Annotated in this window: 94 protein-coding genes, 4 tRNA genes, 1 other RNA gene and 8 pseudogenes (2 of these 107 cut by a window edge); 64 read left to right on the top strand and 43 right to left on the bottom strand. The window is 67.4% G+C overall.

Features of this window, described 5'->3' with window-relative positions; translation table 11 throughout:
- Positions 1 to 2044, top strand: the 3' portion of a protein-coding gene (locus IT882_RS08500) for an Rne/Rng family ribonuclease (protein ID WP_229382004.1). It extends 488 nt beyond the left edge of the window; only the last 2044 of its 2532 coding nucleotides appear in the window; its start codon lies off the left edge, out of view; the stop codon is at positions 2042 to 2044.
- Between the two features lie 9 nt (positions 2045 to 2053).
- On the opposite strand, the gene IT882_RS08495 is transcribed toward IT882_RS08500, so the two are convergent.
- The gene (locus IT882_RS08495) at positions 2054 to 2326 is read right to left on the bottom strand and encodes a DUF4031 domain-containing protein (RefSeq protein WP_195691535.1); all 273 of its coding nucleotides are present in this window, start codon (positions 2324 to 2326) and stop codon (positions 2054 to 2056) included.
- Positions 2327 to 2543: 217 nt separating this feature from the next.
- On the opposite strand from IT882_RS08495, the gene rplU reads away from it, so the two are divergent.
- The 10 genes and pseudogenes from rplU (at position 2544) to IT882_RS08445 (ending at position 9347) form a co-directional block, all read left to right on the top strand.
- A complete protein-coding gene (gene rplU / locus IT882_RS08490; RefSeq protein ID WP_195691534.1) occupies positions 2544 to 2852 on the top strand; it encodes a 50S ribosomal protein L21 in 309 nt (102 codons plus the stop codon).
- 21 nt (positions 2853 to 2873) lie between these two features.
- Entirely contained in the window at positions 2874 to 3131 is a 258-nt protein-coding gene (rpmA, locus tag IT882_RS08485) for a 50S ribosomal protein L27 (RefSeq protein WP_195691533.1), read from the top strand.
- Between the two features lie 95 nt (positions 3132 to 3226).
- Positions 3227 to 4734: pseudogene (obgE, locus tag IT882_RS08480) on the top strand (GTPase ObgE).
- Positions 4731 to 5558 carry a glutamate 5-kinase gene (gene proB / locus IT882_RS08475; protein WP_195691532.1) on the top strand — a complete coding sequence of 276 codons (828 nt, stop codon included), beginning with the start codon at positions 4731 to 4733 and terminating at the stop codon, positions 5556 to 5558. Before obgE ends, proB begins: the two are co-directional and overlap by 4 nt.
- Before the next feature lie 10 nt (positions 5559 to 5568).
- A complete protein-coding gene (locus tag IT882_RS08470; protein ID WP_195691531.1) occupies positions 5569 to 6849 on the top strand; it encodes a glutamate-5-semialdehyde dehydrogenase in 1281 nt (426 codons plus the stop codon).
- A 51-nt stretch (positions 6850 to 6900) separates the two neighbouring features.
- Positions 6901 to 7125, top strand: coding sequence for a hypothetical protein (locus tag IT882_RS08465; protein ID WP_195691530.1), 225 nt, complete (start codon positions 6901 to 6903; stop codon positions 7123 to 7125).
- A gap of 7 nt (positions 7126 to 7132) precedes the next feature.
- On the top strand, positions 7133 to 7729 hold the full coding sequence (gene nadD / locus IT882_RS08460; RefSeq protein WP_195691529.1) for a nicotinate-nucleotide adenylyltransferase: 597 nt from the start codon (positions 7133 to 7135) through the stop codon (positions 7727 to 7729).
- 334 nt (positions 7730 to 8063) lie between these two features.
- The gene (locus tag IT882_RS08455) at positions 8064 to 8771 is read left to right on the top strand and encodes a hypothetical protein (protein WP_229382003.1); all 708 of its coding nucleotides are present in this window, start codon (positions 8064 to 8066) and stop codon (positions 8769 to 8771) included.
- A gap of 73 nt (positions 8772 to 8844) precedes the next feature.
- A complete protein-coding gene (gene rsfS, locus IT882_RS08450; RefSeq protein WP_418887788.1) occupies positions 8845 to 9195 on the top strand; it encodes a ribosome silencing factor in 351 nt (116 codons plus the stop codon).
- A gap of 76 nt (positions 9196 to 9271) precedes the next feature.
- Positions 9272 to 9347, top strand: a tRNA-Ala gene (locus IT882_RS08445).
- A 72-nt stretch (positions 9348 to 9419) separates the two neighbouring features.
- On the opposite strand, the gene IT882_RS08440 is transcribed toward IT882_RS08445, so the two are convergent.
- Both IT882_RS08440 and IT882_RS08435 read right to left on the bottom strand, forming a co-directional pair.
- The gene (locus IT882_RS08440; protein ID WP_195691527.1) at positions 9420 to 10082 is read right to left on the bottom strand and encodes a dimethylsulfonioproprionate lyase family protein; all 663 of its coding nucleotides are present in this window, start codon (positions 10080 to 10082) and stop codon (positions 9420 to 9422) included.
- 135 nt (positions 10083 to 10217) lie between these two features.
- Positions 10218 to 10826, bottom strand: coding sequence for a TetR/AcrR family transcriptional regulator (locus IT882_RS08435; RefSeq protein WP_195691526.1), 609 nt, complete (start codon positions 10824 to 10826; stop codon positions 10218 to 10220).
- Positions 10827 to 10929: 103 nt separating this feature from the next.
- Here IT882_RS08435 and IT882_RS08430 point away from each other — a divergent pair, with 103 nt between their 5' ends.
- A complete protein-coding gene (locus tag IT882_RS08430) occupies positions 10930 to 11376 on the top strand; it encodes a DUF6069 family protein (protein ID WP_195691525.1) in 447 nt (148 codons plus the stop codon).
- Positions 11377 to 11433: 57 nt separating this feature from the next.
- Here the strand turns inward: IT882_RS08430 and IT882_RS08425 are convergent, their stop codons facing one another.
- Positions 11434 to 12726, bottom strand: coding sequence for a M15 family metallopeptidase (locus tag IT882_RS08425; protein WP_229382002.1), 1293 nt, complete (start codon positions 12724 to 12726; stop codon positions 11434 to 11436).
- Positions 12727 to 12768: 42 nt separating this feature from the next.
- Here IT882_RS08425 and IT882_RS08420 point away from each other — a divergent pair, with 42 nt between their 5' ends.
- Positions 12769 to 14049 carry a glycoside hydrolase family 3 N-terminal domain-containing protein gene (locus IT882_RS08420; RefSeq protein WP_195694478.1) on the top strand — a complete coding sequence of 427 codons (1281 nt, stop codon included), beginning with the start codon at positions 12769 to 12771 and terminating at the stop codon, positions 14047 to 14049.
- A 7-nt stretch (positions 14050 to 14056) separates the two neighbouring features.
- Here the strand turns inward: IT882_RS08420 and IT882_RS08415 are convergent, their stop codons facing one another.
- From IT882_RS08415 to IT882_RS08405, 3 genes are read right to left on the bottom strand one after another with little or no spacing between them, the layout of a single operon-like run.
- On the bottom strand, positions 14057 to 14782 hold the full coding sequence (locus IT882_RS08415) for an SOS response-associated peptidase (protein ID WP_195691523.1): 726 nt from the start codon (positions 14780 to 14782) through the stop codon (positions 14057 to 14059).
- 9 nt (positions 14783 to 14791) lie between these two features.
- On the bottom strand, positions 14792 to 15793 hold the full coding sequence (locus tag IT882_RS08410; RefSeq protein WP_195694220.1) for an App1 family protein: 1002 nt from the start codon (positions 15791 to 15793) through the stop codon (positions 14792 to 14794).
- Positions 15794 to 15832: 39 nt separating this feature from the next.
- Complete coding sequence (locus IT882_RS08405) at positions 15833 to 16534, bottom strand: DedA family protein (protein WP_195691522.1); 702 nt, start codon at positions 16532 to 16534, stop codon at positions 15833 to 15835.
- A 42-nt stretch (positions 16535 to 16576) separates the two neighbouring features.
- Between IT882_RS08405 and IT882_RS08400 the strand changes: the two genes are divergently transcribed.
- The 5 genes from IT882_RS08400 (at position 16577) to holA (ending at position 24704) form a co-directional block, all read left to right on the top strand.
- On the top strand, positions 16577 to 17929 hold the full coding sequence (locus tag IT882_RS08400) for an anthranilate synthase component I family protein (protein ID WP_195691521.1): 1353 nt from the start codon (positions 16577 to 16579) through the stop codon (positions 17927 to 17929).
- 80 nt (positions 17930 to 18009) lie between these two features.
- Entirely contained in the window at positions 18010 to 20580 is a 2571-nt protein-coding gene (gene leuS, locus IT882_RS08395; RefSeq protein WP_195694218.1) for a leucine--tRNA ligase, read from the top strand.
- A 92-nt stretch (positions 20581 to 20672) separates the two neighbouring features.
- Positions 20673 to 21251, top strand: a complete 579-nt coding sequence (locus tag IT882_RS08390; protein ID WP_195691520.1) for a ComEA family DNA-binding protein — start codon at positions 20673 to 20675, stop codon at positions 21249 to 21251.
- 13 nt (positions 21252 to 21264) lie between these two features.
- Positions 21265 to 23850, top strand: a complete 2586-nt coding sequence (locus tag IT882_RS08385) for a ComEC/Rec2 family competence protein (protein ID WP_229382001.1) — start codon at positions 21265 to 21267, stop codon at positions 23848 to 23850.
- Positions 23763 to 24704: a DNA polymerase III subunit delta gene (holA, locus tag IT882_RS08380; protein WP_229382000.1), complete on the top strand. Its 942-nt coding sequence runs from the start codon at positions 23763 to 23765 to the stop codon at positions 24702 to 24704. The genes IT882_RS08385 and holA overlap by 88 nt, the downstream gene beginning before the upstream one ends.
- Positions 24705 to 24761: 57 nt before the next feature.
- On the opposite strand, the gene rpsT is transcribed toward holA, so the two are convergent.
- Positions 24762 to 25022, bottom strand: coding sequence for a 30S ribosomal protein S20 (gene rpsT / locus IT882_RS08375; RefSeq protein WP_195691518.1), 261 nt, complete (start codon positions 25020 to 25022; stop codon positions 24762 to 24764).
- A gap of 106 nt (positions 25023 to 25128) precedes the next feature.
- Positions 25129 to 25854 (bottom strand): alpha/beta fold hydrolase, encoded by a 726-nt coding sequence (locus IT882_RS08370; protein WP_195691517.1) that lies wholly within the window; start codon positions 25852 to 25854, stop codon positions 25129 to 25131.
- A gap of 74 nt (positions 25855 to 25928) precedes the next feature.
- Here IT882_RS08370 and lepA point away from each other — a divergent pair, with 74 nt between their 5' ends.
- The 11 genes from lepA to era all read left to right on the top strand — a co-directional run bounded on the left by lepA (position 25929) and on the right by era (position 36884).
- Positions 25929 to 27812: a translation elongation factor 4 gene (gene lepA / locus IT882_RS08365; protein ID WP_418887741.1), complete on the top strand. Its 1884-nt coding sequence runs from the start codon at positions 25929 to 25931 to the stop codon at positions 27810 to 27812.
- A gap of 10 nt (positions 27813 to 27822) precedes the next feature.
- Positions 27823 to 28467 carry a DUF1990 family protein gene (locus IT882_RS08360; protein ID WP_195691516.1) on the top strand — a complete coding sequence of 215 codons (645 nt, stop codon included), beginning with the start codon at positions 27823 to 27825 and terminating at the stop codon, positions 28465 to 28467.
- On the top strand, positions 28467 to 29675 hold the full coding sequence (gene hemW / locus IT882_RS08355) for a radical SAM family heme chaperone HemW (protein WP_195691515.1): 1209 nt from the start codon (positions 28467 to 28469) through the stop codon (positions 29673 to 29675). Before IT882_RS08360 ends, hemW begins: the two co-directional genes overlap by 1 nt.
- A 101-nt stretch (positions 29676 to 29776) precedes the next feature.
- The gene (gene hrcA / locus IT882_RS08350; RefSeq protein ID WP_195691514.1) at positions 29777 to 30811 is read left to right on the top strand and encodes a heat-inducible transcriptional repressor HrcA; all 1035 of its coding nucleotides are present in this window, start codon (positions 29777 to 29779) and stop codon (positions 30809 to 30811) included.
- Between the two features lie 48 nt (positions 30812 to 30859).
- The gene (gene dnaJ, locus IT882_RS08345; RefSeq protein ID WP_195691513.1) at positions 30860 to 31975 is read left to right on the top strand and encodes a molecular chaperone DnaJ; all 1116 of its coding nucleotides are present in this window, start codon (positions 30860 to 30862) and stop codon (positions 31973 to 31975) included.
- Positions 31976 to 31977: 2 nt separating this feature from the next.
- Positions 31978 to 32715 (top strand): 16S rRNA (uracil(1498)-N(3))-methyltransferase, encoded by a 738-nt coding sequence (locus IT882_RS08340; protein ID WP_195691512.1) that lies wholly within the window; start codon positions 31978 to 31980, stop codon positions 32713 to 32715.
- 22 nt (positions 32716 to 32737) lie between these two features.
- A complete protein-coding gene (locus IT882_RS08335; protein WP_195691511.1) occupies positions 32738 to 33085 on the top strand; it encodes a histidine triad nucleotide-binding protein in 348 nt (115 codons plus the stop codon).
- 64 nt (positions 33086 to 33149) lie between these two features.
- Entirely contained in the window at positions 33150 to 34178 is a 1029-nt protein-coding gene (locus tag IT882_RS08330; protein WP_229382385.1) for a PhoH family protein, read from the top strand.
- Positions 34175 to 34645, top strand: a complete 471-nt coding sequence (gene ybeY / locus IT882_RS08325) for an rRNA maturation RNase YbeY (RefSeq protein WP_195691510.1) — start codon at positions 34175 to 34177, stop codon at positions 34643 to 34645. The genes IT882_RS08330 and ybeY overlap by 4 nt, the downstream gene beginning before the upstream one ends.
- Entirely contained in the window at positions 34642 to 35988 is a 1347-nt protein-coding gene (locus IT882_RS08320; protein WP_195691509.1) for a hemolysin family protein, read from the top strand. Before ybeY ends, IT882_RS08320 begins: the two co-directional genes overlap by 4 nt.
- The gene (gene era / locus IT882_RS08315; RefSeq protein WP_195691508.1) at positions 35985 to 36884 is read left to right on the top strand and encodes a GTPase Era; all 900 of its coding nucleotides are present in this window, start codon (positions 35985 to 35987) and stop codon (positions 36882 to 36884) included. The genes IT882_RS08320 and era overlap by 4 nt, the downstream gene beginning before the upstream one ends.
- A 21-nt stretch (positions 36885 to 36905) precedes the next feature.
- Here era and IT882_RS08310 read toward each other — a convergent pair whose 3' ends face one another.
- The gene (locus IT882_RS08310) at positions 36906 to 37520 is read right to left on the bottom strand and encodes a hypothetical protein (protein ID WP_195691507.1); all 615 of its coding nucleotides are present in this window, start codon (positions 37518 to 37520) and stop codon (positions 36906 to 36908) included.
- Positions 37521 to 37713: 193 nt separating this feature from the next.
- Here IT882_RS08310 and leuA point away from each other — a divergent pair, with 193 nt between their 5' ends.
- Positions 37714 to 39474, top strand: a complete 1761-nt coding sequence (leuA, locus tag IT882_RS08305; RefSeq protein ID WP_195691506.1) for a 2-isopropylmalate synthase — start codon at positions 37714 to 37716, stop codon at positions 39472 to 39474.
- Positions 39475 to 39501: 27 nt separating this feature from the next.
- Here leuA and IT882_RS08300 read toward each other — a convergent pair whose 3' ends face one another.
- Positions 39502 to 40227 carry a trimeric intracellular cation channel family protein gene (locus tag IT882_RS08300; RefSeq protein WP_195691505.1) on the bottom strand — a complete coding sequence of 242 codons (726 nt, stop codon included), beginning with the start codon at positions 40225 to 40227 and terminating at the stop codon, positions 39502 to 39504.
- Positions 40228 to 40263: 36 nt separating this feature from the next.
- Between IT882_RS08300 and recO the strand changes: the two are divergent.
- The 3 genes and pseudogenes from recO to IT882_RS08285 all read left to right on the top strand — a co-directional run bounded on the left by recO (position 40264) and on the right by IT882_RS08285 (position 43338).
- Positions 40264 to 41039 (top strand): annotated as a pseudogene (recO, locus tag IT882_RS08295) (DNA repair protein RecO).
- The gene (locus IT882_RS08290) at positions 41036 to 41848 is read left to right on the top strand and encodes an isoprenyl transferase (protein ID WP_195691504.1); all 813 of its coding nucleotides are present in this window, start codon (positions 41036 to 41038) and stop codon (positions 41846 to 41848) included. Before recO ends, IT882_RS08290 begins: the two are co-directional and overlap by 4 nt.
- A gap of 95 nt (positions 41849 to 41943) precedes the next feature.
- Entirely contained in the window at positions 41944 to 43338 is a 1395-nt protein-coding gene (locus IT882_RS08285) for a glutamate decarboxylase (RefSeq protein WP_195691503.1), read from the top strand.
- A 24-nt stretch (positions 43339 to 43362) separates the two neighbouring features.
- Here the strand turns inward: IT882_RS08285 and IT882_RS08280 are convergent, their stop codons facing one another.
- The gene (locus IT882_RS08280; RefSeq protein WP_195691502.1) at positions 43363 to 43866 is read right to left on the bottom strand and encodes a glutathione peroxidase; all 504 of its coding nucleotides are present in this window, start codon (positions 43864 to 43866) and stop codon (positions 43363 to 43365) included.
- A gap of 70 nt (positions 43867 to 43936) precedes the next feature.
- Here IT882_RS08280 and dusB point away from each other — a divergent pair, with 70 nt between their 5' ends.
- The 5 genes from dusB (at position 43937) to IT882_RS08255 (ending at position 49328) form a co-directional block, all read left to right on the top strand.
- Positions 43937 to 45100: a tRNA dihydrouridine synthase DusB gene (gene dusB, locus IT882_RS08275; protein ID WP_229381999.1), complete on the top strand. Its 1164-nt coding sequence runs from the start codon at positions 43937 to 43939 to the stop codon at positions 45098 to 45100.
- A complete protein-coding gene (locus IT882_RS08270) occupies positions 45048 to 46409 on the top strand; it encodes a deoxyguanosinetriphosphate triphosphohydrolase (protein ID WP_229381998.1) in 1362 nt (453 codons plus the stop codon). Before dusB ends, IT882_RS08270 begins: the two co-directional genes overlap by 53 nt.
- A 9-nt stretch (positions 46410 to 46418) precedes the next feature.
- Positions 46419 to 48317 carry a DNA primase gene (gene dnaG / locus IT882_RS08265; protein WP_195691500.1) on the top strand — a complete coding sequence of 633 codons (1899 nt, stop codon included), beginning with the start codon at positions 46419 to 46421 and terminating at the stop codon, positions 48315 to 48317.
- A 51-nt stretch (positions 48318 to 48368) separates the two neighbouring features.
- A complete protein-coding gene (locus IT882_RS08260) occupies positions 48369 to 49157 on the top strand; it encodes an ATP-binding cassette domain-containing protein (RefSeq protein ID WP_195691499.1) in 789 nt (262 codons plus the stop codon).
- Positions 49158 to 49252: 95 nt separating this feature from the next.
- Positions 49253 to 49328 (top strand) — tRNA-Asn (locus IT882_RS08255).
- A gap of 25 nt (positions 49329 to 49353) precedes the next feature.
- Here the strand turns inward: IT882_RS08255 and def are convergent.
- Positions 49354 to 49920, bottom strand: a complete 567-nt coding sequence (gene def, locus IT882_RS08250) for a peptide deformylase (protein ID WP_195691498.1) — start codon at positions 49918 to 49920, stop codon at positions 49354 to 49356.
- A 56-nt stretch (positions 49921 to 49976) separates the two neighbouring features.
- Between def and IT882_RS08245 the strand changes: the two genes are divergently transcribed.
- A complete protein-coding gene (locus IT882_RS08245; protein WP_195691497.1) occupies positions 49977 to 50984 on the top strand; it encodes a DMT family transporter in 1008 nt (335 codons plus the stop codon).
- 28 nt (positions 50985 to 51012) lie between these two features.
- A tRNA-Ile gene (locus IT882_RS08240) sits at positions 51013 to 51086 on the top strand.
- Positions 51087 to 51349: 263 nt separating this feature from the next.
- On the opposite strand, the gene IT882_RS08235 is transcribed toward IT882_RS08240, so the two are convergent.
- Positions 51350 to 52939, bottom strand: coding sequence for an SPFH domain-containing protein (locus IT882_RS08235; RefSeq protein ID WP_195691496.1), 1590 nt, complete (start codon positions 52937 to 52939; stop codon positions 51350 to 51352).
- A 244-nt stretch (positions 52940 to 53183) separates the two neighbouring features.
- Here IT882_RS08235 and IT882_RS08230 point away from each other — a divergent pair, with 244 nt between their 5' ends.
- The gene (locus tag IT882_RS08230) at positions 53184 to 53687 is read left to right on the top strand and encodes a DUF3145 domain-containing protein (protein WP_195691495.1); all 504 of its coding nucleotides are present in this window, start codon (positions 53184 to 53186) and stop codon (positions 53685 to 53687) included.
- A gap of 139 nt (positions 53688 to 53826) precedes the next feature.
- On the opposite strand, the gene IT882_RS08225 is transcribed toward IT882_RS08230, so the two are convergent.
- From IT882_RS08225 to aceE, 7 genes and pseudogenes are all read right to left on the bottom strand, one after another.
- Positions 53827 to 55191: a hypothetical protein gene (locus IT882_RS08225; RefSeq protein ID WP_195691494.1), complete on the bottom strand. Its 1365-nt coding sequence runs from the start codon at positions 55189 to 55191 to the stop codon at positions 53827 to 53829.
- Between the two features lie 367 nt (positions 55192 to 55558).
- Positions 55559 to 56793: pseudogene (locus tag IT882_RS08220) on the bottom strand (beta-ketoacyl-[acyl-carrier-protein] synthase family protein).
- A 52-nt stretch (positions 56794 to 56845) separates the two neighbouring features.
- Entirely contained in the window at positions 56846 to 57094 is a 249-nt protein-coding gene (locus tag IT882_RS08215; protein ID WP_195691493.1) for an acyl carrier protein, read from the bottom strand.
- 93 nt (positions 57095 to 57187) lie between these two features.
- A complete protein-coding gene (locus tag IT882_RS08210) occupies positions 57188 to 58189 on the bottom strand; it encodes a beta-ketoacyl-ACP synthase III (protein ID WP_195691492.1) in 1002 nt (333 codons plus the stop codon).
- Positions 58186 to 59121, bottom strand: coding sequence for an ACP S-malonyltransferase (locus tag IT882_RS08205; RefSeq protein ID WP_195694212.1), 936 nt, complete (start codon positions 59119 to 59121; stop codon positions 58186 to 58188). The genes IT882_RS08210 and IT882_RS08205 overlap by 4 nt, the downstream gene beginning before the upstream one ends.
- Before the next feature lie 85 nt (positions 59122 to 59206).
- A pseudogene (locus IT882_RS08200) lies at positions 59207 to 60423 on the bottom strand (PucR family transcriptional regulator).
- Between the two features lie 10 nt (positions 60424 to 60433).
- Positions 60434 to 63163 (bottom strand): pyruvate dehydrogenase (acetyl-transferring), homodimeric type, encoded by a 2730-nt coding sequence (gene aceE / locus IT882_RS08195; protein ID WP_195691491.1) that lies wholly within the window; start codon positions 63161 to 63163, stop codon positions 60434 to 60436.
- Between the two features lie 209 nt (positions 63164 to 63372).
- On the opposite strand from aceE, the gene IT882_RS08190 reads away from it, so the two are divergent.
- From IT882_RS08190 to rnpB, 3 genes are all read left to right on the top strand, one after another.
- Positions 63373 to 63445 (top strand) — tRNA-Val (locus IT882_RS08190).
- Positions 63416 to 64177, top strand: coding sequence for a zinc ribbon domain-containing protein (locus tag IT882_RS17360; RefSeq protein ID WP_418887740.1), 762 nt, complete (start codon positions 63416 to 63418; stop codon positions 64175 to 64177). Before IT882_RS08190 ends, IT882_RS17360 begins: the two co-directional genes overlap by 30 nt.
- A 55-nt stretch (positions 64178 to 64232) precedes the next feature.
- An RNA gene (gene rnpB, locus IT882_RS08180) (RNase P RNA component class A) lies at positions 64233 to 64591 on the top strand.
- A gap of 30 nt (positions 64592 to 64621) precedes the next feature.
- Here rnpB and ppgK read toward each other — a convergent pair.
- Positions 64622 to 65419, bottom strand: a complete 798-nt coding sequence (gene ppgK, locus IT882_RS08175; RefSeq protein WP_195691490.1) for a polyphosphate--glucose phosphotransferase — start codon at positions 65417 to 65419, stop codon at positions 64622 to 64624.
- Positions 65420 to 65491: 72 nt separating this feature from the next.
- Between ppgK and IT882_RS08170 the strand changes: the two genes are divergently transcribed.
- The 7 genes from IT882_RS08170 (at position 65492) to IT882_RS08140 (ending at position 72992) form a co-directional block, all read left to right on the top strand.
- Complete coding sequence (locus IT882_RS08170) at positions 65492 to 65704, top strand: SPOR domain-containing protein (protein WP_195691489.1); 213 nt, start codon at positions 65492 to 65494, stop codon at positions 65702 to 65704.
- 22 nt (positions 65705 to 65726) lie between these two features.
- Positions 65727 to 67064: a glutamine synthetase family protein gene (locus tag IT882_RS08165; protein WP_195691488.1), complete on the top strand. Its 1338-nt coding sequence runs from the start codon at positions 65727 to 65729 to the stop codon at positions 67062 to 67064.
- Between the two features lie 17 nt (positions 67065 to 67081).
- Positions 67082 to 70075: a bifunctional [glutamine synthetase] adenylyltransferase/[glutamine synthetase]-adenylyl-L-tyrosine phosphorylase gene (locus tag IT882_RS08160; RefSeq protein ID WP_195691487.1), complete on the top strand. Its 2994-nt coding sequence runs from the start codon at positions 67082 to 67084 to the stop codon at positions 70073 to 70075.
- Positions 70076 to 70365: 290 nt separating this feature from the next.
- Positions 70366 to 70590 carry a helix-turn-helix transcriptional regulator gene (locus IT882_RS08155; RefSeq protein ID WP_102209750.1) on the top strand — a complete coding sequence of 75 codons (225 nt, stop codon included), beginning with the start codon at positions 70366 to 70368 and terminating at the stop codon, positions 70588 to 70590.
- Positions 70590 to 71912, top strand: coding sequence for a tyrosine-type recombinase/integrase (locus IT882_RS08150; RefSeq protein WP_102209677.1), 1323 nt, complete (start codon positions 70590 to 70592; stop codon positions 71910 to 71912). Before IT882_RS08155 ends, IT882_RS08150 begins: the two co-directional genes overlap by 1 nt.
- A gap of 77 nt (positions 71913 to 71989) precedes the next feature.
- A complete protein-coding gene (locus IT882_RS08145; protein ID WP_138172280.1) occupies positions 71990 to 72346 on the top strand; it encodes a helix-turn-helix domain-containing protein in 357 nt (118 codons plus the stop codon).
- Between the two features lie 184 nt (positions 72347 to 72530).
- Positions 72531 to 72992 carry a hypothetical protein gene (locus tag IT882_RS08140; protein WP_229381996.1) on the top strand — a complete coding sequence of 154 codons (462 nt, stop codon included), beginning with the start codon at positions 72531 to 72533 and terminating at the stop codon, positions 72990 to 72992.
- 1 nt (position 72993) lies between these two features.
- Here the strand turns inward: IT882_RS08140 and IT882_RS08135 are convergent, their stop codons facing one another.
- The 4 genes from IT882_RS08135 to IT882_RS08120 form a co-directional block, all read right to left on the bottom strand.
- Positions 72994 to 77928, bottom strand: coding sequence for a helicase-related protein (locus IT882_RS08135; RefSeq protein WP_195691486.1), 4935 nt, complete (start codon positions 77926 to 77928; stop codon positions 72994 to 72996).
- Positions 77929 to 77999: 71 nt separating this feature from the next.
- Positions 78000 to 78524 carry a hypothetical protein gene (locus IT882_RS08130; RefSeq protein WP_045246583.1) on the bottom strand — a complete coding sequence of 175 codons (525 nt, stop codon included), beginning with the start codon at positions 78522 to 78524 and terminating at the stop codon, positions 78000 to 78002.
- Between the two features lie 138 nt (positions 78525 to 78662).
- Positions 78663 to 79277 carry a hypothetical protein gene (locus IT882_RS08125; protein ID WP_102209673.1) on the bottom strand — a complete coding sequence of 205 codons (615 nt, stop codon included), beginning with the start codon at positions 79275 to 79277 and terminating at the stop codon, positions 78663 to 78665.
- A 9-nt stretch (positions 79278 to 79286) separates the two neighbouring features.
- Positions 79287 to 79727: a single-stranded DNA-binding protein gene (locus IT882_RS08120; protein ID WP_048809344.1), complete on the bottom strand. Its 441-nt coding sequence runs from the start codon at positions 79725 to 79727 to the stop codon at positions 79287 to 79289.
- Between the two features lie 271 nt (positions 79728 to 79998).
- Here IT882_RS08120 and cmtR point away from each other — a divergent pair, with 271 nt between their 5' ends.
- The 4 genes and pseudogenes from cmtR to IT882_RS08100 all read left to right on the top strand — a co-directional run bounded on the left by cmtR (position 79999) and on the right by IT882_RS08100 (position 83324).
- Positions 79999 to 80358 (top strand): Cd(II)/Pb(II)-sensing metalloregulatory transcriptional regulator CmtR, encoded by a 360-nt coding sequence (gene cmtR, locus IT882_RS08115; protein ID WP_045246602.1) that lies wholly within the window; start codon positions 79999 to 80001, stop codon positions 80356 to 80358.
- Positions 80301 to 82255: pseudogene (locus tag IT882_RS08110) on the top strand (heavy metal translocating P-type ATPase). Before cmtR ends, IT882_RS08110 begins: the two are co-directional and overlap by 58 nt.
- Positions 82252 to 82851: a signal peptidase II gene (locus IT882_RS08105; RefSeq protein ID WP_229381995.1), complete on the top strand. Its 600-nt coding sequence runs from the start codon at positions 82252 to 82254 to the stop codon at positions 82849 to 82851. Before IT882_RS08110 ends, IT882_RS08105 begins: the two are co-directional and overlap by 4 nt.
- 122 nt (positions 82852 to 82973) lie before the next feature.
- Positions 82974 to 83324 (top strand): hypothetical protein, encoded by a 351-nt coding sequence (locus IT882_RS08100; protein ID WP_195691485.1) that lies wholly within the window; start codon positions 82974 to 82976, stop codon positions 83322 to 83324.
- Between the two features lie 11 nt (positions 83325 to 83335).
- On the opposite strand, the gene IT882_RS08095 is transcribed toward IT882_RS08100, so the two are convergent.
- The 7 genes and pseudogenes from IT882_RS08095 to IT882_RS08065 form a co-directional block, all read right to left on the bottom strand.
- Positions 83336 to 85147, bottom strand: a complete 1812-nt coding sequence (locus tag IT882_RS08095; RefSeq protein ID WP_102209669.1) for a type IV secretory system conjugative DNA transfer family protein — start codon at positions 85145 to 85147, stop codon at positions 83336 to 83338.
- Positions 85144 to 85734 carry a hypothetical protein gene (locus IT882_RS08090; RefSeq protein WP_229381994.1) on the bottom strand — a complete coding sequence of 197 codons (591 nt, stop codon included), beginning with the start codon at positions 85732 to 85734 and terminating at the stop codon, positions 85144 to 85146. Before IT882_RS08090 ends, IT882_RS08095 begins: the two co-directional genes overlap by 4 nt.
- 1 nt (position 85735) lies before the next feature.
- Positions 85736 to 87220 (bottom strand): ATP-binding protein, encoded by a 1485-nt coding sequence (locus tag IT882_RS08085; protein WP_195691484.1) that lies wholly within the window; start codon positions 87218 to 87220, stop codon positions 85736 to 85738.
- Positions 87217 to 87654 (bottom strand): hypothetical protein, encoded by a 438-nt coding sequence (locus IT882_RS08080; RefSeq protein WP_195691483.1) that lies wholly within the window; start codon positions 87652 to 87654, stop codon positions 87217 to 87219. Before IT882_RS08080 ends, IT882_RS08085 begins: the two co-directional genes overlap by 4 nt.
- 33 nt (positions 87655 to 87687) lie before the next feature.
- Positions 87688 to 89159, bottom strand: a pseudogene (locus tag IT882_RS08075) (SCO6880 family protein).
- Positions 89156 to 90508 carry a conjugal transfer protein TrbL gene (locus IT882_RS08070; RefSeq protein WP_195691482.1) on the bottom strand — a complete coding sequence of 451 codons (1353 nt, stop codon included), beginning with the start codon at positions 90506 to 90508 and terminating at the stop codon, positions 89156 to 89158. The pseudogene IT882_RS08075 and the gene IT882_RS08070 overlap by 4 nt, the downstream one beginning before the upstream one ends.
- Before the next feature lie 30 nt (positions 90509 to 90538).
- Positions 90539 to 90807: pseudogene (locus IT882_RS08065) on the bottom strand (DUF6112 family protein).
- 96 nt (positions 90808 to 90903) lie between these two features.
- On the opposite strand from IT882_RS08065, the gene IT882_RS08060 reads away from it, so the two are divergent.
- Complete coding sequence (locus IT882_RS08060; RefSeq protein ID WP_195691481.1) at positions 90904 to 91086, top strand: hypothetical protein; 183 nt, start codon at positions 90904 to 90906, stop codon at positions 91084 to 91086.
- A gap of 43 nt (positions 91087 to 91129) precedes the next feature.
- Positions 91130 to 91534: a hypothetical protein gene (locus IT882_RS08055; protein WP_195691480.1), complete on the top strand. Its 405-nt coding sequence runs from the start codon at positions 91130 to 91132 to the stop codon at positions 91532 to 91534.
- A gap of 38 nt (positions 91535 to 91572) precedes the next feature.
- Here IT882_RS08055 and IT882_RS08050 read toward each other — a convergent pair whose 3' ends face one another.
- From IT882_RS08050 to IT882_RS08010, 10 genes are all read right to left on the bottom strand, one after another.
- A complete protein-coding gene (locus IT882_RS08050; RefSeq protein WP_195691479.1) occupies positions 91573 to 91839 on the bottom strand; it encodes a DUF6112 family protein in 267 nt (88 codons plus the stop codon).
- A gap of 1 nt (position 91840) precedes the next feature.
- Complete coding sequence (locus IT882_RS08045) at positions 91841 to 92767, bottom strand: M23 family metallopeptidase (RefSeq protein WP_418887739.1); 927 nt, start codon at positions 92765 to 92767, stop codon at positions 91841 to 91843.
- Positions 92737 to 93009 carry a hypothetical protein gene (locus IT882_RS17355; protein WP_418887738.1) on the bottom strand — a complete coding sequence of 91 codons (273 nt, stop codon included), beginning with the start codon at positions 93007 to 93009 and terminating at the stop codon, positions 92737 to 92739. The genes IT882_RS08045 and IT882_RS17355 overlap by 31 nt, the downstream gene beginning before the upstream one ends.
- Before the next feature lie 12 nt (positions 93010 to 93021).
- The gene (locus IT882_RS08040; protein ID WP_195691478.1) at positions 93022 to 93696 is read right to left on the bottom strand and encodes a hypothetical protein; all 675 of its coding nucleotides are present in this window, start codon (positions 93694 to 93696) and stop codon (positions 93022 to 93024) included.
- Entirely contained in the window at positions 93696 to 94676 is a 981-nt protein-coding gene (locus IT882_RS08035; protein ID WP_195691477.1) for a ParB N-terminal domain-containing protein, read from the bottom strand. Before IT882_RS08035 ends, IT882_RS08040 begins: the two co-directional genes overlap by 1 nt.
- Positions 94677 to 94680: 4 nt before the next feature.
- A complete protein-coding gene (locus tag IT882_RS08030) occupies positions 94681 to 95517 on the bottom strand; it encodes a hypothetical protein (protein ID WP_195691476.1) in 837 nt (278 codons plus the stop codon).
- Positions 95518 to 95958: a hypothetical protein gene (locus IT882_RS08025; protein ID WP_195691475.1), complete on the bottom strand. Its 441-nt coding sequence runs from the start codon at positions 95956 to 95958 to the stop codon at positions 95518 to 95520. It abuts the gene before it with no gap.
- Entirely contained in the window at positions 95955 to 96593 is a 639-nt protein-coding gene (locus IT882_RS08020) for a DUF2637 domain-containing protein (RefSeq protein ID WP_418887787.1), read from the bottom strand. Before IT882_RS08020 ends, IT882_RS08025 begins: the two co-directional genes overlap by 4 nt.
- Positions 96593 to 97528, bottom strand: a complete 936-nt coding sequence (locus IT882_RS08015; RefSeq protein ID WP_229381992.1) for a bifunctional DNA primase/polymerase — start codon at positions 97526 to 97528, stop codon at positions 96593 to 96595. The genes IT882_RS08020 and IT882_RS08015 overlap by 1 nt, the downstream gene beginning before the upstream one ends.
- Before the next feature lie 161 nt (positions 97529 to 97689).
- On the bottom strand, positions 97690 to 98670 hold the full coding sequence (locus IT882_RS08010) for a helix-turn-helix transcriptional regulator (protein WP_195691474.1): 981 nt from the start codon (positions 98668 to 98670) through the stop codon (positions 97690 to 97692).
- 144 nt (positions 98671 to 98814) lie between these two features.
- Between IT882_RS08010 and IT882_RS08005 the strand changes: the two genes are divergently transcribed.
- The 7 genes and pseudogenes from IT882_RS08005 to brxD all read left to right on the top strand — a co-directional run.
- Positions 98815 to 99084, top strand: coding sequence for a nuclease-related domain-containing protein (locus IT882_RS08005; RefSeq protein WP_195691473.1), 270 nt, complete (start codon positions 98815 to 98817; stop codon positions 99082 to 99084).
- Positions 99085 to 99143: 59 nt separating this feature from the next.
- The gene (locus tag IT882_RS08000) at positions 99144 to 100550 is read left to right on the top strand and encodes an IS1380 family transposase (RefSeq protein WP_135950160.1); all 1407 of its coding nucleotides are present in this window, start codon (positions 99144 to 99146) and stop codon (positions 100548 to 100550) included.
- Positions 100551 to 100596: 46 nt separating this feature from the next.
- A complete protein-coding gene (locus IT882_RS07995; protein WP_195691472.1) occupies positions 100597 to 104532 on the top strand; it encodes a protein kinase domain-containing protein in 3936 nt (1311 codons plus the stop codon).
- Positions 104529 to 104861 (top strand): hypothetical protein, encoded by a 333-nt coding sequence (locus IT882_RS07990; RefSeq protein ID WP_195691471.1) that lies wholly within the window; start codon positions 104529 to 104531, stop codon positions 104859 to 104861. Before IT882_RS07995 ends, IT882_RS07990 begins: the two co-directional genes overlap by 4 nt.
- A pseudogene (pglX, locus tag IT882_RS17350) lies at positions 104822 to 108090 on the top strand (BREX-2 system adenine-specific DNA-methyltransferase PglX). Before IT882_RS07990 ends, pglX begins: the two are co-directional and overlap by 40 nt.
- Positions 108091 to 111669: 3579 nt before the next feature.
- Complete coding sequence (gene pglZ / locus IT882_RS07975) at positions 111670 to 114333, top strand: BREX-2 system phosphatase PglZ (protein WP_195691469.1); 2664 nt, start codon at positions 111670 to 111672, stop codon at positions 114331 to 114333.
- Positions 114330 to 115343: the 5' portion of a BREX system ATP-binding protein BrxD gene (gene brxD / locus IT882_RS07970; RefSeq protein ID WP_195691468.1), read on the top strand. The gene runs 297 nt beyond the window's last position; 1014 of the gene's 1311 nt are visible here — the first part of the coding sequence; it begins with the start codon at positions 114330 to 114332; its stop codon lies beyond the right edge, outside the window. The genes pglZ and brxD overlap by 4 nt, the downstream gene beginning before the upstream one ends.

The raw sequence follows: 115343 nt of genomic DNA, 5'->3' as shown, positions 1-115343 counted from the left end.
TCCGCCGACCGCGGTGAGCCTGGGGCTGCTGCCGGAGAACTTTGTCTCAGCGGTCTCGACGGCCCTGATGTTCTACGCTCCCGAGGTCGCGCCTCTGCCGGCGCTCCCCGATGAGGAGCCGGAAGAGGCTGAGCCCGCTGGCTCTTCACGACGCCGCAACCGTCGGCGCGGTGGGGGAGAAGCGCGCGAAGACAATCGGTCGAGCGGTCCGAGGCAGCGTCAGGCCGAAGTCATCACCGAGCCCCAGCGGATCAAGGGGTCCACGCGGCTCGAGGCGAAGAAACAGCGACGCCGGGACGGCCGCGAAGCGGGCCGCCGGCGCACCGTGGTGACCGAAGCCGAGTTCCTGGCGCGTCGCGAAGCCGTCGATCGCGTCATGGTGGTGCGGTCGAAGAACGGTCGCGTCCAGATCGGCGTCCTCGAGGACAACGTGCTCGTCGAGCACTACGTGGCACGCAGTCAGGATGCCTCGCTCATCGGCAACGTCTATCTCGGGCGCGTTCAGAACGTGCTCCCGAGCATGGAAGCAGCGTTCGTCGACATCGGTCGTGGGCGTAACGCGGTGCTGTATTCGGGCGAGGTGGATTGGGACTCGGTCGAGACCGGCAACCAGCCGCGGCGCATCGAGCTCGCGTTGAAGTCCGGCGACAAGGTGCTCGTCCAGGTGACGAAGGACCCCGTCGGGCACAAGGGCGCTCGCCTGACGAGCCAGATCTCGCTTCCCGGCCGCTACCTGGTCTATGTTCCCGGTGGCGCGATGAACGGCATCTCACGCAAGCTGCCCGACACCGAGCGCGCACGACTGAAGAAGATCCTCAAGGAAGTCCTGCCCGAGTCATCCGGTGTCATCGTTCGCACCGCGGCCGAGGGGGCGACCGAAGACCAGCTCACGCGCGACGTTCAGCGACTGACCGCACAGTGGGAGCACATCAATCGACAGGTAGAGACCACCGGCGCTCCCGCGCTGCTTCACTCCGAGCCTGATCTGCTGGTGAAGATCGTCCGCGATGTCTTCAACGAGGACTTCTCCCGCATGCTCATCCAGGGTGAGGACGCGCTCCACACCATCTCTCGGTACCTGGAGGGGGTCGCGCCCGATCTGCTTGACCGTGTCACGGCCTACGAGGGCGACGGCGATCCGTTCGATGACTTCCGGATCACGGAGCAGATCGAGAAGGCGCTCGACCGGAAGGTGTGGCTTCCCTCGGGTGGATCGCTTGTCATCGACCGCACCGAGGCGATGACGGTCATCGACGTCAACACGGGGAAGTTCGTCGGCTCCGGCGGCAACCTCGAGGAGACCGTCACCAAGAACAACCTCGAAGCCGCGGAAGAGATTGTTCGCCAGCTTCGGCTCCGCGACATCGGCGGCATCATCGTCGTCGACTTCATCGACATGGTGCTCGAGTCCAACCGAGACCTGGTCCTGCGCCGATTGGTCGAGTGCCTCAGTCGTGATCGGACGAAGCACCAGGTCGCCGAGGTGACCTCGCTCGGTCTGGTGCAGATGACCCGCAAGAAGCTCGGACTGGGGCTGCTGGAGACTTTCAGTGAGCCCTGCGAGGTCTGTGCAGGCCGCGGGGTCATCGTGCACCACGATCCGGTCGTCAAGCACCGGACGTCAACGTCGGGCAACGGCTCACAGCGCCGTACCCGGGGGGCGGCCGCTGGCAGTGCGCCGTCGTCGTCCTCCCAGAGTGGCAACGGAACGCACGTCATCACCGAGGGTGTGAAGTCCGCACTGGCGCAGATCGCGGCATCCACCATTCACGCTCCCGTGGATGCGGCGGCCGTCGAAGAGGTTGTTGTGGCGGCGGTGCAAGAGGCCAGCGAGCCGGCACCCGAGAAGCCCAAGCGGCGGAAGAAGAAGGCTGAACCCGACAAGCCCAAGTCCGAGAAGGAACTGCTCTTGGATTCGGTACTCAACGCCCTGCCTGAGCCGAAGGCTCCCGGCCAGGGGCGAGGGCGACGCCGAGTGACGACCGCTGCGCTGACCGGTACCCCGGTGTCTGCGAATCCGACCAGCTCGGACGACGAGTCCTGATCGAGACAGCTACAGGTTGCGACGCTCGCGTGCTGTCACCCGGAGGCCGGAGGCGATAAGGGCGCGAACGAGCGTGTGCCCGTCCACGGCTCTGGCCCCGGCGGCCACGAGTCTCTCGTGGGCCTCGGCGGGTACGTCGTAGTGGTCGCGGTCGAATCCGCGGCGGGGGATGTCGTTGCGTGCGGCGAACTCATGGAGCTCGGCGAGAGTGCTGTCGCTGATCAGGTGCGACCACAACCTGCCATGAGCTGGCCAGCGCGGGTCGTCGATCAGGATCGCCACGCGCCGATCATAGGTGCTGCAGCGTGAAAGCCGACGGTGATGCGCGCCGCTTTGGCAGTACGGTGCCGCATCGGGTAATGTATTCCTTTGGTGCGTCGTGTGCCGCGTTCCGGACGGCGGCACGTCAGGGCCTCGGTTCCGCACCGCAGCGGTCATCCCCACGGATGACCCCTCAGACAGACCGGAGCGCTGTGCTCCCAGAAGAAACAGGTGTGAAGTGGTTTACGCAGTAGTGCGCGCCGGTGGCCGTCAGGAGAAGGTTTCGGTCGGCACGATCGTCGTCCTCGACCGTCTCGCCGCCAAGGTCGGCGACAAGGTCGAGCTTCCGGCCGTGCTGCTCGTGGACGGCGACACCGTCACGACCGACGCTGCGAAGCTCTCCAAGGTCAGCGTGACCGCCGAAGTCCTCGGCGAAGAGCGTGGCCCGAAGATCGTCATCCAGAAGTTCAAGAACAAGACCGGCTACAAGAAGCGCCAGGGGCACCGCCAGGACCTCACGCGCGTCAAGGTCACCGGAATCAAGTAAGTCCCAGGAAGAGGCGCAGCAATGGCACACAAGAAGGGCGCAAGCTCTACCCGTAACGGTCGTGACTCCAACGCCCAGCGACTGGGCGTGAAGCGTTTCGGCGGCCAGGTCGTCAACGCCGGCGAGATTCTCGTCCGTCAGCGCGGCACGCACTTCCACCCCGGCGCCAACGTCGGTCGCGGCGGAGACGACACGCTCTTCGCGCTGTCGGCTGGCGCTGTCGAGTTCGGCAACAAGGGCGGCCGCAAGGTCGTCAATGTGGTGGCCGCCGCGGAGTGATCTGCAGCTGACATCAGTTTTCGGAAGGGGCGGGCTTCGGCTCGCCCCTTCCCGTCATCCGGCCCGCATCATCAACCGAAGACAGGAGAAAGCGCATGGTCACTTTCGTAGACCGCGTCACCCTGCACCTTCGTGCGGGCAAGGGTGGCAACGGATGCGTCTCAGTCCGCCGTGAGAAATTCAAGCCGCTCGCCGGCCCCGACGGAGGCAACGGCGGGCATGGTGGCGATATCGTGCTGGTCGCTGACCCGCAGGCGACGACGCTGCTGTCGTACCACCATTCGCCGCATCGATCGAGCGGCAACGGTGGATTCGGAATGGGCGATAACCGCTCAGGCGCGGCTGGTGAGTCCATCGAGCTTCCGGTTCCGCTCGGCACCGTCGTGAAGGACACCGAGGGCGAGGTCCTGGTTGACCTCATCGAGCCCGGCATGCGCTACGTCGTGGCGCCCGGCGGCCTGGGTGGTCTCGGAAACGCGTCACTGGCGTCTCCCAAGCGTAAGGCTCCCGGTTTCGCCCTGCTCGGTACTCCGGGCTGGGAGGGCGATGTCGTCCTCGAGCTCAAGACGGTCGCCGATGTTGCGCTGGTCGGTTTCCCTTCTGCCGGGAAGTCGAGTTTGATCGCTGCGATCTCTGCAGCGCGCCCGAAGATCGCTGACTACCCGTTCACCACGCTCCACCCGAATCTCGGTGTCGTCGAAGCCGGAGACGTGCGCTTCACCGTCGCCGACGTTCCGGGTCTGATCGAGGGAGCCAGCAGCGGTCGCGGACTTGGCCTGGAGTTCCTGAGGCATGTCGAGCGCTGCACCGCGCTCGTGCACGTCCTGGACTGCGCGACGCTCGACCCCGGCCGCGACCCGCTCAGCGACCTCGACGTGATCCTCGCCGAGTTGGCCGCGTATCCCGTTCCTGAGGGACAGACGCCGTTGCTCGAGCGCCCGCAGGTCGTCGCGCTGAACAAGGTCGATGTGCCCGAAGCGAGGGACCTCGCCGACCTCGTCCGCCCGGACCTCGAGGCACGCGGCTACCGCGTCTTCGAGATCTCGACCGTCAGCCGCTCCGGCCTTCGCGAACTGAGTTTCGCGCTGGCATCCATCGTCGCCGAGCACCGTATCGCCCAGGCCGAGACGCCCCGCCCGGAGCGTGTGGTCATCCGTCCGCGCGGTGCCGAACAGGACTTCTCGGTCCGCGTCGAGGGCGGTACCTACGGTCCGCTCTACCGGATCCTCGGAGGCAAGCCCGTGCGGTGGGTCCAGCAGACCGACTTCCAAAACGACGAAGCCGTGGGATACCTCGCCGACCGGCTCGAGAAGCTCGGCGTCGAAGACGAGCTGTACCGCCTCGGAGCAACGCCCGGCGCAACGGTGGTCATCGGGGGGATGACGGTGTCATCTTCGACTGGCAGCCCTCGCTCAGCTCGGTCGCGGAGCTGATGACCGCGCCACGAGGAACGGATCCCCGGCTCGACCAGAACCCACGGCGCACGACCGCGGAGCGGCGCGAGCGCTACCACGAGCGGATGGATGCGAAGGCAGAGGCTCGACAGGAGCTCGAAGCCGAGCGGCTGGCAACCAGGAGTGAGGCGGAGGACGACGAGCAGTGACTGTGACCGAGCGCGAAGGCCTTCTCGGCTGCCGACGGGTTGTCGTCAAGGTCGGTTCATCCTCGATCAGCGGTGAGCACGCGTGGCGCATCGACGCGATCGTCGCCGCGATTGCCGCCGCGCACGGTCGAGACACCGAGGTCGTCCTCGTGTCTTCGGGCGCGATCGCGACGGCGCTCCCGCTCCTGAAGCTCGAAGGTCGCCCGGATGACCTTGCGACGCAGCAGGCATCGGCAGCTGTCGGTCAGAACGTGCTCATGTGGCGGTATCAGACCAGCCTCGACCGGTTCGGCATCCTCGCCGGCCAGGTGCTGCTGACCGCCGGCGACCTCGAGAATGCGACGCCCCGGTCCAACGCGCGCCGAGCCATGGAGCGCCTTCTGGGATTGCGGATCCTCCCGATCGTCAACGAGAACGACACCGTCGCAACGCACGAGATCCGATTCGGAGACAACGACAGGCTCGCTGCTCTGGTGGCACAGCTCGTGGGTGCCGATGCCCTCGTCCTGCTCAGCGACATCGAGGCCCTCTACACCCGTCCGCCCGATGAGCCCGGCGCAACTCCCATCGACCGGGTGGAGCCCGGAGATGACCTGCACGGTTTCCAGTTCGGCTCGGTGGTCGTCAACAGCGTGGGCACGGGCGGCGCCGCGACGAAGGTCTCAGCGGCACGGCTCGCAGCCGCCGCCGGTGTGGGCGTGCTGGTGACCAGCGCCGACCGCGTCGACGAAGCCTTGCGGGGCGAGAAGATCGGAACGTGGTTCGCTCCGAACCCGCATCCGGTTGCGTCTGCTCTCACCGGCCCCATCGCCGTCGATCGGTAGGCTGGCGGTCATGTCAACCGCCCTCATCTCACCGACGGATGCCGTCACCGGCGCTCGCGAGCGTATGGAGCGCGCAAAGCGCGCCGCGCGTACGGTGGGTCTGCTCTCCGCAGAGCGCAAGGGCGACATGCTGCGTGCCGTCGCCGCGCGACTCGAAGCTGACACCGACCTGATCGTCCAGGCCAACGCGACAGACCTGCAGCGCGGGCGGGAGACGGGCCTTTCGGAAGCGCTCCAAGACCGGCTGCGTTTGGACCCCGCCCGGGTCAGTGCACTCGCCGTGGCCGTGCGCGAGGTCGCTGAGCTGCCCGATCCCGTCGGTCGCGTTCTGGACGAACGGCGACTCGAGAACGGTCTCGAGCTCACGAAGGTCGCGGTGCCGTTCGGGGTGGTCGGCTCGATCTACGAAGCCCGACCGAACGTGACCGTCGACATCGCGGCGCTTGCGCTTCGCTCCGGCAACGCTGTCGTGCTGCGCGGAGGCTCGGCGGCCGAGCACAGCAACCGGGCGCTCATCGCAAGCATGCAGGCAGCTCTCGAGAGTGTCGGAGTCGATCCTGAAGCCATCCAGACCGTAGACGACTTCGGTCGCGACGGCGCCCGTGCCATGATGCAGGCGCGAGGCCTTATCGACGTTCTTGTGCCGCGGGGAAGCGCGCAGCTCATCGAGACCGTCGTGACCGAGTCGACGGTTCCGGTCATCGAGACCGGAGCCGGCCTTGTCCACATCGTGTTGGATGAGAGCGCTCGAGCGGAGTGGGCTCTCGATATCGTCGTCAACGCCAAGGCACAGCGCCCGAGCGTCTGCAATGCCGTCGAAACCGTCCTGGTGCATCGGGGTGCCGCTGATCGCCTCATTCCCGACCTGGTCACGGCGCTCCACGACGCCGGCGTCACCGTCCACGGCGACCCCGATGTCGCCGCGCGGGCGGAGGGCGTCGTTCCGGCCACGCCCGAAGACTGGGCTACCGAGTATCTGAGCCTCGATATCGCCATCCGTGTCGTCGACGATCTGGATGCCGCGATCGAGCACATCCGCAGCTACTCGTCGCAGCACACCGAGTCGATCATCACCGATGACCCGGCCGCTGCTGAGAGGTTCCTCGCCGAAGTCGATTCCGCGGTGGTCATGGTCAACTCCTCGACGCGGTTCACCGACGGCGGCGAGTTCGGCTTTGGCGCGGAGGTCGGCATCTCGACGCAGAAGCTTCACGCTCGCGGGCCGATGGGGCTCCCGGAGCTCACCAGCACGAAGTGGCTGGTGCGCGGTGCCGGTCAGGTGCGCGGCTGAGAGCTAAGCTGGGTAGGCGCACTTGTCGCCGCAGCCACGAACGGAGTTTCAATGACCCTCGTCTCGCTTCTCGCCTTCGCCGCAGAAGAGTCGGAGCACCACGGCAACGTGGCATTGGAGACCGTCATCTTCGGCTTCATCGCGCTGGCAGTCTTCGGACTCCTGGCGCTCGTGACCGCGTCGTACCGCAACGTCGCCAACCGCCACGCGCACAAGGCTGAGGCGTACGCGAAGACCCACGCGGCCGAACTTCAGCGATCGGGGCACGGCCACTAGGCATCCGATGTCGGCAGCACGAGCACGCCGAATCGGGGTGATGGGCGGGACGTTCGATCCCATCCACCACGGTCACCTGGTCGCGGCAAGCGAAGTTGCCGACTCCTTCGGACTCGACGAGGTCGTGTTCGTTCCCACCGGGAAGCCGTGGCAGAAGCACGATGTCACGGAGTCCGAGCATCGGTATCTGATGACGGTGATCGCGACGGCATCCAACCCGCGCTTCTCGGTGAGCCGTGTGGATATCGACCGGCAGGGCCCCACCTACACGATCGACACCCTGCGGGACCTGCAGCGACTCAATCCGGACGCTGATCTGTACTTCATCACCGGCGCGGATGCCATCACGCAGATCCTCAGCTGGAGAAATCATGATGAACTGTGGGAGTTGGCGCATTTTGTCGCCGTCTCTCGACCCGGCCACGTTCTGAACACCGACGGGCTTCCCGTCGAGGACGTGAGTCAATTGGAGATCCCCGCGCTGGCGATCTCGTCGACGGACTGTCGTGAACGAGTTCGTGCGGGACACCCCGTGTGGTACCTGGTTCCCGACGGAGTCGTCCAATACATTGCGAAGCACCATCTGTATCGGAGCAACGAATGACGAATGAGCAGCAACCGAACCAGCCGTTGACGCGTCGGCAGCTTCGGGAGCTCCGCAGCACGGGCGCAACGCCGATCCTGACGCCCGAAGGCACCCCGGTGATGCCCCCGCGCAGGAGGGAGCGCCCGAGCCTGCGACCGATGTCGCGGCGACGGGAGAGGTCGCAGAGTCCGCGGATGCTGCGCAGTCGCCTGCCACCGAGGAACCCGCCGACGATACCGACAGCGGTGAGCCGACCAGCGACGCCGACGGTGCCACGCCGAGCGCCGCCGTCACCGATACGGATCAGGATCCGGCTGCCGACACGACCGCGGCCGCAGACGATTCTGCGCGGGTGACCGAGCCCGAGCCGTCGCCCGCAGCAGAGGGGGCACCGCTCACCCGTCGGCGTGCCCGCGAGCGCACCGGCAACACCGATGCCGTGGCTGTCACCGGGCCCGACGGCGACCACCGCGCACCATTCGTTTCCGTTCCGCCGGCATCACCGGAGGAGCATCCGATCTCCCAGGCTGCCGCGGGGTTGGCATCGGACGAACCTGTTGAGCGCGGAATCGTCAGCCCGCAGCTGGGTTCAGCGCTGCTCGCCGGCATGGCACCCGAGCCCGACCCGCGTCCGAGTTTCGACCAGCTCATCTCCCGTCCGTCCGCGGGCTCGACGGGCACCGGCAGCGCGCTGATCGTGACGGACTCGCCCCCCCAGGGCATCACCGCACCGGTCAACGCGACGGGCGAAGTCCTCGTGACCGGGAGCTTGGCATTGCCCGACCTGTTCGCGACAACCGGCCAGATGCCTGGCACGTCTGAAGGCCTCGACATCGACGCCACATTCGCTGACGGTGAGCTACCGCAGCACTCCTCTCCGACGCCGATCGCGGCCAGCGCTGCGATCAGCACGGTCAAGACCACCGCGGAGATCATCAAGCCGCCGGCACCCGAAAAGGGGTCGAGGCTCATGCTGACGCTGGCGATCACTGCCGGTGTTCTCGCGCTGGCGCTGGTCGGCGTGCTCATCCTCGCGTTTGCGACGGGGGTGTTCTCGTGACATATCACGCGGATCGGATTGCTCACGTAAGCGGGGGAGTGGGCGCGTGACGGCTTCAGACGTATCGAAGCAGATGCTCGCGATCGCCGCTGCTGCCGCCGAGGCGACGGGTGCCGAGGATCTCGTGGCGCTGGATGTCTCGGAGCCGCTTCCGCTCGTTGACATTTTCCTGCTGGCGACGGGACGTAGCGAGCGCAACGTCGCTGCGATCGCAGACGAGATCGAAGAGAAACTGCTCGAAGCAGGCCACAAGCGCCTTCGCCGCGAAGGACGCCAGGAGTCGCGGTGGATTCTGATCGACTTCGGTGACCTCGTTGTGCATGTCTTCCATGAGCAGGAGCGTGCCTTCTACGGCCTCGAGCGACTCTGGAAGGACTGCCCGGTCGTTCCCATTGATCGGCCCGCTGAGGCTATCGCCGACTGATCGCAGATGCTGGCTCGGTTCGGCTGCCGCCCGCCGATGTAGTAATCTGTTCTAGTTGCCTCTCGGGGCAGCATCCGGGCCTGTGGCGCAGCTGGTAGCGCACCTGCATGGCATGCAGGGGGTCAGGGGTTCGAGTCCCCTCAGGTCCACCAAAAGTTCGTTGTTCGCATCAGCAGCGTCAGCGCGGTCTTGCCTCGGTCACCGGCCGCGCCTCAGCCTGGTGCTCAGCTGGCGCGTCGCCGTGACGAGAAGCGCATTGCCGGGGTCGTCAGCCGTTCGGCTGGACCGATCCAGGCGTAGGCCAGGAGGCAGGGGGACTGCCGTCCTGTCGTGATGCGGTGTTCGTGGCCTGCTTCGTTGAGGATCAGCGACCCCGGAGCGTGCACTGCGCCGTCGTTCTCCGACCATTCGCCGGCGATCGCCACGTAGGATTCCTGGATCCCCTGGTGGTGGTGCTGGGGGTAGACGGTGTCCGGCGCGAAGAGCACCAGCCCAAGAATGATGCGGTCGGTGACCACCGGTCCGCGCGGGCCGACGATCTCGCAGTAGCCATACTTCTTCGACAGGCCGCGCGGCACCTTCTCGTAGCCGTGCTCCCACGTCAGATGGCCAGAGATCCTGCGCAGCGAATCACTGAGCATGCCCAGGTCGCCACGCGAGCCCAGGTCCAGTGTCCGACCGAGATGATTGACCACGGGCAGGTGGGTTGGTTCGCGGTCGATGACTTCTGGGTTTTCCTCGATGACATCGGTGATCGTCTCGCGTACGCGGCGCATGTGCGTCCGGATCGGACGGCTTCCGCCAGCGGAGCCGAATCGGTAGAGCGCGTCGAAATCGCTGATCGTGTAGCTCAGGTCCGGGTGGTCCCGCAGACGCGACATCGCCATGCCTATCGTTCCTTCGTCAGTTCGCGACGGAGACCGCGGCGCGTGCGCGGATCCGTCATCCAGTCTGACTCCTAGAGAGGACCCCGCACAAATGACGGTCCTCGCGGAGCTGATCGAGTGCGCGGTGGTCAGTATTCAGCCCGCAACGGCGCGGTCCGTGCACAACAGTGCGGGAAGCACGACGACATCGATGAGCTCCGTGATCGCTTTGGGCTCGAGGCTTCGTTGAGTGAGCGTGACAGCCCCGAATGCAGCGGTCGGCACGATGCCGGCAACCACGTCAACGTGCACATCGGGGGCAACGATGCCTCGGGCGATCCAGCGCTCGATCACGGCAATGAGAGCGGCGACCGGGGGCCCACCGATCACACGATGGGCAACCTTTTGGAGCTCGCGATCGCGACCGATCTCGCTGAGAACACGAGCGAGGACGGCAGCTGACCGATCGCCGGAATCTGCGAAGTGCATGGCAGCAGCGAGGAGGTCGCTGCGCAGGTCGCCGGTGTCTGGCAACTCCGTCGGCTGTTGTACGGCTTTTACCGCTGCGACAACGAGTTCGGGCTTGGAGTCCCACCGCCGGTAAATGGCGGACTTGCCGCAGCGTGCGCGAGCTGCGACGGCAGCGATCGTGGTTCCCGGGTACCCGTTCTCAATCAACAGATCCTGCGTCGCCTCGAGGATGCCGCGCTCAACTTCGGGGTCACGCGGCCGTCCGACCGTTCCGGAACCTTCGCGCTGCAGCATGGACCGATTGTATATTGCGGTTCTCAGCGGTATCGTATTAATAGCGATACCACTGGGAACCGTAATTATGACGACAACGGTTCGCTTGACGACAGGAGACGCCATGACCGCTCAGCCCGCATCAGCGCGCTCGGACCGCGCAACCACCTCCAAGCCACGAACCGTTCTGCTGCTCGCTGGTGCGATCGTTCTCGCGGTCGCCCTGAATGCGGCCATAGCTCTGGCTGCCACGGCCATGGGCGCTCCGGCCGGCTACAGTCCGCTCTCGCTGCCCGTTCAGGCCCTATTCACGGTGCTCGGCGTCGTCGTGGGATGGGTGGGGTGGAACCTCGTGCGCAATCGCGCGCGAAACCCGCGACGCACTCTGCAGATTCTCATCCCGGTGGTGCTCATCGCGTCGCTGATTCCCGACCTGCTTCTGCTGGCGCTGGGGTTCATTCCGGGCACCAACGTTCAGGCAGTCGTGGCGCTCATGCTCATGCACGTCGTCGTGGTTGGGTGCGCGGTCCCCGCGTATGTCTTGGCCAGCCCGGTGCTGCAGACCCGCTGAGGTCGATAGGCGCGAACCTCGCCATCGCAGACTCGCGGTCCTCGCGGGTGAGAGGGATCAGCTGTACACCGAGGTGATACCCAGGTATTCCTCCAGCGACAGGCCGCTGTTGTAGACCGCCGTGGCGGTATCGACTCCGAGGTAGCGCAGGTGCCAGGGTTCCCAGATGTATCCGGTCGAGCCTTCTTTGCCCTGCGGATAGCGAACGATGAAACCGAAGCGATGCGCGTTTGCTGCCACCCACTGGCCCTCGGGGGTGTACCCGAAGGCCTCTGTGATGGTGTTGAGGTCGAACGCCAGCCCTGACTGGTGCTCGCTGTGTCCGGGGCGAGCGGAGTAGCGGTCAGCCGCGGCAGAGCCGTCCCGTGAGGCGTAGCTGTTGTAGACCTTTACCTGCGTCGAGTAGGAGCGGAACCCGCTGGCGATCCACAGGTTGTGTCCGAGAGATGCCGCTTCGGCCCTCATCCGCTCGAACGCGGCGAGGGTGTCGCCGGTGAGTCCGTTCCCGTACCAACTCGGGAGGCGGTAGGTCTTGTTGGCGATGAGGATGCCGTTGATGTACGTCGGCTGAATGTCGTCGTCACCGCCGCTGGTGTTGCCGCGTGCTTGCGCTGCCTCGGCCGCTGCGTGGGAATCCTGGGCGGCGGTCCACGTCTGCTGGTAGGAACTGATCCGTGCCGACGCGGTCCCTGAAGCCGGGTCGGTGAGCGCCGCGACCGCTGCCGCGTACGCGTCCTTCGTTTCCTGCGAGGCGAGGCTTGGCGCCTCGGCTGCTGAGCCATGATTGGCCGCCGAGGTGACAACGGCGTCGATGTCTGCGAGGGCAGTGGCAGTGGCTGCTTCAAGATCGGCAGTCGAGGTCTCTGTCGCCTGAGCCTCCTCGGTGAGGCGAGCCGTATCCGTAGCGAGCTTCTGTGCTTCCGCGCGCTGCGCGTCCCGTCCTTCGGGGGCCTCGGGTGTGGATCGCGGATCCGGCGCGGTCGTTTCAGATGTCACCTCGCCCGGCGCGACGATCGTCAACAGTCCCGCCGCAACGAGGGCGTCCAGCGACGCTCGCAGGGCATCGAGGGTGGCGGAGTCGTCGATCATCTCGGGGTTCGTGACCTCGACAACCTTCGACCCTTCAGCTGCGGCAGCAACGGCATCGGTCTGGGCAGTCGTGAATGCGGAAGCCGTCTCGTCGACTGCGTCTCCGGAGGCGATCCAGTTCTCGAGCGCGTCATCGAACGCCGCGCGCGCCTTCGCATTGTCGGTCGTGATCGTCCCGACGACGCCGGCCGTGGTGAACACCGCCGCAAAGCCGAGGAACGTCCGACGCGCAATCGCGCGGTCTTTGCGGTTCGCCCCCATAGGGACAAGGGTAGTGCGCGCAGGAGCGGGTACCGTGAACTCGTGAGTTCGGAACGTCGCTACCGCGTCGACGCGGGAATCCGCGGAGAGCGTTCTGGTGCGCTCACGCGCCTGACGCGCGGGAGTCTCGCTTCGGCGGCGGCGGCCGCTGCTCTCCTGCTGGGGGCTCTGGGAGCCGCTCCGGCTGCGGATGCCGCGAGCCCCGACTCCGGGGGGACGCAACCGCCGGCAGGGGAGGTCGTGGTGATGACTGGTACCCCCGAGGACATTGCGGCGCGCGCCACCGCGGCCGTTGCGGCAATGAGCCTGACGGAGCGCGCCGCGAGTGTGATCATGGGGCACATCCCGACCACCGACCCTGCTGCGCTCCGCGACTACATGACGACCACCGGGGTCGGCGGGTTCATTCTCATGGGCGCGAACATTCCCGGCACCGAGGACCGGTTGCGTGAGATCACCGCGGCACTGACGGTCGATCCTGCCGTCCCGCCGCTCCTGGGTATCGACCAGGAAGGCGGCGACGTCTCGCGCCTCCCGTGGGACGACTTCCCGTCGTCGGTGACCCTGAAGAGTGAGCCGCCCGAGGCCACCGAGCTTGCCTTTGCGGGACGCGGCGCGCTCGTACAGCGAGCGGGCATCTCCGTGAACTTCGGCATCGTCGCCGACATCACCGAAGACACCGGGATGTTCATCTATCGTCGAGCGCTCGGAACCACCCCCGAGAGCGGCGCGTCCCACGTTGCGGCGGCCGTCTCCGGCGAGGAACCCGAAGCTCTCTCGACTCTCAAGCACTTCCCGGGTCATGGCGCGGCACCCGGAGACTCGCACCGGGGCATCCCGTCCACGACCGAGAGCTTCGACCAGTGGCGGCAAACGGATGCCGTCCCTTTCGCCGCGGGAATTGATGCGGGAGCTCCGCTGCTCATGTTCGGTCACCTCGCCTACACGTCGATCGACGACAGTCCGGCGACGCTGTCGAGCGAGTGGCACCGGATCGCGCGGGAGGATCTCGGCTTCGACGGCGTCGCGATCACCGACGACCTCGGGATGCTGGAAGCGTCAGGCCTGCTCGAATATCAGGATCCCGTTGCCAATGCAGTTGCGGCTCTGGCTGCGGGCAACGACATGCTGCTTTCGGTGCTGGGGACGAACTCCCAGACCGCAGCGCGCCTGACGGAGGGCATTGTCGCGGCCGTCGAGTCGGGCGCCCTACCCGCAGAGCGGCTGGACGAGGCCGCGGTGCGTGTGATGACTCTTCGACTGCAGACGGCTGCCGCAGGTCGCGGACTCGTGCCGTGCTCGTCGTGCACGCCCGCGTCGTAACGCGCAGCTATGGAATCGGCGGCCCAGGCACGGGGTCGATCAGAGCGGGGGAGTTGTTACGGACATTTCCCACCGCCGCGCTGACGGGGTACGCCTCCAGGGTGTCGGCGACCGTGGCTGCAGCGTCGACCGCAGCATCCAGGATGTCTCGGGGATAGTCGACCGTCGGGTCCAGCCACGCGTCAGCATGATCGGGATCCATGAACACCGGCATCCGGTCATGGATCGAGCCCAGCCCGCCGGATGACGCGCGAGTGAGGATCGTGAACGACAGCACCCACCGATCGTCGGCATCCGTGGGTTTCGAGGGATCCTTCCACCACTCGTACAGTCCCGCGAACAGTAGCGGGTCACCGGCCGCAGGGTGGATGAAGTACGGCGTCTTTCCGGCATCGGTGCGATGCCATTCGTAGTAGCCCGTTACGGGGACGATCGCGCGGCGCTTTTCGAGTGCGGCGCGAAACATCGGCTTGTCCTCGAGTTCTTCCGAGCGTGCATTGAATGCGCGCGCTCCGATCGACAGGTCCTTCGCCCACCCCGGGACGAGTCCCCACCGGGCCGGCTCGAGCCGCCTGACCGGGGGTTCGGACTTCGCTGAATCCAGCACGATCGCAGCCTTGTCGGTTGGCGCGACATTGAACGACGGAGCGGGCACATCATCGCCCACGAGATCGACCCGCAGCATCCCGACGAGTTCGGTCCCGACACGTGCCACCACGAAACGTCCGCACATGCGGCCAGCCTACGCGCGGGCTACCCCAGCGGCCTGGAGTCGGTCGAGCAGGCCCGCGCCATCCGATGCGGTCACCCACGGTACCTCGGCCGCGGAGTGGTCGTTCACCGCGGTCCGGCCACCGGCGAGGACAGCCTCGGCGGGGGAGAGGCGGCGAATCGCGACACCTGCGACGTGGCCCGGGTTCTCACTGGCGAACGCGGTGTAGATCGCGTCGTCGTGCTGCCCGTCGTCGCCCACGAGCAACCAGCGGATGTCGGGAAACTCCTCGGCGAGGCGCTGAAGGCTGTGCTCCTTGTGAGCACGACCGCTTCGGAACCAGCGGTCGTGGGTGGGGCCCCAGTCCGTCAACAGCAGCGCTCCGGGCGGAAAAAGGTGCCGTCGCATGAAGCGGACCAGTGTCGGTGCGACGTTCCACGCCCCGGTCGATAGGTAGACGACGGGGCTGCCCGGATGCTCGCGCGCGAGCCGCTCAAGAAGAACCGCCATCCCGGGAACAGGCTGTCTGGCGTGTTCGTCGACAACGAAGGAGTTCCACGCCGCCAGAAGCGGACGAGGCAGGGCGGTGACCATGACGGTGTCATCGACATCAGAAACGATGCCGAAGCGCGCGTCGGGTGCGACCACGAAGACGCGGGACTCGACGGCTTTGCTGCCTTCCACGGTCATGGTGAACGTCTGCCAGCCAGGGTCGAGCGAAACGTCGAGGACGACATCCACGACGCCACCCCGATCGGCCGTCACCGTGTGGGTGGTTCCCGCGACGGTGATCTCGACACGGGCGAAACCGACCGGCACCGCGAGAAAACTGCGCCAGCCGCGGACTGACTCGTACTCGCCTCCGCCGCGCGGCTTTCGTGGCGGAACGATGAGCACACGTCCGAGGACGCGGATCCAGCCGTCGCCGCCGTAGCCCGCGAACGGGGTGACGGTCGGGGTGTGCCCGCGCGCACGGGCGCGTCGCTCCCGCCAGGTGTGGAAGCGACGCTCAAGCCGTGCGAGCCACAGGATCTTTGGGGCGCGGTGGTTTCCTCCGGTCCGGGCACCCGTTCAGTCTGTCATGTCATCGACGGTGCGGTTCCGCGGAGCCCCACCGGTCAGGCCGCTCTCGTCATCCGTCTCCATGTGTCGGCGCTCCAGACGCTGCAACACCTTCTTGCCGACGAAGATGGCGAGGATGAAGACGGCGATCGCAGCGACGAAGATGTAGCCCGCGTAGTGGGCGCTGTCGGCGAGGTCGCGGTAGGTTCCCGCCGCTGCCGAGGAAACCGAGACATAGATCGCTGCCCACAGGATGCAGGCGGGCGCCGTCCAGGCAAGAAATCGTCGGTACGCATATCCCGTCATCCCGACCGTCAGCGGCACGAGGGAGTGCAGGACGGGCAAGAACCGACTGAGGAAGATCGCGATGCCGCCGCGCCGGCTGACATACAGTTCGGCTCGGATCCACGCGCGTTCCCCGATCCGAGCGCCGAGGCGTGAATACCGGATGCGTGGACCCAGGAATCGCCCCAGCCAGAATCCGATGCTCTCGCCGATCAGGGCTCCGATCACGACCGCAACGCCCAGCGCCACCCCCTCCCAGGGGCTCGCGACGGCGGTGCCGGCGATGATCACGACAGTGTCTCCGGGAACGACCAGTCCCACGAGCACGCTCGTTTCCAGCATGATCGCGAGGCCGGCGAAGAGAGTGCGGACCACGGGATCAACGCCCTGCACCGTGTCCAGCAGCCACGTCAGCCACTCGTTCATTCTTGAAGCGTAGAGCCGCCTGCACCGTTTAGCCTGTGAGGCGTGACCACGCCGCCGTCGATCGTTCCGCTGAGGTCGTGGCTCGACCCGGAACGGGTCTTCTGCGGCTGGGCCGAGTGCCACGAGAACGCGTTCTGGCTGGATGCCGGACCCGAAGCGGCATCCGGCCGCAGCTGGGTCGGTGTCGGCGAGCCGGTATCTCCCGACGAGATCGATCAGGTCACCCTCAACGGAGGCAGCGGTGATTCCGCCGAGCCATCGCGCGAGCGCGGCCCCCGTCCCGGTGGGTGGGTGGGCTGGTTCGGGTACGAAGGCGGTGCGCGGCGGGCTGGGGCGCCGTCCTTTCCGAGCGCGGATGGGGGAGCGCGGTGGATGCGGGTGCTCGCCGTCGTCGAGTTCGACCACGCGACCTCTCGCGTCACGGTCTTTTCAGCCGCGGGACTGCCCGGCGCGGCCGCCGCGTTGCTGGACGCGACGGCGTTAGCGGCAGAGCTCCGCGAGCTCCCGCAGCTCGGTGGTATTGCGGACCCGACGCCGGTCCAGGCATCCGCGCGCCACGACGCGTCGACGTACGCGGCTCTCATCGACGAATGCCGCGAGCAGATTCGCCAGGGCAACGCCTACCAGCTGTGCCTCACGACGCGATTCACGGTATCGGGGGCTGTCGACGCGGTCGCTGCCTACCGCCGCCTCCGACGGGGGCTCAGCGCTCATCACGGCGGGTTCGTGCGGATCTCTGGTCGCACGCTGCTCAGCGCGAGTCCCGAGCAGTTCCTCGAGGTCGAGCGCGGGCGGGTGCGGACGCATCCGATCAAGGGCACGCGCCCCCGGTCCGCGGATGCCGGAACAGATGCCGACCTTGCCGCGGACCTCCGCTCGGATATCAAGGAGCGGGCCGAGAACGTCATGATCGTCGATCTCATGCGCAACGACCTCTCGCGGATCTGCCAGACCGGGACCGTCACAGTTGAGCGGCTGTTCGAGGTCGAGTCCTATCCGGCAGTGCACCAGCTGGTCAGCACGGTGGCTGGTGACCTCATCCCGGGTCTTCGGGTGTCAGACCTTCTCGCGGCGACCTTCCCCGCCGGAAGTATGACCGGCGCGCCGAAGCTGTCAGCGATGTCGCTCTTGCACCGGCTCGAGGGGGCACCTCGCGGGGTCTTCGCCGGATGCTTCGGCTGGATCTCGCCTGAGGGAGACCTGGATCTGGCGATGGTCATCCGGTCGATCGTCATCGAACGTGACCACGCGTACGTCGGCGCGGGCGGCGGAATCACGTGGCTCTCGCATCCGCCGGCAGAAGTCGCCGAGGTCGTGGTGAAAGCGCGCGGACCGCTCGCAGCTCTCGGGGCGTCAGTTCCGCAGGGTTGGGTCGACGCTGGTCCGACCGCGTGAATCCAGGCATCCGGTAGCCTGGATGGTGCGCTTTCGCGCGCCCTCCCTGCATCCCGATTGGTACCCGTTACGTGAGTCAAATCGCCCCGACCGACACCCCTGCCGCCCACGGTCCCGACGGCGGGTATGACCCGCAGACGATCCAGGCCACGTGGCAGGAACGGTGGGCTGCTGCGGACCCCTTCCGGGCCGGGGGCGCCGACGATACGCGTCCACGCAAGTATGTGCTTGCGATGTTCCCGTATCCGTCCGGCGATCTGCACATGGGGCACGCCGAGAACTACCTCTACTCCGACATCGTCGCTCGGGCGTGGCGCCACCGCGGCTACAACGTTCTCAACCCGATCGGGTGGGATTCCTTCGGTCTTCCTGCTGAGAACGCCGCCATCAAGCGGGGCGCCGATCCGAAGGAGTGGACGTACGCGAACATCGACCAGCAGAAGGCCGGCTTCCGCTCCTACGGGGTCTCCTTCGACTGGAATCGCGTTCTCCACACGAGCGATCCCGAGTATTACCACTGGAATCAGTGGCTCTTCCAGCAGCTCTTCGAGCGGGGGCTTGCCTACCGCAAAGAGAGCCCGGTCAACTGGTGTCCGGTCGACCAGACGGTGCTCGCCAACGAGCAGGTCGTCGACGGACACTGCGAGCGGTGCGGCGCCGAGGTTGTCAAGAAGAAGCTCACGCAGTGGTACTTCCGCATTACCGACTACGCCGACCGGTTGCTTGACGACCTGAACCAACTTGAGGGGTTCTGGCCACACAAGGTCATCCAGATGCAGCGCAACTGGATCGGTCGCTCCGTGGGCGCCGACATCGATTTCGAGATCGAGGGCCGTGCCGAGAAGGTCACGGTCTTCTCCACCCGCCCCGACACGCTCTACGGCGCGACGTTCATGGTCGTCGCCCCCGACAGTGATCTGGCTGCTGAACTGGCATCCGGGTCGTCGCAGGCGGTCCAGTCGGATTTCCAGGCGTATCTCGAGACCGTCCAGAAGCAAACCGAGATCGAGCGTCAGAACACGGACCGCCCGAAGACCGGTGTGTTCCTGGATCGCTACGCGATCAACCCCATCAACGGTGAGCGGCTGCCGATCTGGGCTGCCGACTACGTGCTGGCCGACTACGGCCACGGTGCGGTGATGGCCGTGCCGGCACACGATCAGCGCGACCTCGATTTCGCGCGAGCGTTCGACCTGCCGATACGCGTCGTCGTGGACACGACGGCGCCGGCGACCGGGGCAATTCCGGTGATCGGCGAGGACGGCCCCATCGCCGACGACGCAGACGACATCGAGTCGATTGATCCGGCAAAGACCGGCGTCGCCCTCACCGGCGAGGGGCGGCTGATCAACTCCGGATCGCTCGACGGTCTGAGCAAGCGCAACGCAATAGCCCGGATCACGGAGCAGCTCACTGCAGCGGGCACGGGCCGTGCCTCCAAGTCGTATCGCCTGCGTGACTGGCTCATCTCACGCCAGCGCTTCTGGGGCACGCCGATCCCCATGGTCCACACCGAGGACGGTCGCATCGTGCCCGTCCCGGAAGATCAGTTGCCTGTGCGTCTTCCCGACGCGCACGGACTGGATCTGGCACCGAAGGGAACCTCACCGCTGGGCGCTGTCTCGGAGTGGATGGCGACCACGGACCCCGAGACCGGCGAAGCCGCCCTCCGTGACCCCGACACGATGGATACGTTCGTCGACAGCTCGTGGTACTTCCTGCGCTTCCTCTCGCCCGGCAGCGACACTGTCGCCTTCGATTCGGCGGAAGCACAGCGGTGGGCGCCGGTCGATTTCTACATCGGCGGTGTCGAGCACGCGATCTTGCACTTGCTTTATGCGCGGTTCATCACCAAGGTCCTCTTCGACATGGGCCTGGTGGACTTCACCGAGCCGTTCTCGAGCCTCATCAATCAGGGCATGGTGATCCTGGGCGGCTCGAAGATGTCCAAGAGCAAGGGCAATCTCGTGCTGTTCCACGAAGAGCTCGCGACGCACGGCGCCGACGCCCTTCGTGTGGCGCTTGCCTTTGCCGGCCCGGTTGAAGACGACAAAGACTGGGATGATGTCTCGACGACGGGCGCCCAGAAGTTCCTCTCACGCGCCTGGCGCGTCGCGCAGGACGTGACCAGCGAACGCGATGTCGTCTGGGCCGAGGGTGACGTCGCGCTGCGGCGCATCACTCATCGGCTGTGGGCCGAGGCGCCGGGCCTCATCGAGCAGACGAAGTTCAACGTCGTCGTGGCGCGGCTCATGGAGCTGGTCAACGCGATCCGCAAGACGATCGACTCGGGCGCCGGGCCCGCGGACCCGGCTGTTCGGGAAGCCGCCGAGGCCGTCGCCATGGTGCTTGACCTGTTCGCCCCCCACACTGCGGAAGAAATGTGGGAAGCGCTCGGCTACGAGCCGTTCGTCGGACTCGCCGGGTGGCGACAGGCCGATCCCACCTTGTTGGTCGAAGACACGGTCACGGCTGTCGTTCAGATCGATGGCAAGGTTCGGGCGACCCTCGAGGTGTCAGCCAAGATCGACGGCGCCGACCTCGAAGCTCTGGCGCGCGCCGACGAGCGGGTGGTGCGTTCGCTCGCCGGCCGCGAGATCACGCGGGCCATCGTTCGGGCTCCCAAGGTCGTCAGCTTCAGCACGCACTGAGGTTTCCTCCCCACCGTCCCGGTCGCGGCTTCTTGCCCCGGCCGGGATGGTGCGGTCCCGACGGTGACGCGTCCCGGTCGTAGCGTCGCGGTGTGGGTGGGCTTGCGCGCGATGATCGTCGACGGTGGGGCGTTGGTGCGGTCATCGTCCTCGCTCTCGGTGGTCTTGCGGTCGCGGTCGTTGTCGGGGTCGTCCGCGGCTCCGTTGCCACGCAGTCGCTGACGCCCGCGCCTGTGACGGTCGCATCGGCATCCGCCTCGCTCTACGTGCATGTGTCGGGCGCGGTGCACGCGCCGGGACTGTACGTCCTGCATCCGGATGCCCGGGTCGTGGATGCCGTGGCAGCTGCGGGCGGGCTTGCCGACGACGCCGACGCGGCAGGGGTGAATCTTGCGCGCCCCGTCTCAGATGGCGAGCAGCTCGTGGTGCCGCGGGTTGGGGAGGCCGCGCCGGTGGGTCCGGCCGGTGTGGCGGCCGATGGGCGGGTGAATCTGAACACCGCGGATCAGGCGGCGCTCGACACGCTGCCCGGGGTGGGCCCGGCGATCGCCGGTCGCATCATCGAATGGCGGGACGCCAACGGTCGGTTCGCGAGTGTCGATGACCTGCTGTCGGTGTCGGGGATCGGGCCGAAGATGCTCGAGTCTCTTCGTGACCTCGTGACAGTCTGAGCGGGGAAGGGCAGTGGCGAACCAGAGCCTGGGGTGGCGCACTGCGCGGCTGGTACCGGCGGCCGCGGTGAGCTGGGCGGCAGCGTACGCGGTCGTGAACCAACCTGGTCTGGCGCCCATGCTCGCGGGTGTCCTCGCGATCGCGGCTGTGGGCGGTGGAGCTGTGCTCGTCGTGCTCTCGCGACGGTCTGAGGTCATCCAGAGCTCGGGATTGTCCCGGACAGAGCAGCCGCACACCCGAATGGGCGCCGGAACGCTCGCCGCACTCTTCGCGGTCATGACGGTGGCTTTCGCCGCGGGTGCCGCGGTCGCCCTCCACGTCGCTCTCGCGCAGCCGGCGCGGGAAGCTGCCCGCGACGCATTCGGAGACGTCTCTCGCGTGGTCGAGGTGGAGGCGACGGTTACGGGCAAGGTCGAGCCCCGCCCCGGAGGCCAGCGCGCTTTCGACGCGGTAGTCCGCCTCCTCGGACCGGAGGGAGAACCGATCAGCGGGTGGACCGATGCCACCGTGCGGGTCTCGAGAGACCAGCTGACCTCGGAGCTCGATGTGGGCGCACTCATTCGTGTCACCGGAAACACGCGCCCGGCGTATCCCGGTGATCGCGCTGTCGTGCAGGTCATGGCGCTCGAGACCGACGTCCGTGAGCCTCCGACGGGGATCCTTCGGGTCACCGCAGATCTGCGGCAGTCACTGGTCGGCGCGGCGGAGGGTCTGCCCGGCGGTGGGGGAGGACTCCTTCCCGGGCTGGCGGTCGGCGACACCTCTGCTGTGAGCGTGCAGACGGATGCCGACATGAAGGCGTCCTCGCTCTCGCACCTCACCGCGGTATCGGGCGCCAACTGTGCGCTCGTCGTCGGTATCGCCTTCGGACTTGCAACAGTTCTGCGCACCGGGCGGCGCGTCCGGGTGCTCGCCGGTGTCGGCGCGCTCGTCGGGTTCGTCATCCTCGTCACTCCCGAACCGAGCGTCGTGCGCGCGGCGACGATGGCCGGCATCGCAATGCTCGCCGTTCTGCTGGGACGCACCGGGGCCGGCGTCGCCCTGTTGAGCGGCGCCGTCGTGCTGCTGTTACTCCTGGACCCCTGGTTGTCCGGCTCACTCGGGTTCGCGCTGTCAGTGGCCGCCACCGGTGCGCTGCTTACGCTCGCGCGCCCGCTCGCGTCCGGGTTAGCGCGTGTCATGCCGGCACCGCTCGCGCTCGCCCTCTCGGTGCCGCTCGCGGCGCAACTGGCCTGCGGACCGCTACTGGTTCTGATTGATCCGTCCGTGCCGCTCTGGGGCGTACCGGCGAACCTGCTTGCGGCACCGGCAGCCCCCGTGGCCACGGTGCTGGGACTTGCCGCCTGCCTCTGCGCCCCCATCCCGGTGCTGCAGAGCGGTCTGGCTGCTCTCGCGTGGATTCCTGCAGCGTGGATCGCGGGCATTGCCGATGTCGCGAGTTCGTTGCCGTTTGCACGCGTCCCCTGGATAGCAGGTGTCCTCGGCGCCGCCGTGCTCGCGCTTGTGGGCGTCCTCGTCGCCCTCGCGGTCGCGCTGCCCGGGCCCGAGGGACTATCAGCGCGCATCAGGCGGGGGTCGGCGATTCTGCTCGCGGGGGTCGTGACGATCTGGGGCTGCACAGTCGTGGCGACCACGATCAGTCAACGGTGGGGAATCCCTGAGGACTGGTCGATCCTGATGTGCGACGTGGGCCAGGGGGATGCGGTGCTCGTGCGCAGCGACCGGGCGATTGCGTTGATCGACACCGGTCACGATCCGGCACTGGTGAGTGCGTGCCTGGACCGCGTCGGTGTCGCACGCGTCGACCTGCTCGTGCTCACCCACTTCGACAAGGACCACGTCGGGGGCAGCGAGGCGGTGATCGGACGCGTAGACACCGTGCTGCACGGACCGACCGACGGCATCGCCGACGAGCGTCTGCTGGCAGAGCTCGGCTCCGCGGGGGCGCAGGTGGTGTCGGCTGAACAGGGGATGACGGGACTGCTCGGACGGGCACGCTGGAGCGTGCTCTGGCCACGCCTGGGGTCTCCGTTTGCGCCGGGGAACGACTCGTCGGTGACCGTGAGCATCGAGGGTGGCGGCGTCCCACGCTCGCTCTTCCTCGGCGATCTCTCGGCCGATCCGCAACGGATGCTGCGGGCCAGCATCCGCGGTGGCGTCGAGGTGGTCAAGGTCTCGCACCACGGCAGCGCCGATCAGGACCCCGGGCTGTACGACCAGATCGCGCCGAGGATCGCTCTGATCGGGGTCGGAGCCGACAACACGTACGGTCACCCGACCGCACTGGCGCTGACGATGCTCCAGGGCACGGCGATCGGGCGCACCGACGAAGACGGTGTTGTCGCGGTTGTGGGGAGGGTGACGCTCTGTCGCTGTGGCGAGAGCGGACGGCTCCTGTCGACGGTGGCGGATAGGCTTTCGGCATGGCCGCACCCCGTCGATCGAGTCCCTCGAAGTCGGCGATCAGGCAGGTGCCGTGGCGTGACCCCCGGCCCGCGCCGATCGTGCTGGTGTCCGGCCCCGAGGATGTGTGCGCCGAGCGCGCGATTGCGAGCCTCCGCGACTATGTCCGCGCCGAAGACCCCGCTGTCGAGGTGACCGACCTGCGCGCCGATGACTACGTCGCGGGAACCTTGCTGACCGTCACTTCACCCTCGCTGTTCGGTGAGCCGCGGCTGGTGCGCGTCTTCGGTGTCGAGAAGGCGTCCGACCCGTTCCTCACCGAAGCCCTCGCGTACCTGGAGGCGCCCCAGGACGGCGCAACCGTGGTGTTGCGACACACCGGCGCGTCGGTGCGGGGAAAGAAGCTCCTGGACGCGGTCCGCAGCGGCAAGGCCGATGCCATTGAGATCGCCTGCCCGGCGATCAAGCGCGACAGCGACCGTTACGACTTCGCGGCGGCCGAGTTCGCCGCCGTGAACAAGCGGATCGCCCCGCCGGCCCTTCGCGCGCTCGTCTCGGCGTTCTCCGACGACCTCACCGAGCTTGCCGCGGCGTGCCAACAGCTCATCGCCGATGTCGACGGCGACGTCACCGACGACATCGTCCGGCGCTACTACGGCGGCAGAGTCGAGACAACAGCCTTCGCCGTCGCCGATACCGCGATCGCCGGACGGTACGGCGAGGCGCTGATCACGCTCCGACACGCGCTGGCAAGTGGAGCTGACCCGGTGCCGCTCGTGGCCGCGATCGCGTCCAAGTTGCGGACCATGGCCCGCGTCGCTGGCCTCCGCGAGTCCTCCGCGGCGATCGCCGCGCGGATCGGCGTCAAGGATTGGCAGGTCGACCGCGCCCGTCGTGATCTGGCGGGATGGAACGAGGAGTCACTCGGGCGCGCGATTCAGGCGGCGGCGCGAGCGGATGCCGAGGTCAAGGGTGCGTCGCGGGACCCCATCTTCGCGCTCGAGCGTCTCGTGACGATCGTCGCGACGCGCAGCGAGTTCGGCAGCTGAGCATCCGCAAACGACAAAGCCCGCCCCGAAGGGCGGGCTTTGCATGACGTGTGAGGCTCAGAGAGCTGCAACCTGCTTCGAGATCGCCGACTTGCGGTTCGCAGCCTGGTTGGCGTGGATGACGCCCTTGCTGACGGCCTTGTCGAGCTTCTTCGTCGCCGAGGCCAGAGCCTTCTCGGCGGCGGCCTTGTCGCCTGCGGCTACGGCCTCGCGGGTGCGGCGCACCTCGGTCTTGAGTGCGCTCTTCACGGCCTTGTTACGCTCGTGAGCCTTCTCGTTGGTCTTGTTGCGCTTGATCTGCGACTTGATGTTCGCCACGTGGAGACGTCTTTCGTTCGAGTGATGGATGGACTGCCGGCGACGAGAGAGGGGCGTCCACCAGCGATCGTGAGGGTAAAACCCACACACAAGCCAATCAGCGAGTCTACCAGGTCTGCTCGATGGTCGTGAGCGCGAGGTTGAGGACGGCGTTGAACACTCGCGGCCTCATGGCGGTAACCAGGTGACTCGTCCGCGGAACGACGATCAGCTCCGCATCCGATGCGACGCGCGTGAACAGGCGTTCGTTGACGCGCAGCTGGTCGAACTGTCCGTTCACGAACCACAGCGGGACCTCGATGCGGCCCAGTGCCGACAGCAGATCCAGCACCGACAGACTTCGCAGGGCGGTGTCTTGAGCGTCGAGCGCGTAGCCGCCCGCGCCGAAGTCAGCCCGTGTTTCCGGCGGCAGGGTGGCATCCAGCACTCGTTCGCTGAGCCAGGCCCCGCGATCGGGCAGCGAGTCGAACCCGCGGGCGAGGAGTCGATAGGTCTGTAGGGCGGCGCCGCGCGGAATTGCCGTACAGGATGCAGCGATGAAGCCCGCGATCGGAGGGGGGTCCTCCTGGCCCGCGTACTCAATCGACAGCAGCCCACCCATGGAATGGGCAACCAGCAGCACCGTGCCGTGTTCATCCGCGGCGGTGCGGACGGCGTCATCGATCGTCGCAAAGGCGCCCTCGAGCGAGAACGTCTCGCTCATGCGCGATCCATGCCCGGGAAGGTCGACGGCCGTCACCGGGTTCCCTCGCTCGGTCAGGTAGTGCTCTTGTGCCCGCCACATCGTTCGTGACGTGCGGATGCCGTGAACGAAAACCACTGCGACCGCCATGCGTTTGAGGATACGACGCGTCGTTTCGTCTCGCTTCGCTCGCTCAACGACCGGGGGCGGTCTCGCGACGGGCGGTGGAGAGGGCGCGGGCGCCGGTAGAATCGTGCGGATATGTCCCCCGTGCCTCCACGCCGCTGCAGCCGGCCGCCACGCCGCCCGCGCAGATCCGCAACTTCTGCATCATCGCGCACATCGACCACGGCAAGTCGACGCTGGCCGACCGGATGCTGCAGATCACCGGCGTGGTCTCCGACCGCGACATGCGCGCCCAGTACCTCGACCGCATGGACATCGAGCGCGAGCGCGGGATCACGATCAAGAGCCAGGCCGTGCGAATGCCGTGGCAGACGGATTCCGGGACGTTCGCGCTCAACATGATCGACACGCCAGGACACGTGGACTTCACCTACGAGGTCTCGCGGTCGCTCGCGGCGTGTGAGGGTGCGATCCTCCTCGTGGATGCCGCGCAGGGCATCGAGGCGCAGACCCTTGCGAACCTCTACCTGGCGCTCGAAAACGATCTGCACATCATCCCGGTGCTCAACAAGATCGACCTGCCCGCGGCCGACCCCGAGAAGTATGCTGCCGAGCTCGCGAGCCTCATCGGCGGCGACCCGGCCGACGTGTTGCGGGTCAGCGGCAAGACCGGGCAGGGAGTGGAAGAGCTGCTCAACCGCCTCGTCGCCGAGATTCCCGCACCCACGGGTGACGCTGACGCTCCGGCTCGCGCCATGATCTTCGACTCGGTGTACGACGCCTATCGCGGTGTCGTGACCTACGTGCGGATGGTCGATGGCAAGCTCGAGCCGCGCGAGCGCATCCAGATGATGTCGACGCGCGCTACCCATGACCTGCTCGAGATCGGCGTCTCCAGTCCCGAACCGACGCCCACGAAGGGGCTCGGCGTCGGTGAGGTGGGCTACCTCATCACGGGCGTCAAGGATGTGCGCCAGTCGAAGGTCGGCGACACCATCACCAACCAGCGCAAGCCCGCCGCAGAGGCCCTGGCCGGCTACACAGACCCCAAACCGATGGTCTTCTCGGGTATCTATCCCATCGACGGCAGTGACTACGGCGACCTGCGCGAAGCGCTCGACAAGCTCAAGCTCTCGGATGCCTCGCTGCAGTACGAGCCGGAGACCTCCGTCGCGCTGGGCTTCGGCTTCCGCTGCGGATTCCTGGGTCTGCTCCACCTCGAGATCATCACCGAGCGCCTCTCTCGCGAGTTCGATCTCGACCTCATCACCACCGCTCCGTCGGTCACCTACACCGTCACGACCGATACCGGCGAGACCGTGACGGTCACGAACCCGAGCGAGTACCCGGACGGGCGCGTCGCTGAGGTCTCGGAGCCGGTCGTGAAGGTCGGCATCCTCCTTCCGAAGGACTACGTCGGCACCGTCATGGAGCTGTGCCAGTCCCGGCGTGGTTCGCTGCTGGGCATGGACTACCTGAGCGAAGACCGCGTCGAGCTGCGCTACAACATGCCGCTCGGTGAGATCGTCTTCGACTTCTTCGACCAGCTGAAGTCCAAGACGCAGGGGTACGCGAGCCTCGACTACGAGCCTGCGGGCTCGCAGACCGCCGACCTCGTGAAGGTCGACATCCTGCTGCAGGGCGAGAAAGTGGATGCCTTCAGCTCGATCGTCCACCGCGACAAGGCCTACGGATACGGGACCTTGATGACCGAGCGGTTGCGCAAGCTCATCCCGCGCCAGCAGTTCGAGGTGCCCATCCAGGCTGCCATCGGAGCGCGGATCATCGCCCGCGAGAACATCCGCGCGATTCGCAAGGACGTGCTGGCAAAGTGCTACGGCGGTGACATCACCCGCAAGCGCAAGCTCCTCGAGAAGCAGAAAGAGGGCAAGAAGCGCATGAAGATGGTCGGCCGCGTCGAGGTGCCCCAGGAAGCGTTCATCGCCGCGCTCTCGGGCGACGTCGAGGGCAAAGAGAAGTAGTCTGATCGCCATGCGCCGCGGAACATTCCGGGACGAAACCGTCGACTATGCCGCTGTCGGGGCCACACAGGCTCCCGACCTCATGCAGTATCCGCCGGAAAAGAGCATTCCCGCCGAAGAGTCCTGGCGAATCGGCAGCGGGCAGGCGCGATTCGAGTCCGCGTCCGAGTCGCTGCTGTCGTGGGCACCCCTGCGCGGCGCGGGCCTGTCGCTGGCAGACATCCGTCCCGCCTCGGGCTCCGGGTACGCCGGTGTCGCGTACGACGCCGACGGGACACCGGTCGCGCCCTCCCGGCGCGAAGCCGAGCAGCGCTTTGATGCCGAAGGCACCCCCTATGTCAGTGCGGGCGCGACGGTGCATGTCACCGGTCGCCTGAGCGGATACCGCGCGGATGCCGAGTTGCGCGTCATCCTGGCCGTGGAAGAACCGCGCCGCACGGCGTTCGCGCTGGGAACGGTCGGTGGTTCGGTCGTGAGCGGCGAAGAACTCTTCTTAATCGAGTGGCGCGACAACGACGAAGTCTGGTTCACCGTCCGAGCCTTCGATCGTCCCGTATCCACGTTGTACCGACTGCTGCCTCGTCTGATTCGTGGTCGGCGGCGACAGCTGTTCCGCGCCTATCTGACCGCGGTATCGCCCCTGTTCGCTCCCTGATGGGCGCGACGCTTCCGCTCGGCGATCCTGTTCCGCGAGACGGGTCCCTTCCCGGCGCCGTCATCGCCCCCGCCACGCCCCTGTCGGCATACGTCCACATTCCGTTCTGCCGCGTGCGCTGCGGGTACTGCGACTTCAATACCTACACCGCCGATGAACTGCGTGGCGCGCGTCGGGAAGACTACGCCGGCACCCTCCGTGACGAGATCGACCTCGCGGCGCGCGTCCTTGCGCCCCACCAACGCCCGCTCAGCACGGTCTTCTTCGGTGGCGGAACACCGACTCTGCTTCCGGCGCGCGATCTGTCCGGGATCCTGGCGACCCTGCAGGATCGGTTCGGACTCGACGCTGACGCCGAAGTCACGGTCGAGGCCAACCCCGACACGGTGACCCCCGACGTGGCGGCAGAGCTGGCCCGCGCGGGAGTGACACGGCTATCGATCGGCATGCAGTCGGCGGTCCCCGAGGTGCTCGCGACGCTCGATCGCACTCATCAGCCCGAGAATGTCGCGACGGCGGTCCAGGCTGCGCGAGACAGCGGGCTGGCCGTGAGCGTCGACCTCATCTATGGAGCCCCCGGTGAAACCCTCGAGCAGTGGCGGCGCAGTGTCGAGGCTGCGCTCGCTCTGGAGACCGATCACATCTCGGCCTACGCGCTGATCGTCGAAGACGGCACGGCTTTGGAGCGCCGCATTCGGCGCGGCGAGGTGCCCGCGCCCGACGACGATGAGCAGGCCGCTATGTATGAGTACGCGGATGCCACCTTCACTGCGGCAGGCTTCGGCTGGTACGAGGTGTCCAACTGGGCGAGGAGTCCGGGCGATCGCTCGCGACACAACCTCGCCTACTGGCGCGGACACGACTGGTGGGGGTTCGGTCCGGGCGCTCACAGTCACATCGGCGGCGTCCGGTTCTGGAACGTCCGCCACCCGGCCGCCTACGCGCAACGACTGTCGGCAGGGGACTCGCCCGGGGCCGGCCTGGAAGTCCCCGACGAGACCGCACGGATGCTGGAGCGGGTGATGCTGCGCGTGCGCACCGTCGAGGGCCTGCCGGTAGCCGAACTGGCACCGCAGAGCCGGCCCGCGGTCGCCGGGCTCGTCGCCGATGGCTTGGTGGACGGCCGTGAGGCGGTTCGAGGCACCATCGTCCTGACCCGCGCGGGCAGACTCCTGGCCGACGGGGTCGTTCGCGCGCTGACGGCGTGATCCGGGGCGCGGGGAGAGGCATCCGCTAGAATTGGCACTCTGAGGATGTGAGTGCTAGCACGACGTCGACGCGGTCGACACCGGATGCGGAAGGAGGCGACATGGTCAGCGAGCGTGGGCTTCAGGTGCTTCGGGCAATCGTGCAGGACTACGTCGACACCCGCGAGCCCGTCGGAAGCAAGGCCATCGTCGAGCGTCACGCCTTCGGTGTGTCGGCCGCCACGATCCGCAACGACATGGCACTTCTCGAGGACGAGGAGCTCATCGAGGCACCCCATACGTCATCCGGTCGTGTCCCGACGGACAAGGGCTACCGGGTTTTCGTCGATCACCTCGCCGAGATTCGGCCGCTCTCGCCTGCGCAGCGCACCGCGATCGCCAGTTTCCTCGAGGGGCCTGGTGACCTCGATGACGCGCTGGCGCGAACAGTCCGAGCGCTGACGCAGCTCACCGGGCAAGTGGCGATCGTGCAGTACCCGTCCTTTTCCAAGGCGACGATCACGCACGTCGAGCTGGTTGCGCTGGAGCCGTCCCGGGTGCTCGTGATCGTGGTCACCGACACGGGACGGGTGTCTCAGCGCCTCGCGCTTCTCACCGGTGTTCTCGACGAGACAGATCTCGCGCGCGTGCGCGCTGAGGTGTCGACGCTGCTGGTCGGACGCAGCGTGCGTCAGGGCGCGAAGCGCGTCGAGGAGCAGGCAGCGGGCGACGTGCGTACCGCTCATCAAACGGCGGTCACCGACATCCTTCGCGTGGTGCAAGAGGAACTGGATGAGTTCCGCCAGGACCGGCTTGTGATGGGAGGCGCCGCCAACCTCGCCCGCCGCGAAAGCGACTTCCGCGGGAGCATCTACCCGCTCTTGGAGGCGATCGAAGAGCAGGTGACGATCCTTCGCCTGATGGGCGAAATGGTGGCCGACGATAACGGACTCGCGGCCAGCATCGGCCGGGAGAATGAGGCCTTCGGGCTCTCCGAGGCATCTGTCATCGCGAGTGACTACGATGCCACGGGCGCCCGAGCCCGCGTGGGGTTGATGGGGCCGACTCGCATGGACTACCCCAGCAACCTCGCTGCCGTGCGCGCGGTCGCGCGGTACCTGACGCGGCTGTTGGCCGAAGACGAAAAGGGCCGATGAGCCCGTGTGACGTGCCCGCGGCAACACGCGGGATGCAGAAAGGTGACCGTGGCTGACCACTACGAGGTCCTTGGCGTGTCGAGAGACGCGTCGCCCGACGAGATCAAGAAGGCGTATCGGCGCCTGGCTCGGGAGCTTCACCCCGATGTGAACCCCGGCGAAGAGGCTGCCGAGCGGTTCAAGCTCGTCACGCACGCCTACGACGTGTTGAGTGACCCGCAGCAGCGGCAGCGCTACGACATGGGCGGGGGACAGAACGGTGGTTTCGGTGGGGCCGGCGACTTCGGCGGGTTCAGCGACATCTTCGAGAGCTTCTTCGGTGGGGGAGGCGCGGCTCGAGGAGGCCGTCCGCGTTCACGCAAGGAGCGCGGGCAGGACGCACTGGTCCGCGTCGATCTCGATCTGAAGGACGTCGTGTTCGGCATCCATCGCGATATCGACGTCGACACCGCCGTGTTGTGCGAGACCTGCAACGGGTCGTGCACGCAGCCCGGCACGACCCCGGTGCGCTGCGACATCTGCCACGGAACCGGCCACATCCAGCGCACGGTTCGAAGCCTCCTCGGCAATGTCGTGACGTCGCAGCCGTGTGGGACGTGCCAGGGGTATGGCACGACGATTCCCTATCCCTGTGCGACATGTCAGGGTCAGGGTCGCGTTCGCGCCCGGCGGACCGTGTCGATCGACATTCCGGCCGGGGTGGACACCGGCCTGCGCCTTCAGCTGCCCGGATCCGGCGAAGTCGGCCCCGGGGGTGGAACCCGCGGCGACCTCTACATCGAGGTCTCGGTCGCAACGCACCCCGTGTTCAGTCGCGAAGGCGACGACCTGCTCGCGACTCTCGAAGTGTCGATGCCGGATGCCGTGCTCGGCGCGACCGCCACGATCGAGGGACTCGACGGGCCGGTGGATCTCGAGGTGCGTCCGGGCGTCCAGTCCGGGGACGTGCTGACCATCAAGGGCCGGGGCATCACGCCGCTACGCGGTAGCCAGCGTGGAGATCTGCGCGTGGGCGTGCACGTTGTCACGCCGACCAAGCTCGATGCCAAGGAACGGGGCCTCATCGAGGAGTTCGCCAAGCGCACGAAGGCTCCTGCGCCTCACCTCGCGGAGTTCCACCAGGGTCTGTTCTCGAAGCTGCGCGATCGGTTCCGGAACGGCTGATCGTGCCGCTTCACTTCGTCGTCGATGATCGGCTGGATGCTGAACCCGGCCAGACCGTGACGCTGACCGGCACCGAGGCTCACCATGCCGCGACGGTGCGCCGGGTGCGTGTGGGCGAGACTGTCACGCTCGGAGACGGTGCGGGGACCTGGGTCGAGGGGACATGCGAAGCCGTCGCGCCGCGCGAGGTCGTCGTCCGTGTTGCCCGTCGCACCGATGTTCCGCGTCCGGACATGCGCATCGAACTCGTCCAAGCTCTCGCGAAGGGGGACCGGGACGAGCTCGCCGTGCAGGCGTCCACGGAGCTCGGGGTAGACAGTATCACCCCGTGGCAGGCAGCGCGCAGTGTCTCACGCTGGGACGCGGGCAAGCGCGCGAAGGGTGTCGCTCGCTGGCGCCAGATCGCGCGCGAGGCAGGCAAGCAGGCCCACCGTGCGTGGCTTCCCGTGGTCAACGACCCGGTGACCACGGCCCAGTTGTGCGAGCGTGCAGGGGCGAGCCGGATGCTGGTGCTCGAACCGACGGCATCGCTGCGCCTGAGCGCGCTGACGCTGGATCCAACCGACCCGCGGGAGATCGTGGTGGTGGTCGGGCCTGAGGGAGGGATCGACCCCTCTGAGCTCAGCTCGCTCGAGGCTGCAGGAGCAACGCTGCTACGCCTGGGTGAGCATGTGCTGCGCACCTCCACCGCGGGACCGGCGGCGATCGCGGCGCTGAGCGCAAGCCTCGGCCGGTGGTAGAGGCCGTCGGTAGACTGAAGCCATGACTGAACCGTCCGTCTTCACGCGCATCCTGCGTGGCGAGATTCCCGCAGAGATCGTCACCGAGACCGAGAACGTGTTCGTCATCCGCGACATCGCGCCGAAGGCGCCGCTGCACCTCCTCGTCATCCCGAAGAGCCCCGACTATCGCGATGTCACCGAGCTTGCCGCGGGTGATCCTGCGCTCCTGGCCGAAATGGTCGCCGTAGCCAAGGATGTTGCGGCCGAGCACGGCGACGGTGACTTCCGGCTCGTGTTCAATACCGGTTCTGGTGCGGGCCAGACGGTGTTCCACGTGCATGCCCATGTCCTCGGTGGTGACCTCACAGAAGGTAGTCTCGGTGGCTGATCCGGGCAGCAGCGCGGAGTCGGGAGACACCGTCACCGAACAGCTGTTCGCTGACGGTGTCGCGATGGTGCAGCTTCTCGGACCGCAGGACCGGCTGTTGCGGGTCGTCGAGCGTGAGCATCCGGATGTCGATGTGCATGTGCGCGGCAACGAGATCACCCTCGCCGGCCGTCCGGAAGCCGTCGCTGCGGCGCGAGACCTCGTCGAAGAGCTCCTCACCATGACCCGTACCGGTCATGACCTCGCACCCGCCGATGTCTCCAGCTCGAACCGCATTCTGCAAAGCGAAGGCAACCCGCGCCCGTCCGAAGTGCTGGGCGAGGCGATCCTCTCGAGCCGCGGCCGGGTGATCCGGCCCAAGACGCTCGGCCAGAAGTCCTACGTGGATGCTATCGAGCACACCACGATCACCTTCGGCATCGGGCCTGCCGGTACCGGCAAGACCTACCTGGCGATGGCCAAGGCGGTGCAGGCGCTGCAGTGCAAAGAGGTCAGCCGCATCATCCTGACCCGCCCCGCGGTCGAAGCGGGGGAGCGTCTCGGGTTTCTACCGGGCACGTTGACCGACAAGATCGACCCCTACCTGCGGCCGCTCTACGACGCGCTCAACGAGATGATGGATCCCGAGATCGTCCCGAAGCTTATGGCGACGGGAACGATCGAGGTTGCGCCGCTGGCGTACATGCGTGGTCGGACCCTCAACGATTCGTTCGTCGTGCTGGATGAAGCCCAGAACACGACTCCCGAACAGATGAAGATGTTCCTGACCCGGCTCGGGTTCAACACCAAGATGGTCGTCACCGGTGACATCACGCAGATCGACCTGCCGCAGGGAGCATCGGGTCTGCGTCTGGTGACGAAGGTGCTGGGCACCATCGACGACATCCACTTCGCTTATCTCACCAGCGACGACGTCGTGCGGCATTCGCTCGTCGGCAAGATCGTTGACGCGTATTCCGAGTACGACGACCGGCGCCTCTCGGCCAAGCGTGAACGCGACGAGGCGAGCGAGCTCAGCAACCGGGCCGAACGACGCAGTGCAACCCGCCCTGCCGGCCCCCGCGATCACCTGCCCAAGCGAGGACGCCGATGACGATCGAGATCACGAATGAGTCGGGCATCGCGGTGGACGAGACCGTCCTGCTTCGCCTGACCGAGAACAACCTCGCAGAACTCTTCGTGAGCCCGGACGCCGACCTCGCCATCCTTCTGGTCGATGAGGGCGCGATGGAGTCCTTGCACGTCCAATGGATGGACGAACCCGGTCCCACCGATGTGCTCAGCTTCCCCATGGATGAGCTTCGCCCCGGCACCGAAGATGCCCCGACGCCCGAAGGTCTGCTCGGTGACATCGTCCTGTGCCCGCAGGTCGCCGAGAGTCAGGCGCAGGCGGCAGGCCACTCCACGATGGATGAGTTGATCTTGCTCACCACTCACGGGCTGCTGCACCTGCTCGGTTTCGATCACGCCGAGCCCGCGGAGGAACGCGAGATGTTCGCGCTGCAGCGGGACCTCATCACACGATTCCATGCGGCCGAACGCCGCCGCCTCAAGCCGTGACCGCGGCTCTGCTGCTCGCCGCAGCCGCATTGCTGGTCGCCTTCGGCGGTCTGATGGCGGCGGTGGATGCTGCGCTCGGGGTGACCTCGCGGTCAGATCTCGAAGAGATGAGCCAGGCGGGCCGCAACGCGGCATTCCTGCGCGGCATCGCCGATGACCCGGCAGCTCACGCCAACGCGGCCGGCTTCATTCGCGTTCTGTCCGAGACGACGGCTGCCGTGCTGGTCACGGTGGCGCTGACGATCCTGTTCGACAGCATCTGGTGGGCGATGCTGGCAGCCGCCATCATCATGACGGGCATCTCGTTCGTCGTCGTCGGCGCGAGCCCCCGGAGCGTCGGGCGGCTGCATGCCAAGGCGCTGCTGCGCGGGGCAGCTCCCGTCATCCGCGCCATGCGCATCGTGCTGGGTCCCCTCGCCCACGGGCTTGTCGCCCTCGGCGACCGGGTGACACCCGGCGTTGCCCGTGGGTCGTCGTTCGCCTCCGAAGAGCAGCTGCTGAGCATGGTGGATGAGGCGGCCTCGCAGGACCTCATCGAAGAGGATGACCGCGAGCTGATCCACTCCGTGTTCGATTTCACCGACACGTATGTCCGGGCTGTCATGGTGCCGCGCACCGAGATGGTCACCGTTGACGCCGACACGACGACCAAGGATGCGATGGAGCTGTTCCTCGACAAGGGCGTGTCGCGCGTTCCGATCGTCGATGACGATGCTGACGACGTCATCGGGATGGTCTACCTCAAGGATCTCGTCCAGTTCGCCTACCGGGACGAGGCGGGGTGGCGTGCAGCTGCGGTCTCACAGCTCGCGCGTCCCGCCGTATTCGTGCCCGAGTCCATGCGCGCGGAAACTCTGCTTCAGCAGATGAAGCGCGAAGCCGTGCACGTGTGCATGGTGGTCGATGAGTACGGTGGTGTCTCCGGACTCGTGACCCTCGAGGACCTGATCGAGGAACTCGTCGGCGAGATCGCGGACGAGTTCGATCCGCGGGCCACGGAGATCGCCGAGGTCGCTGAAGGTCGCTACCGCGTGAGTGCTCGTCTGGGTCTCGCCGAGGTCGGAGAGCTGTTCGACCTCGATCTGGAAGACGATGAAGTGGACTCGATCGGCGGGCTGCTCGGTAAGCAGCTCGGCAAGGTCCCGCAGCCCGGAGCAGTGACGGAGTTCGAGGGTCTGCGAATCACCGGCGGCGCATCCCGTGGCAAGGGCCGCGGAATCACCACCGTTTTCGTGGAACGTATCCCGCAGCCCTCGGGTGTCGACGCCGAAGCTGAGAGCACCGACGATGGCGGCGCGTCTGCGTCGTCCGGTCCGGTGAATGAACGGAAGGTGCGGTCATGAGCGAGAGTGAGTTCCGGTCGGGCTTCGTGACATTCGTGGGACGGCCCAATGTTGGGAAGTCGACGCTCATGAATGCGCTCGTGGGAGAGAAGATCGCGATCACGAGCGACAAACCCCAGACCACCAGGCGCGCCATTCGCGGCATCCTGAACCGCCCCGGCGGACAGATCGTCATCGTCGACACTCCGGGCCTGCACCGGCCCCGCACCCTGCTGGGTCAGCGCCTGAACGACCTTGTCGAAGAGGTCCTCGGCGACGTCGATGTGATCGCCTTCTGCGCCCCGGCCACCGAGAAGGTCGGCCCCGGTGACCGTCGGATCGCGGAGTCGCTCGACGGGTATGCGTCGGCACGGAAGATCGCCGTGGTGACCAAGACGGATGCCGCCTCCCGCGACCAGATCACGGAGCGGCTCATGGAAGTGGATGCCCTGCGCGAGGACTGGGCTGCCGTGATCCCGCTCTCAGCCGCCACCGACGATCAGTTGGGTGTGCTCGCCGACGAGATCCTGCGGCTCCTGCCCGAGGGACCAGCGCTCTACCCGGATGGCGTCGTGACCGACGAGTCCGACGATGACCGCGTCGCCGAGATCATCCGGGAAGCCGCCCTCGATGGGGTGCGGGACGAGCTGCCCCACTCCATCGCCGTCGTCATCCAGGAGGTCGCACCGCGAGAGGGCTCCGATCTCATCGACGTCTACGCCGACATCGTCGTTGAGCGCGACAGCCAGAAGGCGATCATCATCGGGCACAAGGGGTCGCGACTCGCGCGCGTCGGTGCTGCGGCGCGCGGACAGATCGAGCCGTTGCTCGGATCCCGCGTGTTCCTGTCTCTCCACGTCAAGGTCGCCAAGGACTGGCAGCGAGACCCGAAGCAGCTCGGCCGCCTCGGCTTCTGACACCTGGTCGCCGCCGCGAGCTCAGCCGATCGGGCGGAGCGCGGAGCGGATGATGACGACGCCATCGCCGTAATCGGTATCAGCCGCGGCCTGCAGCGTGCCGTCATCCCAGACGACGTCCGCCCAGAGGTAGCCGTCCTGCGTCCAGGTGGCGAGCAGCAGATCGCCGAGCGCCGCCGGCAGTTCGGTCGCGATCTCGTCGAGTTCGGCGGCCGGTGTCTCGCCGGGTACCCCGCCCGTCGGGTGCTCGGGCCTCATCGGGTCGTACAGCGCGAGCATGATCGGTGGCTGGGTGACGGTGAACACGTCACCATCGAACGTGCCGAACACGGCATACGTGCCCCACCGTGTTTCGCCCGATTCCTCGTACCCATCGACCCCGTCCCAGCTCCAGTCCACGAGCGTGAGACCGTCGCATTGGGGTGGGAAGGACTCGGCGACAGGACCGAGGCAGAGCGTTGCGTCGCCGGCGACATCCAGCAACATTCCGGTGCCGACCACCTCGCCCGAGGGCGGAGCTACCTGCGCCGTCGCGAGCGCGCTCCCTCCCGCCGACTGCCCGGTAGCGCAGCCGGCCATGACGAGGAGTGAGGCGGCAGCGACAGCTGCCGTGCTGATCCGAGTGACAATGCCCATACCCCTGGAGTGTCGGTGGAAGCACAATCGTCTCGCAGGTCATAGGGCGATTTGCTGATAACATCGCCCTATGCGTGCACTCTCGCTTCTTCTTAGCTGCCGCGGCGGGGCCATCTAGGGCCTACCTCGTCGCGGAGCTTCGTGCCGGCCCGTTCACCTCGAGCCAGAAGACAAAGCAGGAAGAAGCGACACCATGAAGAACACCCAGACGTCGTCGGGGATGCCGACGCACAAGTACGTTCCGTATCACGAGCAGATCCGCGTCTCGGTCCCCGATCGCACGTGGCCTGACGCCAAGATCACGCAGGCGCCTCGATGGTGTGCGGTTGACCTGCGCGACGGAAACCAGGCCCTCATCGACCCGATGAGCCCCGAACGCAAGCGGATCATGTTCGATCTGCTCGTGAAGATGGGCTACAAGGAGATCGAGGTCGGTTTCCCCTCCGCAAGCCAGACCGATTTCGACTTCGTCCGCCACCTCATCGAAGACGGTGTGATCCCGGACGACGTCACGATCCAGGTCCTGACCCAGGCGCGCGAGCACCTCATTGAGCGCACCTACGAGTCCATCCATGGCGCGAAGCGCGCGATCGTGCACCTCTACAACTCGACGAGCATCCTGCAGCGCGACGTCGTGTTCCGCACCGACAAGCAGGGGATCATCGACATCGCGCTCGAGGGTGCTCGCCTGTGCAAGAAGTTCGAGGCCACGGTCCCGGGCACCGAGGTGTTCTACGAGTACTCGCCCGAGAGCTACACCGGTACCGAACTCGAGTTCGCTGTCGACGTCTGCAACCAGGTGCTGGAGGTGTTCGAGCCCACTCCCGAGCGCAAGGTGATCATCAACCTGCCTGCCACGGTCGAGATGGCCACGCCGAACGTGTATGCCGACTCGATCGAGTGGATGAGTCGCCACCTGAGCCACCGCGAGAACGTCATCATTTCGCTGCACCCGCACAACGACCGGGGCACGGCGATCGCTGCGGCAGAACTCGGATACATGGCCGGCGCCGATCGGATCGAAGGATGCCTGTTCGGCAACGGCGAGCGCACCGGAAACGTCGACCTGGTGGCACTGGGTATCAACCTGTTCACGCAGGGTGTCGATCCGCAGATCGACTTCAGCGACATCGACCAGGTCAAGCGCACCGTCGAGTACTGCAACCAGCTGCCGGTGCACGAGCGCAGCCCGTGGGCGGGCGACCTCGTGTTTACGGCTTTCAGCGGCTCCCACCAGGATGCGATCAAGAAGGGCTTCGAGTCGATGGCTGCTGCTGCCGACGAACGGGGCGTCTCTGTCGACGAGCTGGAGTGGGCGGTCCCGTATCTGCCGATCGATCCCAAGGACCTCGGTCGCTCCTACGAAGCGGTCATCCGGGTCAACTCGCAGTCAGGGAAGGGCGGCGTCGCCTATCTGCTGAAGACCGACCACGCGCTGGATCTGCCGCGACGGCTGCAGATCGAGTTCTCGGGAGTCGTTCAAGCCAAGACGGATGCCGAAGGTGGCGAGGTCACCAGTGAGCAGATCTGGTCGATCTTCACGGACGAGTATCTGCCCGCAGCAGCCGCCGACGAGCGTTGGGGCCGCTTCGAGTTGCTGTCGACCCGCACCGAGAGCGATATGACCGGTGACGTCGCGCTGGACGTGCGCTTGCGCGATGGCGACACCGAGATCACGGCTCGTGGGATCGGCAACGGTCCGGTCGCCGCGTTCCTCGAGGTTCTGCGTGAGCAGGGCTTCGATGTCACTGTCTACGACTACGTTGAGCACGCTCTCAGCGCCGGTGGCGATGCGCAGGCTGCCGCCTATGTGGAACTGCAGGCCGAGGGCGAGCGCCTCTGGGGTGTCGGGATCGACGGCGACATCTCGACGGCCTCGCTGAAGGCCATCGTGTCGGGCGTGAACCGTGCCATCCGGGTACGTGAGGCATCTGGGGTGCTCGCAGCAGTCTGACCCTCATCGTGCACGCGGGGTCGCCGGTCAGCCGGTGACCCCGTTGCCGTCTGCGTCCCTCTCACGCGCGTCGCCGACGACGGTGATCGCCGATGTCTCGACGGCGACTTTGCGGCGGTAGAGGGCGCGCTGTTCGGGGAGCGAGATGTCGAAGACGACGGCGAGAAGCCGGATGACCGTCGTGACCGACACAGCGATGATGGCTGAGGCGACCAGCGGCACACCGAAACCATGGGCGATCGTGAGCGCCCCGCACCCGACGGCGGCAGCGACCGCATAGAGCGAACCGACGTGCATGATCGCGACGGGAAGCCCCATGAGCACGTCGCGAAGGATGCCGCCGCCGACCGCTGCAGCCACCCCCACGAAGACCGCGGGGACCGCAGGAAGGCCCATGACCAGCGCCTTGCTCGTCCCGAACGCGCCGAACAGGCCGATGACCAGGGCATCCAATCCCACGATGAGCCAGTTCACGCGGTTCAGGACGGATGCCAGCAGCATTCCCAGGAGCGCCGCGGCGATCGCGGTCAACAGATACCAGTTGGACTGCAGCGTCGAGGGTGCCACGTTCAGGAGCAGATCGCGGATGAGGCCGCCGCCCATCCCCATGACGATCCCGATGATCGCCACGCCCAGGAGGTCGAGCCGTCGTTGACCGCGGAATCCCGAGGCAAACAGCGCGCCTTGGAGACCGCCCAGTGCCACGGCTGACAGATCAGCCCACAGCGGGATGACGAAGAGCGGCTCGTTCACCCGTCCATTGTCGCTCGGTGCCGGGATAATCGAGAGGTGCCCACCTATCGCGACGAGGTCGTGGTCCTGCGCACCCACAAGTTGGGCGAAGCGGACCGGATCGTCACCCTGTTGAGCCGCCGGCACGGCAAGGTCCGTGCGGTGGCGAAGGGGGTACGTCGCACGTCGTCACGGTTCGGTGCCCGCCTCGAACCGTTCATGGTCGCCGATGTCCTGCTCTACCAGGGACGATCGCTCGACATCGTGCAACAGGCAGACAGCCTCGGCGCGTACGGCGCCGATATCGCGCTGCACTACGACCGCTATACGGCAGCACACGCGATGGTTGAGGCTGCAGACCGGCTCAGTGAGTCAGAAGCCACGACACCCCAGTACTTGCTGCTCCTCGGGGGCTCCGGGCTTTGGCGCGGGGCGAGCACGGTTCGCGCAGCATCCTCGATTCGTATCTGCTTCGCGTGATGGCGTTGTCAGGATGGGCGCCCGGCCTTGACGCGTGCGCCCGGTGCGGGCGCGTCGGCGAGCACACGTCCTTCGTCGCGCAGCTCGGTGGGATGGTGTGCCCGGATTGCGCGCCGGTCGGCTCGGCGCGGGTGGATGCCGAGACCCTCGGGGTGCTGCGCGCGCTCATGACGGGGGAGTGGTCGATCGTCGATGCGGCATCGCCGCATGCGGGCGGCGCCGCATCCGGCCTGATTGCTGCCTACACCCAGTGGCACCTTGAGCGCGGCATCCGTTCGCTCGAGCATCTCGGTACGTTCGCGCCACCCGAGCCGAAGGCGCCGCCCCTGCAGACTATGGAACCCACATCGTGAGCCCCAAGCCCTACACCCACCGGGATGCCGTCGCCTACCGGCCGATCGACTGGACGGGAATCTACCCGCCGGACTACCCGAAGGGGTCAGTGCCCAGCCACGTCGCGATCGTCATGGACGGAAACGGACGCTGGGCGAACCGGCGGGGTCTCACACGCGTCGAGGGCCACAAGGCCGGTGAGGCGGCGCTGTTGGATGTCGTGGCAGGCGCGATTCAGGCCGGCGTCAAGCACCTCTCTGTCTATGCGTTCTCGACCGAGAACTGGTCGCGGTCGCCTGACGAAGTCCGCTTCCTTATGGGGTTCAATCGCGACGTTCTCCATCGGCGCCGTGATCAGCTCAACGAGTGGGGTGTCAGGGTTCGGTGGGCGGGCAGAAAGCCTCGGCTCTGGTCGAGCGTCATCAAGGAACTGCAGTTCGCCGAGCAGCTGACGGCGGACAATGACGTGTTGACGCTCACGATGTGCGTCAACTACGGGGGCCGCGTCGAGCTCGTGGACGCGGTGCGTTCGATCGCCGATGACGTTGCGGCGGGCAAGCTGCGGGCCTCGGCGGTCAACGAGAAGCTCATCGCACGCCGCCTGTACCAGCCAGACATGCCCGACGTTGATCTGTTCGTGCGATCGAGCGGCGAACAGCGCACCTCCAACTTTCTCTTGTGGGAGTCCGCCTACGCGGAGTTCGCCTTCCTCGATACCCTCTGGCCGGACTTCTCCCGAGCTGACCTGTGGCGGGCCATCGACCTGTATCTCGGCCGCGATCGCCGTTTCGGCGGGGCGGTCGACACCCCGGAGCCTCCTGCGCTCTAGCCCGCGTGGTCGTTCCGAGCCCACAGAGGTTTCGCAGGGCGGTGGCGGCGGCCCGGCGAGTGCTGAGAGACTCGAGGTGACCCGGAGGAGATGCCATGCTTCACGAACGGGACAACATCCGCGATGAGCTATTCGACGAGGTGTTCGCCTCGACCGAGCTATCGGCGCGGCTCCCCAAGTTCCGGATGCCCCAGAGCGAACAGCTCGCGCGGCACGCCTATCAGCTCGTCTCCGATGAGCTGATCCTCGACGGCAACTCACGCCAGAACCTCGCGACGTTCTGCCAGACGTGGCTGGAACCGGAGGTCAGGGACCTCATGTCCCAGACGCTCGACAAGAACATGGTCGACAAGGACGAGTATCCGCAGACTGCCGCAATCGAGGCACGATGCGTGCATATCCTTGCCGACCTGTGGAACTCGCCCGAGGCCGAGAACACGCTCGGTACCTCCACGACCGGATCGAGCGAGGCAGCGATGCTCGGCGGCATGGCGCTGCTGTGGAAGTGGCGTGAGCGCCGCCGTGCAGCTGGACTGTCGACCGACAAGCCAAACCTCATCTGCGGGCCCGTGCAGGTCTGTTGGCACAAGTTCGCCCGCTACTGGGACATCGAGCTGCGGGAGATACCCATGGAGCACGACCGGCTCATCATGACGCCCGACGAAGTGATTTCCCGGGCGGATGAGAACACGATCGGCGTCGTCCCCACACTGGGCGTGACCTTCACCGGGCAGTTCGAGCCTGTTGCAGCCGTGAGCGCCGCTCTCGACGATCTGCAGACACGCACGGGCCTCGACATCCCGATCCACGTCGACGGTGCAAGCGGCGGCTTCCTCGCACCCTTCACCGCCCCCGACATCGTCTGGGACTTCCGCCTTCCTCGCGTGAAGTCCATCAACGCGTCGGGACACAAGTTCGGCCTCGCCCCGCTCGGCGTCGGCTGGATCGTCTGGCGCGACGCATCCGAGCTCCCCGAAGACCTGATCTTCGAGGTGAACTATCTCGGTGGCAACATGCCGACGTTCGCGCTGAACTTCTCGCGTCCTGGCGGCCAGGTCATCGCGCAGTACTACAACTTCGTCCGTCTGGGTTACGAGGGCTATCGGCGGGTGCAGCAGGCCTGCTACGACACGGCGTTGTACCTGGCCGAAGAGATCACGAAGCTCGGTCACTTCGAGATCATCAACGACGGAAGCCCCGAGCACGGGATTCCCGCGGTTTCGTGGAAACTCGTGGAGGGGGTCGACCACGGGTTCACGCTCTTCGATCTCGCCGACCGGCTCCGGACCCGCGGCTGGCAGGTGCCGGCCTACACGATGCCGGCCAACCGACAGGATCTCGCCGTGCAGCGCATCCTCGTCCGTGCCGGATTCAGCCGCGACGAGGCCACGCTCCTGATGGATGACTATCGTGACGCGATCGCCCACTTCGACCGGCATCCGGTCTCGGTGCCGATGAGCGAGGAAGAGGCTGGTAGCTTCCACCACTGAGGTCGTAGATGACGCGTCGAGGCGTCAGCGGGGGAGTGCGCCCTCGATTACCGCGACGATCGCGGGATCGTCCGGCTTGGTGGTCGGCCGGAAGCGGTGGACGGTGCCATCGGGGGTAATCATGAACTTCTCGAAGTTCCACAGCACGGGGCCACGCTTGCCCTCGGCATCCTGCGCCTTCTTCAGCGCCTTGTAGAGGGGCGCGGCGTGCGAGCCGTTCACCTTGATCTTCTCGACGACCGGAAACGACACACCCCACGTGGTCGCGCAGTAGTCGAGGATCTCTTCCATGCTGCCGGGCTCCTGCCCCATGAACTGGTTGCAGGGGAAGCCGACGACGGTGAATCCACGATCGCCGTAGGTCTTCTGCAGCTGCTCGAGCTGTTCGTACTGCGGGGTCAGGCCGCACTTGGAGGCGACATTGACCACCATGACCACGCCGTCGCCGTACTCGGCCAGCGTCGCGCTCCCGCCGTCGGCGGTGGTGAAAGGGATGTCACGGAGGGGAACCTGCTGCACGTCGGTCATGGGTTCAGGCTACCGCCGGCTCGGCGGGGCGGCGCGGCTCGGCATCCCCGTGGTCTGGGAGAATGGGGGGATGCCGTCCACCCCGTCCGCCACGTCTGTCGCGCCGCTGCGCATCGGTCCGATCACGGTCGATGCGCCTGTTGTGCTCGCGCCTATGGCGGGCATTACCAACACGGCGTTTCGGCGACTGTGCCGCGAGTACGGCGCCGGTCTCTACGTGAGTGAGATGATCACGTCGCGGGCTCTCGTGGAGCGGAACGAGACGACGATGCGGCTGATCACCCACCACGAGTCCGAGACGCCCCGGTCCATTCAGCTGTATGGCGTGGATCCGGCCACCGTGGAGGCAGCGGTTCGCATTCTCGTGGAGGAGGACCGGGCCGATCACATCGACATGAACTTCGGATGCCCCGTGCCCAAGGTCACGCGGAAGGGCGGCGGCGCGGCGCTTCCCTGGAAGCTCGGCCTGTTCCGCGAGATTGTCACGCGCGCCGTGGCTGCGGCGGGGCGCGTCCCGGTGACGGTGAAGATGCGCAAGGGCATCGATGACGACCACCTCACCTACCTCGAAGCCGGAAGGATCGCCGAGGACGCTGGGGTCGCCGCCGTTGCGCTCCACGCCCGAACAGCCGCCCAGTTCTACTCCGGTGAGGCGGACTGGGAGGCGATCGCCCGTCTCAAGGACCACGTGACCTCGATCCCGGTACTGGGCAACGGCGATATCTGGGCCGCTGAGGATGCGACACGGATGATGTTCGAAACAGGGTGCGACGGCGTGGTCGTCGGTCGTGGATGCTTGGGACGGCCGTGGCTGTTCGGAGAGTTGGCGCGGGCCTTCGAGGTCGATGCCGGTCCGACGGTGGATGCGACGCTCGGCTTCGTTGCGCGCGCTTTTCGCAGGCACGCCGAGCTCTTGGTCGAGTTCTTCGACGACGAGGGTCGAGGATGCCGCGACATCCGCAAGCACGTCGCGTGGTACTTCAAGGGGTACCCGGTGGGCGGAGACCTGCGAGCACGGCTCGCGACGGTGTCGTCGATCGCTGAGATCGACGCACTCCTGGCGGAAATGGACCTCGATGCGCCGTACCCCGGGAGCGCCGCCGAGGGACAGCGCGGGCGCGCCGGAAGCCCGAAGCGCCCCGCGCTTCCGGACCGATGGCTCGAATCGCAGGAGATTGACGGTGTCGACTCGTGTGCACTCGCCGACGCCGAACTGGACCACAGCGGTGGCTGAGCGGGAAATCCCGGTGTACCCCGGGTACTCGGATGCCGATGCCGAACGTTTCTACGCCGAGCGACACCGGTCGCAGCGCGACGGCTTCGCGCGGGACCGGGCGAGGGTCCTGCATTCGGCGTCTCTTCGTCGACTTGCCGCGAAGACGCAGGTCCTGAGTCCGGCAAGCCCCGCTGACTTCGCCCGCAACCGCCTGACGCACTCGCTCGAGGTCGCCCAGGTGGGACGCGAGCTGGCAACCGCGCTGCAGCTGGCTCCCGACGTCGTGGATACCGCCTGCCTCAGCCACGACCTCGGGCATCCTCCGTTCGGTCATAACGGCGAGCGTGCGCTGAACGACTGGGCCGAAGACATCGGGGGCTTCGAAGGCAATGCGCAGACCCTGCGCATCCTGTCTCGTCTGGAGCCCAAGGTCATCGGCGCGGACGGCCGCAGCCACGGGCTGAACCTCACACGGGCGAGCCTGGATGCGACGTGCAAGTACCCGTGGACCTCGGCGCACCCGCTCCCTGATCCCGGTGGGCGTCTCAAGTACGGGGTCTACGACGAGGACGAGGCGGTGTTCGTCTGGATGCGCCTGGGCGCTCCGGGGCGCGTTCGCTGCGTCGAGGCGGAGGTCATGGACCTCTCCGATGACATCGCCTATTCGGTGCACGACTTCGAAGACGCGATCGTCAATGGCTATCTGGATCCGGCTCGGCTGGCCGACCCTGCCGAGCACGACGCTCTCATCCAGGCCATCCAGACGTGGGTGGGCTACGACTTCGCCCGAGATGAATTGGAAGACGCGCTGTACCGCCTGATGCGGATGCCGGAGTGGGTCGCGACCTTCTCGGGAACGCGGTCTGATCTGGCCCGGCTGAAGAACCTCACCAGCGACCTCATCGGCCGCTTCGCCCGTGCCGCCGTCACGGCGACCCGCGCTGCCGCCACAGGTCCCGACTTGACGCGTTTCCACGCTCACGTCGTCGTTCCTCGCGTCATCGAGGCGGAGATGGGGGTGCTCAAGGGCATCATTGGTGCTGTGGTGGTGAGTATCGACGGTCGCAAGGCGCTCTACAAGGAACAGCGCCGCCTGCTCAAGCGCCTGGCCACAGCGCTCTGGGAGAACCCCCACGAGCTGGATGCCGTACATCGAGAAGACTTCGATCACGCCGCCAGCGATCGCGAACGGCGCCGCACGATCGTCGACCAGGTAGCGAGCCTGACAGACCAGCACGCGATCTCGTGGCACGGCCGCCTCGTGGGCGAGGTCGACGCCGCTTCGCTGGGCATCTGGGTACCCGGTGCGCCGATGCGGACGCGGTAGGGAAGCCGCATGGCAGGACGCATCGCACAGGCCGACATCGACGAGGTGAAGGCGCGCACGAACATCGCCGATGTGATCGGTGAACGCGTCGCGCTCAAGTCTGCCGGCGTCGGTTCGTTGAAGGGGCTGTGCCCGTTCCACGACGAGCGCAGCCCGAGCTTCCACGTGCGACCACAGGTCGGCTTCTATCACTGCTTCGGGTGCGGCGAGTCGGGGGACGTGTACTCGTTCCTGCGCAAGATGGACCATGTGAGCTTCGCCGAGGCCGTCGAACGGTTGGCCGGGCGGATCGGCTACACGCTGCACTACGAGGAGGGCGGCGCAGCCCCCGAGAACTCGGGACGCAGTCGCCTCTACGCGGCCAATGCTGCGGCTGCCGAGTACTTTCGTGCGCAGCTGTCGACGCCGGATGCCGAGATCGGACGTCGTTTCCTGGGTGAGCGTGGGTTCGACGCCGCCGCCGCCGCTCACTTCGGGGTCGGCTTCGCTCCCAAGGGCTGGTCGAATCTCTCGGATGCTCTCACGGCTCAGGGATTCACGCGCGAGGAACTCTTGGCTGCCGGGCTGCTCTCACAGGGACAGCGCGGGACATATGACCGTTTTCGCGGCAGGCTCATCTGGCCGATCCGCGATGTGACGAGCCAGGTCGTCGGGTTTGGAGCGCGCCGTCTTCTCGACGACGACCAGGGCCCGAAGTACCTGAACACGCCCGAGACGCCGATCTACCGCAAGTCCCACGTGCTCTACGGACTGGACCTTGCCAAGCGCGACATTTCCCGCGAGCACCGGGTCGTGGTTGTCGAGGGGTACACCGACGTCATGGCGTGCCACTTGGCTGGTGTGACGACGGCGATCGCCACCTGCGGCACGGCCTTCGGCAGCGATCACATCACGGTGCTGCGGCGCGTCATGGGCGACGACTCGAGCGGGGGAGAGGTCATCTTCACGTTCGACCCCGATGCCGCCGGACAGAAGGCGGCGTTGCGCGCCTTCGCTGACGAGAAACGCTTCTCGGCGCAAACCTACGTGGCTGTGGCTCCGGATGGTCTGGACCCCTGTGATCTGCGCCTTGCCCGCGGTGACGATGCCGTGCGAGCCCTGATGTCGGCGAAGTCGCCGATGTTCGAGTTCGTGATCGATCAGCGCCTTGCGCAGTACGACCTCGCGACAGTCGAAGGTCGAGCTGCAGCATTGCGAGCCGCTGCGCCGGTTGTCGCGGACATCCGCGACCCGTCTCTGCGCCCCGGGTACGTTCGGGTCCTGGCGCGGCGGATCGGCCTCGATCTGGATGAGGTCAGCGCCGCGGTCTCGCGAGCATCCCGTTCGCGAGACGCGAGTGGACCGCCGTCTCGGCGCGGGCGGGACGACGCGCAGGCCCGTCAGCCTCAGCATCCGGATGATGGGCCTGCCGCCGACGTGACACCGGTGCTGATCCCGACGGTCGCTTCGCTGCCGCGCACGCGTGATGTCGTGATCGAGCGTGATGCGCTCATGGCTGCGCTGCAGTTCGGTCACCGACTCGACGACACCACGGTGCGGCGCGCCCTCGGTGCTGCGTTCAACCACCCGGCGCTGGATGCCGTGCGCTCCGCCGTCGTAGAAGCGCCCGACTACACGCGAGCGGGGTGGGCCGTGCAGGCTGTCGACACGATCCGTGAACCGTACCGCGCGCTCGGCTCGGAGTTGCTGATGTCTGCCTTTCCGGCGCTCGGCGAAGCCGATGCTGCAGCTTCGGCATCCGATCTGATGCGTCGGCTGATCGTTCGGCGCGTCGATTCGGAGAAGTCGGAGCTGGTGCGGGCGGTGCAGCGGGTGCCCCCCGACTCCGAGGAGGGCCGCCGAATCCGGCTGCAGCTGCGTGAACTCGACCTCGAGCGACAGCGCTGGACGGGGGACGTCGAACGCTGATCGACGGATTCCAGACTGGATCCCAGCGCGGCAGCAAGGCAGGATGAGGGTATGTCTCCTCGTCGCAGAGTCACCGAAGCGGCGATCGTGTGCTCAGACCTGTCGATCAGTCATACCGGTCGCGGCGAGACCGACAAGCTCATCGACGGGATCACGTTCACCGTTGCACGCGGATCCGTGCTCGCCCTCATGGGCCCGACGGGCGCCGGCAAGTCGAGCCTGCTCTCGGTTCTTGCCGGCCGCGCCCACGAGGGAGTATCGGTCACCGGGGGAGACGCGCTGGTCGATGGGATCTCCGTTCGGCGACCCGGGCGAGCCATCCGGGAGCTGACCTACTACGCGGGATATCTGCCGCAGTCTGCCGGTGCGCACCTGCCGTCGCGGCTGACCGTGTCGGAGGTCATCGCCGAGCCCATCACCTCGCGAGAGCGGCGCGTCAATCAGAAAGCCCTCGCAATCCGGGTGGCGGGTCTGCTCGATGAGCTCATGCTCCCGCTGGGAGCGGCAGGTAAGTTCCCCTACGAGCTGTCGGCGGGGATGCGGCAGCGTGTGGCTCTGGCTCGGGCGCTCGTCGTCGACCCGCGGATCCTCGTGGCCGATGAGCCGTTCGCAAACCTCGACGTGGAGGTCCGCAAGGCGGCGCGGGAGGCGATCACGCGTCGGCGCGATGACACCGGAATGGCCGCGGTCATCTCCACCCACGATCCGGAGGCGGTCAAAGAGCTCGACGCGAACGTTCTCGTGCTGCGTGGCGGACACGTCGTCGCGTTCGGGCATGGAACCAACGACCTCATATGGACGCCCAGCGCCGAGGCCGACCGTCGATTCGTCGTCTCGTGATGTCACGCTGACGGCGCGCCCGGACGCTGGCGCGCGTCGTTGAAACCTCGTCGGCTTTGCTAAGATAGTGGGGTTGCCTGCTGCGGCGGGCATATTCCTCGGTAGCTCAATTGGCAGAGCAATCGGCTGTTAACCGATAGGTTCTTGGTTCGAGTCCAAGCCGGGGAGCCATTTCCCTCTCGGGCGGACCGCTCGCTCAGGCGTCGAGGTCATCGACTCCCGGCATCCAGGAGTTTCCCGGGGTGCCCCAGCCCTGCTTGCGGGCGATCTTCTGAGCGGTTCGCCAATCGCGATCACCGAGGCGATCCACGTAGAGCACGCCGTCCAGGTGATCGAACTCGTGCTGAAGAATGCGGGCGCGCCATCCCTCCACCTCGATCGTCACCGGCTGACCGTCCAGATCGAGTCCGGTGACCCGCGCGCGATCGGAGCGGCGAAGCGGGAACCGTTCGCCGGGGAATGACAGACAGCCTTCCGACTCGTCATCGGGGTCGGGTTCGCCGGGGTCGAGGGGAGTGATCCACAGCTCGGGATTGATGATCACACCTCGCCAGGGCTCGTCGTCGTCATCGACGTAGCTGTAGGTGAAGATCCGCAGGCCCACGCCGACCTGGGGAGCGGCCAGCCCCACGCCGGGCGCAGCATCCATCGTCTCGTACATGTCCTGGATCAGACGCCGGATGTCGTCGGTGATCTCGGCGACGGGGGTCGCGGGAGCGTGGAGGACGGGGTCGCCCATGATGCGAATCGGGAGAACAGCCATGCGACAAGCCTATTGAGACACACGGCGTCCGGCCGACCCCGGGATAGGGTCGAGAGGTGCTCCTCCTGACCGTGTCGGCGAACGTGACCGACCAGATCACCGAGGCGTTCCGTGACCCCGCGATCCTCGCCGGAATCCCGCTCGCGCTCCTTGGCGCCATCTTCATGTCGTTCGGCGCCCAGTACCAGTACCGAGGCGTCCAGAAGGTCGAGAAACTCACCGGGCGCTCCGGGGGCAACGGTCTCGACCGCAATCACCTCCTGAACCTGCTGCGGCGGCCATCGTGGCTGGCGGGCACCGTCATGCTGGGGCTCGCGATCGTGTGCCAGCTCGCCGCGCTCTCGGTGGCGCCGCTGATCCTCGTTCAACCGCTCGGTGCTGTCTCGCTCGTGATCACGACGCTGCTCAACGCGCGCATCAGCGGGCACCGCCCCACGCGCCAATCGATCCGGTCGATCATCGCGGCCGTCGGCGGCATCTTCATCTTCGTGACGATCGCGGCGTTCTTCGCCACTGAGCGTCCCGTGACGCAGTCGCAGCTGCTCATCATCCTGGGGCTGCTCGCCGTGACGATCGTCGTCTTCGCCGGTCTCTGGCTGGTGCTGCGCAAGCACGGCCTGGCGCTGTTCTACATCGTCGCCTCGGGCGTGCTCTACGGCTTCGTAGCGACGCTCGCGAAGGTGGTGCTCAGCCGCATCCGAGACCAGAACTTCGACTGGCTCACCCTGCTGTGCGTTCTGGCCCTGCTGGCAGCAGTCGCGATCGGGGCATACTTCGTGCAGACGGCGTACAGCCTCGGACCTCCCGACCTCGTGATCGCGGGCCTGACGGTCATCGACCCGATTGTGGCGGTTGTGATTGGGCTTGCCGTTCTGCAGGAGGCGGAGACCGCGCCGCTCTGGGCCTTCATCGGATTCGGCGTTGCCGGGGCGCTTGCGATCTACGGGGTGATCAGTTTGGCGCGCAACCATCCGCAGGTCATCAGCGACAGCCTCGAGCTGCCGTTCACGCGCCGCAGCTCTCGCGACGAGACGTCCTCTGACGAGCCGGGATCGGCGTCGTGAGCCCACGGCCGGTACGCTGATCTCCCAGGGGGCGGTGGCCAAGCTGGTCAAGGCAGCGGGCTCATAACCCGACGATCGTGGGTTCAAGTCCCACCCGCCCTACGAACAGAACCCCGCCATCGGCGGGGTTCTGTTCGTCGTGGGGTGTTGCCGAGAGCGTGCCCGTGGGTGGGCCCCATTCGCCGGAGGCTCCGCGGGTCGCGGAGCGAGCCGTGGAGGGGCGAAAGGGACAAGTCCCACCCGCCCTACGAACAGAACCCCGCCATCGGCGGGGTTCTGTTCGTTGTGGGGGCGTTGCCGAGAGCACGCCCGTGGGTGTTGCCGCCAGCGTGCCCGTGGATGGGCCCCGTTCGCCGGTCGGGCGGCTACGCCTTCGGCTTTGCGGTGCTCTTCCGTGCGGTAGCGGCAGGGGACGATGATTCGGTGGCCCCGGCGTCCGCCATGCCTGCCCCAAAGGCGCGGCCGACGGCCTGGCCCTGGATGATCGAAGCCAGATCGATGCCCGTCGCGGCCTGGACGCTGTCGAAGACCGACTTCATGGCTGTCGCACTGTCGGCGCCGATGACGCGGGATGCGCCCTCCTCGCCTGATCCGCCACCGACGATCGACACGTTGCCGATCGCGGAGTAGCCCTTCGCGAACTCCGCCATGATCGAGGGCAGGACGTCGAGGACGCGCTGGGACAGGATCGCCTCCTGGTTCGAGGCGATCGCTTCGGCCTCCGCCTCGATGGACTCGGCGCGCGCCTGGCCCTCGGCCCGGATGGCGTCGGCCTCGGCCTCCGCACGAAGGCGCCGGGCCGTCGCTTCAGCATCCGCGAGAGCGCGCAAGGCGCTCGCTTCACCGGTGGCTCGAGCCTCGGCTGCCGCGGCCTCACCGGCGGCGCGGGCGCGGTCTGCGTCGGCCTGCTGCTCGGCGATCCGGGTTCGAGCCTCGGCTTCCTTGACCTTCTCGATCGCGGCTGCCTCTGCTGCGCGCTCGCGCGTGTAAAGATCCGCCTGTGCCCGCGTCTCTGCCTCGTAGCGCTGGGCGTCGGCGACGCGCTTGACGTCGGCATCCAGCTGCGCCTGACGGTTCTCGGCCTGCTGCTGGAGAACTGCCTGCTCGGCCTGCGCGCGAGCGAGGTGTTCTGCCTGCTCGGCCTCGGCGCGGGCGCGACCGACGCCGGCATCGGCGTTGGCCGTGTTCGTGTCCAGTGCGGTCTGCTCGACCAGGTTCGCTTCCTGGTTGGCGATCACCTTCTGGTTGATCGCGCGATCAGCGTTGGTCTGGGCGATCTCGGCGGCCTGCCGCTTCGCCTGGATCTCGGGAGCGCCGAGCGACTGAATGTACCCGGTCGCGTCGGTGATCCCCTTGATCTGGAAGGAGTCGAGGATGAGCCCCTGCTCGGCGAGCTCGTGGGAGACATCGGCAGCGATCTGATCCGAGAACTTCTTGCGCTCACGCATGAGCTCGACAACCGAGAGCGTCGCGACGATACCGCGCAACGCGCCCTCGAGCTGCTCGGTGGTGAACTGCTCGATCGCCTTGTCCTGCGATGCGAAACGCTCGGCGGCGCGACGAACGAAGACCGGGTCCGAGCCGATCTTGACGATCGCGACCCCGTCGACGTTGAGCGTGACATTGTCCAGCGACTGCGCCTCGGCGTTCAGGGACACCTGGCGAGATCGCAACGAGATGATCTCGTGGCGCTGCGTGATCGGGTTGACCAGCGACTTCCCGTTGACGATCACGGTGACCGGCGACTCCGACATCTCGGACCGGCTCGTGCCATCGGCATCCACCACCGTGGACTGGACTCGCTGCTTGCGTCCCGAGATGACGAGGGCCTCGTCCGCGCGGGCGACCTTGATCCATGCCTTGGCCAAGAGCAGGCCGATGAGCGCGACGATGATCGCAGCCACGACCGCGACCCCGACAATGATCAGAATGCCGACAAGACCGGCTGCCTCCATGGACTTCTCCTTACGTTGCGGCGTGCGCGCGGGAGCGAGCGCTCATCGAGAGTCGCGTGTATCCCCCGCGCTCAGCCTGTCAGACTCCAGACCTCTCGGCAAAGCCCTTCGGGGAGCGCGGAGGCAACGCGCGAATCACAGGCTTGTGATTCGGCTCGCGGCGGGCGATAATGGGCGCGACAACAGAACAGCCACAGATCCCGTGAGGTCGTTGGGGAAGACGCACCTCAGAACGGAGATCGATATGGCTACATCAATGACGCGCGGTGTGGTGATGATTCACTCCGCGCCACGTGCATTGTGCCCGCACCTCGAGTGGGCGGTGGGGCGTGCGCTCGGTCGCGCGGTGAACTTCGACTGGGAAGACCAGCCGGTGCTCCCTGGCGCGCGCCGCGCGGAGTACTTCTGGTCGGGGCCGGTGGGAACCGGGGCCGCCATCACCTCGGCCATGCACGGGTGGGAGCACCTGCGCTTCGAGGTGACCGAGGACCCGTCTGCCGCATCAGATGGTGCTCGATGGATGCACACGCCTGACCTCGGCATCCATCACGCGCAGACGGATGCCGCGGGCAACGTCGTTGTGGGGGAGGACCGCATCCGCTACGCGATGGAACTCGCCGCTCGCGATGTCCACGACATGCAGCGAGAGTTGCAGGTGGCGCTGGGCTCCGCGTGGGACGACGAGCTTGAAACCTTCCGTCACGCCAGTGACGACGCCGCCGTCGTCTGGTTGCACAAGGTGGGATGAGAAGACTTCGCGTGCTGGGTGCGTGCGTACCGGATGTCGGTTGAGATCATTCCCGGCGCTGGGAGATCGTGTCGGCACGCGACGATGAGAACGGGTTCCTCCGAGCAGAGTTGCGGAGGAACCCGTTCTGCGTCTGCTGTCAGCAGTTCGGCGGCGTCGGATTGCCCGCCGGCGGTCGTCCCTGGATCTCTCCCCACGCGTACCCGCTGACGGCCTTGCCGTCGAGAGTTCCCGAGTAGGAGAACAGGCCCTCATACACGGGTCGATTCAGCGCATCGACCTCCTGGTTCGACGCAACGGCGGTGAAGACAAAATCCGCTGCGGGACGGGTCCCGGAGGCATCCAGGCGCACGTCATAGGTGAGGTCGTACACGTAGCAGCTCTGGGGTGATGTCCACGAGTTGGAAGGGTCGGCCGTGATGTGGATGGCGCCCTGCGGCCAGTTCGCGGTGGGGCGCAACGTGCCGTTGACCGACTGCTCAGACCCCGCACCGCCGATCATGGCGTACGAGAGATCGCCGACCTCTGGCTGACCGGTGACGGCGATGAGCATGCCCTGTTGCGAGCCGGGAAGCTGCACGGAGAACTCGGTCCAGGAGTACTGGTTTCCGACGACGTACTGCGCCGAGTCGTTGTACGTCTCGGTGAGGTTATCGAAGAACAGCGATCCGCCGGTGCCGCTGTGGGTGGTCGATCCGATGGTCACGGACCACTGTTCCACCTCCACGAGAGGCATCGAGTAGTAGTGGGAGCCCTGACCGGTCATCGGGTCGTTTGTCGCGGCGAGATAGGCACCGATGTCGCCGCCATAGGTGCTCATGATCGGACCGCGCTGGTCGGTGGTGGGGATGGGGCCATGAGCTCCCGGCAAAGGGGTGCCGTCGAACATCCAGAGCGGGAAGAAACCGTTCGGTCCATAGCCCCATTGGATGATCCCGGTGGTGTCTTTGGCGCGGATCGTGAGCGTCGTCGGCTCGCTCGTGCCAGACCCGATCAGGCCGGTCGGCGTCGACACTATCAGCTCGTACACGGCGCCCACCGCACCGATCCGACCCGAGACCACTTTCATGCTCATCGTCTGCGCCGGATGCCCGAAGTCCTGCTCCTCGACGTTGATGCTCCACGGCTGATAGGTGAGGGAGACGGGCAACGTGATGTCGGCGACGCCATCCATACCGCCGATGAGCGGGCCTTGATTCTGATCGAGCTCGTTGAAGACGAGCCCCGCCTCCTCGAAGGTGAGGCTGGGGCGCTGGGAGCCGGTGCTCGTGCTGTTGCCCTGCGACATGAGGGCGACCGAGTACATGCTGTTGCCGTCGGTCAAATGACCGAAGAACTCGTAGGACTGTGAGTCGTACTGCGGCAATCCCGTCGACAGGTATGCCCGGAATCCGGTGCAGTCCCGTCCTTGCGCCAAGGGAACCGAGGAGTATTCGGCGATCGACCCGAACGCAAGCACGGGGTCGCCCGGCGGAGTGTTGCTGGTCGGACATGCGGGCGGCACGGTCGGTGTGGGATCCGGCGCTGGTGTCGGTGCAGGCGTCGGCTGGGGTGCAGGCTGCGGCGTCTTGCCGCCGGAACGGCCCGATCCGCCCCCGGAACCGCCGCCGTTGTTGCCCGGTCCGGGGGAGGTGCCGGCGCCGGGAGCGCTTCGGGGGTCGCGGTTGACGTGGGTGACGCGGTGGGCGTCGCCGAACGACCAGGCGTGGCTGTTGAGGGGGAAGGCGATGCCGAAGGCTCAGGGTCGGGGGAGCCAAAAGTGCACGCGCTCAGGCCGACAATCAGCAGTGCGGTCGCCGGAACCAGAGTCAGTGCACGGATGGAACGCATCGTTGCAGTCTTCCACACTGCGACGGCCGGAAATCGACGACTCAGATGCTCCGGAACGCGGCGACGGCGTTGTGCCCGCCGAAACCGAAGGAGTTGCTGATCGCGACATGGTCGCCGTCGCCGAGGGAAACAGCCTCACCCACACGTAGCGGGATCTCGGGATCCTGCTCGGAGATGTTGATCGTCGGGGAGCGAGACGGTTGTGGAGTGCAAGCACCGTGAACACCGCCTCGAGAGCACCGGTGCCGCCGAGCAGGTGCCCCGTGGAAGCCTTGGTCGCAGAGACGGGGATCTCGTGCACGCGGTCACCGAAGACCGACAGCAGCGCCTTGTACTCGGCGATATCACCGGTCGGCGTGGACGTGGCATGCGCGTTGATGTGCGTGACGTCATCGACCGATGCGTCAGCCTGCTCGAGAGCCTGGCGCACCGCACGCGACGCCCCGAGGCCCTCGGGCTCGGGAGCAGTGATGTGGTACGAGTCGGCCGTGACCGATCCGCCCGCGACGACGGCGTAGATCCGAGCTCCGCGCGCTCGCGCGTGCTCCTCGGTTTCGAGGACGAGGGCTGCGGCACCCTCACCCATGACGAAGCCGTCTCGGTCGATGCTGTACGGGCGTGACGCGTGTCCGGGGTCATCGTTGCGACGCGACAGCGCCTGCATCGACGAGAAGGCCGCGAGGGTGATCGGGTGGATCACCGATTCCGTGCCACCGGCGATCACCACGTCGGCAAGACCGAGTCGGATGTGCTCGACCGCGTTCACGATCGACTCTGTGCTGGATGCGCACGCAGAGGCGACCGTGCGCGCATAGGCACGGGCCTCGAGGTGCATCGAGATCGCAGCGGCGGGTGCGTTGGGCATGAGCATGGGAACCGACATCGGCATGACCCGACGCGGGCCCTTCTCGCGAAGAGTGTCCCAGCCATCGAGGAGTGTCCACAGGCCGCCGATTCCGGTCGCGAAGTCGACGCCGAGCCGCTCGGGGTCGACCTCCGGCGCACCGGCATCCGCCCACGCCTCGCGGGCAGCGACCAGCGCGTACTGCGACGACGGATCCAGACGCTTGGCCTCGGGCCGTGCGAGCACGGTGTCCGCCGGGACGCGCGCAGAGGCGGCGAACGTCACCGGGAGGTCATATTTGGCGACCCACTCGTGCTCGAGGGAGCGCGCTCCGGATTCGCCGGCAAGCAGCGCCGACCAGGAATCCGGCGCGGTTCCGCCGATAGGGGTGGTGGCGCCGATGCCGGTGACGACGATACGTGAACTGCTCATGTAGTCCTCAGGAATGGACCGGTGGGGGCTGAGCCCCCCACCGGAAATCGGGTTACGCCTGGTTCGACGTGATGTAGGTGACGGCGTCGCCGACGGTCTTGAGGTTCTTGACCTCGTCGTCGGGGATCGTCACGCCGAACTTCTCCTCGGCGTTGACGACGATGGTCATCATCGAGATCGAGTCGATGTCGAGGTCGTCGGTGAACGACTTCTCCATGGCGACCTCGTCGGCCGAGATGCCGGTCTCGTCGGTGATGAGTTCGGCGAGTCCTGCGAGGACGTCGTCGTTTGTGAGTGCCATGGGTGTCTCCCTCTGGATTGATATGGGTGGATTGTGGTCGGTGTGAACCTCAGCTGAGGCCGTTCTGCCAGTCTAGAGTTCGCGGTCCGCCGCTCACGGGAGGACGACGACCTGCGCGCCGTAGACGAGGCCCGCTCCGAAGCCGATCTGCAGTGCCAGGCCACCACTGAGCTCCGGGTGTTCGGTGAGGAGACGGTGGGTAGCGAGCGGGATGGATGCCGCTGACGTGTTGCCGGTTGTCTCGATGTCGCGACCGATCACGACGGATTCGGGAAGCTTGAGCTGCTTGGCGAACTCATCGATGATCCGCATGTTCGCCTGGTGGGGAACGAACGCGGCGAGGTCGGATGCTTGGACACCCGCGGCCTCGAGTGCTTCGCGGGCGACCTTGACCATCTCCCACACCGCCCACCGGAAGACGGTGGGCCCCTCTTGCCGGAGGGTGGGCCACGGCGCTGTGCCGTCGCGGAACTCGGTCAGCGTGTGGTTCATCGTCACGGCATCCGCCTTCGAGCCGTCCGATCCCCAGACCGTCGGACCGATCCCCGGCGTGTCGGAGGGCCCGACAACGGCGGCGCCCGCACCGTCTCCCAGGAGGAACGAGATCGAGCGATCGGTCGGGTCGACGATGTCGCTGAGCTTTTCGGCGCCGACGACGACGGCGTAGTGGGCGCCGCCCCCGCGGATCAGCGCGTCAGCCTGTCCGACGCCGTAGGCGAAGCCCGCACAGGCAGCGTTGAGGTCGTAGGCGGCGGCATCCTTTGCGCCGATCCGCTCCGCCACGATCGCCGAAACCGACGGTGTCTGCCGCGGATTGGAGATGGTCGCCACGATCACCGCATCGATCTTCTCGGGCGAGACTCCGGACTTGGCAACAGCCTCGGCGGCGGCATCCGACGCGAGGTCGATGGCGTTGGTCGTCTCGACCGCTCGCACGCGGGTCACGATGCCGGTGCGCTGGCGGATCCACTCGTCGCTCGAGTCGATCGGACCGACGAGGTCATCGTTGGGAACGACCCGCTCGCCTCGCGCCGCGCCGTAGGCGTAGATGCGCGTGTGTGCGGCGCCCTGAGGCTGACGGAGGGTCGCGGTCATTCGGGTTCTCCTTGGGCGGATGCGGCAGCCAGAAGCTCGGCAGCGGAAGCGAGGTCATCGGGGGTCTTGACCGCGACCGAGGGTACTCCGCGCAGCGCACGCTTCGCGAGACCGACCAGGGTGCCGCCCGGAGCGAACTCGACCAGCCCCGTCACGCCGGCTGCCGCAAAGGCTTCCATGCAGGCGTCCCAGCGCACGGGGGAGGCTACCTGATCGACGACGAGCGAGAGAGCCTCGTCGCCGCTGCGCACGGGTGACCCGTCTCGATTCGTCCACAGTTGCACAGCGGGATCGGTAGGCGTGACGGTGGACACCGCCGACCGGAGCGTTTCGACCGCCGGCGCCATGTACCGCGTGTGGAAGGCTCCCGCAACGGACAGCGGAATCACGCGCGTTCCCGCGGGAGGCTCGGCGCTGAGTGACGCCAGGGCTTCGGCGGCGCCGGCGGCGACGATCTGTCCGCCACCGTTGAAGTTGGCGGGGGTGAGGTCGAGGTCGGCGAGGCGGGCTTCGACGGCGGTCTGGTCGCCGCCGATCACGGCGCTCATTCCGGTGTCAGCCAGCGATGCGGCATCCGCCATGGCGCGACCGCGGATGCCGACAAGGCGCATCGCGGTCTCGGCGTCGATGACGCCCGCGGCTGTCAGCGCGGCGAACTCACCCACGGAATGCCCGGCGACGCCGCCGAAAGCGAGGGGAGTGCGCGCCGCGAGAAGCTCCCACGACACCAGCGACGCAGCGACGATGAGTGGTTGTGCGATGCGGGTGTCGCGGATGGACTCGGCATCCGCTTCCGTGCCCGCCTCCACGAGATCGACCTCGGCCCACTGCGAGAACTGCTCGAGTCGGGCACGGACCCCCTCGTGCTCGAGCCACGAGCGGAGGAAGCCGGGTGTTTGGGAGCCCTGACCCGGGAAGACAGCGATGATCACCATCCCATCCTGCCAGCGTGCTGGGAGGGCCTTCTGGAGATGATCACCGAGAAAACGCGTTGTCGTTTGTCGCGCGTCTACACGCTCAGGCTGATACGCGACGGTGCAACGCGGTTGAGCGACGACGAACCGACTCTGTTCCCATGGATCCCAGAATCAGTGCGGTCTGCAGAATGAGCGCTTCGCGGGGGCCCGTCGCATCCCAACCGATCACTTCGGAAACGCGCTTGAGGCGGTACCGAACAGTATTAGGATGGACGAACAGCTCTCGGGCGGTGGCCTCCAGCGACCGCCCGTTGTCCAAGTAGCTCCACAGGGTCGTCACGAGATCCGTGGAGTGCGCGTGAAGCGGCCGGTAGATCCGCTCGATCAGCGTCTGCTTGGCCAACGGATCGCCGGCGAGGGCACGCTCGGGAGGAGGTCATCTGCCTCCACGGGACGTGGCGCGTGGCGCCAGGCGCGGGCCACCGCGAAGCCCGCGAGCGCTGCGCGAGCGCTCATGCTCGCGTCGACCAGCGCCGGGACGGCGGGGCCGAGGACGAGGTATCCGGGTCCGAACCCGGGTTCAAGGCGACGAGCGATCTCGGGGAACGGCAGATCCTGCTCAGCGTCGTCCGATCGGGGAGAAGCCTCCGACCGTCCGATCACGAGAACGAGACGCGATCCCTGCACACCGATGAGCACATCCACACCGAGCTTGCGGGCTGTGCGGCGCAACTGGTCGACATCGAACTGCGGCGGGGTCGTGCCCACCAAGACGGCGACCTCGCCATGCCCGTGCCAGCCGAGCGCGGCAATCCGACTCGGCAGCTCCTCGTCGGTTTCGCCCGTGAGGATCGAGTCCACCACGAGCGCCTCGAGACGCGCATCCCACAGGCCGCGGGCTTCGGCAGCTCGTGCGTACACGTCAGCCGCCGCGAACGCGACTTCTCGTGAGTAGAGCAGGATCGCCTCACGCAAGCTCTCGCTCTTGCTCGCGATCCGCTCTTCGGTCACGGTGACCGACACCCGGATGAGCTGCAGCGTCTGTTGCAGGCTCACGCTGCGCAACAGCTCGCGGGGAGCTGCAGCGAAGATGTCAGCAGCGATCCACGGTGTGGATTGGGGATCGTCGTACCACTGGATGAACGACGTGATACCCGCCTGGGCGACCAGGCCCACCGCCGAGCGACGCGCCGGCGGCATCTCGGAATACCAGGGCAGGCTCTGTTCGAGTCGCTGGATCGTCGCGGTCGCGAGATCCCCCGAGATGCGGCGTAGCCACGCCAGCGTCTCGGCCTTGTCGGTGGGATGCGCGGTCATGGTCGAGGCGTCAGCTCTCCCCGCCCGCGTTCCCGCTCGTGCCCGCCTTGACGTTGTGCAGGTCGTACTTGCGGATCGCCTGACCAGCCAGGGCCCGGTCGACCGCGCCCTCCTCGGCCAACGCCTGCAGAGTCCGCACGACGATCGACGGGCCGTCGATCTTGAAGAAACGCCGCGCTGCCGGACGTGTGTCCGAGAAGCCGAAGCCGTCGGCGCCCAGCGTTGCGAAGTGCCCCGGGACCCACGGACGGATCTGGTCCTGAACCGCGTGCATGAAGTCGCTCACGGCGATGACGGGTCCTTCGGCGTCCTGCAGCTTCTCGCTGATGTAGGCGCGTCGCGGCTCGTTCTCGGGGTGCAGGAAGTTGTGCTCGTCGGCTGCGAGGCCATCGCGACGCAGCTCGGTCCACGAGGTCACCGACCAGACGTCGGCCTGCACGCCCCAGTCGTCGCGCAACAGCTGCTGTGCCTCAAGGGCCCACGGCACACCCACGCCCGATGCCAGAAGCTGCGTGCGGGGCCCTTCGCCTTCGGCGGTGGAGATGCGGTGGATGCCGCGCACGATGCCCTCGACATCCACGCCCTCGGGCTCTGCCGGCTGAACAAGCGGCTCGTTGTAGACCGTGAGGTAGTACATGACGTCCGGGTCGGGGTGATGCCCGCCGTACATCCGCTCAAGTCCCGACTGCACGATGTGCGCGATCTCGTACCCGTATGCGGGGTCGTACGAGACTGTCGCGGGGTTCGTCGACGCGAGCAGGTGTGAGTGACCGTCAGCGTGCTGAAGGCCCTCACCGGTCAGGGTCGTACGGCCAGCGGTGGCACCGATCACGAACCCGCGCGTCATCTGATCGCCGGCTGCCCACTGGGCGTCGCCGGTGCGCTGGAATCCGAACATCGAGTAGAAGACGTAGACCGGAATCAGCGGCTCGCCATGCGTCGCGTAGGACGTCCCCGTGGCCGTGAGCGCGGCCAGCGCGCCGGCCTCGTTGATGCCGACGTGCATGATCTGGCCCTGCGGGCTCTCCTTGTAGGCAAGAAGCAGATCGCGGTCGACCGACGTGTAGTTCTGACCGTGCGGGTTGTAGATCTTCTGCGTCGGGAAGAACGCATCGATACCGAACGTGCGTGCCTCGTCCGGGATGATCGGCACGATGCGGTTGCCGAAGCCCTTGGCGCGCAGCAGATCTTTGAGCAGGCGCACGAAGGCCATGGTGGTGGCGACTTCCTGCGTGCCCGATCCCTTCTTGGGGAGGGCATAGACGTCGTCGCCCGGCAGGGTGATCGCGGTGTGCGACGTGCGGCGCTGGGGGAGGAAACCGCCCAGCGAGCGGCGGCGCTCCATCATGTACTGGATCGTCTCGTCCTGCGGGCCGGGGTTGTAGTACGGCGGCAGGTACGGGTTCTCTTCGAGCTGAGCATCCGAGATCGGAATGCGCATCGAGTCGCGGAAGTGCTTCAGGTCCTCGAGCGTCATCTTCTTCATCTGGTGGGTCGCGTTGCGGCCCTCGAAGTGGTGACCGAGGCCGTAGCCCTTGATGGTCTTTGCGATGATGACCGTGGGCTGCCCCTTGTGCTCGACGGCAGCCTTGTAGGCAGCGTAGACCTTGCGATAGTCGAGCCCGCCGCGGCGAAGCTTGCCCCAGATCTCGTCGTCGCTCCAGTCCTTCACCAGGGCTGCGGTGCGCTCATCACGGCCGAAGAAGTGCTCGCGAATGAACGCGCCGTCTTCCGCCCGGTAGGTCTGGAAGTCCCCGTCGGGGGTGGTGTTCATGAGGTGAACGAGCGCGCCGTCGGTGTCCTTGGACAGCAGTTCGTCCCACCCGGTACCCCACACGACCTTGATGACATTCCATCCCGCGCCGCGGAAGAAGCTCTCGAGCTCCTGAATGATCTTGCCGTTACCGCGAACAGGGCCGTCCAGGCGCTGCAGGTTCGCGTTGACCACGAAGGTGAGGTTGTCGAGGCCCTCGTTGGCAGCTACCTGCAGCTGACCACGGCTTTCGACCTCATCCATCTCGCCGTCGCCGAGGAATGCCCACACGTGGCTGTCGCCGACATCCTTGATTCCGCGGTTGGTCAGGTACTTGTTGGTCATCGCCTGATAGATGGCGTTGATCGGGCCGAGGCCCATCGAGACCGTGGGGAACTGCCAGTAATCCGGCATGAGTCGCGGGTGCGGGTACGACGGGATGCCGTTGGGAGCCGCCGACTTCTCCTGCCGGAACCCGTCGAGCTGCGCCTGGGTCAGACGCCCTTCCAGGAAGGAACGGGCGTAGATGCCGGGGGAGGCGTGCCCCTGGATGAACACCTGATCGCCACCGGATTCGTGATCCGGGCCGCGGAAGAAGTGGTTGAAGCCGACCTCATACAGCGACGCCGAGGACGCGTAGGTCGAGATGTGACCGCCGACACCGATCCCGGGACGCTGTGCGCGGTGAACCGTGATCGCGGCATTCCAACGGATCCAGCGGCGGTAACGACGCTCCAACTCCTCGTCACCGGGAAAGTCGGGTTCGGCATCCGGGGAGATGGTGTTGATGTAGTCCGTGGTCGGCACCTGCGGAACGTTGAGCTGGAGCTCATGCGAGGTCTGCAACAGGCTGAGCATGATTTCCCTGCCGCGCCCGTGGCCCTTGGCCGAGACGAGCTGCTGCAGGGACTCCTGCCATTCCGCGGTCTCGTCGGGGTCGCTGTCGAGCGGTCCCTGCGAGTACGGATCCTGATCGTTGACGGTCACGTGAAACCTTTCTTCGACGGGCAGGGTGTGCCACGAACGGGCGGCCGTGCGCTGCAGGGTGAGCACCGCAGGGTCTGGTCGTGCGCGTGTCTGTACGGCAGACCACGACCCAGCCTAGCGATTCCCGCATCCGGTGGGAGCGGTCGAGGCGCCCTGGGCCTGTCGGTGGAAACGATGGATGCGTCATCCGCCCCGTAGACTCGCCTCGAGGGCCTTTAGCTCAGCTGGTAGAGCGCCACGTTTACACCGTGGATGTCGTCGGTTCGATCCCGGCAGGGCCCACATGAATGCGAGTCCGGACGACCAGCGGCGTCTTCTCGAGGTCGCTGCCCTCGATGCCCGAATCCGCAGCGCCGCAGCTGCCGCGCGGTCTCCGGAGCAGGCAGCTCGGGTGTCGGAGCTGATGCAGTCGCGGACCGAGCTCAACCAGGAACTCGTGCGTGCCCGGGGGATGTCGACGACGTCCGCGCCGAGCAGCGTCGGCTCGATGACGACCTCAAGGTTGTCGAAGCACGCATTGCGCGCGATGCGGGTCGATTGGCCGACTCTGCCAACGCCAAAGAAGCGCAGAATCTGGAACACGAGCTTGCGGCACTGGCCCGACGAAAGAGTGATCTCGAAGACGCCGATCTCGACGCGATGGAGCGCGCGGAGGCCGCCGAAGAGATTGTTACCGGACTTGAGGCGAGACTGCGCGAGATCAACGAGGAGGGCGCCTCGCTCAGCGCCGCGGCAAAGTCCGCCGTTGCGGCAGCCCAGGCTGACGAGGCGGCAGCCTCCCGCGACCGCGAGGCCGTCGCCGCGACGGTATCCGCCGACCTGCTCGGCCTTTACGACAAGCTCGCTCAGCGGAGCGCGGGTGCAGCCTTGCTGACACGTCAAACGTGCGGTGGATGCCACATGGTTCTCGCGGGCAGCGATCTCAGCGCCCTGCGCGCCGCAGCGCCAGAGGCTGTGGTGACATGCCCCGAGTGCGGCTGCATCCTCGTCCGCACCGAAGAGTCGGGTCTGTAACCGCGGCCCGGAGCACGTCGCTGCTCGTGCCGCCGCGTAGACTCGCGGGTGCGAATGGGTCGGCTGGACGGTCGCGTCGCGGCAATGCCGCGCCGAGGAACGTCCGGGCTCCACAGGGCAGGGCGGTGGGTAACACCCACCCGGAGTAATCCGCGAGACAGTGCCACAGAAAGCAGACCGCCGGGCTCGTCCCGGTAAGGGTGAAAGGGTGGTGTAAGAGACCACCGGGGTCGTGGTGACACGACCCGCAGGGTAAACCTCGTCCGGAGCAAGGCCAGACAGGGGATGACGACGCGGCTCGCCGAGTCCCCGGGTAGGCCGCTAGAGCGGCGCGGCAACGCGTCGCCGAGAGAGATGACCGTCGACGGAGCGACAGCTCCCGAACAGAACCCGGCGTACAGGCCGGCCCATTCGTCCCGATGACGCGTTGCGGCGCCGAACTGCTCAGTCGGCGGCTGTCGCCTGAGCCAGCTGGGGCATCGCGCCGAGTGACAGAGCTGCTGCGCCGATGATTCCCGAGTTGTTGCGGTGCACTGCCGGCACGATCGGGGTGTTCAGCTTCAGCAGGGGCAGGAACTCCTCGGGGTGCTTCGACACGCCGCCACCGACGACGAACAGGTCGGGCGAGAAGAGGAACTCGAGGTGGCTGTAGTACCACTGGAGCCGCTTAGCCCACTTCGCCCAGGAGAGTTCTTCGCGCTCCATGGCGGAGTAGGCCGCGTAGTACTCGGCATCCTTGTCCTTGCCGGGCCGTGCGAGGTGACCGAGTTCGGAGTTGGGGATCAGGACGCCGTTGTAGATCATGGCCGAGCCGATGCCGGTGCCCAGGGTCGTGAGCAGGACGAGTCCCTCCACGCCCTTCGCCGCGCCGTAGCGCACCTCCGCGACGCCGGCGACATCCGCGTCATTGGCGAAATGGATGTCGCGGCCGAGACCGTCCTCGAAGAACTTCTCGGCCTCGAAACCGATCCACTTCTCCGAGACGTTCGCGGCCGAGAGGGTCTTGCCGTTCTTCACGATCGCCGGGAAGGCAACACCGAGCGGAATATCCGAGTCGGCCACCTCCAACGTCTCGAGAACTTTCTTGACGGCTTCCAGAACGGCCGGCGGCTCGGCTCCCGCGGGGGTGGGGACCTTGATGCGATCGGTGACGAGCTCACCCGCTTCGAGGTCGACAACACCTCCCTTGATTCCCGTGCCGCCGATGTCGATGCCCACTGCTCGGGTCAGGTCAGATGCCATGCGATCAGCCTACCCACCCACGCGGCTCGGATCAGTAGGATCGAGTCAACGGAACCCACCGAGGGAGCAGACGTGTCCGCTGATGCCGAGAAGTACTGGTACAACCTGACCACCGGTCAGGTCGAGAAGGGCTTCGAGTCGCCCGCGGTCGACCGCGCCGGTCCGTTCGATACCGCAGAGGAGGCGGCTCGGGCACCGGAGATCATGAAGGAGCGGTCGCGCGCCTGGTCCGACGACGAAGCCCGCGAGGACTCCTGGGGCTCCGGCGGCACTGCCGCCCACTGACGTTCGTACCGAGAGGACCTCCATGGACAAGCAGCGGGACTTTGTTCTTCGCACGATCGAGGAGCGCGGCGTCAAGTTCGTGCGCCTGTGGTTCACCGACGTGATCGGAACCCTCAAATCGGTGGCTGTCGCGCCTGCCGAGGTTGAGGGGGCATTCACGGAAGGCCTCGGCTTTGACGGCTCCGCGATCGAGGGTCTGACGCGCTCGTACGAGTCGGATCTGCTCGCGCACCCCGATCCCACGACGTTCCAGACGCTGCCATGGCGGGGCGAGATCGACCCGACAGCTCGCATGTTCTGCGACATTACGACGCCCGACGGACAGCCGGCTGTGGCCGACCCGCGTCACGTCCTCAAGCGGACTCTCGCAAAGGCCGCGGATGCCGGATTCACGTTCTACACGCATCCGGAGATCGAGTTCTACCTGCTCAAGTCCTCCTCCTACGGTGCCGAGGGCCCGGAGCCGGTGGATTCGGCGGGGTACTTCGACAACGTTCCCGGTGGCACTGCGCATGACTTCCGCCGTCGGTCGGTGCGGATGCTCGAAGACCTGGGGATCTCGGTCGAGTACAGCCACCACGAAGGCGGGCCCGGCCAGAACGAGATCGACCTGCGGTACGCCGACGCGCTTGCCACCGCTGACAACATCATGACGTTCCGCACGGTGATCAAAGAGGTGGCGATCGAGCAGGGGGTCTACGCGACCTTCATGCCCAAGCCCCTCAGCGGCCAGCCCGGCAGCGGCATGCACACCCACATGTCGCTGTTCGAAGGAGACACCAACGCCTTCTACGAGGAGGGTGCGCAGTACCAGCTCTCGAAGGTCGGACGGCAGTTCATCGCAGGCCTTCTTCGGCACGCGAACGAGATCAGTGCCGTCACGAACCAGTTCGTCAATTCGTACAAGCGTCTGTGGGGCGGCGATGAGGCGCCGAGCTTCATCTGCTGGGGGCACAACAACCGTTCGGCGCTGGTTCGCGTTCCGATGTACAAGCCCAATAAGGGCCAGTCCTCCCGCGTCGAGTATCGCGCTCTGGACTCCGCAGCCAATCCCTACCTGTCGTACGCGCTGCTCCTGGCTGCCGGGCTCAAGGGCATCGAAGAGGGCTACGAGCTGCCCGCCGAAGCCGAAGACAACGTGTGGTCTCTCAGCGATTCCGAGCGCCGTGCCCTGGGCTACGCGCCGCTGCCGCAGAGTCTGGATCACGCGCTCGAGTACATGGAGGACTCGGAGCTGGTGGCTGAGACGCTCGGCGAGCAGGTCTTCAACTACGTCCTTCTGAACAAGCGCCGCGACTGGCAGCAGTACCGTGCGCAGGTCACACCGTACGAGCTGAAGAGCAATCTCGAGATGCTCTGACTCTCCCGGGACCGTCGATGGCATCCACCGAACGGACCACGGGTCTGACCGACCTGGCGCGGGTCGGCTTCAGCGAACTCGCCCAGGCTGATGCGGGACTAGCCGAGCTCGTCGAGACCCTCGGTATCGACCGTGCGCAGGCAGCGGCGCCTGCTGCAACGGCCCCCGATCCCGACGCGGCGCTGCAGGCACTGCTCTGGGTGGCGAGACGAGATCCCGCCGCGCTCCGGCTCGCGGCATCTGACGAACGCCGGTGGGCCCAGCTCTGGCTGCTGCTCGGCGCCTCACGGGGCTTCGGCGAGTTCTATGGCCGGCATCCGCGTGAGATCGGGAAGCTCGAAGGTGGCGCCGACGCCCTTCCCTCAGAAACAGAGCTCCGCGAGACCCTTCTGAGCGCCGTGGGTGCGCAGGACGGCTTCGCGGACGACGGTTCCGAGGATGCCTGGGTTCGCCTGCGGATCGCGTATCGGACCCAGCTCGCGCGCATCGCGTTGTTTGATCTTTCGCACGTTGCGCCGGAGGCGGTGCTCGATGCCGTGGCAGCAGCACTCGCGGATGCGGCGGGCGCGGCGCTGGAAGCATCGCTTTGCGTTGCCCGGACCCGGATATCGACGGACGGGCCCGCTGGGCAGTTCTCCCGCGAGCAGGTCGACGCAACCCAGCTCGCCATCATCGGCATGGGCAAGTGCGGCGCTCGCGAATTGAACTACGTCTCGGATGTCGACGTCATCTTCGTCGCGGGGACCGATGACGAATCCCTCGTCTCCGAGAGTCGCGCCGTCGATATCGGTACCCGCCTCGCTGTGCAGACGATGCGCGGGATCTCCGGTGTCGAAATCGAGCCGCCGCTGTGGGAGGTCGATCCGAACCTCCGGCCCGAGGGCAAACAGGGCGCCTTGGTGCGCACCCTCGATTCGCACGTGGCCTACTACGAGCGGTGGGCGAAGAGCTGGGAGTTCCAGGCCCTGCTGAAGGCGCGGCCGATCGCCGGCAACCGGGTGCTCGGCGACGCGTACATCGACGCCGTGCAGCCGCGCGTGTGGGCCAGCGCTGCTCGCGAGAACTTCGTCGACAGCGTGCAACGCATGCGGGAGCGCGTCACCGACCACATCCCGCAGGACGAGGTTGCTCAGCAGATCAAGCTCGGTCCCGGCGGCATCCGCGACGTGGAGTTCACGGTGCAATTGCTCCAGCTGGTGCACGGGCTGAGCGATGAGGCGATCCGCCAGCGAGGCACCCTGTCGGCGATCAACGCTCTCGTCGCCGAGGGATACATCGGCCGGACAGACGCGGCAGCGTTCGCACGCGACTACCGTCTGCTGCGTGTTCTGGAACACCGTCTTCAGCTGCGTCGCCTCTCGCGCACTCACCTGATGCCGACCGATCCCGACGAACTGCGTGTGTTGGCGCGGGCCACGGGGCTGGCCGATACCGGTGCAGAACTGGTGTCGCAGTGGGAGTCGATCAAGCGGGAAGTCCGCGACATCCACGTGCGGTTGTTCTACCGGCCGCTGCTGTCGGCGGTGGCCGCGCTGCCCGCCGAAGAACGCGCCCTCTCGGAGGACCAGGCCCACGACCGGCTCGCAGCCATCGGATTCCTCGATCCTCCGGGTGCCCTGCGCCACATCCGGGCGTTGACGACCGGGCTGAGCCGCAAGGCGACGATCCAGCGCCATCTCATGCCCGTGATGATCCGTTGGTTCGCGGACGGCGTCGATCCCGACTACGGCTTAATCTCGTTCCGACGCTTGAGCGAGCGCCTCGGCGACACACCGTGGTTCTTGCGGATGCTGCGGGACTCGACGGGGGCAGCTGAGCGCCTGACGCGCGTGCTCTCGGGCTCGCGGTATGTCGGAGAGCTCGTCGAGTGGATTCCCGAATCAGCTGCGTGGCTCGATCACGAGGAGCACCTGCGGCCTCGGTCGGGTGTTGCGCTCCAAGAGGAGGCGCGCGCGATCCAGACGCGTCACCGTTCGATCGAGGACGCGGCGCGGGCCGTGCGCGCGCTGCGTCGCCGAGAAGTGCTGCGCACCGCGATGGGCGGGGTTCTCGGCATCCTGTCGATCGACGAGATCGCCGACGCGCTGACGACCATCACAGAGGTCACCATCCAGGCGACGCTGCGGGCGGTGCGACGCGATGCCGTGCCGCCCGAGGATGACGCCCTCGACTTCTCTGTAATCGCCATGGGACGATTCGGTGGCGCGGAGCTCGGCTTCGGGTCGGATGCTGATGTCTTGTACGTCTACCGCGCCAACGGCCTCGAGGACGGTCGCGCCTCCCAGTTGGCGAACGCACTCGTTGCCGGCCTACGGCAGCACTCTGAGGATCTGCGGCTGCCCCTCGATCTGGACGCCGACCTCCGTCCCGAGGGTCGCACCGGACCGCTCGTCCGGTCGCTGGATGCCTATGCTGCCTACTACCGACGATGGTCGCTGTCGTGGGAGGCGCAGGCTCTGCTGCGTTCACGGGGCGTCGCCGGCAGCGTGAAGCTGATCGGGGCTTTCACTGATCTCGCCGACGCGGTCCGGTACCCCGCATCGGCCGACGAGAACGGTCTGCGAGAGATCAAACGCATCAAAGCTCGTGTCGAGAACGAACGTCTGCCTCAGGGCGTCGATCCGGCGCGGCACCTCAAGTTGGGCCCCGGTTCTCTCAGCGATGTGGAGTGGCTCGTGCAGCTGCTCCAGCTCCAGCATGCGCACGCCGTCCCCGAACTGCGCACCACATCGACCCTGCGGGCGCTAGACGCCCTGGCCGCCCACAGCCTGCTTCCCGCTAGTGCCGTCGAACGCCTGAGGCACGCGTGGATTCTCGCGAGCAGATTGCGATCGGCAAACACGTTGCTGTCGGGCCAGACGAGCGACGTGTTGCCCACGGATCGCCGCAAGCTCGACGGCCTGGCTCGACTCTTGGAATACCCACCGCACTCGGCATCCCAGGTCGAAGAGGACTACCTGGGTGCGACGCGCCGTGCCCGGCGGGTGTTCGAGAAGTACTTCTACGGTTGAGCCGCCCACGCGCCTGCGCAACGGGAACGACAGAAGGCTCGCATCCGGTCGGATGCGAGCCTTCTGTCGTTCAGGACCGGTCAGACGCCGAAGTACAGCTCGGCTTGAGGATCTGAGAACCGGAGGGTGTTCCACAGGATCATACTCCCCTGCAAATACAGGGAAGTGCGATGTTGAGCATGGAGTTGGTCGCTACTGCGGCGGTCCGAGAACCCGTCCGTTTACTCGATTCTTGGCCGTCCTACGGGGTTCGCTGGAGGTCTGCGGGTGGTGCCGCCTACCTCATTGGTATGAGCGACGACCGCCCCCGCCTCTGGACTCCGCAGGAGCTTGCGGAGTACACGGGCATCCCGATCAGGACGCTCGCTGACTGGCGCACAGAGCGTGCGCGCAGCCGAGGTCTCGGGTTGCCGTTCGTCGCACTCTCGTCGCACAACGTTCGCTACCGCGATGAGGATGTCGAGGCGTTCATCGCTGGGCGGATCGTGGCCCCGACGGATAGGGCGGGCGACTGATGGCGCGGCCGAAGCGCGCACTCGGCGAACTCGGCAAGGTGACCTACACGGTCGAGCCGAGCGGACTGGTCATCGCGCGAGCGCGGGTCTATGACGGCCAGGGGCAGGAGCGTCGTCCCAGCGGCAGCGGAGCGACCGAGGCTGAGGCGCTGACGGCGTTGCAGGAAGCTGCTGATGTCGCTGTCGGTCGAGTGCTGGCGCGACGAGCACAGGTCATGACTGTCGCTGAGCTGGCGAAGGCGTGGCTGAAGACGGCGTATCACGACGATGATCCGCGGGTGCTGCGCCAGCGCCGCGAGCAGACCGTCGATGGCTACGCATCGGTTGTTCGCGCGCATGTCGTCCCGCGCGCCGGTGCCATCCCCATTGCCGACATCACCGCCGACCGTGCTGATGGGCTGCTCATGGACGTAGCACGGGAGAAGTCGGTAACGACCGCGAACAAGGTTCGGAACGTGATGTCGCTCATGTTCGACTGGGCGATCCAGCAGGGGCACTTCTCGGCTGCCGGGTCGATCCAGAACACACGGTACGGAGCGGTCGTCATGGCGAACCCGATCCGTGCGACCAGGCGAGCGGACGAGCCGGACACGGTGTACTTCGAACTCGACGCGGTGCAGGTCAAGTACATCCTCCACCTCATCCGCGAGGTGTGGCCCGAGCGGCACCGGAAGCGGTATCCGGTGGGCCGACGGCCCAACTACAAGCTGCTCGCCGACTACATCCTCATCACGCTCGGCACCTCCGAGAGGACGGCAGAACCGATTGCGATCCGGTTCCAGGACGTGCGGTTCGAGGCGGTGGAACAACCGGATGGAAGCCTCACGATGGAGGCGCTCGTCTGGGTCGGCGGGACGATGGTTCGCACCAAGTCCCGCGGCCTGTTTCGCCAGGACTCGCCCAAAGCGGAGCGGCAGAAGCGTTGGGTTCGCGTGCCGAAGTTCGCAGCGAAGGTACTGAGCGAACTCGTGGCGAGCCACGTTCCCGACCCCGAACGGAATCCAGACGACGTGCTGTTCACGACCGAGCGCGGCCGTCCGCGCGACCCCAGCGCCGTCGGCGAGTTGCTCCGGATGTTCCGCCGCGAGTTCGAGCCGGAACTGCTGGCTATCGGGGTCGACGCCGAGCATCTCACCTTCCGCAGTCTCCGCAAGGCGGTCGCGGCCGCGGTATCGGACACGGCTGGCGTCGAGGTCGCACGCGACCTGCTCGGGCACAGCAGTACCGACATCACGGAAGGGCACTACGCGAAGCGTCCCGACCTCATCGTCGAGGTCGCGGCTGACGCGCTCGACGAGGCGTTCGCGGGCATCGACGCATGAACTGTAAGGCTCAAGAAGGGGATGCCGTATGAACACTTGTATTGTCCAGAGTGTGCAGATGGAGGTAGGATGGGGTCATGACCATGACGAGCTTGACGATCAACCCGGAGGATGTGCGCTCCAGCGCCGGGGCGCGCCCGGCTTGGCTGGAGCAGGTCGCCGCATATGTGCAGCAGGCGGCAGCCGATGGGGAGACGGTGACGCTGACGGCGAAGCGCCGCATGATGACCCCCGAGCAGGTCGCCGACGCGATGGGCGTGTCTCGTCCCACCATCTCGCGGAAGATCAAGGCGGGGGAGATTCGCGCGGTCAAGGTCGGCAATCGCAATCGCATCCCCTACGAGGAGTTCGCGCGGTACTGGCGCAAGACGATGGGCGACCTCGTGGAGCTGACGCGCGATGAACTCCGCGACGACCTCTTCGGCGATCAGTGAGCTGACGCGCGTTCTCCTGGACGCGAACATCATCGCTAAGCCCGTCACTCGGACTCTGCTGGTCGTCGGCGGGGTGCCGAGCGGCTTCCGCGCCTTCTGGAGCCGGGCTGCCGAGCGGGAGGCCCAGGTGCACATGCGCCCGAGGGCGTTGCCGCCGTCGAGTGTCCGGGAGCGATTCGACGTCTTGCTCGGGCCGACCGGCACGGGTGCGGAACATTTCGGAGGCACGAAGGGCGCGGATCGGCAGATCCTTGCCGATGCTGCGGCCGCGGGCGCACGCTTCCTGGTCACCGAGGATGTGGACGACTACGGGCTGGACGATCTTGCTAGCGTCGGCATCTCGGCGGCGAACCCCGATCTGTTCCTCGCCGCGCGGCTCACCCGCGATGCCTATTCGACGGTGATCGACCTGTTCGTCGAGCGTCAGCTCAACCCGCCGACCACGCCCGCGCAATTCCACGCCGCCATCGCCAAGAACCACCCGCGCCTGTTCGCCGCACACGCGGACCTCTACGAGGTCGAACCCGAACACGGCATCCACGGCGAACCGGAGGTGATCTTTCGCGGCGCGCGCTGCCTGCGCTGCGAGCAGATCATCGCCGACCCGGCCACGATCGTCGACGGGCTCGGCCCGGAGTGCCGCTGAGCTACAGCCGCTGGGCGTTGCCCGGCGGCGCGGCCGGAGGCGTCACGGGGACGAACGGGGTCGCGGGCTCACGACCCGCACCCTCCCGCGACCCGAGGTTCGGTTCGTAGGCGCGCACTGCTTCGATGGTCAGCTCGACGCGCTCGGACTCTGGCGCGGCGGGCTCGGGTGCCGGTTCGTCCTGCATCGCGGCGAGCTGGGACTCGACGCGGGCGAGGTCTTCCTCGGCGTCGGCGAGGGTCTGTGCGTGGCGGAAGGGCTGGCCGAGGCGCTGCTGGGTATCGGTGACGGTCTGCTCGGCTTCTTCCAGGTCTTCGCGGGCCTGGTCGAGGAGGGAGGGGATGCCGCTGACACGGTTCTCGATGCGCTGCACGAGCCCGAGCCCGGCCTCCAGGAACGACTCCTTCGACATCGTGAATCCCGAGCGGGGCACCTCGGGCAGGGAGAGGGTCACATCGAGAGCGGCGAGCCCGGAGCGGGCCTCGACGTGGATGTCGAAGCCTGAGATGCGGCCGATGATCCCGAAGTCCTTGTGCCCGTACCGAGGCAGCCACTTCAGGCCGGAGTCGCTCATCCATGCGGCGAGGGCGTGGGCGGCTTCGGAGCGGGAGTCGTAGTCGCGCGCGCCGAGCGTGATGCGGAACCTGTCGCCGCTCGTGTCGATCATCCGCGGGGCAGCGGCTTCCAGCCCGCGAATGTCCGCGGCGGCGCGCTCGGCGGCTGACCGGGCGCGGTTTCCGGTGTGGACGAGCATGTCCTCGTTGCGCTCGTGCGCGCGCTGGAGGCGGCGGAGCCGGTTCACCTCGTTGAGGATGACGGAGTGCTCCAGCAGGAGCGGATTGCCGGAGGCGATTGCCTTGGCCTCTGCTGCGGACAACGCGGAGGTGTCGATCTCCTCGATCTCTCGGGCGTTGATCTTGCCGCGCAGGAGCTGCGCGAACGACGCGGCCTTCCGCTCGACGGTCTGCCACATGTAGGAGTCGAAGGAACGCTCGGTGACGTAGCGGACGATCGCCACTTCCTCGTTCTGGTTGCCCTGCCGCATGATGCGACCGTCGCGCTGCGCGATGTCGGAGGGCCGCCACGGGCAGTCCAGATGGTGCAGCGCGATGGCGCGGGCCTGGACGTTCGTGCCGACACCCATCTTCTCCGTCGATCCGAGGAGCACGGCGACGTGGCCGGCACGGGCTGCGGCGAACAGGCGGGCCTTCTCCACGTCGGTCTTCGCCTCGTGCATGTATCTGACCTGCTCGGCGGGGATGCCGCGCTGCACGAGCTGCTGCCGCAGCTCGTCGTAGGCGTTCCACCTGTCCTGGTTCGGGGTGCCGATATCGGAGAACACGAGCTGGAGCGACCCGCGCACCGTGGAGGGTTGCCCGGTCACCGTGTCGAGGTACTCGTTGTCGCGGGTGCGCTCCCAGATGCGGTGGATCGCGTCGGCGGCGACGTCGACCTTGCTCGGCCCGGACGGGTCGCGGGAGATGACCATGCGGATGTCGAGCGCGGCCTTGCGTCCGTCGGTGGCGATCAGGAGCATGTTGTCTTCGTCGGGCCGCACCTGGCGGGTGGCGACCTTCTCGGCGCGCTCGGCGAGGGATGCGACGTACTGTTCCAGCTCGACGGTCGGCTGCACCGGCACGGTGGAGGGCGCGCGGCTGCCGTCGTCGCGCTGCACGAGCGCGGGCACGGGCAGGTCGAGGTCTTCAGCGGTCTTCACGTCGGCGAACACCGACCACATCCGGAGCAGCTCCTGCCCGTTCTGGAACCGGGCGAAGCGGGTCTTCATTCGGAAGGTACTGCCGGTCGGCGAGATCTCCATCTGCGTGACCAGCTCGCCGAACGTTGCCGCCCACGCATCGAACGCGCCGACACCCGCCGACTCCAGCACGTCGGGCCGCAGGTATCGCTGCATGACATAGGTTTCGGTGATCGAGTTCGAGATGGGCGTCGCGGTCGCGGCGGTCACGACCCGCTCGCGCCCCGCGGAGCGGAGGTATTCGAGCTTCATGTGCAGGTCGCTCGCGCGATCCGAGCCCTCGATGGCCGCGTCCCTGATGTTCGACTCGGTGGCGAGATTCTTGTACATATGCATCTCGTCGACGATGACGTAATCAATGCCGGTGTCCTCGAAGCAGACGCCGCGGTCGCGGTCGGAGTCGAGCCGATCCTTGAGCTTGTTCTCCATCGCCAGGAGCTTCCGCTGGATGCGCTTGACGCTCATCCGCTGCTCGCCGGTCGCCTCGCCCAGCACTCGCCGCACGTCGTCTACCTGCCCGCGGATGTACTCCTGCTGCGTCTCGGCGCGCAGCGGGATCTTGGCGAACGCCCCCTGCGTGAGGATGATCGCGTCCCACTCGTTCGCGGCAGCGCGGGCGACGAACAGCCGCCGCTTGTCTGCCGTGAGGTCGAGGCTCGACGCCGCGAGCACGCGGGCGCGCGGGTAGATCTGGAGCCACTCGCGCCCGAACTGCTCCAGCATGTGATTCGGCACGACCACGACGGGCTTGCCGATGAGCCCCATCCGGCGCATCTCCATCGCGCCCATAATCATTTCCGCGGTCTTGCCCGCGCCGACCTCGTGGAACAGGCCCGCGGCGGGCTCGGACACCATGCGCGCGACAGCGGCTCGCTGGTGCGTGCGCGGCTCGAAGTTCGACGCCAGGCCGGGCAACGACAGATATGCCCCGGCATCCGTGTAGTCACGGAGCACGATGGAGTTGAAGCGCCGGTTGTACTCGTCCACGAGCGCCTGCGCGCGTGCCGGGTCTTCCCACACCCACTCGCTGAACCGCTCTTGGAGGCCGTCGGCCTTCTCCTGCGCTGCGGCGGTCTCGACGGGGTTGAGCACGCGACGCACCTTGCCGTCGATGTCCTTCTCCTCGTCGTAAACGAGCATCGTCCGCTGCTCCATGACGGCCTGTGCGATGTCCGGCGCGGGGCGGCGGGGCGTGCCCCATTCCGAGGTGGAGGGCAGCCCCTGCCGACCGCCGCGAATCTCCCACATGCCTGGCAGCGGGTTCTCCACGCGAACGTCGGGCGCGCGCAGAGTGCTACGCAGGAACTGCTCGTGCACGTCGGCGCTGATCCAGACGGCGCCGAGCTTCGCGTGGATGTCCTGGATGCCCAGCGGCGCGGGCAACACCTCAGCGAGCGCATCGACGTTGACCTGGAACTCCGGGTCGTCCTCGGCGCGGAGCCGTGCCGCTTCGAGCTTGACCCGCACGTCGCCCGACAGATACTCCGGCGCGTGGGTGAGCTGGTTCGTGACCGGATCGGCGAACACGAGCGTTCCCAGCGCCGCGCGCGCCTCGCGGTCGTTCATGCCGAGCAGATCGGCGACGAGGGTGATGTCGATGCGGCCGGTGCGGTCGAGGCTGACCGCTATGGCGTCGGCCGGGCTGTCGACACCCTGCACCTCGGCGCGCGGCACCACCACACGGTGGCTCATGATCGCGGCAGGCGACGCGGACTGATCCTCGTCGTCGAACTGCTCCAGCGCGAGCACCAGGGGACCGAACGGGTCGGAGCGCAGCAGCCGGATCGGTGTCGGCACGATGCGCGCGAAGGTCTCCTCGCCGTCCTCGTTCGTGCGCCCGGTGGGGCGCAGCGTGTAGCGGTTCAGCGCCCCGTAGGTGCCGACGTACTTCAGGTAGTCGCGGCGCAGCGTCGTGCGGGTGAGCACGATGTCAGGCGTGTCGTCCACGCTCGCCGCTTCCGCGGTCAGCAGGCGGGATGCCCCGTCGCGCAGACGCAGCAGTGCGCGTAGCTCGCGCTCGGCGGACTTCGGCACCGCAAGCGGCTCCAGCGAGCCGGAGACAACGGTGCGGAAGCCGCCGGTCTCGCTCGCCACGATGCTGCCGTCCCATAGCTCCGGCGCCGACGGGGTGAACGCTGCCCGGCGCGCCTGCTGCTCGGCGGTGCGCTCGGTCATCGTCAGCCCGGCCCGGCGCGCGGAGAACACGATCTGGTCGACGGCGACCGCGAGTTCCGCCTCCAAGTCAGCCAGATCGGTCGTGATGGTGAGCGTGGCCGCGTCGTACATCCCGTGGCCGACGCCGACCTCCCCGAGCATCTGCTCCGGGTGCTCGTCGAAGTAGCGGTTGATCCGCATCGGCACGCCGTCGATGGGCACCTGCGCGACCGTCTCCCAGGCGTCGTCGCGCATCTGCTCGCCCTCCGGTCGCCGCCGGAACACGAGCAGGTCGGTCACCACCTCCGTCCCTGCGGCGCGGCGGTGCGCCCCGGTGGGCAGGCGGATCGCGCCCACGAGGTCGGCCAGCTCGTTCATCTCCCGCCGCGCGCCGGGGTTCTGCGCGTCCATCGTGAAGTGCGAGGTCAGCACCGCGACGATTCCGCCGGGCCGGGTCAGGCGCAGCGACTTGATGATGAAGTGGTTGTGCATCGACTGCCGGGTCGCGTTGTGCAGCGGGTCGTGCAGAGTGACGCTGCTGAACGGCACGTTGCCGATGGCTGCGTCGAAGTGTCCTTCAGGCAGTCGGGTGTCGGCGAAGGACTCGGCGCGGACGGTCGCGTGCGGGTACAGCTCGGCGCAGATCGCCGCCGTCAGTGGATCGAGTTCCACCCCGGTCATCTGCGCCGACGCCGGCGCGAGGCCGATGAACGTACCCGCGCCGGAACCGGGCTCCAGCACCGCGCCGCCGCGGAACCCCAGCCCGTCCAGCAGCCGCCACACCTGCCGGGCGATCATCGGGTCGGTGTAGTGCGCGTTGATCGTCGTGCGCGCGGCGGCATCCCACTCGTCGTCGCTCAGCAGCTCGCGCAGCTCAGCGCGCTCGGCATCCCATTCGGGCTTCAGATCATCGAAGACCTCGGGGATCGCGCCCCAGCTCGACCAGCGGGCGAGCACGCGCTGACCCTCTGGAGACGCGGGGCGACCCGTCGAGTTCAGATCGTGGATGAGGTGGATCGCCTCCACGTTTGCCCGATAGCGTGCCTTCGCGCCCGAGGGGCCAAGGTCGTCCTGCGAGGCGGGAACGAACCGAGGCGCTACCGCAGCTCGCGGAAGAAGCGGATCGTCGCCGCCTCGGCGAGCGTCGCCCGGTTCGCCCGCATGTACTCCCGTGGGGGCTCCGTCGCCACGAGCTCCAGCAGGAACTCGACCGGCAGCGCCCACGTCTTCGCCATCTCCTCCAACTCCACGGAGGAGGGCATCGAATCCGGGCAGTCCTGCATCCGCTCGGCCCAGAGGACCAGGTTCTCGTCGGAGGGGCGGGTCTGCTCCCATTCCTCCCGTGCCTGATCCAGCGGCAGGCTCGGGTCGGTGACCCACGCCAGTTGCGACATCACGACCTCCTCCGCCTGTCTCCGGGCCGCTGTCAGCCGGGCGACCTTCTGCAAGAAAGTCTCCCCCTGCCGGTCGCTGCCCGCCAGCATCGACGCGAGGTTCGTCACCTGCGCCTGCATCTCCAGGCCCAGCGTCTCGAAGAACGTCGCCGGATCGCTCAGCTCCGCCACTCGGCTCGGAGCTGTCGCCTGCCAGTGCTCCAGCGCCATCTGCCCGTACTTGTTCATCGCCTGCCCCGGTTTCGCGAGCGGTGGCGAGCGCGGTGTCGGCGGCGGGCTCGTCGAGCCCCCACAGGTCGAACTCCAGTTGCCCCGGCCAGGGCTTCCGGGATCGCTGCCGCGCCATTCGCCGTCACCGCCCGCGCCCTACTGCTCCGCCGCGAGATGGGCGTAGAACTCGTCCTCGATGGCCTGCCTGCGAGCCACGTCGTCCTTGACGAACTGCGTGAAGTCGGCATCCCGGTCGGGGATCACCGTCTCCACCAGCATGGGATGCTCGTCCTCGCCCGGCCACACCGCCTGCCGCGTCGGACGGTCGGTGTTGAGCTTCGTGCCGCACGCGGTCACCGCGTCCCGAAGCTGCGGCACGAACGCCCAGAAGTCGCGCCACCAGCCGAACGGTGCCGAGCCGTGCTGCTTCTTGTCGTAGGCGTTGAGGTAGTGCTGCCGCAGCGCCGACAGCGGCCACACCAGCTCCGGGTGCCGATGCCAGAACGGCGGCACGACGTTCACGCTCAGGCCGAACTCGTGACGCAGCCAGTTCACGAAGGCGTTCAGCTCCAGCCACTCCACCTGCGCCTCGGCCGCGGTCAGGATGTTCCAGTTGACGGGGCGCGGCGGCTCCGGCGTGTCCTTCGCCTCGGCGTCCGGCTCCTTGGCCGGCCTCGGCGAAGGTGTCACCGGCTCGGGCTCCGGTTCCTCGAGCGGAGGCACATCGAAGTCGGGGTCATCGGGCGGGAACAGCGTCTCGTCGGTGGTCATGACGCGGCCTCACAGCGTCATCGGACGGGGTGACGGTTGCTGGGGGATGGTCGGGTCTGGCGCTTCGATGGCTGCGCTCTCGACGTGCTGCGTGCGCGAGCGGCCGCGATCGACGGCGTAGCTCGTGCGGGCGGCATCGGGGCCGATGTGCGTGGCGATGAACTCCTCGCCGCTGATCGTCTCGCCGTTCTTCTCGTAGCTGAACTTCTGGACGTGCCCGCTGGCGACGAAGGTGTCGCCGCGCGCGAACTTCTCGTAGGCGTGCTCCGCGGTCTTCCGGAACATCTTGAACGGGTAGAACTTCGTCTCGCCCTGGGTGAACGAGCCGTCCGGGTTGCGCTCGAACTGCTCCTGACCGATCCAGGCGAACAGTCGCGCCTCTCCTTTCTCGTTGAAGGACAGTTGCGGGTCGCTGGCGAAGAAGCCCCACAGGGACTCTTTGGTTCGCATCGGGATGCTCCTAACTTCTCCTGCCGAGAGAGGACTGCTACCCGATAGGTGCGCAAGCTCGACCGTCCGCGCCCCGGGCTACTGTGATGACATGGCTGAGAGGCGAGCGTCGCCTGGGCAGAGAACGCTGTAGGGACTCTTCGGAAATGTCCATTTCGTGGAGGAAATGTCCACGAGATGTCTATCCGGGACATCTTCCGGGAGGATCGCGGGTCGAAGAGCGAAGGTGCAAGCGCGAGACCGAGTACAGCCACTGATGTATAGTCAGCATGTGCTGACTATTGCCGATCGACTCGATGTGATGAACCGGCTCGGCCGAGCTATGGCCGACCCGACCCGCTCTCGGATCCTCCTGACCCTCTTGACCGGCCCGAGTTATCCGGCGGTGCTGTCTCGTGATTTGGGGCTGTCCCGCTCGAACGTGTCGAACCATCTGACGTGTCTGCGCGGGTGCGGGATCGTGGTGGCTGAGCCCGAGGGCCGGCAGACCCGGTACGAGGTCGCAGACCCGCACCTCGCGCGCGCGCTGACGGCGCTGGTTGATGTGACGCTCGCGGTCGACGAGAGCGTGCCATGCATGGACCCGGACTGCGGGGTCGAGGGCTGCGTGGCGGGGGAGGTTCGGGCGTGAGCGCGGTCACGGGCTCGCAAGCCGAACACGTCGACCTCGACGACGATGATGACGATCACCGGCCGTGGTATCGGAGCCCGAGCGTTCTGATCCCGATCGCCTCCGGCGTCGCGTTCGCCGCCGGTCTGGTGTGCGAGTGGACCGGCGCGGAGACCGCGGGTCTGGTGTTGTTCTGGATCGGTCTGCTGCTGGGCGCGTACACGTTCGTGCCGGGCGCGCTGCGCAAACTGTTCACCAAGGGCAAGCTCGGTATCGGCCTGCTCATGACGATCAGCGCCACCGGGGCGGTGATCCTCGGCTACGTCGAGGAGGCCGCCGCACTCGCGTTCTTGTACTCCATCGCGGAGGCGCTGGAAGACAAGGCCATGGACCGCGCCCGCGCAGGGCTGCGGGCACTGTTGAAGCTCGTGCCCGACACCGCACTCGTCAAGGGCGGCGACGCCACCACGGAGGTGGAGGCGAAGGAGCTGCGTGTCGGCGATGTGCTCGTTGTCCGGCCGGGCGAACGGATCGCGACAGACGGCATCGTGCGTGCCGGGCGGAGCAGCCTGGACACGTCCGCGATCACAGGCGAGTCGATCCCGGTCGAGGTCGAGCCCGGCATTGACGTGTCGGCCGGGTCGATCAACACCACCGGCGTCCTCGAGGTCGAGGCCACCGCCGCTGGCACCGACAACTCGCTCACCACGATTGTGGAACTGGTCGAGCAGGCGCAGGCCGAGAAGGGCGACCGCGCCCGCCTGGCCGACCGCATCGCCCGCCCCTCGTTCCCGGCGTGATGATCCTCGCCGTGCTGGTCGGCGTGCTCGGGTCGCTGCTGAGCGGCGACCCCGGGGTGTGGATCACCCGTGCTCTGGTCGTGCTGGTCGCAGCGTCGCCGTGTGCTCTGGCGATCGCTGTCCCGGTCACCGTCGTATCTGCCATCGGCGCCGCGTCAAAGTTCGGTGTGGTTGTGAAGTCCGGTGCCGCGTTCGAGCGATTCGGTGGCATCCGCCACCTCGCCGTCGACAAGACCGGCACTCTGACCCGCAACAAGCCCACTGTTACCCATGTCGTCACCACCGGCGCGACCCAGGATGGTGTGCTGGCATGGGCAGCGAGCCTGGAAGGCCACAGCACGCATCCCCTCGCCGCAGCGATCACCAACGCGGTTCCCGGCGCTCCGGCCGCTACAGACGTCCGCGAGACCGCCGGCCACGGCATTGTCGGCACCCTCGACGGAGCTCGTCTCGCCGTAGGGAGTCCACGTTGGCTAGACGCTGGCACGCTGGCCGACGAAGTGCAGGCGATGGAGTCCGAGGGGATGACCGTTGTCATCATCCACCGCAACGACCAGCCAGTCGGCGCGATCGGGGTGCGGGACGAGCTGCGTCCTGAGGTTCCTGAGGTCATCGCCACGCTGAACCGGCGCGGGATCGGGGTGACGATGCTCACCGGCGACAATGCCCGCACCGCCGCGGCCCTCGCCGTACAGGCCGGCATCAGCGACGTGCGCGCCGAACTGCGTCCCGAGGACAAGGCCGCCGCTGTCGCGGAAATGTCGAAGTCGCAGCCCACCGCGATGATCGGGGACGGCATCAACGACGCCCCCGCTCTCGCGGCCGCGGACCTGGGGATCGCGATGGGGGCCAAGGGCGCGGATGCTGCGATCGAGTCCGCCGACGTCGCGTTCACCGGCCACGACCTGCGTCTCATCCCGCAGGCTCTCGCTCACGCCCGTCGCGGCCGCAGCATCATCAACCAGAACGTTGTGCTGTCCATCGCGATCATCGCAATCCTGCTGCCGCTGGCGATCACCGGCATTCTGGGCCTCGCCGCCGTGGTGCTGGTGCACGAAGTCGCGGAGGTCATTGTGATCCTCAACGGGCTCCGCGCGGCGCGGCGCACGAAGGCATGACCGGTCTCGTTCATGGCCTCGCGCAGGGAAGGGCGGATGCCGTGAAAATGAATTCCGCCGGCCCTATTGGCTCGCGCGTCCGACCACGTCTATTCCTGATCGCGTGCGCCGTCGCTGCCGGGGCGGTGCTGATCGACCAGGGAACCAAAGCACTCGCCCTTTCACGGCTCAGCGAACAAGCCCGCATCCCACTCCTCGGAGACTGGCTCGGCTTGCAGCTCGCGTTCAACCCCGGCACCGTCATGTCCCTCGGATCCGGCTCAACCTGGCTGCTCACCATCATCGCGGCCGCGGCATCCGTGGCTCTGCTCATCGCCGCCACGCGCGCCCGCACCGCCGGGTGGGCGGTCGCGATTGGCCTGCTATGGGGCGGCGCGGTCGGCAACCTCCTGGACCGCCTGCTCGCCCCACCCGGATTCGGTCGCGGCCACGTCACCGACTTCCTCGCCTACGGCAACCTGTTCATCGGCAACCTTGCCGACGTCATCCTCGGTGTCGGCGTCGCCCTCGGCATACTCCTCTACGTCTCGCAGTCGAAGGGCAGAAGGTCGAGTCATCAGCCCGACGAGCACAGATCGACTCCGAAAGACATCTAGAAGCATGCTCGCGGCGGCTTTCGAGGACATTCCGCCTGTCACTTCCGCGTCCTGCCGCTGCGAAGATGGACATTTCTGAGCGGTCCCTACAAACGCGAGAGGTAGGTCGTCCAGTGTCGTTCGTGAACAACTCGACCGGCGAAGAGTTCGAGGATGAAGACGAGTACCTGCGTTCGATGAAGCAGGATGACTCCTACCAGTTCTCATACGACTATGAGTACGTCGCCGACAGATTCGGCGACGGTGATGACGACGTGAAACTGGAGAACGCGAGGCTCAACGTCTCGCTGACTTGGGACGACTACTCGGCTCCGGGATACGTCGTCTCGTATACCGTCGATTCGCCGACCCCGATTCCAAACGACTGGACGGGCGACGCCGACCAGATCTTCAATGACTTGTGGCTTGCCGTTACCGCGGACCTGAGTTCGCTTGGTATCGGCTCGCAGCTGCACAAAAACTGGCCGATCTAGCCTCCTCACAGTCAGTCGTCGGTGACTGTTGCCTCACCTATCCCTGCGGTGCCCGGCCGCATGATCGCCTCGACCTCGGCGCGCTGGGCGAGCAGCGTCTCGGCTTCCGGCCGATGGAGCCAGTAACGCATGGTCGTGATGATCGGCGGCGCGGAGCGCAGCAACACGAGCGAGGTGCCCTGGGGCAGGGTGCGGATGTCTTCGACCTTCATGATCGGGACGCGGCGGATCGAGCGTTGGTTCGAGCGCAAGCCGCGCTCCCCGATGGTCACGGAGTCAGTCGTCTCGTCGCGTTCGCCGATCAGTGTGGAGATGTCCTGGAGGTGCCGTGTGTCCGTCCCGCCGCCGAGGACGATCTTGGTGATGCTCGCATCCCACATCGCGGTCGCGGCGTCGTCGCCCCAACGACCTCGCGCCTGGGCGAGCGACTGGAACACGGGCATCACCGTGAGCCCGGTGCCGCCGCCCTCCGCCATGAGGACCGGAAGCGAAGGCAGAGGCGCGAGGTTCCCGATCTCGTCGAGCGCGAGCAGCACAGGCGGATCGAGCCGCGCGCCCGGCGAGCGCGCGGCGATGCGCCGAGCCGTCTCTACGAGGTCTTCGATGAACGCCGCGACGAGCGACGAGGACGCCCCCGCTCCGGCTCCTGTCGCCAGCAGGTAAAGCGTGCCGGACCCGCGCAGGAACGCCTCGGGGTCGAACTGCTCGTCCTCGCTGGGGCTGACCGCCTCCAGCACCCGTGGGTCGGCGAGCGAGGCGAGGGAGAGCGAGACGCCCTGCCAAATGGAGTCGCGGGTGCGAGGGTCGGATTGCAGCATCCCGTCGAGCGACTCGGCCCATCCGGTCGCGGCGTGGGGGTGCGACGCGAGAATGGAGACGGCATCCGCCGCAGCCGCAGGGTCGAGCGTCCAGCGGAATAGCTCGGCGGGTTGCCGGTGATCGAGCGCCGCGGCGTGCAGAAGCGCCTGTAGCGCCGTGCGCGTCTTGCCTTCCCAGAATCCGCCGTTCTCGACAGAGGGGCCGGAGAGCCCGGTTCCCGCGGCGAGACCTGTGCCGCGGATCATCGCGGTCAGGGGCACCTCGCACCCGCGGATCGGTGACCACCGCAGACCCGCGGGCACGCCCTCGGCGAGGTGCTGGGGATCGAACACGGAGACTGGGCCGCCGTGCGACTGGCGGGCGCGGAGCGTCGCCGTGAGGTTGTCTGGCCGGGTCGAGGTCGTGATGACCGCACCGGGCGCGTCGAGGATGGTGTTGATGACGATGTTCGCGCCCTTGCCGGATCTCGGCGGGCCGATCAGCAGGATCGAGTCCTCCACGGATGTCCACACGCGCTTGCCGCGCGAAGTGCCGAGGAGGTAGCCGACCTGCTCGGGTTTCGGGTCGGTGAGCGAGGGGCGCAGGGTCTTCGCTCGACGCAGGAGGTCGCGTTCGGATGCGGCCCGCTGCACATCGCGCCCCTCGGCGATTCCCTCGATCCGGTTCGGGTCGGCCTTGGTCCGCTTGCCCAGCTCGCGCACCCATCGCCAGATGAACCACGTCGCCGTTCCGACGGCAGTGAGCAGGAGTGCGACGGTGATCCAGTAGGCGACCGGGCTGAGTGACGCGGAGCCGAGTGCCGAGCCGGGGTCATCGGGGTGGAAGACCACGCCGACTCCCGCTTCGAGACCTGCCGCAGGCTGGGGCGCAACTGTGACGAACGCAGCGATGCTCCCGGCCAAGCGCAGCGCACCGGCCAGCAGCATCGCACCGATGAGCGCGCCGAGGGCGAGGTTCGTCAGCTCGTCGCCGAACGCCCTGGCTCGCGGTGACGAACTGGTCATGCCGGGTGTCCGATGACGCAGGTGCCCGAGACGCGGCCGAGCAGGATGACCTCGTGCGTGGGGCTCAGATCGAGCAGACCCGGCTCGATCTGAGCCCTTGCCGCTCCGTCGCCGCTTGCCGCGGCGTGCCGGACGATGACCGCTACGGCCACATCCTCGCCTGGTACGAAGCCCTCGCCATTCTGGAGTGCGCGCGGGTGCGAAGGCTCCGTCGCATCCCGCGCGGAGTCGCCATCCTCGACCGAGGCCCGCGGTCCTGCGGGCGGGGACTGGTCGAGGGACACGGGGTGCAGTGGAGCGGTCACGATATCCGTGTAGACGGTGCCATCGAGTTCGTGCACCACGACGCGGACTGGGGAGCGGCGCTGCTCGATCACTTCGCTGATGATCTGCGCGAACGAGTGCCGCTGCCACGGCGGAGCGAACGTCGGCGGACCGAACAGCTTCCCGTCGACCACGACGCGCAGCGTCGCGTCCGCCTGCACGGTCATCGTCACGACCGGCAGCACGGGCGGCACGTTGGCTGAGTCCTCCTGCTCGGCGCTCTCTGAGCGAGCGCGGCGTCGCCGCGAAAGGGTGATGGACATTTCACGCTCCTCTGGCCTTCTGACCTGTCTCGTACATCGCAAGTTCGGCAGGGTGGAGCTGGTGTTGGACGACGAACGAGCGGTTCTTGATCCTCCAGAGCCCCTGTCCGGTGCCGAGACCGGGTAGCAATCCCTGCTCCGTTCCGGTGAGTCCGAGGGCCTGCGCAGTAGCTCCGAGCTGATCGCTCTCCTGCCGGTAGATCACCCGTGTCTCGGCGTTGGCGAGCAGGGACGAGGCGAGTGCGCGCATCGCCGAGCCTTGGTCGCCTACGTTGTCGAGGTCGCTGAGCTTGTGGAAGATGAGCAGGTTGGCGATGCCGAAGTGCCGCGCGAGCCGCCACTGTGCGTCCATCCGGCGCAGCAGTGCCGGATGCGACATGAGCCGCCACGCCTCGTCGTACACGACCCACCTCGGGCCGCCCGCCGGGTCTAGCAGTGCCGACTCCATCCACGCCGAGGAACAGGTCATGAGCACGGAGATGAGCGTCGAGTTCTCCGCCACCCGCGACAGGTCGAGCGACACCATCGGCAGTGACGGGTCGAAGCGCACGGTGCTCGGGCCGTCGAACAGCCCCGCCAGGTCACCGGCCACGAGCCTCCGCAGCGCGTGTCCGACGAGTCGGCCGTCCTCGGCGAGCCTGTCGTCGTCGTCCTTGGCCTGCGGGGCGAGGATGCGGTCGACCACCATCGGAAGGATCGGCACCTCGGCCGAGCGCACCGCATCGGCGAGCGCGAAGTCGACGGCGGTGTGCTCCAGCGGGGTGAGGCCGCGGTCGAGGACGGTCTCGGCGAGTGCGCCGATGAGGTCGCGTCGCCGGGAGGTGACCTGGCTCTGCCACTCGGCATCGCTGAGGCCCGAAGGCCGATGCCCTTCATCGAGCGGATTCAGCCGCGTAGACATCCCGTGCCCCAGCACGATCGCCCGTCCGCCGACTGCTTCAGCGACAGCCGTGTGCTCGCCTTTCGGATCGCCGGGGACATACACCCGCCGACCGAATGGGATGGAGCGCGTGTAGAGGCTCTTGGCGAGCGAGGACTTGCCGGAGCCGACGATCCCTGCGAGGACGATGTTCGGTGCGGTGATGAGGCCCTGCGCGTAGAGCACCCAGGGGTCGTAGACGAACGACGCCCCGCTGTAGAGATCCTGGCCGACGAACACCCCGGCAGAGCCCAGTCCGCCCTCAGCGAGGAACGGATACGCTCCGGCCAGCGTCGCGCTCGTGTCCTGGTGACGCGGCAGCCGGAATCGGCCCGGCGTGCGGAGTGCCGCGGGCCTCGTCTCGCCGAACGGTGGCAGGTAGGTCGTCGCCCGCCGCGCCTCGCGTTCGGCCTCCCACGCCGCGCGCGCCAGATCCTGCTGCGCCTTGCGGTCGGCGGTCTCGATCTTGTTCGCCGCTCGCCGTCGCGCCTTCCGCGCGGCGCGGCGCTCGCCTGCCGGGTCGAGCAGGACCGCGGTGTGCAGGCGCTCGCGGTCGCCGGGGCTCATAGTGATAGTCCTCGCCGGGAGCTGACCGGGAGTGCCTCGAACGGGTCGCGGGAGAACGGGTCCAACTCAGGTCGATTGGCGACAGGTGCCGGGTGCCAGGCGATGTAGCTCGAATGCTGCGACGCCTGATCGACGGCGGTCTCGGCTGACCGGACGAGTTCTGCGGCCCTGCGCAGTGCGTTGGCGGCGGCCCAAGCCTCGTCAACCCCGGCCTCGTGGTCGCCGTTGTCGAGGAACGCCTTGTCTTGGTGCAGGACATGCGCCGCCGCGACCTGCTCCAGCACTTGCTCCAGGGAGCGCAGTGTCCCTAGTAGCTCGCCGACCACCTGATAGGTGTCCTCGGGGTCGGTGAAGGCCCGGCTCGCATGTGCGAGCGCCCGCACCGCCTGGCGGGTCTCCGTGGCGTCCTGCACGGGGCTGCTGAAGGTTGGCATGGCTACTCCTTCCGGGGTCGAGGGCTGGGTGCGTCACACGTCCCGACAGAGCGGGATCGCGGCGACGGCGAACGCGGTGGCCTGCTGGCCGACGAGTCTGCGCGTTTCGCAGGACGCTTGGACCGCGGCTTGCTCGATGGCGGCGACGGCGGCATCCAGCTCATCGACCGTGGGCGCGGAGACGGAGATGAGGCCGGTGTAGCGGAGCACGCCGTGCCCCGCGGTGAGGTCGGACTCCTGCTGGAGCACGTCCTGGTACTCAGCCGTGCGCGAGGCGTCCTCGACCTGCCCGATCTTCGCACGTTGGGTCGCGTCGGAGAGCAGGCCGACCTTCTTCTTCCGCAGGTCTCGGGCCGCGGTGTCGGCGCGAACCGGCGTGCATATGAGTGAGAACGTGCGCTGCACACCCGAGGTCAGCAGCACCGGGGCGAGGAACCCGGGGAACACCTGCGAGCGCGGCCACTCGGAGAGCCAGAGCACGGTGTGGTGCGCGGAGTCGGTGCGCACGCGATCCCAGCTCTCGGTCACCGCGACCGGCCCCGCAGTGGCGAGGGCGCGCCCGATGTCGGCGTGCCGTTCCAGCGCGGGCGCGGCAGCCGGGTCGTAGGCGGAGCGGAGGATGACGGCGACCTCGCCGGGTGCGAGCCAGCCGGTCGTCGTGAGGTCCGCAGCGCGCAGCGCCGTGACGAGCGTGGTCATCTCCTGGCGGAGCACGGCGGCCGCCCCGCGGATGCCGCCGCCCGAGGAGCGGATCTGCCGTCCCGAGGCGTTCATATCGAGCGCAATCGAGATCGTCGTCGCGTGACGCTCGCCGGTCGGCCCAGCGCGCTCGATCAGCTCCCGGTAGGTGGTCGCGGGCCAGGAGCCGTCGTCGGTGCCGTGCCTGGCCCACCATTCGGCGAGCCCTGTTCCGGAGTCGGGGAGCGTGCGTTCGGAGATCTGGAGCCGGGCGATCCGGCCCGAGCGGCACGCGGTGGCGAGGACCCGTCCCCACCCGTTGACCCGTCGCTCCTGCTCGCCCGGATCGAGCAGGACGAACGCCGGATGCGTCACTCCCAGCACCGCGGTCAGGGTCTGCGCGTGTGGGTCATGCACCATCGCCGCCCCGTCTCGGGATCGACCCACTCGCGCAGCGCCGTCGCGTCGCCGGGGAGCGCGAGCGTGCCGACGGGACGGGGCTTGATGACGCGGTGGCGGAAGATCAACTGCCCTGCGGTGCTCCGCCACATCCAGCGCGACACGATGGGCAGCCAGTCCACGAGCTTGCGCCCGCCTACGGGAACCACCGCGAGCAGCAAGCAGGTGAGCCAGATCGGGGATGTCCAGACCAGCCCCACGCCCCCGCCCGTGTAGATCGTGGCGACGACGGTGACCACGCCAATGCCCAGCACGATCAACTGCGAGATCGACAGTCCGAGCAGGACGCCGCGGTGTGCGAGCCGGGAGAACTGCACGGGGAGAGCTGCTGGCCGGGGGCCGGTGGGTGCTGGGTCGCCATGTTCTATCCCTTCCGCGGCGTGACGGGAGCGTTCGAGCGCGGCTGCGGCGCCGGTGGCACCGAGACCGGCGCGCGCGGCGTCGGGCTGCCTGCCGCGACGGGCTCGGCGGCGTCGGCCTGCCCCATCGCCGCGCCGCCGACCGCGGTACCAGCCTTCGGCCCCGCGGTCGCGGCGGCCTTGACCAGTTGCGCGCCGACGACCGCCGCTGCCGCTGGCCCGGCCGCCGCAGCTCCGGCTCCTGCCGCGCCTCCCGAAGCAGCAGCTCCGCCGCCGGATGCGGCCGCACCGCCTCCTGCGCTCGCGGCTCCAGCACCGCCGCCCGCCGCGCCGCTCGCAGAGGGAGCGGTGCTCGGCGCGGGCGGAGTTCCACCACCGGAGCCGCCCTGCCCGTCGAGCACGGGCTTCGCGGCGTTCGGCTGGGCCTTGACCGGCAGCGGGATAGGTCGGTTGAGCGCCGACTTCGCCTCCTGCTCGCTTGACATCGCGTGGTACATATCGAAGCCCACGAAGGAGATGAACTTGTACGTCAGGTACGGCGCGAACGCGGCGATGAACATCAGCACGACGCCCGAGATCGGGTCACTGATCGAGGCGAGGTCGAGGTCGATGGGCGCGCTGATCTGCCCAATGGCGACGAGGAACACGACGACGATGACGAGCTTCGAGAAGATGAGCGCCACGACAAACGCCGCCCAGCGTCCGAACCAACCCTTCGCAGCATCCCAGGTGAACCCAGCGAGTGCGATGGGCGCGAAGACAATGGCGACCAGCAGCAGCGCCTTACGGATGAGCAGCGTGAACCACACGATGCCCGCACCCGCGATGCCGAGCCCGGCAAGGAAGATCGTGATGATCGCACCGACGCCGGGCGAGGCGATGTTGATCGTCGTCAGCCCCGCGGCGAGCAGCGCCATGCGGTCGCCGATGCCCTCCATTGTGTTGCCCGTCGCCTGCACGATGCCGATGGCGAGCTGATCGGTGACCTCCAGCAGCGTCGCGGTGAGGGTGATGGCGACGAACGAGCCGAGCACCGATTTGGCGAGACCGATGCCAGCGCGCGACAGCGCCATCGGATCTCGATGCACGAGGCCGGTGATGAGCTGGAGGCAGAAGAAGACGAGCATGACGAAGATCGCCACCCCGAACAGCACGTTGTAGACCGCGACGTACTGGCTTCCCGTCACGTCGACGAGCGTCGTCGTATCGAACACCGCCCACACGGCCTCGAACAGCCAGGCCGCGGCCTGGCCCATCGCTTGTGCGAGCCAGTCGAACGGCGCGGCGATGAGCGAGGCGGTTCCCTCGCCCACGAAGTCGCACACGGATGCGATGACCGGCACGTCGCAGACGCTCATCGGCTCCCTCTCTCTGTCGCGCTCGCGGAGCTACACCGACTGGCCGACGTTCCAGAAGAAGTTCACGAGCGTCACCGACGCGCCGCAGATGATCGCTGCACCGCAGGAGACGAGCACGCCGACCTTGCCCCGGCTGGCGAGGTGCGGGTTCGAACTGTTCGCCCCGTACCCCAGACGACGGCCGAGATGATGAGCGCGAGAACGGCGAGGATGAGCCCCACTGTCATAGCTGCGCCGACGATGACGCGGAGCTGCTCGATGCCGGGCAACCCGTCGGTATTGGGGTCGATGTCGATCACTGTGTGCTCCTTGAGGGCGGACGAGAAGGTGGGTCTCGCCTGTCAGGTGCGCACGTCGTCCCGACGATGTCGGAGGCCAGGGGTACGGTCTCGCGTATGCGAGGAGTGCGTTGTCCGACGAAGCGCCCGCCTGTCGAGACGCAACTCGAGGCGGCGGCGATCGCCGCGCGCGTAGCGAAGGGCGCTGACGCCGTCTATTGCCACTACTGCGGCTGGTGGCACGTCGTCGGCTACGGCTCGCCGTTGGAGCGCCCCTCGAAGCCCCGTAAGCGCAGTTGAACTAGCTCAGCTCGATGCGACGCGCCTCAGTACCCTTGCAAGGATGATCCTCATGGCCCCGGACAGTGCTTCCGATTGGATAGGCGTTGGTGTAGAAGCTGTCGCCGCGCTTGCGACGATCGCGACAGTGATTGTTGCGATATTCGTAGCTGTCCGCGCTGATCGGCGAGCCGATGCAGCAGAGAAGCGGGCAGACGTGGCCGAGCAGAAACTTCTAAAAGCGGAACTTGATCGTCGCCGGATGCAGACTGTCGAGTTGCGCATGGAGCTGCGAAAGCTCCGGGGCGACCTCCCGACGCACGAGCATTGGCTCTCGGTCGCCGAAAGCTATGGGGATGAACCGCGCAAGGCTGCGCTCGGATCGGAGTTAGGAGTGATGCGCGAGAGGATCTCTCTCATCGAGGAGATTCTTGCTGAGCTTGGCGCGCTTGAAGCAGAACTTGAATAGATCTGGCAAGCATTGATTCTCGTCATCGAGCGGTCAGCTCAGATGCTTGCGCCAATGCCGAGCAGGAAGTTCACCCAGGTGACGCCGAGGCCGGCGAGGGCGGCGGCTCCGATGGAGACGAGGAATCCGGTGCGCGCGCGGACGGCGGACGAGATGTTGCCGTTCGCCGAGGAGATCGCCCAGACTGCGGCGCAGATGACGAGCATGAGTACGGCGAAGATGAGCACGATGGTCAGCAGCGCGCCGACGATGGCGCGCAGCTCGGCTTGACCGCCGACGGCTCCGAAGTCGGGGAACACATCCATGTCACGCAGCTCCTTCCGCTGAGCAGAGTGCCGCGGTGCCCGCGGCATCGAGGTTCTGCACGCCGCGCGCGGCAAGCCACGGCTCCGCGTCGACGGCCGAGCTGTTCGTGCCGCCGAGACGGATCTCGAAGTGCAGGTGGGCTCCGGTGGACTTCCCATTCGAGCCAACATTGCCGATGTGCTGGCCCGCGACGACACGATCCCCGACGCTGACGAGCACGCCGTCATCCCACATGTGGGCGTAGGCGGAGGCGATGCGCTCGCCGCCGATGGTGTGCTCGATCACGATGAGATTGCCGTAGCCACCAGACGGCCCGGCGAAGCTGACCACGCCGTCGGCGAGGGCGAGGATCGGCGTGCCGTCGGCTGCGGCCCAATCGGTACCGGAGTGGAAGTCGCGCCCGCCGGTGAAGGGGTCGGTGCGCCACCCGTAATCGCTCGTGTTCACCCACGTCCCGTTCGGCAGCGGGAACACGAGCGAGGTCGTCTCGGGCACATCGCCGAGCGGCGTGCCGCCCGGCGTCGTCTCGGCCCGCCGGGTGAGCGCCGTGACGATCGCCTCGGCGACCGGCTGGTAGTTCTGGTAGCGGTCGGGGTAGGCGGAGACCTCGACCGCTTGCGCGGCTTCGCCGGGGTCGAGGCTCTGCCAGCCGGGGATGTCGAGCAGTCCGCGCGGCGATGGGTAGTTCGGCCCGGTCGCCCCGCCGTAGAACGCCCGCGCCTGATACCCGGCATCCATCAGCTCGGCGACGGTGCCCCAGCCTGCGCTGGGCCGCATCTGGAACAGCCCGAGCGAGTCGTGGTCGTTGCCCGTGCCGTCGTTGGGGAAGTCAGTCGACTCGGGGACTGCGCTCGGATTGGCGAGCATCCGCAGCCGCGATTCGGTGAGCGCCGCCATCAGCGCGACGAGGACGCCTGCACGCCCCACGCCGTCGGTCTTCGCCCCACGGTGATGATCGTTGCCGCGCGCGTGAGCTGCTGTCGGTCGAGCGTCACGGTCGCGCCTGAGCGGGTGGTCGCGGTGAGCGACTCGGGGATCGGCCCGACGACGAGGGAAGTCGACGACAGACACGCGGCGAAGGCTGCGGGCGACATGAGCAGACCGACCCCGAGCAGGCTCATCGGCAGCATGGCGACGAGTGCAGCGGCTGCGATGACGAGTTTCTTCATGCCGGTGCCCGATCAGCGCAGCGGGTTGTCCAGCTCGGAGAGGCGCAGCGCTCGGCAGGTGTCGAAGGTCGGCTCGCAGGTGATGAACACGGTGAACGCGACATTGTGCGAGCTGGTCACCGGCTCCGTGCCGTGGATGCCCTCGCGCTGCCGGACGCCGGTGATCGTGTAGGCGACGGTGCCCGGAAGGATCTGCCCCTCGGATGCCTGCTCCAGCGCCGTCGCCCATTCGTCCGGCACGAACACGTCGTTGATGTCGAGCCATTGGCGGGTCTGCATCGTGCGGAGTTGCGCCCAGGCGTCGGTGGTCGGGAGGTAGGTGCGCACGTCGGAGGCGAGCCCAGCGGTCTCGTTGCCGGAGGGGTCGCCCACGTCCACGATGACCTGCGCGTAGTCGGCCGGCCCGAACTCGGTCGCGGTGTCCCAGGTGAAGAGCGCGGCGGCGAATGCCCGCGCGAAGGTCTCGGGATCGTCGGACTCGCGGATGACCGGCGGCGTGCTCGACGACGGCGAGGGGGTGCTGGTGGACGCGTCGGGAGGATCGCCCGCGACGCTTCCGCTCGGTGAGGGCTCGGAGCGGGGCGCGAGCAGCAGCCCGTAGAGCCCGACGCCGACGAGCACGGCGAGGACGGCGGCGCCGACGATCAGGACGATCATGAGGCGACGGGGGAAGCGGGTCTGCGGCATCAGGCACTCTCCTTGGCGAGACGTTGGCGAGCGGCGCGGGCCGCGTCGAAGAAGCGGACGGTGGCGTCGAGGATCGTCTCGAAGTGCTGCCACTGGTCGTCGCTCAGTGCGGTGCCGACCTCGGCGGGGTCGTAGTGCGACCACCACTGATCGAGGTCGTTCCAGGTGAGCGTGAACGCCCGCACCGGGTAGCGAACGGGCACCGCGGTCGACGCTGGCGCGGGTGCCGGTCCTCGCTTGCGCCCTTGCTTCGCGCGTTCCAGCGCCTCTTGCGCGAGCAACTCCAACTCGTCGGGCGGCTCAGGCTCCTCCTGCGGGATCGCGAGCATGGCGATCGTGCGGGCGTGCGCCGTGGTGATCGACGCGCCGCGGTCGATGGCCTCCAGCTCGGAGCGGGCGAAGTCGCGCACGTCCTCCGGCTGCCGGGGATCGTTGACGATCCGCTGGAGGTCACTGATCTGTTCCAGGCTCGTGTACGACTTGCGGCCGGTAACCATGAGCGCCGCCTGCGCGCGGGACTTGCCTGGAGCGCCGATCAGCGGTGGTGCCGTCACGGCACCACCGCTCGTTCCGGCGATTCTCCCGCCTGCGCCGAACTGCGTCGCTGCTTGGCGACGGGAGGCATCCTCGGACATGAGTGCCTTCAGCTCGCGGTACAGCGCCGCGGCCTCGGTCTGCGTGAATGGCTTGTGCAGCACGTTGTCGGCTTGCTCAGCCATGAGTCGCTGGAGGCGGTCGCTGATTCCGGAGCGCACGAACACGTTGACCTTCTTGTGCCCAAGCTGGCGCAGCGCTGCGAGACGGCGAGCGCCGCAGACGAGTACCCCGTCCGGTGTCACAGTCGGGGGTTGGAGCAGGCCGTCACGCTCGATGGACGCCGCGAGCGCGTCGATGTCGCCCAGCTCCGTGCGATGACGGCTGCCGATGACGATGGAGTCGATGGTGCGTTCCAGTTCGATGTGCCCCGTGCCCGCCGCCATGTGCTCACCTCGCTCCCGCCAGAGTCGGAGCGTTCAGTCCCAACAGCAGTACGAGGTCGTCATCGGTGAGCAGTGCGCGCAGTGGCTCGCCGACGAGAAGGCGGAAGAACACGCCGCGGCCGACGGCGGTGTGCGCCTGGTCGGGATCGGGGTTGCCGAGGATCGCGCGGAGCAGCGCGTTCCAGCTCGTCGACGACAGATCGAGCACGGCTCGAGCGTGTCGGTCTCGCCGCAGCGACTCCGCAGCACTCGCCCGCGATGGCGCTTCACCGAGCCGGGTGCAGATGTGTTCGATAGCCGCGCGTGCCGTCTGCTCCGGCCAGTCGAGCAGGGTCAGCAGCTTGATCGTGTCCTCGACCGCGCGGACGACGCCGGTTGCTTTCTCATCCCGCTCGTCCTCGGCCTCACCCGCGGGCGCGACTTGCAACGCCTCGTGGTAGTTGGTGAGCGGGTTCTCTCGGTCGCTGAACCGCTCCGGGTCGTGGAAGCCGCTGTACTGCGGCCTGCGCGCCTGATGCGTCGAGCACAGCAGGCCGTTGCCCCGTTCCTCGGCGATCAGCGTGACCTGTACGGCACGGGTGATGACCGCCCAGGGATCTTCGGCGGTGCGCACGGCAGGGGTGCGCATCGCGTCGAACGCGGCGCTTGCCGCCTCCCACGGGTCGAGGCCGTGCTTTCGCGCGAGGCTCGCGTACCGACCCGCCGTGTACTCCATGAGTGCGGCGACATCCGCGTCGCGCCGCCACGCGCCGTTCCCGTCGTCGTGCAGGCGCTCCAGGAGCGCGCGCAGCCCTTCCGGGTGCGGAACGACGCGGGAACGGTCGGGGCAGACATGATGCACTCACAGGCGTCGGAGCGGGTCGCGGCTGACGGAGGACTGGTGCGCGGGCGACTGCCCGAACGCGGAGAGGGGCGCGAGGCCCTGCGCACGCGCACGGATGCCCGGTCGGGTCGCCGGAGTCGCCTGCGGCGACGTCTGCCGACGCAGTTCAGCGCGCCGCGCCAACTCGCTGCGAAGGTCGATGCCGCGCCCGATCATCCGCGCCGAAGCGGACGGGAGCAGCTCGGTCGGCCGCACCCACACCACCTGGCTCCGGTCGTACTCGGCCCGCAGCCGATCTTCCAGCGACATGGCCGCAGCCGATGCGGGTGCCGTGCGGGACGGGTCGCCGTGGCGCGCCAGCTCTGACACCTCCTCCGCCTCGTCGCGGCGCTGCTCGGCGACATGCCGAGCCTCCGCAGCCTCGCGTGCACGCTCCGCTTCCGACGTCTCACCGCTCACAGCGCGCCTCCTTCAGGCGCGGCGGCGAGCGAGGGCGTCGACAGCCAGCGGCCGACCGTGGACGGATGCACGCCGGTCGCACGAGCGATGGCCTTGTTCGTCATGCCGTCCTCTTTCATCCGCAGAGCGAGTTCTCTAGGAGCAAGGTGCGCAGGCGCTTCCGGCGCGAGGTACTCGATCACGCCGGAGACCACCTCAGCGGTCTGCGGCGAGGGCTCCGTACGGAACCTTCGGGTGAGCACCACCGTCAAGTGCGTGATTGCCAGCAGCACGAGCGGCGGGACGGCGGCGACCGCTCCTGCGAGCGCGGAGGGAACGTCGGCATCGGCGGCGACCACGGCGTGGATCGCGTTGGCGGCGACCGAGACCGCGGCACCGGCCATGAGCAGCAGCCACGGATACCAGGCGGCGCGCTGCCCCGCGAGCGCGACGACGGACACCGTGGCGACGACGATGATGCCGTCCACGATGAGCGGCCAGGCCCATGCTTGGCTCTCGTCGACGCCGGAACGTCGCGCGAGGTCGGCGAGCGCCGTGAACGACAGCCAGAATGCGGCCGCGGCGATGAACACGGTCCCGGCCACGGCCGTCCACACGGCCAGCCGCCCGCGCGACCGTTGCACGGTTCCGGGGATCACGAGAGCACCTGACCAGATGAAGGCAGCGATGAGTGGCCGGATACGGGATAAGCGGTGGGCACGGAAGGTGCGCCCGTCGCTATGCGGTGCGCAGAGCGGATCGTCGTCTCGATCTCCGGCGCGGGCAAGCCCGCGCGCTCAGCGGCCGGCCCCAGCGCGGCACGAACTCGATCAGGTGGGATGCCCGCCTCGATGAGCCGACACGACGCCCAGAACAGTCCGCGGTTGCGCTCGCCTTCGCCGCGCATCCCGACCCATCGCGCGATCCGCTCCACGTCGATGCCGTCCGTGCGCTCGGCGGGGATGACAGGCATGAGGCGCGCAGGCCGCGGATCGAGGAACTGCCGCAGGACGCGAGCGTCGACGGGCACGGCGTTGCCGCGCCCGGAGCCGATGAGGGCATACGCGCACCGCCCGGCGTCCGTGGGGATGATCGAGGGCGGCACGATGACGTAGCCGCCCGCGCCGCGGAAGTCGATGCCAGCGCGCGCCACCTGCCAGGACGGCTGCGCCAGTTCGGGATCGGCGGGGTAGTAGGCGTGAACACCGCCCGACGGCGTGCGGACGAACGCGGCCCAGCGATCCGTCAGTCCTTCGCGCCGGGCCAGCTCGAACGCCGCGAAGCCGCGGATCGCGCCATGTACATCGACATCCACGACCTCCAGCCCCGAGGCGTGGCCGGTCGGCATTCCGATGTTGGCGTGCGGCCACCGCGCCCACCAGCGGGCGACCTGTCGCGGCTCGGTGCTCGCCTCATGGAATCCCCGCTTGGTGAGCGGTCGCTTGCCGCCCGTGACGCAGGGAAAGACCGGGATGCCCGCTTCGGCATACCGGAGTGCGGCGACGGCGCGGGAGACCCCGGCGACCGAGGCGAGCACGCCAGCGACATCCACGTCGTCGCGTTTGGCGCGCGACGCCTCCGGCATCGTCATCTCGGCACCTCCTGTCGCCTGGTCGGGAGCCGGTGGGCTCTTGTCGATCAGGTGCGCCAGGGTTGCCGGGAGACGGTCGAGGGCCTTGGGGTCACTGCCGTCAGGAGCGGATGCGCCTGACGCTGGATGCGATCGGGTCTAGCACGGCAGCAGGCGGTGACTCAGGCGGTGCGCTCGATTGCGTCCCAATCCAGGTCGGGGATGTCTGCATCCCGAACGCCCTGCGCGCTTCGGTACTGGTCGGGGGTGACTCCGATGCTGCGCCGGAACGCCGCAATGGCGTGACTGCGGCTGCGCCAACCGACCTGCGACGCGGCAGTGGCGACGGTCATGTTCGCGCCGCTCAGAAGCCGTGCCATCTCGCGCGAGCGCACCATCGACAGGTAGACCATCGGCGTCAGGCCGAACGCCGTCGAGAACACCCGTGTGAGCTGTCGGCGCGACAGGTGCACCTCTTCTGCAAGGTCGCCGATTGACCAGCGCCTCGCCATGTCGGCGTGCAGCGCTCGTTGCGCGGCGATCGCTTCCGCGCGCAGCGGCGTAACGAACTCCCGTTGCCTCGGCGGCGCGGCCACGGGCGAGGACGCCGGGGGAGTGACGGTGCGCGGCGGTCGCGCTCCGACGAGCGGTGCGACGATGTGGAGCAGCTCGGAGACGAGCGCCTGCGCGTGGTAAAAGCCGTCCGGCCCGCTCGCGAGGCTGGCGGCCAGATCGTCGAAGATCAGCTCGAGGTGACGGCCGACACCCGGCGTCGGGCGCACATAGCTGAGCGGCGGCAGGAAGTCGGGCCCGAGCGCATAGGCCCGCATCGCCTCTCGGCTGTGTCCGGTCGGAGCCGTGAGCCAGAACCACAGCTCGAAGAGGTAGTCGGTGTCGATGTAGACGGTCGAGATGGTCACCGACTGCTCCGGCGTACCACCGCACAGCACCGCCGTGCGCAGGAACACGAGGTCGCCCTCGCTGGCGATCCGGGTCTCGTTCCCGGTCGTCAGGATCGTCGATCCCTCGCGGATGAGCAGCAGCTTCGCGCAGTCGAAAGCCACAGGGGGAACCGGCCGTCGGAACTCCCTGGTCTCGACGGCGATCGGCCCGTAGCGGAATCTGCCGCTGGAGCCGTGGCCTGCGCTCGGCTCGCGCTCCATATTCCATTGTCACCTGTTCGGGGTGACGCGGGCGATTCCTTCCGATCTGAGCAAGATGCTCGACGCGTGCCGCGACCGACGCGCCCGGGCTTGTCGTGGGCCGTCGGTAAGTTAGAAGGGCTGTGGACATGAAGGTGGGAGAATATGCGAGCGGACTCACCGCTGTGGCGGGTGATGGGCGATCCTGCGCAGGCGCAGGAAGCCGAGGCGCTCGCCGCTGTCCGTAACCTGCTCCCTGATGACGGCATCGCCCGCGCCTGGGCGAATGTGACCTTCACCGACAACGACGGTCGACTCAACGAGGTCGACGTCCTCATCCTCACCCGCGGAGGCCTGATCGTCGTAGAGCTAAACCTCGATCCACCGATGGACGGGGCGTTGAGCGAGCGTCGTGACGTAGAAATGCCCCTCTGATCAGGAAGAATAGAGCTTGCTTAGGGTTCTGTTCGTCTGGTCGGAGAGGCATCTCGTAGATGCAATTCAAGCACGCCCCCGCCGCAGTGTCTGCGGTGTTCGATGATCCGAATCTCGTGTCGGCCGCGGGGCTGGTGCCGATGCTCCGCCTGGCGCGTTCCGCGGGGTTGGACGAGCTCGCGCGTGAGCGGTTGAGCGTCCCGACGGATAAGGGCGCCAACGCGGGTGCGAAGGTGATGGCACTGGTCGCGGGCATGCTCGCCGGGGCGGACTCGATCGACGACATGAACCTGCTCCGCCATGGCGGAATGGGCCGGTTGTTCGACCGGACGTATGCGCCGTCGACGCTCGGGTCGTTCCTGCGGGAGTTCCGGTTCGGACACGTCCGCCAGCTCGACGCCGTCGCCTCCCGGGTGTTCGCGAATCTCGCTGTCGACGCGCCGCTGCTCCGAGCAGGCGATGGCGAGCGGGTGATGGTGGATCTGGACGACACCATCATCGAGGTCCACGGATACCAGAAGCAGGGCGCCGGTTTCGGGTACTCCGGCGTCCGGGGGCTGAACGCCCTCCTCGCCACGGCATCGACCACCTCGTCGGCGCCGGTGATCCTGGCCCAGCGGTTGCGGCAGGGGAAGACCGGGTCCCCGAAGGGGGCCGCGCGGATCGTCGGCGATGCTCTCGCCACCCTGCGCCGCACCCGCGCCGCGACCGGGGCCAGGCCGTTGCTGCGGGCGGACTCCGCGTTCTACGGACACGCGACCGTCGGCACCGCGATCAAGGCGGGCGCCGACGTGTCGGTGACCGTGAGGATGGACCCGGCGGTGAAGGCCGCGATCGCGACCATCCCGGATGATGCGTGGGAGATGATCGAGTACACCGACGCGATCCGTGACGAGACCACCGGGCAGCTGATCTCCAAAGCCGAGGTCGCCGAGGTCCCGTTCACCGCGTTCCGCTCGAGGAAGAAGGCGGAACAGGTCGCCGGACGGTTGGTGGTGCGGCGCATCCCCGATCTGAACCCGAGACAGGTGGAGCAGCCGACCCTGTTCGACGTCTACCGGCATCACGCGTTCTTCACCACCACAGCGAAGGAGGTGATGGACACGGTGGCCGCGGACAAGACCCACCGCGGTCACGCGATCATCGAGCAGGTCCACGCCGACCTCAAAGCGGGGCCGCTCGCGCACCTGCCCTCCGGGGTGTTCACCGCGAACAGCGCCTGGCTCGTCATCGCCGTGATCGCATTCAACCTCACCCGCGCTGCCGGTCTCGTCGCCGACCGAGCGGGACGGCTCGCGAGAGCAACGACCGCGACGATCCGCCGCACCCTGATCCACGTCCCCGCACGGCTGGCGCGCTCCGCGCGCCGAATCACGCTGCACCTGCCCGAGGCCTGGCCATGGCAGACCGCGTTCGACCGGCTCTTCACAGCCACGCACGCGCCACCGCCAACGGTGACCACCTGACCATCGCCGCAACGCGGCACGACCGAGGACCAAGTGGACGACCGGGATGCGACGCCCGGAACTCAACCCTGCCCTCGACGCGTCACCGCGCCCCGATCATGCCGCCCCGGCACACCCACGGCTCATCGGTGGATCGAGGCTAAAGGGGTGGCACGGCGAGGTCTCCGGCAACCAGCAGGATTGGTTCCATGCGGGTCGCGTCGAGCGAAACCCCCGCATCCTCGCTAATGCGAAGGCGAAGCGGCTCGCGAGCGTCCTCAAAGACATTGCGCGCTCAGCCAATGCGCCGCACGGAACGGTGCCGTTCGTGGCGGAGGCGGTCATCCTCCACGGTCGCGACTCACGCATCCGTCTTGACCAGTTCGGCGCAGAGTCGGTCTGGGCGCTCGATGGCGTCAACGTGCATGGCCTCGGTGCGGCGAAGAACTTCTCTGTGCTGCTGGCGCAAGCGCCCCGCGATCCGATCGACCGCCAGCGCGCAAACGCCATCGACGCGCTGATGAACGCGGCCGGCCTCATGCCCCGCGCCAAGCAGCGGATGATCGGCCAGTACGCGCTCGACTCCGGCGAGCCGCTTGGTGAGGGCCCCGGCTGGCAGGATTTCCTGGTCACGCATCCGCGGGCGAAGACAAAGCGGCGCATCCGACTCTTTCCCTATCCCAAGGGGGCGAGCCGGGATGTTCGGGCGGAGATCGACCGCCGAGCCGAGCGGGAGTTCCGCCTCACCGACGGCATCGTCCACCCGGGTGTCATCGGCCCTGCCGAACTCCTTACCCCCGAGGAGGGCCCCGCTCTCGTTTTCGCGTTCGACGCGGACGAGCTGAGCCTCGTCGACTATCTCGACACGCGTGCCGCTGACCTCACGTTCGAGGCGCGAGAGCGCATCGTGCAGCAGCTCGCCGAGCTGGTGCGCTTCGCGCACGGACAGCGACTTACTCATCGCGCGCTCTCGCCTATCAGCGTCCGCGTGAAGGTCAGCTCCGACGGCATCCCGAGCCTGCGCATCCGCGACTGGGATCTTGCGCGTCGCCCTGAGGCGGGAACGACGACCGCGACCGAGATTTCGCGGGGTGTGACGGATGTCTTCGCGCACGTCGAGCAGGACGCGGTGCTGTACCTGGCTCCGGAGACGCTGCGTGGCGCGACCCCCGACTCGGCGCAGTCGCTCGACGTTTACGGCGTCGGTGCCGTCGCCTACTTGATCCTGACGCAGAAGGCTCCCGCAGCGAATCTCGCAGCCCTGGAGTCGCTCATCGCCTCCGGTGCTCCCGGACTTGACCCGCGCGCCGTGCTCCCCGAAGTCTCCGATGCGGTCGCCAACGCGATTCTGAGCGCCACCGCGTTCCACGAGATGCTTCGCACGATCGACATCGGCGAGTTCCAGACGAGCTTCGAGCAGGCCCGCCGCAGTGAGCGGGATGAGGAGGCACCAGCACCAGTACAAGGCGACCCGCTTGATGCGGCAGTGGGCGACATCGTCGGGGACCGCTTCGAGATAGAGAAGCGACGCGGCTCGGGATCGACCGGCGTCGCGCTACAAGTCTCCGACTACGACAGCGGTCACGAGCACGTCATCCTGAAGCTTGCTAAGGACGACGCGGCGGCGGCGCGTCTCGCGATCGAGGCGGGCGTGCTCGACCGCCTCGATCACCCGCGCATCGTGAAGCGACTCGACGGTCCGCTTGCAGTCGGCACCCGCCAGGGGCTCCTCATGACGGATGCCGGGCTTGAGACGCTCTCCGACCGCATCCGGCTGGAGGGGAAGGCCACCATCGAGCAGCTCGAGCGATGGGCGTCCGACCTCTTCGAGGCGGCGCAGCACCTAGAAGAACGAGGTGTTTTCCACCGGGACATCAAGCCGTCGAACCTCGCGGTCAAGTCCGACCCGGGCACTCGTAAGCCCCGTCTCATCCTTTTCGACTTCTCGCTCGCGGAGGAGCCACTCGCGAACGTGCGCTCGGGTTCGCGCCCCTATCTCGACCCGTACCTGGGCTCGGGTGGGCGACCGCAGTACGACAGCGCGGCCGAGCGGTTCGCGATCGCGGTGACGCTGTTCGAGCTGGCGACCTCGTATCCGATCTGGTGGCCCTCTGGCGATGCCCCTGGGAGCGCCGCGGAGGCGACTGTCGTGGAAGCGTCGTCTTTCGACCCCGGCGTGGCGGAGGGGCTCGTCGCCTTCTTCCGCACGGCATTGGCTCCGACGGCCGCTGATCGACACGCATCACTCGACGCGATGCGCAAGGCGTGGATCGGTGCCCTTGCGGGCGCCGACACGCGCGAGGAGGAGGCGGAGGCGAATGACGCGAAGGCGGCCGCCGTCACGCTCGACACCCAGCTCACCGAGGCGGGCTTGAGCACCCGAGCCCTTTCTGCGCTGTCACGGGTGAAGGCGACCACCGTTGGTGAGCTGCTCGGTGTGCACCCGATGGAGATCAATCAGATTCGCGGTCGTGGTGAGCAGGTGAAACGTGAGATCGCGTCTCGAATCCGCGACTGGCGCGAACGACTCAGTCAGACCACGACCCAAATCGACGCGTCGGTCGTACCCGGGCGTCGCCCGGTCGAGTCGTACCTCGGCACGATCTCGCAGAAGCCGACCGAGTCGAGCGAGAACCGCTACAAGCGGATCAGGAAGAACGGCACGCTCAAGGCAGCGACGGAAGACGCGGCCCGCTGGGTGCGCGACCTCGGCGGTGTCGCGACGCTCGACGAAGTCACGACGAAGCTGCTGCGAGAGTACGGTTCGACGCTCGGCGATGATACGCGGCGACAGGCGGCCGGGGAGGTCGTTCGGGCGGTCCTCGAACTCGACAGCCGGTCGAGTGCGCCCCAGTTCGTCTTCCAGACCGTGCGTGATCGCTCCCGAACGGCCATTGCGTACGCGCCGGATGACGGTAGCGGGATGTCCTTCGATGATGCCGAGCTGTATCTCGAAGCCCTGCTGAGCCATGCCGACCTTGTCGATCAGCTTCTTGCCGAAGACGATGTCGTCCCGGCACCGCGGCTCCGGGAGACGCTGCTCGCCAGCGACGCACCGTCGCTGCGCCTTCCCGATGCGCGAGTCGCGCAGCTCGCGATCGGGCTGTCGGCGACGGGCAGGGTCTCGTCGATGGGGGAGGCTTACCGGGCGAGTCTCGACCCGGCGCGCGCGGTCGAGCTGGCGCTTCGGGGGGCGGCGACCCGTGAGCTTGCGGTCGTGACGATCGAGCAGCGCGTGCGCGCCCGGTTCCCCGACGTGCAAGCCGTCCCAGGTCGGCCCGCGCTCGACACCGCCGTCAGGGCCGCGATGCCGTACCTCGACTGGCGCGATGGCGAGGGCAAGTACAAGCTCCGCGACAGCGATCTCCAGTCCGTCACGTACACCAACACCTCTACGACCTGGGGCCGCTCGGCGGCCGACCCGGCGATCGCTTCACGACTCGCCAGCTGTGTCCGCGACAAAGGGTCGCTCGTTCTCGTTGTGTCACGGAAGCACGGTCTCGCGCCCACGGCGACACGGCTCGCACGAGAGCATGGCCTGAGGGTCGTCGACCTCGCCGACGTCGCGCTCGATGCGATCAAGGTCACCGCGGACGCGAAGGGAATCAAGTGGCCGATCGTGCTCCGTGCCGACGGGCAGCCCGAGGGCTCGCAGGATCGCAGGAACCTTCTCCAGCTCGCTCGCCTCGCGATCACCCCGGTGTGGGACGCATTGCTCGCGGCGCCCGATCCGGTGATCTTCCTCAACACCGCTGTGCTCGCCCGGCTTGGCCTCGTTGACCTCATTACGAGAGTGACCGATCTGGCGACCCCGCGCGCAGCGGCGCGCTGGTTTCTCCTCCCGCGGCCGCTCTCCGGCGGCACTCCCGACCTGGACGGCGTGCCGTTCCCGTTCGGCGCGGATGGCTGGCTCGAGCTCTCCCTCGACGCGTTCCCCTCCGAGGTCGAGCCTGTCGACACCACCACGAAGACTCCCGCACTTAAGAAGATCGGCCGCACGTGATCGACTCCCCACTCCTCCTTGCCGACCTCAAGCGCGAACTGAAGGCGCTTGAGTCGGATCTCCGCGCTCGTGCCGAGGACGCGAGCAACCCGTGGGGTAAGCGACTCCGTGACGAGTACGACGCGGCGATGCGCCGGGAGCGCACCGGCCTCGCCTGGATCGACTGGCGCGACGGCGAGGTGTCGCAGGCCGCGGTCGCCTGGATCATCGCGAGTGTGTTCATCCGCTTTGCGGAAGACAATGGCCTCCTCGCCGGTGCGCAGCGTGACGCACGCCCGGTCGCGCTGCCGTGGATCGCGGCCCCGGAGACGGGCTGGAGCGGGCAGTAGAGAGCGAGCAGGCGTTCTACGCGGCTTCTCCCACTGCCACCAGCCGTGACTGGCTGCAGGATGCGTTCCACACTCTCGCCGATTTGCCGGCAGGTCGACCGCTCGTCGACCCGGACCACTCGCCGGTGTGGCACGCTCCGATCTCCGCGGCCGCGTCGGACGCCCTGATCGCGTTCTTCCGCCGGACGACCCCTGGCGGCGAGTTGGTGCACGACTTCAGCGACCCCGACCTCGGCACTCGCTTCCTCGGTGACCTCTATCAGGATCTCTCCGGCTACGCGAAGAAGACCTACGCGCTGCTGCAAACCCCGGTCTTCGTGGAGGAGTTCATCCTCGGCCAGACCCTGACCCCTGCGATCGCCGAGTTCGGCCTGACGGGCCTGAAACTCATCGACCCGGCGTGCGGCTCCGGTCACTTTCTGCTCGGCGCGTTCGACCGGCTCACGGCGGCGTGGGCGGAGACCGCACCCGGTGTGGAGAAGGGCGAGCGTGTGCAGCGCGCCCTCGATTCGATCCACGGCGTCGACCTCAACCCCTTCGCGATCGCGATCGCACGCTTCCGTCTCACCGTGGCCGCGATCAAAGCGGCGGGTATCCGCACACTGACCGCCGCTCCCGCGTTCCGCTACCACCTCGCGATCGGCGACTCGCTGCTCGGGAGCGTGAACCCGTCGGCCACGCTTGACCTGGGCGACGGCGAGTACTTCGAGTACGACACCGAGGACCTGCGCGAGTACGCGGGCATCCTCGCCGGAGACCAATACCACGTTGTCGTGGCGAACCCCCCGTACATCCAGCCGCCGGACGCGAAGCTTCGCGACCAGTACCGGGCGCTGTACTCGACCTGCCACGGAAAGTACGCGCTGTCGGTGCCGTTCATGGAACTGCTGTTCCGCCTCGCGAAGCGGGGCAACGGAGGCGGCGCAGGCTACGTGGGGCAGATCACGTCGAACTCGTTCATGAAGCGAGAGTTCGGCAAGAAGCTCATCGAGCAGTTCCTGTCCGGCACGTTCACCGGCATGTCGCCGGAGTACGTCGACCTCAGCCACATCATCGACACCTCCGGTGCGTATATCCCTGGCCACGGCACCCCGACCGTCGTTCTCATCGGGCGGCCGCGAAAACCACACCTCGATTCGGTTCGGGCAGTGCTCGGTGTGCGGGGCGAACCCGGTCAACCGGCTGTTCCCGCCGACGGTGCCGTCTGGCGGGACATCGTCGAGCATCTCGATCGCCCCGGCTACGAGGGCCCATTCGTCTCAGTTGCAGACATGTCACGTGTGACCTACGCCGTGTTCCCGTGGTCGCTCTCGGGCGGCGGGGCGGCAGGTCTGAAGGAGTCCATTGAGCGCCGTAGCAGCGTGACACTCGGGCACGTCGCCGAGAACATCGGCTTCGTAGCGATAACGGGGTTGGACGATTTTCACGTCCGTGATTCTCCGACCGGATCAATGCGCTGGGAGTCCATCCCGGCGCGTCCATATGTAGAAGGGCAGGGGGTTCGCGACTGGGGTGTGCAGGATTCTCGACTGGTGCTGAACCCTTACCTCGTTCCGGATTCAAAGCGGAACTCGGCAAGCTATTGGCCGTATCGTAGCTCGCTTGACGCGGTGATCTATTTTGGGCAGACTCCGACCGAGCGGGGACAGTGGTGGGGTGAGTATGCCTTTGTTCATCACCCGCGGCTCAACTCGGATCGTCTCATCACGTTCGCCTTCGTTGCAACGCACAATCATTTCGTTCTCACACGGGAGCCAGGAGTCTTCAATAAGTCCGCGCCCGTGATCAAGCTGCCGGGGGAGCGACCGAGGACGACCACTACGACCTGCTCGGTGTGCTCAACTCCTCTGTCGCCTGCTTCTGGCTCAAGCAGGTCAGCCACAACAAGGGCGGCCCCGGCGGAGGCAGTAGCAAGGACGAGAAGTGGCGCGACTTCTATGAGTTCACAGCCACGAAACTCCATGAGTTTCCTCTTACACCCACCTCGTTGAAGAAGTACGCAGCTCGACTTGACGAACTGGCTCAGGAAAGTGCGAGCTTGTTGCCGAGCGCGTTCGAAGCGTCAGAGCGCCTCGCAGGTGCCTTGAGAAGTGCAGGTGAGCGCTGGTGGAACATACGCGCGCTGATGATCGCGCTTCAGGAAGAACTCGATTGGGCGGCTTACCACGCGTACGGGCTTACTGAGCTTGAGGCACTATCTGCCGATCAGGTTCAGCAGGTGTTGTTGGTCGGCGAACGACCCGTAGAGATCGGGCTCGCCAGACGAGTGGCTGCCGGTGAGCTCGTAACTCGCTGGTTCGATGAGTTTGCCAGCGTGACCACGGATGCCGTGCCTGAGTTCGCGGACGTTGACTACGCGAAACTTGTAGAGCGTCGTCTCGCTGAAATCGACGCGAACTCATCCGTCCGCCTGCTCGAAACACCGGACTTCAAGCGGAAGTGGGAGACCCAAGGCTGGGATCAACTTGTCGCCGATGCCGTAAGGATCGCACTTCTCGACCGTCTCGAAGCACCCGAACTGTGGCATGACGGCTCTGGTCGCCCGGTGGTGCGCTCCGGCGCGCAGGTTGCGGATGAGCTGCGGCGCGACGAGCGGTTCCGTGAGCTGATGGTCATCCACACCGGTTCGCAGGACTACGACCTCACCGCTGAGGTCGGCAAGCTCCTCGCGGGTGAGGCCGTTCCGGGGCTCGCGGCGCTCAGGTACAAGCCATCCGGCATCGAGAAGTTCCGGATATGGGAGCGCACGTGGGAGTTGCAGCGAGCCGAGGACCGCGGCGAACGTGTCGACGTGCCGGTGCCGCCCAAGTACGCGCCCGCAGATTTTCTCAGGACGTCGTACTGGTCGGCGCGCGGCAAGCTGGACGTCCCGAAGGAGCGGTTCATCTCATTCCCCGGCAGCAAGCTCGTCGACGACGCAACCGAGCTGTATGGGTGGGCCGGGTGGGATCACGGCGAGCGCGGGCAGGCGATCGCCCGACTTGCGAACGACCTGTCGCGTGCCGGGGCACCCGACGAGCAGGTCATCCCGCTCGTCGGTGCGCTCATCGAGATCGAGCCGTGGCTGAAGCAGTGGCACGATGAGTTGGACGCCCGCACCGGCGTCAGCCCCGCCACAGCAGTCGCGGGTATCACCACCACGCTGCTCGGCCGACTCGCCCTCGGCAGAGATGCCGTCGCCGCCTGGCGGCCAGCGGCTCCCGCGCGCGGGAGGAGGAGCGCATCATGACCGAGTACACCCTGAACTCGCCCCTGCGCGACCTCATCCACCTGCCCGAGCGGGTCGAGGCCGCCGACTTCGTCATCAAGCTCGACGAAGGTGTCGCCCGGCACGAGCAGACCATCAAGGACTACGTCGTCACCGACGCGATCGCGGGCGCGATCGGCGATGGGCTCGACCTCGTCGCGAGCGCGCTGCGCGGGCAGTCCTCCCGCGGCGCATTCCTCGATGGCTCGTTCGGTTCCGGCAAGTCGCACTACATGGCGGTGCTCCACCTGCTGCTCTCGGGCAGCATCCCCGCCCGGCAAATCCCTGGCCTCGCGCCTATCGTCGCCGCCCGGCAGGACACGCTGGAGCGGAATCTCCTCGTGCTCGACTACAACCTGCTCGGGGCGCGCTCCTTCGAGGACGCGATCTTCGGCGGATACCTCGACACCGTGGCCCGCAGGCACCCTGACGCCCCTCCGCCGGTGCTCCACGCGAGTGACTCGCTGATCGCCGACGCGCGAGGGTTGCGCTCACGCATGGGCGATGAGCCCTTCTTCGAGGGCCTCGGCAGCGGTGACTCCGGCTGGGGCGACCTCGGCGGAGCATGGGATGCGGCGAGCTTCGACGCCGCCGCGTCGGAAGCACCCGGACATGCGGATCGGGATCGGCTCGTCGGCGACCTCGTGGCCGCCTATTTTGGCGGCTACGGACGCTCCGGTGAGTGGCTGCCCATGAAGGAAGGCTTGCAGTCGCTGACTGCGCACGCGAAGTCGATCGGCTATCAGGGGCTTGTCTTCCTCATCGATGAGATCGTACTCTGGCTCGGCCAGCACCTCGCCGACCAGGCATGGGTGCAGGGTGAGATCGAGAAGGTCGTGCAGCTCGCCGAGAATGCGGCCGCGAACCTCCCGATCCCGATCGCCTCGTTCCTCGCCCGGCAGCGCGACCTGCGCGACTTCCTCGGCTCGCATGTCGCGGGCGCGCAGCGGGTCGCCCAGGGGCAGCTCTTCCAGTACTGGGAGGATCGCTTCTCGAAGATCCGACTTCAGGCCGCCGACCTGCCGAAGATCGTCAAACAACGACTCCTCCAGCCGGTTTCACCCGCCGCCGCTGCGACGCTCAGCCAGGCGCTCACCGAGGTCAAGCGCGACTATGCGGCGTGGGGTTACCTGCTCAGCGATGACGCGAACTCCGACGAGCGGGCCTTCGCTGATGTCTACCCTTTCAGCCCTGCACTCGTCGACACGATGGTCGCCCTCTCCAGCCTGATGCAGCGCGAGCGCACCGCGCTCAAGCTCATGGCCGAGTTGCTCAGCCGTGGCCGCGACAGCTTGCTCGTGCGGGACGTCATCCCCGTCGGCGACCTCTACGCTCCTGTGGTGCTCGGCGGCTCGCAGCCGCTCACCGAAGAGATGAAGCAGCACTTCGCGATCTCCGCCCGCTTCTACCGGACGAAGATGTTGCTCTACCTGCTCCGCAAGCACGGGCTCGCCGAGAGCGACATCGCCGGGCTTCCTCGCGGCCACGCGTTCGTCACCGAAGACCGGCTGGCGAAGACCGTGCTGATCGCCGCGCTCGCGCCCGAGGCGAAGTCATTGGAAAACCTCACCGCAGCGAAGCTCGCGGCCCTGAATTGGGGCACCATCGACGCCTTTATCCCCGGCACCGAGGCGGAGCAGGTGCTTAGCCTCGTGCGGGGTTGGGCGGGCGAGTTCGGCGAAATCCATATCGGCGACGGGGCCGACCCGATCATCACCGCAACCCTCAGCGGCGTCGACTACGACTCGATCCTCGACCGAGTCCGCACCGAAGACAACCAGCAGACCCGTCGGGAACTCATCCGCAAGCTCATCGCCGAAGAGCTCCAGCTTCCGCCCGACAATCTCGTCGGACGCCAACTGCCGCACGTCTGGCGTGGCCACAAGCGCACGGTCACGGTGAAGTTCGGCAACGTCCGCGATGAGGCCGAAGTGCTCGAAAGCGACCTCATCCACGGTGACAGCGAGTGGCACGCCGTCATCGACTTCCCTTACGACAGCGGGACCCACTCACCGGCCGACGATGTCGCACGGCTCCGGAAGCTCCGCGAAGGCGGACGCTCGGCGAACACCATCGCGTGGATTCCGAACTTCCTCTCCGACGCGCGCCAAGGCGACCTCGGCAAGCTTGTGCTGCTCGAGTATCTGCTCACCGGCAGTCGCTTCGACCAGAACGCCGACCACCTAGCCCAGGCTGATCGTGGGCCCGCTCGCCAGACACTTGAATCCCAGCGGCGCACGCTGCGAGAGGTGCTGGCCGTGGCGCTCCGGCAGGCCTACGGCGTCAACGCTCCCGACGAGGCGAATGTCGGCAGCGATCTTGGCGGGAACGAGATCTACTCCGCGCTGATACCTGGGCTCACGATCGCGCCGCCCCCGACCGGCACCCTGCTCACCGGTCTGCGGCATGCGCTGGAGACGGCGTGGAAGCATGAGTTCCCGGAGCACCCCGACCTCGGCAGTGATGAGGTCACGGATCGCCGACTCGGCGAGGCGCTCGCGCTCGTCACCTCGACGGTTGAGGCGGGTGGCCGCCGGCAGGGACTCGCCGCCGTGGAGCAGCGACTCGCGCAAGACATCATCGTGCCCCTCGGGCTCGGAGCACGAAACGAGAACGTGCTCGTCGTCGACGCCGCGAACTTCAGATGGGGCGCCAACCTCGCTCGTTGGGAGGGCGAGCTCGGCACGGCGATCACCGTCGGGGGGCTGCGTGCAAAGCTCGCCCCCTGGGGCCTGACGAGGGGGATGCAAGACGCGATCCTCATCACTTGGGCGCTGCTCGGCAACTACGAGTTCACGGGCGCGGGCACGCCCGCGATCGGCACGCTGCCGGACGGGTCGACTCCACGGAAGGCGAACCTGCCGAGTGAGGCGGACTGGAGCCTCGCTGCGGAGCGGGCCGGGTCGGTCTTCGGCGTCGCGCGTGAGGTGAACCTCACTCCGCGCGCCGTCTCGCGGTTCGCTGGGGTCATCCGCACGCAGCTCGCGGGGAGCCAGATCGGCGCTCTGGTCGGCCAGCTTGAGGCGCATGCCGACATGCTCGGCATCGACAAGACCGGCGCGACCGGCCGTCTCGCCACCTCCCGTCGTGTCGTGGAACTCGTCAAATCACTGTCATCTGCGAGTGGCGACAAGTCACTGATCGAGACACTCGCCACCTTCGACCTTCCCGCCGAACTCACCGCCTTCGGGAGTGCGCACGGGTCAGCCGAGCGACTCTCCCGTGAGCTGGCCGGCCTCGACTGGGGGATCATCGGGCGGCGCAGTCGCGCGGCGATGCTGGGTTCGAGGCGGCACTCGGATTGTTGCGTGAGGCCGCCAACGTCGACGAGTCGGTCGTGCCGCTTGAGCCCCGCCTCCGTGATGTCGCGGCGAAGGCGCGCGCGCTCGTGGTTCAAGCACCCGTTCCGCGACCGACACCGACTCCACCCGGGGGTCAGCAGCACCGACGCACCGCCTCCGTCGCGGAACTCGGCGGCGTGCTCGAGGAACTGCGTGCTGAGATCGAACAGGAAGCCGGCTCGGACGGCAGTGTCACAATCACGTGGCAGGTCGAGTGATCATGACCGCCCCGATCGCCACCGAGACCGCCCTGCGCGAGCACCTTGCCGCGTGGCTCGGGGGCACGCGCCGACGCTCGCGCACGATCCTCGTGCGCGCCCAGCCCACCTGGTCGGGCGCCCCGGTACTGGAGTTCGGGGACGCAAGAGTGCGGGTCGTGGAGGGCATTTCGGGGCTCGCGGCACTCGACGCGATGCGTTCGGCAGGCGAGGGGGAGTTCGTCGCGGTGCTCACCGCCCTCACGGAGGCTGAGCTGGGAACAGCCGTCGTGCTCGACGCCGAGAAGCAGAAGGTCACCGACCTCGATGAGTGGAACATCGTGCCCGCCCTCTTCGGAGTGCGGGATGCCGCAGCTCGTCCCGTGCGCGACCTTGGCCCGTGGGTTCCGCGCCTCTTGACCTCCCTGCGGCGCGACCGTGGGTACGCCCCGGCTCCGGGCGGGGTGCTCTCCGCCGACCACGTTGTGCGATCGATCCTCGTCGCGCTGCTCGGGCTCGACCGGCTCGACGCTCTCGAATCTTCGACCGCGCTCGCGCCACTCGATGACCTGGGCGTACGAGTACGGCTGACAGACCTCGACGAGGACGCCCGCGCCGGTTTGATCCGGGCTGTTGCGGCGCATGTCGATCCGCACCTCGCGATGGCGCTCCGCGCCGCCAGTGCGCCGGGACGAATCTCGGCGATCGCCGTTGGGCTCGTGGTAGGGGAGCTGTGGGCTGCCGGTTCGGTTGCCCCCGATGCGACGGTCGCTGCTGCGCGGGTGCGCGCGGAGCAGCACGTCGGCACCGCGCCGAGCGCCGCGGCCGCGCAGCGCTATGGCGCGTCGGCGAAGCTCATCACACAGCGCTGGCTTGCGGATGGTGATCCGCACGCCCGCGAGGTGCTCGAACAGGCCGAAGCGCTCTGCGGCGACCTCGGCTGGGGGGAGGGCGCCGCGTCGTCCGACTTCCTGCCTGCGGGCCTTCGTGCGCGAGTGGCCGAGTTCGCCACGGCGATCGAGGCGGCAGCGGCTGCGCCCGGCGCGCGAGCCTCCCTTGCCGTGGACGCAGCGCTTGCCGCCATCGAAGCGCACGGGGCTCGCGCCACATTCGCGCGTTCACATGACACCGCGCGGATGGCCGCGCGGCTCGTGCGCTGGCTTGGTGAGGTCACCACGCCCACAGCCGGGCTGAACGCGGCGATCCTCGCCTATGCGGCGGATGGCGCGTGGGCGGAGCGCGCCCTTGGTGACATCTGGGACGGCGACACTGATCGTGGCCTCGCGCACGCGTACCGAGCGCTTGCGCACGCAGTGCAGCATGTGCGCCGCGAGCAAGATGCTGCCGCCGCCCAGGTGCTCACAGGGGCGCTTGCGGCGGACGGCGCGGTGCTGCCCGTCGAGTCGCTTCTGTCGCAGCTCGTCGTGCCGCTTGTCGTGCGCGACCGCGTCCTCATCATCGTGCTCGACGGGATGAGCGCACCGACGGCCGTGGAACTCGCCGTCGAGGTTCCCGCGCGGGGCTGGATCGAACTCGTCCGTGAGTCGACGCTCCGGCGGAGTACAGCATTCGCTGTCCTCCCCACCATCACCGAGTACTCGCGTACATCGCTCTTCGCTGGTGAGCTGCTTGCGGGCAACCAGCAGACCGAGAAGGCGCGGTTCGCCGCGGCGGCCGGGGGGATCGTCTTTCATAAGGATGACCTTCGCGCCCAAGCTGGGCATGCGCTCCCGCCTGCAGTCACCGATGCGATCGCTGACGCCGGGCGGAAACTTGTCGGTGTCGTCTTGAACACGATCGACGACGCCCTTGCCAGTGCCGACGTCGACGCGCTCCGCTGGACGCTGCACTCGGTCGCCCACCTCGAAGCGATCCTCGCGGCCGCACACGATGCGGGGCGAATCGTTATCCTCACCTCCGACCACGGGCACATCGTCGAACGCGGAAGCGATCTGCGCAGCGTGCCTCAATCGTCGGCACGATGGCGCGACCCCTCGACCGGCCCGGCATCTGCCGATGAGATCCTCGTCACCGGCCCCAGGGTGCTCGCACCCGGCGGGAGTGCTGTGCTTGCGGTATCCGATGGCCTCCGCTACGCCTCGAAGAAGGCCGGATACCACGGCGGCGCATCGCTCGCCGAACTCACGATCCCGATCGTTGTGCTCAAGCCGCGCGGCGCGCATGACCCATTGGGATGGGTCGAAGCGCCACCGCAGGAGCCAACATGGTGGAACGAACCCGCCAGACCCGTGGCGGAGGCAGCCTCCTCTCCACCCAAGGTGGTGAAGCCGAGGGCGCCGAAGGTTCCCGCGGGCTCCACTTTGTTCGACTTCGAGCCCGAAGCTGCCGCGACCCCCGTGCCGCAAGATGGGAGTCTCGCCGAGCGACTGATCGACAGCGCGACATACAAGGCGCGACGAGGCATCGCTGGCCGCCACCCCGTCGATGATGCCCTCGCGACGACCATCGTGGCAACACTTGTCGGCGGTGGCGGACGTGCCCACCGTGACACCCTCGCTGTCAACGCGGGGATTCCGTCCGCGACAATGTCGGGCCTTCTTGCCGCGCTCCGACGAGTGCTCAATATCGACGGGTACCCGGTCATCGACATCGATGCGGACGGCGTCACTGTGATCCTCGACGTTGTGCTGCTCCGCGAGCAGTTTGAGCTGGGGAGCGGTTCGTGACAGTCATCAGCCCACGCAGACGTCGAGAGATCATTGACGCGCTCCGGCGCGGAACCGTCCCGCAGCGCGGCCTCGACGTCATGGCCGTCGGGCTCGACCGCTTCCAGCTCGCGCTGAACGACGAACTTGACGTCGCCGCCGATGGCGGAGCCGTCTTCAAAGCAGTGCGCGGCGAGTACGGCGCTGGCAAGACCTTCTTCGCCCGCTGGCTTACCGAGACGGCGAAGCAGCGCGGCTTCGCCACCGCCGAGGTGCAAATCTCGGAGACCGAGACCCCACTGCATCGGCTGGAGACCATCTACCGGCGGATCACCGAGAATCTCGCCACCGAGGCAACAGGCCCGAGCGCCTTCCGCGAAGTCATCGATGGCTGGTTGCGTGTCCTCGAAGAGGACGCCATCGCCGCCGGTGCTGACGCCGCGGATCGCGGCGAGGTGGCTCGTCGCGCCGAGACCCTGCTCGAGCAGCGACTCGCAACGGTGTCACGCACCGCCCCCGCCTTCGCCGCCGCCCTTCGCGGCTACCACGAGGCGACCACCACCGGAAACATCGAGACGGCCGACGGACTCGCCGCCTGGCTCGGAGGGCAGCCGCACGTCGCGGCATCCGTGCGCCGGGTCGCCGGGGTTCGCGGCGACCTTGACCACTTCGGAGCACTCGGGTTCCTCCAAGGACTCCTTGCGGTGCTCCGTGACTCCGACTACCGCGGGCTGGTGCTCGTCCTCGACGAGGTCGAAACGCTCCAGCGCGTCCGCAGCGATGTACGAGAGAAGTCGCTCAATGCGTTGCGGCAACTCCTCGATGAGATCGACGCCGGACGATTCCCCGGGCTCTACGTGCTCATCACTGGCACACCTGCGTTCTACGACGGCACCCAGGGAGTGCAGCGACTCCCGCCGCTCGCCGCCCGCATCGGCGTCGACTTCAGCGGTGATCCGCGCTGGGACAACCCGAGAGCACCGCAGGTCAGACTCCTGGGATTCCAGCGGGACAGCCTGCAAGAACTCGGG

Source organism: Microbacterium schleiferi, assembly GCF_015565955.1.
GTDB classification, from domain to species: Bacteria; Actinomycetota; Actinomycetes; order Actinomycetales; family Microbacteriaceae; genus Microbacterium; species Microbacterium schleiferi_A.
Note: the sequence above shows the minus strand (reverse complement) of the source record. Positions and strands in the feature narration are given on the sequence as shown.

Bases quoted from the DNA above. Each gene is read 5' to 3' on its own strand.
- IT882_RS08090 (WP_229381994.1), bottom strand. From the start codon at position 85,734: ATGTCCATCACCCTTTCGCGGCGACGCCGCGCTCGCTCAGAGAGCGCC.
- IT882_RS08160 (WP_195691487.1), top strand. From the start codon at position 67,082: ATGGCATCCACCGAACGGACCACGGGTCTGACCGACCTGGCGCGGGTC.
- rpmA (WP_195691533.1), top strand. From the start codon at position 2,874: ATGGCACACAAGAAGGGCGCAAGCTCTACCCGTAACGGTCGTGACTCC.
- hrcA (WP_195691514.1), top strand. From the start codon at position 29,777: ATGGTCAGCGAGCGTGGGCTTCAGGTGCTTCGGGCAATCGTGCAGGAC.
- IT882_RS08050 (WP_195691479.1), bottom strand. From the start codon at position 91,839: ATGGATGTGTTCCCCGACTTCGGAGCCGTCGGCGGTCAAGCCGAGCTG.
- dnaG (WP_195691500.1), top strand. From the start codon at position 46,419: ATGGCAGGACGCATCGCACAGGCCGACATCGACGAGGTGAAGGCGCGC.
- IT882_RS08035 (WP_195691477.1), bottom strand. From the start codon at position 94,676: ATGGCGGCGGGCACGGGGCACATCGAACTGGAACGCACCATCGACTCC.
- dusB (WP_229381999.1), top strand. From the start codon at position 43,937: ATGCCGTCCACCCCGTCCGCCACGTCTGTCGCGCCGCTGCGCATCGGT.
- IT882_RS08120 (WP_048809344.1), bottom strand. From the start codon at position 79,727: ATGCGAACCAAAGAGTCCCTGTGGGGCTTCTTCGCCAGCGACCCGCAA.
- ybeY (WP_195691510.1), top strand. From the start codon at position 34,175: ATGACGATCGAGATCACGAATGAGTCGGGCATCGCGGTGGACGAGACC.
- pglZ (WP_195691469.1), top strand. From the start codon at position 111,670: ATGACCGCCCCGATCGCCACCGAGACCGCCCTGCGCGAGCACCTTGCC.
- IT882_RS08210 (WP_195691492.1), bottom strand. From the start codon at position 58,189: ATGACCGCGACCCTCCGTCAGCCTCAGGGCGCCGCACACACGCGCATC.
- IT882_RS07995 (WP_195691472.1), top strand. From the start codon at position 100,597: ATGCGACGCCCGGAACTCAACCCTGCCCTCGACGCGTCACCGCGCCCC.
- def (WP_195691498.1), bottom strand. From the start codon at position 49,920: ATGGCTGTTCTCCCGATTCGCATCATGGGCGACCCCGTCCTCCACGCT.
- IT882_RS08435 (WP_195691526.1), bottom strand. From the start codon at position 10,826: ATGCTGCAGCGCGAAGGTTCCGGAACGGTCGGACGGCCGCGTGACCCC.
- ppgK (WP_195691490.1), bottom strand. From the start codon at position 65,419: ATGGCATCTGACCTGACCCGAGCAGTGGGCATCGACATCGGCGGCACG.
- IT882_RS08230 (WP_195691495.1), top strand. From the start codon at position 53,184: ATGGCTACATCAATGACGCGCGGTGTGGTGATGATTCACTCCGCGCCA.
- IT882_RS08060 (WP_195691481.1), top strand. From the start codon at position 90,904: ATGCGAGGAGTGCGTTGTCCGACGAAGCGCCCGCCTGTCGAGACGCAA.
- IT882_RS08260 (WP_195691499.1), top strand. From the start codon at position 48,369: ATGTCTCCTCGTCGCAGAGTCACCGAAGCGGCGATCGTGTGCTCAGAC.
- IT882_RS08105 (WP_229381995.1), top strand. From the start codon at position 82,252: ATGACCGGTCTCGTTCATGGCCTCGCGCAGGGAAGGGCGGATGCCGTG.
- IT882_RS08235 (WP_195691496.1), bottom strand. From the start codon at position 52,939: ATGGAGGCAGCCGGTCTTGTCGGCATTCTGATCATTGTCGGGGTCGCG.
- IT882_RS08070 (WP_195691482.1), bottom strand. From the start codon at position 90,508: ATGAGCGTCTGCGACGTGCCGGTCATCGCATCCGTGTGCGACTTCGTG.
- IT882_RS08425 (WP_229382002.1), bottom strand. From the start codon at position 12,726: ATGGGGGCGAACCGCAAAGACCGCGCGATTGCGCGTCGGACGTTCCTC.
- IT882_RS08465 (WP_195691530.1), top strand. From the start codon at position 6,901: ATGACCCTCGTCTCGCTTCTCGCCTTCGCCGCAGAAGAGTCGGAGCAC.
- IT882_RS08415 (WP_195691523.1), bottom strand. From the start codon at position 14,782: ATGTGCGGACGTTTCGTGGTGGCACGTGTCGGGACCGAACTCGTCGGG.
- IT882_RS08015 (WP_229381992.1), bottom strand. From the start codon at position 97,528: ATGACGATGCCGGAGGCGTCGCGCGCCAAACGCGACGACGTGGATGTC.
- IT882_RS08165 (WP_195691488.1), top strand. From the start codon at position 65,727: ATGGACAAGCAGCGGGACTTTGTTCTTCGCACGATCGAGGAGCGCGGC.
- IT882_RS08055 (WP_195691480.1), top strand. From the start codon at position 91,130: ATGATCCTCATGGCCCCGGACAGTGCTTCCGATTGGATAGGCGTTGGT.
- IT882_RS08130 (WP_045246583.1), bottom strand. From the start codon at position 78,524: ATGAACAAGTACGGGCAGATGGCGCTGGAGCACTGGCAGGCGACAGCT.
- IT882_RS08000 (WP_135950160.1), top strand. From the start codon at position 99,144: ATGCAATTCAAGCACGCCCCCGCCGCAGTGTCTGCGGTGTTCGATGAT.
- IT882_RS08285 (WP_195691503.1), top strand. From the start codon at position 41,944: ATGCTTCACGAACGGGACAACATCCGCGATGAGCTATTCGACGAGGTG.
- IT882_RS08360 (WP_195691516.1), top strand. From the start codon at position 27,823: ATGCGCCGCGGAACATTCCGGGACGAAACCGTCGACTATGCCGCTGTC.
- leuA (WP_195691506.1), top strand. From the start codon at position 37,714: ATGAAGAACACCCAGACGTCGTCGGGGATGCCGACGCACAAGTACGTT.
- IT882_RS08330 (WP_229382385.1), top strand. From the start codon at position 33,150: ATGGTGCAGCTTCTCGGACCGCAGGACCGGCTGTTGCGGGTCGTCGAG.
- IT882_RS08010 (WP_195691474.1), bottom strand. From the start codon at position 98,670: ATGGAGCGCGAGCCGAGCGCAGGCCACGGCTCCAGCGGCAGATTCCGC.
- IT882_RS08335 (WP_195691511.1), top strand. From the start codon at position 32,738: ATGACTGAACCGTCCGTCTTCACGCGCATCCTGCGTGGCGAGATTCCC.
- IT882_RS08005 (WP_195691473.1), top strand. From the start codon at position 98,815: ATGCGAGCGGACTCACCGCTGTGGCGGGTGATGGGCGATCCTGCGCAG.
- IT882_RS08430 (WP_195691525.1), top strand. From the start codon at position 10,930: ATGACCGCTCAGCCCGCATCAGCGCGCTCGGACCGCGCAACCACCTCC.
- IT882_RS17355 (WP_418887738.1), bottom strand. From the start codon at position 93,009: ATGAAGAAACTCGTCATCGCAGCCGCTGCACTCGTCGCCATGCTGCCG.
- IT882_RS08470 (WP_195691531.1), top strand. From the start codon at position 5,569: ATGTCAACCGCCCTCATCTCACCGACGGATGCCGTCACCGGCGCTCGC.
- IT882_RS08370 (WP_195691517.1), bottom strand. From the start codon at position 25,854: ATGGCGGTCGCAGTGGTTTTCGTTCACGGCATCCGCACGTCACGAACG.
- IT882_RS08155 (WP_102209750.1), top strand. From the start codon at position 70,366: ATGAGCGACGACCGCCCCCGCCTCTGGACTCCGCAGGAGCTTGCGGAG.
- rsfS (WP_418887788.1), top strand. From the start codon at position 8,845: ATGCTCGCGATCGCCGCTGCTGCCGCCGAGGCGACGGGTGCCGAGGAT.
- IT882_RS08125 (WP_102209673.1), bottom strand. From the start codon at position 79,277: ATGACCACCGACGAGACGCTGTTCCCGCCCGATGACCCCGACTTCGAT.
- IT882_RS08215 (WP_195691493.1), bottom strand. From the start codon at position 57,094: ATGGCACTCACAAACGACGACGTCCTCGCAGGACTCGCCGAACTCATC.
- IT882_RS08040 (WP_195691478.1), bottom strand. From the start codon at position 93,696: ATGCCGCAGACCCGCTTCCCCCGTCGCCTCATGATCGTCCTGATCGTC.
- era (WP_195691508.1), top strand. From the start codon at position 35,985: ATGAGCGAGAGTGAGTTCCGGTCGGGCTTCGTGACATTCGTGGGACGG.
- IT882_RS08085 (WP_195691484.1), bottom strand. From the start codon at position 87,220: ATGAGCCCCGGCGACCGCGAGCGCCTGCACACCGCGGTCCTGCTCGAC.
- IT882_RS08080 (WP_195691483.1), bottom strand. From the start codon at position 87,654: ATGCCAACCTTCAGCAGCCCCGTGCAGGACGCCACGGAGACCCGCCAG.
- hemW (WP_195691515.1), top strand. From the start codon at position 28,467: ATGGGCGCGACGCTTCCGCTCGGCGATCCTGTTCCGCGAGACGGGTCC.
- IT882_RS08405 (WP_195691522.1), bottom strand. From the start codon at position 16,534: ATGAACGAGTGGCTGACGTGGCTGCTGGACACGGTGCAGGGCGTTGAT.
- nadD (WP_195691529.1), top strand. From the start codon at position 7,133: ATGTCGGCAGCACGAGCACGCCGAATCGGGGTGATGGGCGGGACGTTC.
- IT882_RS08280 (WP_195691502.1), bottom strand. From the start codon at position 43,866: ATGACCGACGTGCAGCAGGTTCCCCTCCGTGACATCCCTTTCACCACC.
- IT882_RS08150 (WP_102209677.1), top strand. From the start codon at position 70,590: ATGGCGCGGCCGAAGCGCGCACTCGGCGAACTCGGCAAGGTGACCTAC.
- IT882_RS08440 (WP_195691527.1), bottom strand. From the start codon at position 10,082: ATGGCGATGTCGCGTCTGCGGGACCACCCGGACCTGAGCTACACGATC.
- IT882_RS08145 (WP_138172280.1), top strand. From the start codon at position 71,990: ATGACCATGACGAGCTTGACGATCAACCCGGAGGATGTGCGCTCCAGC.
- IT882_RS17360 (WP_418887740.1), top strand. From the start codon at position 63,416: ATGTCGTCGGTTCGATCCCGGCAGGGCCCACATGAATGCGAGTCCGGA.
- IT882_RS08095 (WP_102209669.1), bottom strand. From the start codon at position 85,147: ATGACCAGTTCGTCACCGCGAGCCAGGGCGTTCGGCGACGAGCTGACG.
- IT882_RS08310 (WP_195691507.1), bottom strand. From the start codon at position 37,520: ATGGGCATTGTCACTCGGATCAGCACGGCAGCTGTCGCTGCCGCCTCA.